At 36.3% G+C, this 97,724-nt stretch carries 88 protein-coding genes and 1 riboswitch; of the genes, 22 read left to right on the top strand and 66 right to left on the bottom strand.

Annotated features, from left to right (window positions below):
* Positions 1-195: 195 nt before the first annotated feature.
* Both FH036_RS23485 and FH036_RS23480 read left to right on the top strand, forming a co-directional pair.
* On the top strand, positions 196-1,353 hold the full coding sequence (locus tag FH036_RS23485; RefSeq protein WP_139896293.1) for an acyltransferase: 1,158 nt from the start codon (positions 196-198) through the stop codon (positions 1,351-1,353).
* A gap of 42 nt (positions 1,354-1,395) precedes the next feature.
* Complete coding sequence (locus tag FH036_RS23480) at positions 1,396-1,776, top strand: VOC family protein (protein WP_000609839.1); 381 nt, start codon at positions 1,396-1,398, stop codon at positions 1,774-1,776.
* A 53-nt stretch (positions 1,777-1,829) separates the two neighbouring features.
* Here the strand turns inward: FH036_RS23480 and FH036_RS23475 are convergent, their stop codons facing one another.
* The 4 genes from FH036_RS23475 to FH036_RS23455 form a co-directional block, all read right to left on the bottom strand.
* Positions 1,830-2,648, bottom strand: a complete 819-nt coding sequence (locus FH036_RS23475) for a class C sortase (RefSeq protein WP_139896292.1) — start codon at positions 2,646-2,648, stop codon at positions 1,830-1,832.
* Between the two features lie 118 nt (positions 2,649-2,766).
* Complete coding sequence (locus FH036_RS23470; protein ID WP_139896291.1) at positions 2,767-4,470, bottom strand: SpaH/EbpB family LPXTG-anchored major pilin; 1,704 nt, start codon at positions 4,468-4,470, stop codon at positions 2,767-2,769.
* Positions 4,471-4,493: 23 nt separating this feature from the next.
* Positions 4,494-7,445 (bottom strand): isopeptide-forming domain-containing fimbrial protein, encoded by a 2,952-nt coding sequence (locus FH036_RS23465; protein WP_138320722.1) that lies wholly within the window; start codon positions 7,443-7,445, stop codon positions 4,494-4,496.
* Positions 7,446-7,970: 525 nt separating this feature from the next.
* Positions 7,971-9,971, bottom strand: a complete 2,001-nt coding sequence (locus tag FH036_RS23455) for a YhgE/Pip domain-containing protein (protein ID WP_044792010.1) — start codon at positions 9,969-9,971, stop codon at positions 7,971-7,973.
* Positions 9,972-10,106: 135 nt separating this feature from the next.
* Between FH036_RS23455 and FH036_RS23450 the strand changes: the two genes are divergently transcribed.
* Positions 10,107-10,991 (top strand): LysR family transcriptional regulator, encoded by an 885-nt coding sequence (locus tag FH036_RS23450; RefSeq protein ID WP_138320720.1) that lies wholly within the window; start codon positions 10,107-10,109, stop codon positions 10,989-10,991.
* 47 nt (positions 10,992-11,038) lie between these two features.
* Here the strand turns inward: FH036_RS23450 and FH036_RS23445 are convergent, their stop codons facing one another.
* Together FH036_RS23445 and FH036_RS23440 are read right to left on the bottom strand one after the other, a co-directional pair.
* Positions 11,039-12,124 carry a transcriptional regulator gene (locus FH036_RS23445; protein ID WP_139896290.1) on the bottom strand — a complete coding sequence of 362 codons (1,086 nt, stop codon included), beginning with the start codon at positions 12,122-12,124 and terminating at the stop codon, positions 11,039-11,041.
* Positions 12,125-12,215: 91 nt separating this feature from the next.
* On the bottom strand, positions 12,216-12,365 hold the full coding sequence (locus tag FH036_RS23440; RefSeq protein ID WP_000283174.1) for a hypothetical protein: 150 nt from the start codon (positions 12,363-12,365) through the stop codon (positions 12,216-12,218).
* 254 nt (positions 12,366-12,619) lie between these two features.
* On the opposite strand from FH036_RS23440, the gene cydA reads away from it, so the two are divergent.
* The 3 genes from cydA to FH036_RS23425 all read left to right on the top strand — a co-directional run bounded on the left by cydA (position 12,620) and on the right by FH036_RS23425 (position 16,721).
* The gene (gene cydA, locus FH036_RS23435; RefSeq protein WP_000381959.1) at positions 12,620-13,975 is read left to right on the top strand and encodes a cytochrome ubiquinol oxidase subunit I; all 1,356 of its coding nucleotides are present in this window, start codon (positions 12,620-12,622) and stop codon (positions 13,973-13,975) included.
* On the top strand, positions 13,968-14,993 hold the full coding sequence (locus FH036_RS23430) for a cytochrome d ubiquinol oxidase subunit II (RefSeq protein ID WP_000544181.1): 1,026 nt from the start codon (positions 13,968-13,970) through the stop codon (positions 14,991-14,993). The genes cydA and FH036_RS23430 overlap by 8 nt, the downstream gene beginning before the upstream one ends.
* A 369-nt stretch (positions 14,994-15,362) precedes the next feature.
* Positions 15,363-16,721: an arsenic transporter gene (locus FH036_RS23425; protein WP_000021134.1), complete on the top strand. Its 1,359-nt coding sequence runs from the start codon at positions 15,363-15,365 to the stop codon at positions 16,719-16,721.
* 255 nt (positions 16,722-16,976) lie between these two features.
* Here the strand turns inward: FH036_RS23425 and thiC are convergent, their stop codons facing one another.
* Positions 16,977-18,737, bottom strand: coding sequence for a phosphomethylpyrimidine synthase ThiC (gene thiC, locus FH036_RS23420; RefSeq protein ID WP_139896289.1), 1,761 nt, complete (start codon positions 18,735-18,737; stop codon positions 16,977-16,979).
* 111 nt (positions 18,738-18,848) lie between these two features.
* Positions 18,849-18,964: riboswitch (TPP riboswitch) on the bottom strand.
* 71 nt (positions 18,965-19,035) lie between these two features.
* Positions 19,036-20,703, bottom strand: a complete 1,668-nt coding sequence (gene lldP / locus FH036_RS23415; RefSeq protein WP_139896288.1) for an L-lactate permease — start codon at positions 20,701-20,703, stop codon at positions 19,036-19,038.
* Between the two features lie 298 nt (positions 20,704-21,001).
* On the opposite strand from lldP, the gene FH036_RS23410 reads away from it, so the two are divergent.
* Entirely contained in the window at positions 21,002-21,319 is a 318-nt protein-coding gene (locus FH036_RS23410; protein ID WP_001014102.1) for a magnetosome magnetite crystal formation protein family, read from the top strand.
* Positions 21,320-21,370: 51 nt separating this feature from the next.
* Here FH036_RS23410 and FH036_RS23405 read toward each other — a convergent pair whose 3' ends face one another.
* Both FH036_RS23405 and FH036_RS23400 read right to left on the bottom strand, forming a co-directional pair.
* Positions 21,371-21,862 (bottom strand): metal-binding protein, encoded by a 492-nt coding sequence (locus FH036_RS23405; protein WP_001139083.1) that lies wholly within the window; start codon positions 21,860-21,862, stop codon positions 21,371-21,373.
* Between the two features lie 50 nt (positions 21,863-21,912).
* On the bottom strand, positions 21,913-22,278 hold the full coding sequence (locus tag FH036_RS23400) for a YkvA family protein (protein ID WP_000435501.1): 366 nt from the start codon (positions 22,276-22,278) through the stop codon (positions 21,913-21,915).
* Positions 22,279-22,823: 545 nt separating this feature from the next.
* On the opposite strand from FH036_RS23400, the gene FH036_RS23390 reads away from it, so the two are divergent.
* From FH036_RS23390 to FH036_RS23365, 6 genes are all read left to right on the top strand, one after another.
* Positions 22,824-24,752, top strand: a complete 1,929-nt coding sequence (locus tag FH036_RS23390; RefSeq protein ID WP_000665331.1) for an LTA synthase family protein — start codon at positions 22,824-22,826, stop codon at positions 24,750-24,752.
* A 510-nt stretch (positions 24,753-25,262) separates the two neighbouring features.
* Positions 25,263-26,147, top strand: a complete 885-nt coding sequence (locus FH036_RS23385) for a D-amino-acid transaminase (RefSeq protein ID WP_139896287.1) — start codon at positions 25,263-25,265, stop codon at positions 26,145-26,147.
* A gap of 210 nt (positions 26,148-26,357) precedes the next feature.
* Entirely contained in the window at positions 26,358-28,127 is a 1,770-nt protein-coding gene (locus FH036_RS23380) for a C40 family peptidase (RefSeq protein ID WP_139896286.1), read from the top strand.
* Between the two features lie 345 nt (positions 28,128-28,472).
* Positions 28,473-29,684, top strand: a complete 1,212-nt coding sequence (locus FH036_RS23375) for a NupC/NupG family nucleoside CNT transporter (protein ID WP_001051025.1) — start codon at positions 28,473-28,475, stop codon at positions 29,682-29,684.
* A gap of 247 nt (positions 29,685-29,931) precedes the next feature.
* Positions 29,932-30,687: a dGTP triphosphohydrolase gene (locus FH036_RS23370; RefSeq protein WP_000654293.1), complete on the top strand. Its 756-nt coding sequence runs from the start codon at positions 29,932-29,934 to the stop codon at positions 30,685-30,687.
* Positions 30,684-31,985 carry a glycosyltransferase family 2 protein gene (locus FH036_RS23365; protein ID WP_000988770.1) on the top strand — a complete coding sequence of 434 codons (1,302 nt, stop codon included), beginning with the start codon at positions 30,684-30,686 and terminating at the stop codon, positions 31,983-31,985. Before FH036_RS23370 ends, FH036_RS23365 begins: the two co-directional genes overlap by 4 nt.
* A 564-nt stretch (positions 31,986-32,549) precedes the next feature.
* On the opposite strand, the gene opuD is transcribed toward FH036_RS23365, so the two are convergent.
* Positions 32,550-34,067 (bottom strand): glycine betaine transporter OpuD, encoded by a 1,518-nt coding sequence (gene opuD, locus FH036_RS23360; RefSeq protein WP_001229109.1) that lies wholly within the window; start codon positions 34,065-34,067, stop codon positions 32,550-32,552.
* A gap of 664 nt (positions 34,068-34,731) precedes the next feature.
* Here opuD and FH036_RS23350 point away from each other — a divergent pair.
* Together FH036_RS23350 and FH036_RS23345 are read left to right on the top strand one after the other, a co-directional pair.
* Complete coding sequence (locus FH036_RS23350) at positions 34,732-35,595, top strand: cell wall-binding protein EntA (protein WP_000733322.1); 864 nt, start codon at positions 34,732-34,734, stop codon at positions 35,593-35,595.
* Positions 35,596-35,674: 79 nt separating this feature from the next.
* Positions 35,675-35,977 carry a DUF3910 family protein gene (locus FH036_RS23345; RefSeq protein ID WP_001102522.1) on the top strand — a complete coding sequence of 101 codons (303 nt, stop codon included), beginning with the start codon at positions 35,675-35,677 and terminating at the stop codon, positions 35,975-35,977.
* A gap of 91 nt (positions 35,978-36,068) precedes the next feature.
* On the opposite strand, the gene FH036_RS23340 is transcribed toward FH036_RS23345, so the two are convergent.
* The 3 genes from FH036_RS23340 to FH036_RS23330 are packed head-to-tail and all read right to left on the bottom strand — an operon-like array spanning position 36,069 to position 39,509.
* Complete coding sequence (locus tag FH036_RS23340) at positions 36,069-37,448, bottom strand: zinc ribbon domain-containing protein (RefSeq protein WP_000666871.1); 1,380 nt, start codon at positions 37,446-37,448, stop codon at positions 36,069-36,071.
* A 13-nt stretch (positions 37,449-37,461) separates the two neighbouring features.
* Positions 37,462-39,015, bottom strand: a complete 1,554-nt coding sequence (locus FH036_RS23335; protein WP_000271603.1) for a membrane protein — start codon at positions 39,013-39,015, stop codon at positions 37,462-37,464.
* Positions 39,016-39,020: 5 nt separating this feature from the next.
* Positions 39,021-39,509, bottom strand: coding sequence for a zinc ribbon domain-containing protein (locus tag FH036_RS23330; protein ID WP_001281743.1), 489 nt, complete (start codon positions 39,507-39,509; stop codon positions 39,021-39,023).
* Positions 39,510-39,666: 157 nt separating this feature from the next.
* Between FH036_RS23330 and FH036_RS23325 the strand changes: the two genes are divergently transcribed.
* Both FH036_RS23325 and FH036_RS23320 read left to right on the top strand, forming a co-directional pair.
* Positions 39,667-41,286 carry an SWIM zinc finger family protein gene (locus tag FH036_RS23325; RefSeq protein ID WP_138320716.1) on the top strand — a complete coding sequence of 540 codons (1,620 nt, stop codon included), beginning with the start codon at positions 39,667-39,669 and terminating at the stop codon, positions 41,284-41,286.
* Positions 41,270-44,026: a DEAD/DEAH box helicase gene (locus FH036_RS23320; protein WP_000610093.1), complete on the top strand. Its 2,757-nt coding sequence runs from the start codon at positions 41,270-41,272 to the stop codon at positions 44,024-44,026. Before FH036_RS23325 ends, FH036_RS23320 begins: the two co-directional genes overlap by 17 nt.
* A 74-nt stretch (positions 44,027-44,100) precedes the next feature.
* On the opposite strand, the gene FH036_RS23315 is transcribed toward FH036_RS23320, so the two are convergent.
* The gene (locus FH036_RS23315; protein ID WP_001080716.1) at positions 44,101-44,586 is read right to left on the bottom strand and encodes a VanZ family protein; all 486 of its coding nucleotides are present in this window, start codon (positions 44,584-44,586) and stop codon (positions 44,101-44,103) included.
* A 110-nt stretch (positions 44,587-44,696) separates the two neighbouring features.
* On the opposite strand from FH036_RS23315, the gene FH036_RS23310 reads away from it, so the two are divergent.
* Positions 44,697-44,921, top strand: a complete 225-nt coding sequence (locus FH036_RS23310) for a DUF1659 domain-containing protein (protein ID WP_000257700.1) — start codon at positions 44,697-44,699, stop codon at positions 44,919-44,921.
* Positions 44,922-44,988: 67 nt separating this feature from the next.
* Positions 44,989-45,204, top strand: coding sequence for a DUF2922 domain-containing protein (locus tag FH036_RS23305; RefSeq protein WP_139896285.1), 216 nt, complete (start codon positions 44,989-44,991; stop codon positions 45,202-45,204).
* 19 nt (positions 45,205-45,223) lie between these two features.
* Here FH036_RS23305 and FH036_RS23300 read toward each other — a convergent pair whose 3' ends face one another.
* Positions 45,224-45,622 (bottom strand): DUF4359 domain-containing protein, encoded by a 399-nt coding sequence (locus tag FH036_RS23300; RefSeq protein WP_139896284.1) that lies wholly within the window; start codon positions 45,620-45,622, stop codon positions 45,224-45,226.
* Positions 45,623-45,816: 194 nt separating this feature from the next.
* Between FH036_RS23300 and FH036_RS23295 the strand changes: the two genes are divergently transcribed.
* Entirely contained in the window at positions 45,817-46,323 is a 507-nt protein-coding gene (locus FH036_RS23295) for a competence protein ComK (RefSeq protein ID WP_001001397.1), read from the top strand.
* 55 nt (positions 46,324-46,378) lie between these two features.
* Here the strand turns inward: FH036_RS23295 and FH036_RS23290 are convergent, their stop codons facing one another.
* The 5 genes from FH036_RS23290 to FH036_RS23270 form a co-directional block, all read right to left on the bottom strand.
* Complete coding sequence (locus tag FH036_RS23290; protein ID WP_070807199.1) at positions 46,379-46,849, bottom strand: sigma-70 family RNA polymerase sigma factor; 471 nt, start codon at positions 46,847-46,849, stop codon at positions 46,379-46,381.
* 218 nt (positions 46,850-47,067) lie between these two features.
* Complete coding sequence (yknW, locus tag FH036_RS23285; RefSeq protein WP_139896283.1) at positions 47,068-47,745, bottom strand: YknW family membrane protein; 678 nt, start codon at positions 47,743-47,745, stop codon at positions 47,068-47,070.
* A 113-nt stretch (positions 47,746-47,858) separates the two neighbouring features.
* A complete protein-coding gene (locus FH036_RS23280; RefSeq protein WP_000054360.1) occupies positions 47,859-49,061 on the bottom strand; it encodes an ABC transporter permease in 1,203 nt (400 codons plus the stop codon).
* Positions 49,058-49,738, bottom strand: a complete 681-nt coding sequence (locus FH036_RS23275) for an ABC transporter ATP-binding protein (protein ID WP_000631600.1) — start codon at positions 49,736-49,738, stop codon at positions 49,058-49,060. Before FH036_RS23275 ends, FH036_RS23280 begins: the two co-directional genes overlap by 4 nt.
* Positions 49,735-50,928 carry an efflux RND transporter periplasmic adaptor subunit gene (locus tag FH036_RS23270; protein ID WP_139896282.1) on the bottom strand — a complete coding sequence of 398 codons (1,194 nt, stop codon included), beginning with the start codon at positions 50,926-50,928 and terminating at the stop codon, positions 49,735-49,737. Before FH036_RS23270 ends, FH036_RS23275 begins: the two co-directional genes overlap by 4 nt.
* 376 nt (positions 50,929-51,304) lie before the next feature.
* Between FH036_RS23270 and FH036_RS23265 the strand changes: the two genes are divergently transcribed.
* Both FH036_RS23265 and FH036_RS23260 read left to right on the top strand, forming a co-directional pair.
* Positions 51,305-51,496, top strand: a complete 192-nt coding sequence (locus tag FH036_RS23265; RefSeq protein WP_001067018.1) for a helix-turn-helix transcriptional regulator — start codon at positions 51,305-51,307, stop codon at positions 51,494-51,496.
* On the top strand, positions 51,497-52,009 hold the full coding sequence (locus tag FH036_RS23260; protein WP_098270281.1) for a DUF3278 domain-containing protein: 513 nt from the start codon (positions 51,497-51,499) through the stop codon (positions 52,007-52,009). It abuts the gene before it with no gap.
* Positions 52,010-52,120: 111 nt separating this feature from the next.
* Here the strand turns inward: FH036_RS23260 and pgtP are convergent, their stop codons facing one another.
* The 45 genes from pgtP to FH036_RS23035 form a co-directional block, all read right to left on the bottom strand.
* Positions 52,121-53,455, bottom strand: coding sequence for an MFS transporter (pgtP, locus tag FH036_RS23255; protein ID WP_000477581.1), 1,335 nt, complete (start codon positions 53,453-53,455; stop codon positions 52,121-52,123).
* A 19-nt stretch (positions 53,456-53,474) separates the two neighbouring features.
* Positions 53,475-54,509, bottom strand: a complete 1,035-nt coding sequence (locus FH036_RS23250; RefSeq protein ID WP_001225632.1) for an ABC transporter substrate-binding protein — start codon at positions 54,507-54,509, stop codon at positions 53,475-53,477.
* On the bottom strand, positions 54,506-55,288 hold the full coding sequence (locus tag FH036_RS23245; RefSeq protein ID WP_139896281.1) for a DUF3919 family protein: 783 nt from the start codon (positions 55,286-55,288) through the stop codon (positions 54,506-54,508). Before FH036_RS23245 ends, FH036_RS23250 begins: the two co-directional genes overlap by 4 nt.
* 66 nt (positions 55,289-55,354) lie before the next feature.
* Positions 55,355-56,785: a HAMP domain-containing sensor histidine kinase gene (locus tag FH036_RS23240; RefSeq protein WP_139896280.1), complete on the bottom strand. Its 1,431-nt coding sequence runs from the start codon at positions 56,783-56,785 to the stop codon at positions 55,355-55,357.
* 11 nt (positions 56,786-56,796) lie between these two features.
* Complete coding sequence (locus FH036_RS23235) at positions 56,797-57,468, bottom strand: response regulator transcription factor (RefSeq protein WP_139896279.1); 672 nt, start codon at positions 57,466-57,468, stop codon at positions 56,797-56,799.
* Positions 57,469-57,589: 121 nt separating this feature from the next.
* Positions 57,590-58,582, bottom strand: a complete 993-nt coding sequence (galE, locus tag FH036_RS23230; protein WP_001084665.1) for a UDP-glucose 4-epimerase GalE — start codon at positions 58,580-58,582, stop codon at positions 57,590-57,592.
* Positions 58,583-58,672: 90 nt separating this feature from the next.
* Positions 58,673-59,491: an SGNH/GDSL hydrolase family protein gene (locus FH036_RS23225; RefSeq protein WP_139896278.1), complete on the bottom strand. Its 819-nt coding sequence runs from the start codon at positions 59,489-59,491 to the stop codon at positions 58,673-58,675.
* Between the two features lie 98 nt (positions 59,492-59,589).
* Positions 59,590-60,498, bottom strand: coding sequence for a polyisoprenyl-teichoic acid--peptidoglycan teichoic acid transferase TagU (tagU, locus tag FH036_RS23220; protein ID WP_139896277.1), 909 nt, complete (start codon positions 60,496-60,498; stop codon positions 59,590-59,592).
* 150 nt (positions 60,499-60,648) lie between these two features.
* Positions 60,649-61,578 carry a glycosyltransferase family A protein gene (locus FH036_RS23215; protein WP_252650506.1) on the bottom strand — a complete coding sequence of 310 codons (930 nt, stop codon included), beginning with the start codon at positions 61,576-61,578 and terminating at the stop codon, positions 60,649-60,651.
* A 154-nt stretch (positions 61,579-61,732) separates the two neighbouring features.
* Positions 61,733-63,139 carry a lipopolysaccharide biosynthesis protein gene (locus tag FH036_RS23210; RefSeq protein WP_139896276.1) on the bottom strand — a complete coding sequence of 469 codons (1,407 nt, stop codon included), beginning with the start codon at positions 63,137-63,139 and terminating at the stop codon, positions 61,733-61,735.
* A gap of 61 nt (positions 63,140-63,200) precedes the next feature.
* Positions 63,201-63,944, bottom strand: a complete 744-nt coding sequence (locus FH036_RS23205; protein ID WP_139896275.1) for a GT-D fold domain-containing glycosyltransferase — start codon at positions 63,942-63,944, stop codon at positions 63,201-63,203.
* A 457-nt stretch (positions 63,945-64,401) separates the two neighbouring features.
* Positions 64,402-65,031: an O-antigen ligase family protein gene (locus FH036_RS27245; RefSeq protein WP_180358396.1), complete on the bottom strand. Its 630-nt coding sequence runs from the start codon at positions 65,029-65,031 to the stop codon at positions 64,402-64,404.
* A gap of 759 nt (positions 65,032-65,790) precedes the next feature.
* Positions 65,791-66,789, bottom strand: a complete 999-nt coding sequence (locus FH036_RS23195; protein ID WP_139896273.1) for a glycosyltransferase family 4 protein — start codon at positions 66,787-66,789, stop codon at positions 65,791-65,793.
* 1 nt (position 66,790) lies between these two features.
* Positions 66,791-67,594, bottom strand: a complete 804-nt coding sequence (locus FH036_RS23190; protein ID WP_139896272.1) for a glycosyltransferase family A protein — start codon at positions 67,592-67,594, stop codon at positions 66,791-66,793.
* Positions 67,595-67,596: 2 nt separating this feature from the next.
* Positions 67,597-68,799, bottom strand: coding sequence for a glycosyltransferase family 4 protein (locus FH036_RS23185; RefSeq protein WP_180358395.1), 1,203 nt, complete (start codon positions 68,797-68,799; stop codon positions 67,597-67,599).
* A 93-nt stretch (positions 68,800-68,892) separates the two neighbouring features.
* The gene (locus tag FH036_RS23180; RefSeq protein WP_139896270.1) at positions 68,893-69,543 is read right to left on the bottom strand and encodes an acetyltransferase; all 651 of its coding nucleotides are present in this window, start codon (positions 69,541-69,543) and stop codon (positions 68,893-68,895) included.
* Positions 69,540-70,199 (bottom strand): sugar transferase, encoded by a 660-nt coding sequence (locus tag FH036_RS23175; RefSeq protein WP_289814192.1) that lies wholly within the window; start codon positions 70,197-70,199, stop codon positions 69,540-69,542. The genes FH036_RS23180 and FH036_RS23175 overlap by 4 nt, the downstream gene beginning before the upstream one ends.
* Entirely contained in the window at positions 70,199-71,314 is a 1,116-nt protein-coding gene (locus FH036_RS23170) for a DegT/DnrJ/EryC1/StrS family aminotransferase (protein ID WP_139896269.1), read from the bottom strand. Before FH036_RS23170 ends, FH036_RS23175 begins: the two co-directional genes overlap by 1 nt.
* A gap of 23 nt (positions 71,315-71,337) precedes the next feature.
* Positions 71,338-73,149 carry a polysaccharide biosynthesis protein gene (locus FH036_RS23165; RefSeq protein WP_139896268.1) on the bottom strand — a complete coding sequence of 604 codons (1,812 nt, stop codon included), beginning with the start codon at positions 73,147-73,149 and terminating at the stop codon, positions 71,338-71,340.
* Positions 73,150-73,208: 59 nt separating this feature from the next.
* The gene (bpsC, locus tag FH036_RS23160; RefSeq protein WP_139896267.1) at positions 73,209-74,090 is read right to left on the bottom strand and encodes a UTP--glucose-1-phosphate uridylyltransferase BpsC; all 882 of its coding nucleotides are present in this window, start codon (positions 74,088-74,090) and stop codon (positions 73,209-73,211) included.
* Positions 74,091-74,335: 245 nt separating this feature from the next.
* The gene (locus tag FH036_RS23155; protein WP_139896266.1) at positions 74,336-75,103 is read right to left on the bottom strand and encodes a tyrosine-protein phosphatase; all 768 of its coding nucleotides are present in this window, start codon (positions 75,101-75,103) and stop codon (positions 74,336-74,338) included.
* A gap of 112 nt (positions 75,104-75,215) precedes the next feature.
* A complete protein-coding gene (locus tag FH036_RS23150; protein WP_139896265.1) occupies positions 75,216-75,917 on the bottom strand; it encodes a CpsD/CapB family tyrosine-protein kinase in 702 nt (233 codons plus the stop codon).
* A complete protein-coding gene (locus tag FH036_RS23145; protein ID WP_048552922.1) occupies positions 75,907-76,650 on the bottom strand; it encodes a YveK family protein in 744 nt (247 codons plus the stop codon). Before FH036_RS23145 ends, FH036_RS23150 begins: the two co-directional genes overlap by 11 nt.
* 276 nt (positions 76,651-76,926) lie before the next feature.
* Positions 76,927-77,604 (bottom strand): CpsD/CapB family tyrosine-protein kinase, encoded by a 678-nt coding sequence (locus tag FH036_RS23140; RefSeq protein ID WP_139896264.1) that lies wholly within the window; start codon positions 77,602-77,604, stop codon positions 76,927-76,929.
* 366 nt (positions 77,605-77,970) lie between these two features.
* Positions 77,971-78,405 carry a 3-hydroxyacyl-ACP dehydratase FabZ gene (gene fabZ, locus FH036_RS23135; RefSeq protein ID WP_000931959.1) on the bottom strand — a complete coding sequence of 145 codons (435 nt, stop codon included), beginning with the start codon at positions 78,403-78,405 and terminating at the stop codon, positions 77,971-77,973.
* 421 nt (positions 78,406-78,826) lie between these two features.
* Positions 78,827-79,828 (bottom strand): rod shape-determining protein, encoded by a 1,002-nt coding sequence (gene mreB, locus FH036_RS23130; RefSeq protein WP_000457987.1) that lies wholly within the window; start codon positions 79,826-79,828, stop codon positions 78,827-78,829.
* Between the two features lie 161 nt (positions 79,829-79,989).
* Entirely contained in the window at positions 79,990-80,262 is a 273-nt protein-coding gene (spoIIID, locus tag FH036_RS23125; protein WP_000544012.1) for a sporulation transcriptional regulator SpoIIID, read from the bottom strand.
* A gap of 304 nt (positions 80,263-80,566) precedes the next feature.
* Positions 80,567-80,701, bottom strand: a complete 135-nt coding sequence (locus FH036_RS23120) for a hypothetical protein (protein WP_000008905.1) — start codon at positions 80,699-80,701, stop codon at positions 80,567-80,569.
* 141 nt (positions 80,702-80,842) lie between these two features.
* A complete protein-coding gene (gene spoIIQ / locus FH036_RS23115; RefSeq protein WP_139896263.1) occupies positions 80,843-81,748 on the bottom strand; it encodes a stage II sporulation protein SpoIIQ in 906 nt (301 codons plus the stop codon).
* A 161-nt stretch (positions 81,749-81,909) separates the two neighbouring features.
* Positions 81,910-82,614: an ABC transporter permease gene (locus tag FH036_RS23110; protein WP_044791940.1), complete on the bottom strand. Its 705-nt coding sequence runs from the start codon at positions 82,612-82,614 to the stop codon at positions 81,910-81,912.
* The gene (locus FH036_RS23105) at positions 82,614-83,456 is read right to left on the bottom strand and encodes an ABC transporter ATP-binding protein (protein WP_139896262.1); all 843 of its coding nucleotides are present in this window, start codon (positions 83,454-83,456) and stop codon (positions 82,614-82,616) included. The genes FH036_RS23110 and FH036_RS23105 overlap by 1 nt, the downstream gene beginning before the upstream one ends.
* Positions 83,457-83,637: 181 nt before the next feature.
* Positions 83,638-84,645 (bottom strand): LytTR family transcriptional regulator DNA-binding domain-containing protein, encoded by a 1,008-nt coding sequence (locus tag FH036_RS23100; RefSeq protein WP_139896261.1) that lies wholly within the window; start codon positions 84,643-84,645, stop codon positions 83,638-83,640.
* Positions 84,646-84,743: 98 nt separating this feature from the next.
* Complete coding sequence (gene spoIID, locus FH036_RS23095; RefSeq protein WP_000672636.1) at positions 84,744-85,763, bottom strand: stage II sporulation protein D; 1,020 nt, start codon at positions 85,761-85,763, stop codon at positions 84,744-84,746.
* Positions 85,764-85,971: 208 nt separating this feature from the next.
* A complete protein-coding gene (gene murA, locus FH036_RS23090; protein ID WP_000411263.1) occupies positions 85,972-87,276 on the bottom strand; it encodes a UDP-N-acetylglucosamine 1-carboxyvinyltransferase in 1,305 nt (434 codons plus the stop codon).
* Between the two features lie 39 nt (positions 87,277-87,315).
* Positions 87,316-88,020: a YwmB family TATA-box binding protein gene (locus tag FH036_RS23085; RefSeq protein ID WP_000767902.1), complete on the bottom strand. Its 705-nt coding sequence runs from the start codon at positions 88,018-88,020 to the stop codon at positions 87,316-87,318.
* 51 nt (positions 88,021-88,071) lie between these two features.
* On the bottom strand, positions 88,072-88,308 hold the full coding sequence (locus FH036_RS23080; protein WP_000940742.1) for a DUF1146 family protein: 237 nt from the start codon (positions 88,306-88,308) through the stop codon (positions 88,072-88,074).
* A 212-nt stretch (positions 88,309-88,520) separates the two neighbouring features.
* Positions 88,521-90,035 (bottom strand): NADH-quinone oxidoreductase subunit NuoN, encoded by a 1,515-nt coding sequence (nuoN, locus tag FH036_RS23075; RefSeq protein WP_341871046.1) that lies wholly within the window; start codon positions 90,033-90,035, stop codon positions 88,521-88,523.
* A 7-nt stretch (positions 90,036-90,042) separates the two neighbouring features.
* Positions 90,043-91,545: an NADH-quinone oxidoreductase subunit M gene (locus FH036_RS23070; protein WP_139896260.1), complete on the bottom strand. Its 1,503-nt coding sequence runs from the start codon at positions 91,543-91,545 to the stop codon at positions 90,043-90,045.
* Positions 91,542-93,404, bottom strand: a complete 1,863-nt coding sequence (nuoL, locus tag FH036_RS23065; RefSeq protein ID WP_044791929.1) for an NADH-quinone oxidoreductase subunit L — start codon at positions 93,402-93,404, stop codon at positions 91,542-91,544. The genes FH036_RS23070 and nuoL overlap by 4 nt, the downstream gene beginning before the upstream one ends.
* Positions 93,405-93,433: 29 nt before the next feature.
* On the bottom strand, positions 93,434-93,748 hold the full coding sequence (nuoK, locus tag FH036_RS23060) for an NADH-quinone oxidoreductase subunit NuoK (RefSeq protein ID WP_000100078.1): 315 nt from the start codon (positions 93,746-93,748) through the stop codon (positions 93,434-93,436).
* Positions 93,741-94,265, bottom strand: a complete 525-nt coding sequence (locus FH036_RS23055; RefSeq protein WP_001012800.1) for an NADH-quinone oxidoreductase subunit J — start codon at positions 94,263-94,265, stop codon at positions 93,741-93,743. Before FH036_RS23055 ends, nuoK begins: the two co-directional genes overlap by 8 nt.
* Entirely contained in the window at positions 94,262-94,681 is a 420-nt protein-coding gene (gene nuoI, locus FH036_RS23050) for an NADH-quinone oxidoreductase subunit NuoI (RefSeq protein ID WP_000677191.1), read from the bottom strand. Before nuoI ends, FH036_RS23055 begins: the two co-directional genes overlap by 4 nt.
* A 25-nt stretch (positions 94,682-94,706) precedes the next feature.
* Entirely contained in the window at positions 94,707-95,708 is a 1,002-nt protein-coding gene (gene nuoH, locus FH036_RS23045) for an NADH-quinone oxidoreductase subunit NuoH (protein WP_000573418.1), read from the bottom strand.
* A complete protein-coding gene (gene nuoD / locus FH036_RS23040; RefSeq protein ID WP_000621452.1) occupies positions 95,708-96,808 on the bottom strand; it encodes an NADH-quinone oxidoreductase subunit NuoD in 1,101 nt (366 codons plus the stop codon). Before nuoD ends, nuoH begins: the two co-directional genes overlap by 1 nt.
* A 4-nt stretch (positions 96,809-96,812) precedes the next feature.
* Positions 96,813-97,724, bottom strand: a 912-nt coding sequence (locus tag FH036_RS23035) for an NADH-quinone oxidoreductase subunit C (protein WP_139896259.1), incomplete at its 5' end; no start/stop codon positions are given.

Here is a 97,724-nt window from a genome sequence, read left to right as displayed (position 1 = left end):
GGATAAACCTAGGGGGTACTTTGCCTTATTTTTTGCCTAAAAATGTTTACACATACTTTTATACATCATCGATATATCCGAAAAATCGTCGATATAATCTATTCCGCCACAAATTTGTTAAAATCTTCACAAATATTCCACACCCATTATCCATTCTCCGTACTATAATCATGTATGGAAAAGGAGATGGACCTAATGACTCAAAGCGCACCTGAATTTAAAGTTCTGCAAAGCATTGCATTTCTTGCTGTCGTTTTGCAAAGTTCCTTATTATATACAATGAATCAAGGAAATGTCTTACTTGAGCAATCCCTCATTATGGGCATGCTATTTAACCTTGCAAAATTTTCAGCACCTGCATTCATATTTATCGTGGGCTTCCACTTAATTCGTCACTATACAAAGCAATTAGTATACAAAGAATATATTTCTGAAAAAGCCGCACATTTACTCATTCCTTATCTCTTCTGGTCTATTCTTTACTTATTAACAACAAACGATATGATCACATTACAAGGCGGAATAAAAAGTTTATTACTCGGAACAGCCGCACCCCATCTTTGGTATGTGATTATGATGTTTCAAATTCACCTACTGTTCCCTTTGCTGTGCACACTATTTTATTGGTTTCAAAAACGAACAGAAAATAAAAAAGACATATATAAATATATGACCGTCTTTGCTTGCCTATATTTCCTCTTAATGTGGTATTCTTCACACTACATTTTTAATGGAGAGAAATTGACTAGCTCAACCATTTTACATTATACAGACCGTTCCTTCTTCTTCTACTCATTCTATTTCGTCATGGGAGGAATCGCTGCTGTCGCACTAAAAGCGTGGCGTACATTTGTCATAAAACATATCCCGCTTATCACAATATTATTTTTCATCTTATTTTTATTCATCAATTATGAGTTATTTAGTTTTTACGGAGCAAACTCTATTCATTTAACCGTTTCGACTTATTTAAAACCGTCTATGTTTTTATATATCGTATGCGAAATTATTATACTTTACGTGCTTTCTATTACAATCGTACAGAGACGCGGTTTCTTATATAAAGCTTTGCGATTTATCGGGAATTACACGTATGGTGCTTATTTAGCTCACTTTTTCTTCTTGCAACTATGTACAAAGTTTCTTTCTTTATTCACACTGCAAGAAAACACAATATTGTATAGCTTATTATTATTTACAATAACAGCCATAATCTCGATTTCAACAATGGTCATATGCAGTACACTACCATTTCATACATGGATTACAGGACCTTCTCCTAGGGCAAATATGAAATGGGCTAAGATTGTACTTCGAAAAAATCACGAAAAGGTATGCAAACCATATCTTTGATATAATAGAATTCCATACAAGAAAAGAAAGTAGGACACACCTATGATTAATCAAATTGGACAAATTATGTTATATGTAAATAATCAAGATGAAGCCATGCAATTTTGGACTGAGACAGTAGGATTCCAAATTATTGCGGAAGAAAATAATGGACAAGGTTTTCGCTGGATTGAAATTGCACCGTCAAAAGAAGCAGGAACAAGCATCGTCCTTCACGATAAAGAGTTAATTGCAAAGATGCAACCTGAATTAAACTTAGGTACTCCTTCACTTATGTTCTTCTCTAACAACTTAGATCAACTATATAAAGATCTTTCTGAGAAAAACGTTACCGTTGGACAAGTTGTAGATTTACCTACTGGTAGAGCCTTTAACTTTGCTGATAATGAAAACAATTACTTTGCGGTAATGGAACGCAAATAATAGGCCAAAAAATGGTTCTCCTTTCATACATATACATTGAAAGGAGAACCATTTTATATTTTCTCTATAGTTTTACGCTTCGTTCTTCTATATAAAGCAATTAGAAATGCACCTACAATGATAGCACCTGCTCCTATCATTCGTTTATCTACTCCAACAACTTCCTTAATCTCTTCTTTTTCCTTTTGATCATAAGGAACGCGGTGTCCTCGAACGAGCAACCTATGCGTGTTTACACCATATGGCGTACATGTAATGAGCGTCACATAATCTTGATTTTCAGCAACTGTTAAATCATCCGTTTCTTCTGGTAGCACTACTTTAATTTGATCTACCTTATATGCTAATACTTTATCTAAAGAATGAATGTAAAAAATATCCTCCTCTTTTAATTTATCTAAATCTGTAAATAGTACAGCAGATGGCAACCCCCTATGTCCAGTCAAAATAGAATGTGTTCCATCTCCCCCAACTGGTAAAGAAGAATTCTCTATATGACCGACCCCTCTATTTAAAACATCCTCAGACGTTCCATGATATATAGGAAGCTTTACATTAATTTTAGGAATTTCTACATAACCCATTACTTCTCCTACATTCAGCATATCTACATAAGAGCTAGAATTTCCACTTCCATCTGAGCTAAAAGGATCTGTAACGGTCTGTCGCTCCTTTTGTAGTTTCTCATTGTACTCTTTCGCTTCTTTTTCTTTACGTTTAATTTCTTCCCTTTGCAGCTCTTTCACCTTTTTGTCATATGTACTTACTTCAGAATAATGCGCTCTTGTCGCTAACCAATTACTCACCGTCGGGTATAAAAAAATACTAAGTCCTACTAAAAAGATGCATCCAAAAATAATATTACGTTTCATAATATACCCCTTTATTATGCATATGTAGTTCCATTTATCTCGCTATTTATCGGGCAGTAAATAACGAAAAGAGGAAGATGTTCTTTCTCCCTCTTTTCTCCCTATACTCGTACGCTTATTAAGCTTTTCTTCTTAAGAACATAAACGCTGCGCCCATTAATATAAGGCCAACTACTGTGAAAAGAATTGTCCCAATTCCACCTGTTGCAGGAAGAATCCAGCCACTCTTATTATTTTCTACAGTTAATTTCACCGTTTGGTTATCCTTATCAATCTTAACTTTAATTGGCTCTCTTAATTTTTGATAAGATTTCACTTCACCTTTATCGTTCTTATAAGTTGGTGCTTCAATTTCGACGATTTCATACTCACCGTAAGGAATTTCGCCCCAACGAATCATACCATCTTTATCAGATTCGCCAACTACATCTACACCATTTACTTTTACAATGTTTCCATCTTTATCTTGCAGCTTAAATTTCGCACCTTGTAATGCTTCTTTCGTTTCACCGTCGATTTTCTTCAATGTGATTCCACCTGATGTTACTACAACTGTTACCGGAGGCGTTGTCGTTTTATCATCTGGTTCTGGTGTTACTTTATCGCCAGTTTCATAGTCAATAGTCGCTTTATTCTCGATTTTGTCGCCGCCTTTAATATCTGCATTTACTTTCGCCCTAATTTGCAAATGTAGTTCTTTCTTACCTTTTAAAGCTTCAAAATTCTCTACAGTAACTGTCACTAACTGACCTGCTGGAGTCTTTTCACCTAATGTTACCTTTACTACATCAGAAGATACTTTTTCACCATCAATTGTAACAACTGGCGTACCGATAATTGTTAATCTCGGATCAACATTATCTGTTATTACGTATTTCTTGTACGTATGAATATCACCTGGTAATGTAGTTTTAATGTCATATGCGAATTCTTCACCTACGTTAATTGGTAAGCTATTTGAATTTCCATTAATCTTCTTATCAATTGTCGGTTTTTTATAGTTTGTAATTTTATCTAGTTTTACAATTTCCCCATAGCCTGCTTGACCACCTTTCGGGAATGCACCTGATTTTTCAACTTTGAATTCATACTTTTTAGGATCTAAAACATATCCTTCTAGCGCTTTTGACTCTTTGAAGTAATATTCACCATACAATAAGCCATCTACACGGATTTTACCTTCCGCATCTGTCTTTAAACCCTTTAATTCTTTTCCTGCTTTATCTACCACTACTTTGTCAGTCCCTTTATGATATAGCGTGAACTCTACATCCTTTAATGGCTTGCCTGCATCGTCTACTTTCGTTAATTCTACTGCTCCACGCTTGATTTCATTTTTCGGGTAAATATGAACATCATAGTTTAACTTTTTACCTTCTTTATCAGTCATTGGAATGTCAATTGTATATGGCTCTGTATTTATATTTACGTTATCTGGACCACTAACTTCTTTCACTAAGTAACGGCCGATTGGAAGGTCCTTAAAAGTTACTGTACCATCTTCACCTGTTACGTCGCTAATAGGCGTTGCATTGTCAACTTTCTCAATAGCTTCTTTTACAATTTCTCCATTTCTTTCAATCACTTTAAAAGTTGCAATTTTTACAACTTCATACTTTACTCCTTTTATAGGTGTTGCCCCTTCAGGAACTTTCTGGCCAGGTTCACCAGTTCCTTCTTCACCTTTTTGCCCATCTTTTTCATGCGCATACTTGTGAATTGTTAAAGATCCCTTCGTTTTAACCTCGTTTGCTGCAAATGCACTTGGCAGCGTTGAAAACATTAATATAAATGCTAAAACCATACTAAATACCTTTTTCATACTCGTATTGCCCCCTTTATATTTTATAAATTACTGTCCCCTTTTCGGAAATAGAGAAGTAGCGTTAACACAATGAGTAATGTGCTAAATAAGTAAATGAGGTTTGTTCCAACTCCTCCTGTATTCGGAATGACCCATTCACTCTTGTTATTCTCTACTTTCAACTTTTGCAAAGGTGATGTAAGTTCTACATGAATTGATTCCTTCAAGATCATGTAACCTGTCGGTGCTTTTATTTCTTTCATTTCATATTTACCGAATACTAGCGGTTCAGAAATTGCTTTCCCGTTTTCATCGGTTATTAAAGTTCCAACTACCTTGCCATCTTTATCAATAATTTGAAACTCTGCATTTTTCAGTTTCAACGTATGATCCTTTGCATCTACTTTTTCAATTTCAATCTTCCCTGACGGAGGAGGTTCCACTGCTATTTCTACTGATGGTTTTTGTGGAGAAATATTATCTCCTTTTACCGTACCTACGTTCAGTATTTTTTTATCTTCATAACCATCTTTTATCTTCACTTGAAATACGATTGTATGCCATTCTGTATCTTGAATGTCTCCGAGTTTCCCTATTACTTTTCCAGCCTTATAATGACCAATGTCAGTATCTTCGGCATCCGTTACTATATTGCCATCCACCCGAATTGATCCTGGTACATATTCCACACCTTCTGGCAATTCGTCTTCTACTAAAGAATTTTTTATGATGCTATCTTTGACTGTATTACGAACCTTAATCGTATATTCAATCGTATCTTTTACTTCATACTTCTTACCTTGTTGTAAGTTCTTTACTTCTTTCACTGATTCTACTTTCGGATTCTTATAATCTACTTTCACTAGTTTTTCAGGTTCCTGCGGTGTAATTTTTTCTCCTGTTACCTTAGCTTTATTTATGATTTCTTTCCCTGCTTGGTCCGTTTTCACTTTCACATGGAACACGACTGTATGCCAATCTGTATCTCGAATGTCTCCGAGTTTCCCTATTACTTTTCCAGCCTTATAATGACCGCTGTCAGTATCTTCGGCATCTGTTACCACCTTGCCATCGACCCGAATTGTTCCTGGTACATATTCCACACCTTCTGGTAACGGATCCTCAATGATAGCGTTTTTTATCATGCTACTCGCCATGTTATTACGCATCTTTACTGTATATTCAATCGTATCTCCGGCTTCATATACGCTCTTACCTGACTGTAAATTCTTCGCTTCTTTGACCGTTTCTAACTTCGGATCTTTCGGTTCTATTACAATAGATTTCTCTGGTTCTTGCGGTGCAATATTCTCACCTGTTATTTTTCCTATGTTACGAATCGTCTTATCTAACTGATCCGATTTTACTTTCGCTTGGAAGGTGACCGTATGCCATCCTGTATCTGTAATATCACCTAAATTCCCAATCACTTTACCTATCGTATAGTGGCCGCTATCTTGATCTATAGCATCCGTCACCGCTTTTCCATCTACCTTAATCGTTCCTGGTACATAATCTACTCCGTTTGGTAATGGATCTTCTATTACAATCTTTTTCGCGATGCTATTCTCAATTTTGTTACGCATTTTAACTGTGTATTCAATTGTATCTCCGACCTCATACCTACTCTTACCTTGTACATTTTTCACTTCTTTAACCGACTCTATTTCAGGGTTTCTTGCAATAACCTCGTTTACAACTTCATTGGAGTTGGTATATTCTTTTGATCCCTTCAACAAGTTGCCATAATCTATTCTTGCCTTATTCGTAACTTGCTTTCCAATATAACTTGCTAAAGCCTTTACTTTAAATTGAACGGTAATTCCATTTGGATCTTCTTCCGTATTTTGGACGTCTCCTAATTTAACAGTAACTTTTTTATCTTTATAAAAGCCTGCGTCATTATCTTCTGCATCTGTTATAGCTGTTTCGGTTCCATTAGCTTGTACTTTTATAGAACCAGGTACATATTCTGTTCCTTCTGGAATCATGTCGGTGAACATTGTTTCACCGGCAACATCTCCCCCGTGATTTTTAACGTTCACTGTATACGCCAACTCATCTCCTGCATACACTTTTCCTTCTGGGCTTACAGATTTTGTTGCCGTAACACAAGGTTCAGTTCCTAGGAAAATATCATCTAGGAAATTCCCTACTGATAGAGCGTTTCCGTATGTTTTTACAGCCTCAAAACCAAATCGAGTTAACGTTTGTCCTGCGGGAACTGTATAAGTCCCGCTATAACGACCCCACGCTTTATTATCATCTTCCATCGTTTGAATAGTAGGTAAGGAGGTAAGATTCGCACTTGCTGATCCGATACGAACTCGCATCGTGTCTTTTCCCTCTCTTCCCCTATGAGCTAATCGCCAATAAATCGTTTGCCCTGGAGTCGTTTTCACATCTTGATATAACATTCCAGGTTCCCTTGCATTTAGTTCTGCAAATTGCTCTCCTTCTGCCGGAATTGGTGAAGGCAAAGGTATTCTATCTCTCGTTCTCCAAATCTCTATTACTTTATAACGATCTGTCGTTCTCCAGCCCTCTACTTTATCTTGATCAATAAAGTAGTCTTTCGTTACCTTTGGCTTTTCAAATCCACCATTTTTAAGTATCACTCTATTTTGCTGAACACATGTATTATCCACCAAACTTGCTGGTGCAACATCCTTTATCCAGGAAGATGTCCCCATTCGTTTCTCTTCAACCGCTACAGGAGCATCCTTCCCATAAGGTCGACCCGAATCAAAATCTTTAACAGTTTCTGGATTAGATTGCTCTTTTGCAGAACTTATTTCTATATCTTTTGGTTGTTCTGCTTTAGAATCTGCTTCTGTACCTTTCGATTGTTCTGTTACAGAATCTGTCTCCGCATGCATCGTCATGTTGTCAATAAAACTGATAGGTATATCCGCGAACACTAATAAAAGCATCAACAGTACTAAAAAGGATTTTTGTCTTCTTAGCTTCTTTTTTCGCCTCCATATGTTCATATACGATATCCCACTCCTCCCCAGACTTCTTGACTTATTACTACGGCATTTGCATTGTACTTTCCATTTCGAAAAGGAAAATGAATTTACATCATTAAGAGTGAGTATCGGTAATTTCCAAAGGAACGCTTCATCCTTATATGTATAAGAAAATTTACTGAATGATCATCCAGTAAAAAGTCCCAACAAACCAACATATAAACTATGTATGTCTCCTTTTCCTACCTTAAAAACATTTGGATACCTTTCCTATCATGTAAAACAATGCCAATTTTTAAATTGTACGTTCATTATATTTATTTCAAAAAAACTTTTCCATAATATTCTAACAATTGGCATACTCCAATTTTAGAATATTCAAAATACTTAAAGCGCACATATATAGAAAAACAAATTAATTAATCTCACCATACATCTCTTCTCTTATATAGGAACTGATGTATAAAAAAATAAAACAATGTGCTTTTTGCTACAAGAAAAGTAAAAAGAAGCCATCCAAAAAAAATCGGATAACTTCTTTTTATTTTAAGAAACTTTTTCTACATTCGTTTCCCTATGTTGTATATGGCTCGTAATCCAAGCAATTCCACCAGCAACAACGAGATAGCATAACAATATTAAAATTTGCATTTGTAATTGCGACCAATCTCCTAAAGAAATCACATCTTGCAATCCTCTAAGAGAATGGGACATTGGGAGAAATTGTCCAATCTTGCTAAGAACAGCTATATTTAATTCTCCTGGGAAAGTCCCACCGCTCGTCGCTAATTGCAAGACGAGAAGCGTTACCGCTAAGAACTTTCCAACAAGACCAAATACCGTTACTAACATAAGAATAAACGTCATGAACGTAAAGGAAATAACGATACTTGATAAAACAAAGAGTGGCACACTTGCAACTTCTAATTTCATAACTCCTAGCACAACCACATCCACAAGTAGTGCTTGAATAAGTCCAATTACATATACTAACCCTAATTTATTAATAAAATGTACCGTTCCGCTTACTTTCATATTTTGTCTACGGCCAAGCGGTAAAATATTTGATGCCATAATTCCGCCAACATAAAATGCAAGCGATAAGAAATATGGTGCAATACCTGAACCGTAATTAGGCACGTCAGAAACTGTTGACTTCACTAATTGAACTGGCTCTGAGAACATCGTATTGCGTGCATCATCATTGCGAACATCCGCTATCTTCTCTGCGCCCTCTCCTAATTTCGTAGAAAGTTCTTTCGCACCATCGTCAAGTTTAACAAGTCCGTTCGTTAACTGATCAGCACCATGATTCAGCTCTGTTCCCCCGCTCGCAAGTTGATTTACACCTTCTTGTAATGATGTAAATCCAGTTCCCCATTTCGTAAATCCACTAGCTAAATTTGTAGCACCATCTGCTATCTTTTTCGTTCCAGCAGTAGCTTCATTTAACTTAACTCCGAATGTATTCATACCTTCTTCAACCTTATGCTGACCATCTGCAAGCTTCTGTGCACCTTGTGTCAATTGTTTCTGACTATTATTTAAAATGTTTGTTGCTTGAGCTAATCCATTAGAAGTAGCGATAATCTTTTGAAAAGCAGGGTCTTGCTGCACCTCTGGATGACTTTTCACGTACTCTTCTAATTGTTGTTTTACACTATTTGCTGCATTGTCCGCTTTCACTTGCCCTTCAGCAAGTTTCTCACTTCCGTTCACCCATTCATTTGTACCAGCACTTAATTCACTAACCCCTGATTGTAAAGTTTTTTCACCTTGTGCTAGTAACTCCATACCGGTATGAAGTGAGGTTGCTCCTTGACTGAGCTCATTGGCTCCGCCAGTTAGAGCTGATTGGCTAGAAGCAAGTTTTTCACTTCCCTCTTTCATTTTTGATGTCCCGTCACTTAAACGATGAATACCATCTGCAAGCTGATTTGCCCCATTTTTTGCATCTGTCGTTCCTTCATGTAACTTTCCAGCACCATCACTTGCATCACGCAACCCTTGTGCTAAGTCTTGAAACTTTGAAAAGACACCTTCTGTATAAGATTTCGTAATACTATTTGAAATTTTTGTTTTCATATTTTCAACAGCTGTCGTTCCAATTTGCGCTGCTACAAAGTTTTTACCCGGATTTACTTTGTACTGCAATTGTGCTGGTTCTGGTTTCTCATTCATAAGTGTACTTATCTTTTTAGAGAAATCGGCTGGAATCGTAACAACCATATAGTACTTATCTTCTTTTAGCCCTTCCTCAGCATTTTTTTCTGATACAAAATGAAAAGCCAGTTCCTTATTCTCTTTTAAATTTTTTACAAAATCGTCTCCTGCATGAATTGTTTTCTCATCCATTGCAGCACCTTTATCTAAATTTACAATCGCAACAGGTAATTTATCTAATTTTCCGTATGGATCCCAATATCCAGCTAAAAAGAACCCTGAATAAATTAAAGGAACGATTAACAAAAAAATTAAAGCGATACGCCCATGTTTATGGTGCCACATCGCTTTCCAATCTTTAAATACAAGTTGAATTCCTTTCATGAAACATACTCCTTCTCCGAATTTCACACCATTAGAATGGTTTAACAGATTTACTATACACGTCCATTTCCATACTGTATAATACATCTTTAATTATCAATCCATTCCTTTTGGTCTATAGAAAGGAGAATCAAAATGGAACTTCTTCAACTAAAATACTTTCAAACAGTTGCACGATTAGAGCATATGACAAAAGCCGCTGAAGAATTGCATATCGCACAGCCTTCGCTCAGCAAAACAATCGCTAGACTAGAAAAAGACTTAGGCGTCCCGTTATTTGACCGCCAAGGTCGACAAATTACATTAAACTCTTTCGGGAAAGTATTTTTAAAACGAGTAGAGCGCATTTTTCATGAATTAAGTGAAGGCGAACGAGAAATTAAAGATTTAGCTGACTTACAACAAAGCTCTATTACACTGGCCGTTTCTATTCCAAGAATATTACCAGAACTACTCGGTTCTTTTTTACTAGAACATCCTAACGTTCGATTCCAACAATTTCTCGCATCTACTCCTTCTATGAAACGACAACTAGATAATATAGAAATTGACTTTTGCATTTCTTCTGTGCCAATTGAAGGCGAAGAGATTATTTGGGAACCACTTATTACAGAAGAAATTTTCTTAGTCGTCCCTTCAGGGCACCGTTTATCAGAACGTGAAAGTGTATATTTGCATGAAGTAAAAGACGAACCGTTCATTAGTATGAACACTGGTTACGGATTTCGGCACTTAACAGATGAATTTTGTAAAGAAGCTGGCTTCACTCCACATATTGCTTTTGAAGTAGATGAACCAACCGTGATTAGCGACCTGATTAAGCAAGGCCTCGGCATCGCCTTTGTCCCAAGTTTAACTTTATTAAAAAACTCTACTTTAGCATTAAATAAGTTACGTATTATTGAACCAAATTGTGAGCGAACGATTGGGTTAAGCTGGTCAAAAAAACGTTACTTATCGAAAACTGCTCAGAAATTCCGTGAATTCGTAATTGATTACTTCTCCAATATTAGGTCTTAAAATGATATCAAACAATAAAAGATGCCATCCCCATAGGGTGGCACCTTTTATTGTTCACTCTTCTCTAATTCTATTTCAGCTAAAAGCGGCAAAACATTATCAAAAATATGCGTATTGTTATTTTCGCCTGTTACATATCCACCGTAATATCTACTAAATACGTTGTCATTTCGGAAGGTGGCCATATGATCATATAATTCCTTTGCAAACTTTGTATCACCTGTTTGTAGTACGTACAAAATCGTGAGTCCATAAGCGGCTGGCGATTCATAATTCACAGTTTGTTTTCCCGTTTCTAAATTGTAACGACCGTATAGCTTTCCATCCTCCTGGAATTTCTTCTTTATAAATTCCAAATAAGCATCTGATGAAAGGCCACCTAAACTACGATGATATGCAACGTATGATTGGTCAATAAGATTCACTTCTTTGTCGTACGTAAATGTACCATCCTCTTTATACTCTTTCGGGAATGCCCATCCATGCCTTGGGTAATCCGCTAAAAATTGAACGACTTCCTCATATTGCTGAGCAGAAACTTTTCCATACTTTTTCATATAGAAGAATGCATGCGGATTTATATATGACGTTGTTGCAAAATCATTTTGTTTCCTTGCATCTGCATCATAATAATCAACATAATAATTACCTTTCTTATTATAACGAATTACAGCATCACTCAATTGATCTGCCAAGTTTTTATAGCGCTCTTCCTTGTACATTGCATAAGCGCGATATAACTGTTCTATAATACGAAGATCATCAATAAGTGCATTTGTAGCTGACTGCATTTCTCCCTTTTCAGAGATTTTCCATAAAACAATTTGGTTCTTATGTACAAAGTTATTTTGAATAACCTTAACTTGTTCATCGAATAACGCTTGATCGTCTTTATCGAGTGTATATTGCAGCCATAGTCCTGCTGATTCCGATAAAGCTTCACGGCCTTTCGCTTCACCAGTACCTGCTTTTGTATCCTCTAAACGATATGTAGCAAGCGTCCCATTTTCATTCACCATATGTCTTAAAATAAAATGTTCCGTACGGTTTCCTTGCAAAGCTGACCAAAATACAATTCCACCTAAAGCGATTAAAAGAATAACGCCAATCACTATATATATACGTTTCCGCAAACTTTTCACCTCCCTAGTAAGGCTATCCTTAATTTTACCAGAACATACGTAAATGTAAAAAAGACAATCTATTAGATTGTCTCCCGTTCCTCTATGACTCACAAGCCTCTTTAGAAGGTCTATATAGCGATTCCACGAGTCGATCATACTCCCGACGCGTAATCTCTTTATTATACAGCTTCAATAATAAATCTCTATGCTCTTTTGAAAATGCCATCTTTTTAATGACTTCAGGATACATAAAACATCCTCTCCATTTCACATAAACTTCTTCACTCCGAAAACAGAACTTATGTTCGCATAAAAGATTATAAAATATTCCTTACTAAAAAACAAACAAAACATTATTAAACATTAAATTCTTTCTATTTATAATATTCAAACATAATATTATCATATCCACTTTTTAAATACATATATATTTTTGGAAGTTTTTTTGAATAAATCTTCCAATTCAATCAGAAAATAATGGCAAAAAAGAAGAGGAGTTTACATATGGATACGGTAACATTAGCAAGAGCATTTTTCGGTTCTTCACTAGCATTCCACATTATCTTCGCAACACTTGGCGTGGGACTTTCATTAATGATTTTTATAAGTGAAATACTCTATCACTGGAAGAAAGATTCCGACTACGCCATTATGGCAAAAAGATGGACAAAGGCCTTTGCCATCCTTCTTGGTGTAGCAATTCCAACTGGAACAATCGTTGGTGTGCAAATCTCACTGCTTTGGCCTGGTTTTGCCAAAATTGTTGGGCAGGTTATTTCTGTGCCCTTTCAAATTGAGATTTTCGCCTTCTTTTTAGAGGCTTTGTTCATGTCCATTTATGTATATGCAGCTGACAAACTACCTCCATTCATGAGATTAATCTCGCTATTCTTCGTCATGATTGGTGCCACGGCATCCGCCGTGCTTATTACATCGGCAAATACATGGATGAATACACCCGCGGGCTTTTCAATGGGACCAGATGGATCAGTTTTTAACGTTGATCCGTGGAAAGCTTTCTTTAATCCGAGTTTTGGCACGAGCGCATTCCACGTTGTGATTACAGCCTACGCAACTGGAGCTGCCGTCATTGCCTCTATCGCCGGATTTAAATTATTAAAGAAGAATGTAAGTGAACGTGAAGTGGCATATCATAAAAAAGGACTACTGTTAGGACTCGTCGTGACATTTATTACAGGCGCTACGATGTGGCTTTCGGGACACGAATCGGCAATTGCTTTACATAAGCATTCCCCTGAAAAACTGGCATCTGCTGAAGCTTTATTTGAAACGACATCACATGCACCGTTATCAATTGGCGGCGTTGTAGATCCTAACACACTTGAACTAAACTATGCACTAGAAATTCCGAACATGCTTAGCCTACTAGTAGGACTAGACCCTAACACTGTCGTAAAAGGACTAAAGGAATTTCCACAAGAAACATGGCCACCATTTTACACGCATACACTGTTCAATTTAATGGTTGGCACTGCTGCCTTTACCTTTGCAGTTGCAGCAATTGCCCTCTTATATTGGTACTTTGTTTACCGAAAAAAAGAAACAGAGCTACCGAAGTGGCTTCTTTGGGGAGCTGCCGCATGTGGACCAGTTATGATGCTCGGCATTGAATTTGGGTGGATTTTCAGCTGTAGCGGTCGTCAGCCATGGACCATTTACGGTATGCAACGTACAGTCGACGCTTCTACACGCGCTGATTTTGTCGGTCCTTTATTTATTCTATTCATCATTTTATATATTGGACTCGGTATTTTAACAGTTTTTGTACTACGGACATTCTTTAAGAAACATCCGCTTACAAATGATTTACATCACGAAGGAGGCGATTCTCGTGCATGAGGAAAGTATTGCAATCATCATCTTATGGGCTCTTATTTTCGTATACAGTATATTAGGTTCCATCGATTTTGGAGCAGGTTTTTGGGGCATGGTATACGCAAAACATCCAACGCTAGCTGCCAAGCTTGCCAACCGATACTTATCACCGACTTGGGAAGTAACAAATACATTTCTCGTCTTTGTCGTTGTCGCTTTTCTTGGCTTCTTTCCGAAAGCCGCTTTTACCCTAGCAACGGTAATGTTCGTACCCGTTATGTTAATTCTAGTACTCGTGGCAATTCGCAGTACATTTATGGTATTTGCTTATTCCCTGCCGAAGTACCAACACCTTCTTCGTATTATTTCAGGTATTACAGGACTCTTAATTCCAGCCCTATTAATTACCGTTTTACCTGTTACAGAAGGTGCCTATATTACAATGTCTGAAGGAAAAGAAGTACTCCTATATGGAAAACTTCTTTCTAGTCCTGTTATTTATTGTTATATGCTCTTCGGACTAACTTCGGAACTATTTCTTTCCTCTCTCTTTCTTGCTGATTTTGCGAGAGAACAAGGTTCAGAAGATGCATATAGAATTTATAGAAGAAACGCGATTATCCTTGGTCCTGCAACACTCGTTACGGCGATTATTGCCCTCGTTGTAATGGATCCGGAAACACACTGGCTTATGCAAGGGCTAATAAAGCAATTCACATGGTTTACAGTTTCTATCGTTTTATTCATTATCGGATACTCTTCTCTTTGGTGGACAAACAAGAAGTATGACACACTAGGATACCCTCGCATTGCCGTTTTAGCAGTCGTCGCTCAATATGCATTTGCAAGTTATGCTTACGGCGTTGCGCATTTACCGTATATTATTTATCCTGATGTAACTGTATTTACAAGCTTTACAACGGTCGAAACATTCTATGCATTGCTTATTCTATATGCAATTGGGATTGCAATTTTATTACCAGGATTTATTTTCTTCTGGAATTTATTCTTGAAGGATCGAACTTTTTTGAAAGAAAAATAATATTGTAGGGCCTGTTCCAAAAGGTATTTTGGGATGGGCTCCTTTTATCATATTTTGTCGATAAGTCGATATAATTTAAAAATCGCTAATATATTTTGAGTTGCGCCGATATATTTCAATAATCGCTGATATATATCCATAATCACCTATATAAATTTTATTTACTATCTTACTGCCCCATTAATTTCTAGACTCCTCTCACAATAGTTATTTCACTAAGAGAGATACTTGTCCCATAACTTGAAAAACACATATTCATTGCACTCCGTTATACGTCTAGTTCTTCTTATTTTTTGCTGAATATACTACCAATACAAACCTTAAGACAAGCTACATTACTTTAAGGAAAAGTAGAAAGGTAGGTAAAATATGAGCATTGAAATATGGATTACTATTATTGTATTCTTCTTAACAATGATTGTTATCTTTTGGCGACCTCGTGGTTTAAATGAGGCGTGGCCGGCAGCAATTGGCGCTGGCATTATCCTGATTACTGGACTTGTATCAAAACCAGACGTCATGGACATTATTAGTAAAATTGGCGGTGCCTCCATAACGATATTAGCGACCATCGTTATGGCAGTTATATTAGAAAGCTTCGGCTTCTTCCACTGGTCTGCGGCGAAACTTGCAAACTTAGCAAAAGGTTCCGGTCGCCGTTTATACTGGTATATTCAATTATTATGTTTCCTTATGACTCTTTTATTTAATAACGACGGTAGTATTTTAATTACAACTCCAATTTTAATTCTTCTCCTAAAAAATCTTCAATTAAAACCGCATCAACAAATCCCTTATTTATTAAGCGGTGCTTTAATCGCTACTGCATCTAGTGCACCCATTGGTGTAAGTAATATCGTAAACTTAATCGCATTAAATATCGTGAATATGACTCTTTATATGCATACTGCTATGATGTTTGTACCTGCAACATTAGGACTATTGTTTATGTCATGGCTTATGTATACGGTTTTGAAGAAAAAACTTCCGAAAAAATTGCCTGTTTCTTCATATGATATTGAAGAAATATTCTTCACGAAAAACTTTCATCCGTTAAAAGGAAAAAATTCAGTTGATACGAAACAAAAACGGACAAGGTTCATGCTAAAAGTATTAGGCTTCGTCTTCCTTATGCGCTGTCTTCTATTCGTTGCATCCTTCTTATCCATCCCAATCGAGATTGTTGCCGTACTCGGTTCACTCGTTCTTCTCATTTGGAGATGGTACTACTTACGAACGAACCCTGTCGACATTTTGAAAAAGACACCTTGGCACATTTTGATTTTTGCTTTCTCTATGTATGTCATTATTTACGGGCTCCACAACGCAGGGTTAACAGCAGCGCTTGTCCAATGGCTTGAACCAGTTGTAAGTCAACATCTGCTTTATGCTAGCTTTGCAATGGGTGGACTCGTTTCTCTCCTCTCCAATGTCTTCAATAATCACCCTGCACTTATGATTGGTACCATTACGTTAACAGAAATGGGATTAGATCCAGTCACATTAAAAACTATCTATCTCGCAAATATCATCGGTAGTGACATCGGTTCACTATTATTACCAATCGGTACGCTAGCTTCTCTCATTTGGATGTATATCCTGAAACAAAACAAAATTAAAGTAAAATGGAAAGACTATTTAAGTGTATCCCTTATCGTTATTCCACTCACAACAGTCGTTACATTATTCCTCTTATTCTACTGGGTACATCTCTTCTTCGCCTTATAAAGTGAAACTTTAATCAGTGGGGGTTTTGTTCATCCCCCACTGATTATTAGCCCTAACCAATCGGGCTTTTACGGGCAGTTGCCCCCCACCTAACTTCTTTGCTTCCGCTGAATTTTGAGGTGGGGGTCTTACTGCCCGACAAATAGCGGGATAAACAACAGAAGCCCGCTTTGCTACCGTCTTAGCAAAGCGGGCTTCTTCTATATTTAAATTAGGTACTACAGTGTGATCAATCAAGTAAAGAGGTGTAACGTGTTATTGATATAAATGACTACCTGTTTCTTTAAATTCTTTCGCTTTTTCTTTCATTCCTTTTTCAATTGCTTCTGTCGTTTCTAAATCATTTTCTTTTGCATATTCCCGAATATCATGTGAAATTCTCATACTACAAAACTTCGGTCCACACATGGAACAGAAATGAGCCGTTTTCGCACCTTCTGCTGGCAACGTTTCATCGTGATACTCCATCGCGCGTTCAGGATCTAAAGATAAATTAAATTGATCGCGCCAACGGAATTCAAAACGAGCTTTTGAAAGTGCATCATCACGCTGATGAGCCGTTTTATGCCCTTTCGCCAGATCAGCTGCATGCGCAGCGATTTTGTACGTAATAACACCTTCGCGTACATCATCTTTATTCGGTAAACCTAAATGTTCTTTCGGCGTTACATAACAAAGCATCGCTGTTCCAAACCAGCCAATCATCGCAGCTCCAATTGCCGATGTAATATGGTCATAACCTGGTGCAATATCTGTCGTTAAAGGCCCAAGTGTATAGAATGGTGCGCCCTGGCAAATATCAAGCTCTTTCTCCATATTTTCTTTAATTAAATGCATCGGTACATGCCCAGGCCCTTCAATCATAACTTGCACATCATGTTTCCAAGCAATCTTCGTTAATTCACCAAGTGTTTCAAGCTCAGAGAACTGCGCTTCGTCATTTGCATCTGCAATCGAACCTGGACGTAATCCATCTCCAAGAGAGAACGAAACATCGTACTGCTTCATAATTTCACAAATCTCTTCAAAATGAGTGTATAGGAAATTTTCTTTATGATGGAATAAACACCACTGTGCCATAATCGAACCACCGCGTGAAACGATACCTGTCGTACGTTTCGCCGTAATTGGAATATAACGAAGTAATACACCAGCGTGAATCGTAAAGTAATCTACGCCTTGCTCCGCTTGCTCAATTAACGTATCACGATACACTTCCCACGTTAAATCTTCTGCAATTCCGTTTACTTTTTCCAGTGCTTGATAAATCGGTACAGTTCCGACTGGTACAGGCGCATTACGAATAATCCACTCGCGCGTCGTATGAATATTTTTACCTGTAGATAAATCCATAATCGTATCCGCACCCCAGCGAGTAGCCCACGTCATCTTCTCTACTTCTTCTGCAATAGAAGAAGATACAGCAGAGTTTCCGATATTCGCATTAACCTTCACATGGAAATTACGTCCAATAATCATCGGTTCTGCTTCAGGATGGTTAATATTCGCTGGTAAAATAGCGCGCCCTTCCGCGATTTCCTTACGAACAAACTCTGGCTCTACTCCTTCACGAATCGCAACATATTCCATCTCAGACGTAATGATGCCATTACGTGCATAATGCATTTGCGTAACATTTGCACCTTGCTTCGCTCTAAGCGGTTTACGATCCATTTGCGGGAAAACAGGTGTATGTTTCGAAGCCACTTTCACACCGTCATCCTCTGGTTTCACTTCGCGCCCTTCGTATGCTTCTACATCTCCGCGCTCTAGAATCCAAGAATGGCGCGGCGTGGGAATCCCCTTTTCCAGCTCCACTTTATACGCAGGATCTGTATAAGGTCCACTCGTATCATATACACGAATTGGCGGATTTGGAACGCCGTTTGTATCGCTTTGTTCAATCTCACGCATCGGCACTTTCATACCTTCTCGTGGTCCATCCACATACACTTTCTTGCTTCCTGGTAAACTCGATTTCAATTCAATTTGCTCAGCTGAAACAGTCTGTTTCATAACCTTTGTTGCCCCCCTGTACGTGACAAGGACGAGATATGGCCAGCGTATGCCAAAATAAAAAGAGCCAGGTCCATAAAAAATAAGGACCTGGCTCATAAAGACATCATTATGTAAAGCCGTTAACTTCCCTACGCTGGTACGAGCCAGATCAGGTCCAAAGGGTTAAGAAGTTCACGCGCTTCTCTCTCAGCCTACGCATACGTTAGGCACCCCTAGTTTATCACTGATTTAATTTTCAATACTTTCTCATCATACACGATAATCTGAAAAATGCAAAGTTTATTTCTTTTGCTCTTTATGGAATCATCCACGTTAAATAATATGCCTGTACATAAGTCATAATCCCCACAATTATTACGAAGAATAAACTATGCTTTACTGTAAAGCGGAATAAATCTGATTCTTTTCCAGCAAGTCCAACTGCTGCACAAGCAATTGCAATCGATTGCGGCGAAATCATTTTTCCTGTTACACCGCCCGTTGTATTTGCTGCAACGAGAAGTACTTCAGATACACCAACTTGCTGCGCTGTAATCGCTTGTAAATTCGAGAACAGTGCATTCGCTGACGTATCAGACCCTGTTAAGAATACCCCAATCCAGCCCAGGAATGGTGAGAAGAACGGGAATAGTCCGCCAGTTCCTGCAAGTGCTAACGCTAATGTAGAAGACAAGCCCGAATAGTTTGCAATAAATGCGAATCCTAGTACGAATCCGATCGATAGAATTGGCATTTTAAGTTCATTTAACGTTTCTTTAAATGTCGCTACTGCATCTTTTGCACTCATTTTCAAAATAAAGATAGAAATGATACAAGCAATTAAGATTGCTGTTCCTGTTGCTGATAATACATCAAACTTCAAAATTGCCTCGTAAGGCGTCGGTTTATTTACAATTGGTTCTGCTTTCATCACCAAATTGTGTAAGCCTGGAATTTCAAACTTAAACACGAGGCTCTCTAGTGCGCCACCTGGGGCAAATAACGCTTTAAAGAAACTTTGGCTCCAAATGACTACCATCACAGTTAAAATAATGAATGGAGACCATGCTTTTACGACTTTTCCTACCGTTAGTTTCGGCATAGATGTTGCTGTTGCTGTCGTTGTCGCAGCTACTTCACTGTTTGCTTGCCCGGACTGATAAATTTCTTTCGGCTGCCAAACTTTTAAGAATAGCGATAAACTCACTAAACTTACAAGTGCTGACGTAATATCCGGAAGTTCTGGTCCTAAGAATGTCGCTGTAATGAACTGCGTAATGGCAAACGAACTACCCGCTACAAGTAAAGCAGGCCATGTTTGTCTTACTCCTTTCAACCCGTCCATTAAAAATACGATAAAGAACGGAACAAATAATGATAAGAACGGTAATTGATGTCCAGCCATTTGTCCAATTTTATGTGGATCAATACCTGTTACTTGTCCAGCAACTGTAATCGGAATTCCCATCGCTCCAAAAGCGACTGGTGCTGTATTTGCAATTAAACAAAGACCCGCTGCATATAAAGGATTTAACCCAAGACCTGCAAGAAGTGCTGCCGTAATCGCTACTGGTGCACCAAATCCTGCTGCTCCTTCTAAAAATGCTCCGAATGAAAAACCGATTAAAATAACGAGTAAACGATGGTCATTCGTAATGGATAATACAGATGCACGAATCACATCGAATTGACCTGTTTTCACAGAAATTTTATATAAAAATACCGACATAATGATAATCCAAGCAATTGGCCATAATCCGTATAAGAAACCATATCCGGTCGCTGCCATCGCCATCGTGAACGGCATCTTATAAGCGAATAACGCCACTAAAATTGTCAGTACAACTGTAATAAATCCTGCCACATACCCCTTCATGCGGAAAACTGCTAAAGCTAAGAAAAAAAAGATAATCGGAATAAGTGCGACCGCTGCCGAAATCCAAATGTTTCCGAACGGATCATAAACTTGTGTCCATGTGTTCATTGTTCTCTCCCCCTAAAGAATCCCCTTTTAAATAGAATAACCTCATCAATAGACTATCAGGTCATCATACCTTTCAGCCTAAAAATAAAAAAACGTTTAAGAAAACGTTTTCAATAACTTTTCTTTTATACTGTACCATAACAATTTCCTTTTAAAAAGATTTTTTTGAAAATTTTATTATTTAACGAAAAAATCTTACAAAATCGTCACGTTCTTGTAATGTTCATCGATAGGAAGCTCGCCACATTTCCTGCATAATAAAGGTATAACAACGGATATTATTTATGAGGTGATATATATGAACGGAAACAAAATATTAGCAGCTTTATCATACTTTAGTGTATTATTTGCCCCTATCTTATTCCCGATTATTGTGTGGATTGTGGGAGATGCGGAAACGAAACCACATGCAAAACGTGCTCTATGGACACACATTATCCCAACGATTGCTTCATTTATTGGGGCCATTGTTTTAGGAATTATGGGTATCGGATCTGAACAGCCGGATGTAACATTCGGAATTGGATCAATCATCGTTTTATGCATCTGTGGAATCATTAGCTTATACTACTTTATTTGGAACATTGTAAAAGGGATTAAAGTATTAAAAGCTTAATTTTAAACAAACGTTTGATTAAAAAAAGACACTTGCAATTGCAAGTGTCTTTTATCTTCTGCGTTTCTTCTTTTTTCTCATCATTTTCTTACGACGCGTATTCACTTTATCCGCTATAATGTGAAGCGTGCTTGCCACAACAATTCCCATTACGAACGTTACAATTTCAACCTCATGTTCCTTCGCCATTTCTATTAAATTCCCGTCAAGCGCGATTACATTTAATAGGAATAAAAACGGAGAAAACACAATTAACATGTATGCAATACGAATCACATCACCAAGTATAATTGTGTGTGTAAAGAAGGAGCGATGCGGCATCACCTTCTTATACGGATACCAAAATATACGCAGGAATCCCCATTTATTATACGCATTACTATACGTATCTAAATCCGGTGTTAAAAATGTAGTACCTACTAAAAAGCCAATTGCAAAAGTTAATAAAAAATCAAAATTTGTTAGTCCATACGAAAAGAGCATAAACAAAACAACCGGAAGGGATATTAAGTTTATTTTCGTATGCGTTCTTCCTGATGGCATAATGCACTTCCTCGCTTACGTTCGCCCTGTCACCATGTGACAGTTCTTACCTATTGATCTAATTTCTGATCGATAAAGGATGTGTCTATATCCGAACCAAACCATTCTGCCAACTTCACTCGCGCCTTATCTTTTACAGCATCATCGACGTATAGCGACGCTTGTAATAATGCAGCCATTAACGCCCCTAAATCATCCGTATAACCAATTCCAGCAACGAAATCTGGAATCGCATCAATCGGTGCAATAAAATAAGCAAGTGCTCCAATTACAATAATTTTCACTCGTTTTGGAACATCTGGTTTCTGCAAAACGTAAAACAACAGTAAACTTGCATAAATAACTGACTGCCCTGCCTGCTTTGCGACATGTTTTACTTTCTTCCAAAATGCTTCAACTGAAAATTTTTGCTCCATGTAAAGGCCTCCCTATTTTTTAAAAGAAATAAGCTACAATATGTTTTCAGTAAAAGTTCATCAAAATTACACATAATCTATCAATGAACTTTCATTGTAACAAACAAACTCAAAAAGAACAAGTGTTCGTTAATTTTTACATACTTCCCTTCATATAATAGGTTTCTAGATAACCACTTACCCATTGTCATTTCTTATTTCTCAACAAGAAATTTTTCACTTTCACTTAACATTCTGCTCTACCTTTGTTATATTTTCTAGTTGACGGACATATAAACGAATGTTAAAGTTTTCTCTGGTAGTGACAAATCTCATACAAAAAATGTAAAATGTTATAGTGTTTCTCAGAAATGAATTTTGTTGTATAATACAGAAATGACGTTATGCTTATGAGTAACACAAGAAACTAAAAGGGTATGCATAGTTATAGTCGTATATGGGTGAATATAGAACCTCTAATTATGGCCAAGAAAACTATGTATTTTTTATTTTAGCATTTTTCGCTCCAAAATCGACCAAGCCTGATAGAGAAAGGGTGGAAATGAATGAAAGAAACCTTGAAATCACAATTTCAAAATGTGCGTTTCACTGCATTCGTAGCTTTAGCCTTATGGTTGAAGACATATCTTATTACACGCACAAGCTTTGATTTAAAACTTGAATCTTTCATGCAAGAATTCATTTTATTCCTGAGCCCATTAGCAGCATCATTACTGCTTGTTGGTCTTGCATTATTTGCAAAAGGGAAAAAACGTAATTATATAGCACTTGGAATTAATTTTGTCTTAACAATCGTTCTTGTTGGTAACGTAATGTTCTACGGATTCTACAATGACTTCGTTACTTTACCAGTACTAGGACAAACATCTAACTTCGGAAGTTTAGGTTCTAGTGTAAAAGAATTGTTTAACTACAAAATTATCCTTGCATTTGCTGATATTATCGTATTCTTCATTTTATTGAAGAAGATGAAGAATTTTGCACCGACAGAACGTGTAGCACGCCCAATGCGTTCCCTATACTTCGTGTCAACAATTGCTATTTTCTTCGCAAACTTAGGATTGGCAGAAGCTGAGCGTCCAGAACTATTAACACGTTCATTCGACCGCGTTATGCTTGTTAAAAACTTAGGTTTATATGTACACCAAGTGTATGATCTTGGCTTACAAGCAAAATCAAGTTCACAAAAAGCATTTGCTGACGGCAGTAAGTTACAGGAAACAGAGAACTACGTAAAAACAACGCAAAGCAAACCAGATCCAAATATGTTTGGTACTGCAAAAGGGAAGAACGTAATTGTTGTCTCTCTTGAGTCATTACAAACATTCTTAATTGGTGCAACAGTTAACGGACAAGAAGTTACACCATTCTTAAACCAATTTACGAAAGAAAGTTATTACTTTGATAACTTCTTCCATCAAACTGGGCAAGGAAAAACATCTGATGCTGAATTCTTAGTAGATACTTCCATGTATCCACTAGACCGTGGTGCTGTATTCTTCACACACGGTAACAACGAATACACAGCAACTCCAGAAATTTTACGTCAGCAAGGATACTACACTGCAGTATTCCACGCAAACAACGCAACATTCTGGAACCGTAACATTATGTATCCGGCACTTGGTTATGATCGTTACTACAACGAGCTTGACTATAAGATTACGCCAGAAACGAAATTAAACTGGGGATTAAAAGATATCGAGTACTTTGATCAATCTATCGATATGTTAAAACAAGTGAAGCAACCGTTCTATACTCGCTTCCTTACTTTAACAAACCATTACCCATTCACTTATGATGACAATACAAAATTAATTGACGAATACAATTCTGGTGATGGCGTATTTGACCGTTACATGGTAACAGCTCGCTACTTAGACGAAGCAATGAAACACTTTATTGAACGTCTAAAAGCAGAAGGTATTTACGACAACTCAGTTATCGTATTCTACGGTGACCACTACGGTATTTCTGAAAACCATAACCGTGCAATGGCACAGTTCTTAGGAAAAGAAGAAATTACTGCATTTGACCATATGAACTTACAAAAAACACCGATGTTTATTCACGTTCCAGGTCAAAAAGAAGGTAAAACAATTTCAAAACCAACTGGTGAAATTGACATTAAACCAACTATTCTAAACTTACTTGGTGTAGACTCTACGAATGACGTTCGATTCGGTCATGACGTATTCTCACCTGACAATAAAGGGTTCGTTGTTCTTCGTGATGGTAGCTTCGTTACAGATAAGTACATGTACACGAACAGTACATTCTACGACCGTGCTACTGGCGAAGTTGTACAACTACCAAAAGAAGAATCTCAACCACTTATTGATCGTGCCCAAAATGAATTGAGCATGTCTGACAAAATCATTGAGGGTGACTTACTTCGCTTCTCTGAAAGCAACAAGATCAAAACTGGTGAAGTAAAGACAGCTATTAAAGAAGAAAAGAAGAGCGCTGAGTAATCTCAGCCTCTTTTTTTATATTCCTCCATACAATTACTTATATTCATTAACTTTAACATTACATAACCTTTACCAAATATTCATATAAAATTAATGAAGTATCTCTATAATAAAATATGTAAACGAGGTTCTATATATTTCTTATCTCTCATCTGTAATAAGATCCCTTAAAGAAATATGTGAATCGTTTATTTCTACTTTCTTATAATTGTCTTTCAATATGTTTTGTTTCCATACACAAAACATTCAATAAGACGATGTCCCTATGAAAGATAGCTACCCTCCTTGTGCAGCATTCCATAAGAATGTTGCTTTTTTTTATTTAAAAGCAGGATTCTTATTTCTTATTTTCGAATTTGTATATACGAAATGCTGTAAATCACTACCACTTCTCTACCATTTACAAATACATATACGTCATATGTAAAGAATTACTCACATAAAAATTACTGTAGTGATTTTTATTCCAAATGAATGAAAGCTTCACTTTACTTATGCACTTACGAAAGGATGGGACGAAAATTGGCATATGAAAGATTTGTACTTTGGAATGATGCAGTTATTGATACAACGAAACAAAAAACGTACATAGACCTTGAGGAAAGAGGCTTGCAATTTGGGGATGGTGTCTACGAGGTTATTCGTCTATATAAAGGGAACTTTCACTTATTAGATCCGCATATTACAAGATTATATCGCTCCATGGAAGAAATAGAATTAACACTCCCTTTCTCAAAAGCGGAACTGATTACCCTACTTTATAAACTAATCGAAAATAATAATTTCCACGAAGATGGAACGATTTATTTGCAAGTATCTCGTGGTGTACAAGCTCGTACCCATACGTTCTCATATGACGTCCCTCCAACAATCTATGCCTATATTACAAAGAAAGAAAGACCAGCGTTATGGATTGAATATGGTGTACGTGCTATATCAGAACCGGATACGCGCTGGCTACGCTGTGATATTAAATCATTAAACTTATTACCGAATATATTAGCTACTACGAAAGCGGAACGAAAAGGTTGTAAAGAGGCCCTTTTCGTACGAAATGGTACTGTAACTGAGGGCAGCCACTCTAACTTCTTTCTCATTAAAAACGGAAATCTTTACACACATCCAGCTAATCACCTTATTTTAAATGGCATTATTCGTCAATATGTTCTTTCTTTAGCGAAAACCCTTCGTATTCCAGTACAAGAGGAGCTTTTCAGCGTTCGTGATGTTTATCAAGCGGATGAATGCTTTTTTACAGGAACGACGATTGAAATTTTGCCGATGACTCATCTTGATGGAACCGCAATCCGAGATGGTCAAGTTGGCCCTATCACGAAAATGCTGCAACGATCATTTTCTCAGAGTTTGTTACAATCCAATATGTCATCTTCTTAAACACGAATAATTTCTATCCTTTCTACATTCAATATATGTATTTAAATGGAAATCAAGGTATAGATTTATACCTTGATTTTTTCTTGTAATCTTTTTGTCATATTCAGATTCCCGCATAAGTCTTGACAGTAATCGACATGCTCTTTAGAATTTTTAACAGTTGGTAAATATTTCTTCACTACATTACAGACAGAAAGGAATCGACAAATTATGAAAAAATACCTTGCCGGTCTTGCGGCAGTGTCTGTAGCAGGAGGAGCAGCACCTACACTTGATAGTGTTCAAGCTGCCCCTGAACAAAATACACAAAAAGCTGCTACAACTGTCCAAGCTTCTGCATCAAACAGCTCATCTTATACGGTAAACGCTAGCGTATTACATGTTCGTGCAGGATCAAGTACTTCTCACGACATCATCTCGCGCGTTTATAACGGTCAATCACTAAACGTGATTGGCGAAGAAAATGGTTGGTACAAAATTAACATGAATGGCCAAACTGGCTTTGTTAGTGGCGAATTTGTATCAAAAAATGGTGCGAGCAATTCAAATGTAAGTACAACAGGTGGAAAAAATAAAGTTACTGCTGATGTATTACGTGTACGTACCGCTCCTAACACTTCTAGTTCTGTTTCAGGACGTGTATATGAAGGACAAACATTAAACGTAATTGGTCAAGAAAATGGTTGGGTAAAAATCAATCATAATGGACAAGTTGGCTATGTAAGTGGCGAATTCGTATCTGGTGTTTCTTCTAATGCAGGTTCTTCAAACAACAATACGAATAATAACAACCAAGAATCTGTAAAACCAACAAGCGGAAACTATACAGTAAATGTATCTTCCCTTCGTGTTCGTACAGGTCCTAGCACTTCTCACACAACTGTAGGTTCTGTTACAAAAGGACAAGTCGTACAAGTTGTTGGTGAAGTTCAAGATTGGTTCAAAATCAATTATGCAGGCCAAACAGCTTACGTAAGTAAAGACTACGTAACAAAAGGCGGTTCTAGTGATAACGTTACACAAGGAAACAACCAAGATAACAAACAAGAACAAAATAATAATGTAACTGTCCAAACTGGCGGTACTTACGTTGTTAACGCAACATCTCTACGCGTACGTACAGGCCCTGCTACTTACCATAGCGTAATTGGTGGCGTATTAAATGGTACGACATTAAACGTAATTGGCTCTGAAGGTAGCTGGTTTAAAGTTAACTATCAAGGAAAAACAGGCTACGTTAGTAGCGAATTCATGAAATTCGTTAAAGGTGGCACTACTACTCCTGAGCAACCAAAACAACCTGAACAACCTAATCAAGGTGCAATTGGTGACTACTACATTAATGCTTCTGCCTTAAATGTACGTAGTGGTGAAGGTACAAATTATAGAATCATAGGCGCACTTCCACAAGGACAGAAGGTTCAAGTAATCTCTGAAAACTCTGGATGGAGCAAAATTAACTACAACGGCCAAACTGGTTATATCGGCACACGTTACCTTTCTAAAACACCAGTTGGTGGCGCAGTAGATAATAAACCTAACAACAACCAAAATAACAATCAAAACAACAACAACAACAACAACAACAACAACAATAACAATACAAGCAATAATAGCGGTGACAGTTCTTCCGTACTTGCATATGCAAAATCAATGCAAGGTGTACCTTACGTTTGGGGCGGAACTTCTGCTACTGGTGTTGACTGCAGTGGTTACATCTACCACGTATTTAAGAAATTTGGTCATAACATTAGCCGTCAAAGTGTTGCAGGATATTGGGGTAGCCTACCACAAACTTCAAATCCACAACCAGGTGACTTAATTTATTTCCAAAACACTTATAAATCAGGTCCTTCTCATATGGGTATTTACCTTGGGGGTGGATCATTTATCCAAGCTGGAGATAAAGGTGTAGCAATCGCTTCATTAAGCAACTCTTATTGGAGTAAGCACTTCTTAGGTTATACGAAAGCACCTTAAGTTATATTTTTAGAGCCTTCTAGATTACTAGAAGGCTCTTTTTAATGTGTATAACCTATTTCCTTTAAAAAATAATGTATCTATTTTCCTATTTCATACACTATATTCTACAATAATGATCCATAACGTTATCATAATGTATATTTTTACATAAAAAACATAACCTATTTCATGTCTAATCATTTCATATGTGTTTTTTTGAAGAATTTTCTTTTTATTTAAACTTTTCGTTAGACGTTTGACCTCTGATGTCCATTATGATAAGTTACTTAAGATGTTATATTTGCAGAAGTATAGACAACTGTTTTATACATTTTTTTACTATGAGGAAGGAGCATACACTGCATGAATCTTTTATGGGGAATTGGCGGCGTGATTGGAGTATTAGCAATCGCTTTCTTACTATCTTCCAACCGCAAAGCTATTAATTGGCGCACAATTTTAATCGCGCTAGCATTACAAATGTCATTTTCATTTATCGTATTACGCTGGGATGCCGGAAAAGCAGGTTTAAAACACGCTGCAGATGGCGTTCAAGGATTAATTAATTTTTCTTACGAGGGAATTAAGTTCGTTGCTGGGGATTTAGTCAACGCAAAAGGACCTTGGGGATTTGTATTCGTTATTCAAGCACTACTTCCAATCGTATTTATTAGTTCATTAGTAGCAATCTTATATCATTTCGGTATTATGCAGAAATTTGTTAGTATCGTTGGTGGCGCATTAAGTAAACTTCTTGGAACTTCTAAAGCAGAAAGTTTAAACTCAGTAACAACTGTATTTTTAGGACAAACTGAAGCTCCAATCTTAATCAAACCTTACTTAGCACGTTTAACAAATAGTGAATTCTTCGCTATTATGGTAAGCGGTATGACAGCTGTTGCTGGATCAGTTCTTGTCGGCTATGCAGCAATGGGTATTCCGTTAGAACACTTATTAGCAGCAGCAATTATGGCAGCTCCATCAAGTCTATTAATTGCGAAACTAATTATGCCAGAAACAGAAAAAGTAGATAATAACGTTGAACTTTCTACAGAGCGTGAAGATGCAAACGTTATTGATGCAGCAGCACGTGGTGCATCAGAAGGTATGCAACTTGTTATTAACGTAGCAGCAATGTTAATGGCTTTCATCGCATTAATCGCTTTATTAAATGGCCTATTAGGATGGATTGGCTCTTGGTTCGATATTAAACTTAGCCTTGATTTAATCTTCGGTTACTTACTATCACCATTTGCAATTTTAATCGGGGTTTCTCCTGGTGAAGCCGTACAAGCAGCAAGCTTTATCGGTCAAAAACTTGCAATCAACGAATTCGTTGCATACGCAAACTTAGGACCACATATGGCAGAGTTCTCTGCAAAAACAAATCTAATTTTAACATTCGCAATCTGTGGATTCGCAAACTTCTCTTCTATCGCAATTCAATTAGGTGTAACAGGAACATTAGCTCCTACTCGCCGTAAACAAATTGCACAATTAGGGATTAAAGCAGTTATCGCTGGTACACTAGCTAACTTCTTAAACGCAGCAGTTGCAGGTATGATGTTCCTATAAAATAAAGCAAGTCCCCTCTTTCTAAAGAGGGGACTTTTTATTTTCTTAGTATATATTAAATACTTTATGCCGAAATATAAAAACATTATGATACAATAATTATCAAGTCTGTTTATTTTTTCTTACAAAAGAGGGATACTACTTATTGTTGCTCTCTCAAAAAGAATATAGTCATCCGGTCTATTTCTTAATAATTGCGCATACTACAAGTATCCTTGTATGAATTATCTTTAAGGAGGAAAGTTTTGTGAAAGATAACTTCTATAAAGTCCTCTCTATGTGGATTTTACAAATTTTATTTTATTTTACAACTGTACATGTAACGCAATATGAGCATGCTCTCATTTTTACAATTATATATGTAATTGTTAATGTACTATTTCTATTTTTGCCTGATAAAACTGCATTTGTTTTCTTCATATTAGGAACCATTATTTCGGTATTCTACCTATTCTACCAAGCATGGCTTTACTTATGGAGTACATCAGAACAATGGGAATACATTATTACTCACTTCCTAATGGCAGCAAATTTCTTCATTGTATATATCTCCACTCATCTATTAAAGAAGGTTATTCATGAAAATAAAGAATTAACCGAACGTGTGAGAACGTTAGAACAATACATCGGAGAATCGAAATTATTAACAAGACAAGAATTCGAGAGACGACAAGCATTATTAATCAATGCAATGAATCGTCGTAATGAAACAGGCGTTATGATTTATTTTGATTTCACTTCCTTTAGTAAATATACAAAGGAAAGTGTTATGGACCGTGTAGCTTCCTTATTAGTTGAAACGGTAAGAGCTGACTTTGACCTTGTTGCTGAGTATGATAACAACACATTAGTCACTTTATTACAAAATACAAATGAAGCGGGTGCCGATATTGTAATGAACCGTCTACAGCCTAAAATGGAAAAATGGCTTGCAGATGAGGCTATTCAAGACATCAAGATTAAACGAGAACAAATCGCTACAAAAGGACCGAAGTTATTATGATGACACTCGTTATACTTCTTTTATTCCTTCTATTTTGCGTACTCGTTTTTTGGATCAGCATCACATTTTCAATTAAGTATGTACTTATTTTTACAGCCTTTCTATTCTCTGGCTTACTCGTTTACTATTCTTTCTTAACACTCGCAGGTTTAGTTCACCGAAGTAGGAAACAAAAAGATCGTACGCTAGAACATTACCCAAGCGTCGATATTTTAATACCAGCTCACAATGAAGGCGTCGTGATTAAGGATACTTTAGAGGCGATGGCAAAGATTGAATATCCAGGCAAACTAACTGTTTATTTATTAAACGATAACTCGCAAGATGAGACACCTGAAATTGGTGACGATTTTGACAAAGCTTATGCTCATATTCGTCACATTCGTGTTCCACCTGGTGAACCAAAAGGAAAATCACGTGTATTAAACTATGGCCTTAGTATTTCAGATGGTGAATACTTCTGTGTTTATGATGCAGATAACCAGCCTGAACCACATGCACTGCGAATGCTTGTAGAACACGCTGAAACAACCGAGGATGCTGTTGGAGCTGTTGGGCATGTTCGTACTGTAAATGAAAAAAGAAACTGGCTAACACGAATGATTTCGTTAGAATTTCAAATCTTCCAGCTCCTTATGCAATCCGGACGCTGGTTACTATTCCAAACAGGTTCACTAACAGGAACAAACATGCTTCTTCGTCGCGCTGCATTAGAAGAGCTTGGCGGCTATGACCCTTATGCAATTGCTGAAGATGCTGAATTAACATTACGAATTACACAAAAAGGTTATCTCCTGCCAATCGTTCCAGAGTCAATTACATGGGAACAAGAACCTGAGCATTTAAAAATCCTTATTAAGCAGCGTACACGTTGGCTTCAAGGGAACTTGTACATTTTAGAAAAAATGTTTTCTTCATTAAGTTTCTTTAAAGGAAAACTGCTCGTCCATTCTTTACAACAAGTTTTAGTGTATGTTGTATTTTGGTTATTCTTAATCATTTCGAACGTTTGGTTTGTAATTGGGTTACTCGGGATATTCCAAATTCAATATAGCATTCCACTACTATTTATGTGGTATGTCGCATATGTTACATATGTTTCTCAATTATTTAGTGCCCAAAGTGTGGAACGAACCTTTACACCAACTAATATTTTTATTAGTGTTATCATGTACTTTACGTACGCACAGCTCTTTACGTACTTATTCATTCGTAGCTTAATTTTATACTTACGTGCAAAAAGCAAGAAACAAGTCATTGGCTGGGATAAAACTGTTCGATTCAAAAAAGATAAATAATAAAAATAAGCACAGAGCGCCGTATGCTCTGTGCTTATTTATTGCCGTATAAATTATATATCAGACAATACCCCTTAGCTGAAAGTAATTTCACGTCCATCCCCCAACGAACGATCGACCTTCATTTATATACGAAAAAGTGATTGCTATTTTTGTAGAACCAATTGCTTCTCTTGCTGCTCTTTGCGCGTTTCAGTCTTAGGTTCCGTGCTTTCTTGGACACTACGATGTGCCACACGTTTCAAACAAATATGCTTCCACTTTCTTTCGTAACGTTTCATTATTCTAGATGTCCCCCTTGAATGCGCTTTAAAACTATTTGAAATCGCTTACAGGAAATAATATAGCACATATATATAAACGTGACAACACATTTCCGACAATTTTTTGTCAAAAATACGAATAGAATTTGCAAAACATCGAACATTGTCGAAATATATCGATTTTCATTCATATAAAAGGCATACTACTAATATAGTAAAGTATTTTATTTCCCTTACTTGCAGTTCAAGTTCCTTCTATATAAAAAAAGAGCTGATACATAATCAACTCTTTTTCCTTCTATTATTTATGACGCTTCATACGCCCTTCTGTTTGTAACTCTTTAAATAATGCTGCCATCATAAAGAAAATAACGAAGACGAATGGGAATGCTGCAATGATAGCTGCCGTTTGTAAGGCTTCTAATCCACCTACATATAATAAGATAGAAGCTAGAGCAGCTAAAACGATACCCCAGATCATTTTAATGCGATTTGGTGGATTTAAACTACCATGTGTCGTTAACATCCCTAAAACGAATGTCGCTGAATCTGCAGATGTAATAAAGAATGTAGAAATAAGAAGAATAGCTAGAACAGATAACGCTGATCCAAAGCTTCCCATCTGATCAAACATGGCGAATAATCCTACTTCTGTTCCCATCTCTTTAATTTTTTCAAAGATATGTGCATCACCGAACAGTTCCATATGAATACCAGTCCCGCCGAAGACTGAGAACCAAAGAGCACCAATTATTGTCGGTACGAGTAACACACCGATAACAAATTCACGAATGGTACGCCCTCGTGAAACACGAGCAATAAATGTACCTACGAATGGTGACCATGCAATCCACCATGCCCAATAGAAAATTGTCCATGATTGAATCCATTGATTTCCGCCTTCATCTAATGGACTTAATCGGAAACTCATACTTGGCAATTCCTGAATATAAGAACCGATTGTCGAAGTGAAGTAATTCATAATAAAGTTTGTTGGACCTGCAAACAATACAATAATCATAAGTGCAAACGCAAAAATAATGTTTGTATTACTTAAATATTTAATTCCTTTATCAAGACCTGTTTGAGCAGATAACATAAATAACACTGTTACGATTGCAATAATGACTAACTGCGTCGTTAATGAGTTCGGGATAGATGTTAAATAACTAACACCACCGGCAATTTGTTTTGCGCCAAGACCTAATGATGTTGCCACACCAAACACAGTCGCGAAAACAGCTAACACATCAAATAAATGAGCAATACGTCCATGGTCCCCGCCTTTAAATAACGGCCCTACTGTCGCACTAATTGTACTTGCTTTTCCTTTTCTAAAAGTAAAGTAAGCAATACAAAGCGCTACAAATGCATATAGTCCCCACGGATGTAATCCCCAATGGAAAAATGAAAAACGCAGAGCAAGACGCGCACTTTCCTCAGTTGCACCTTCTCCAAACGGAGGCGCGTATAAATGGTTTAATGGTTCGGCAACGCCCCAGAAGACTAAGCCGATACCCATACCAGCACTAAATAACATAGCAAACCATGTCATATAACTATAATCAGGCTCGTCATCATCTTTACCTAAACGAATAGAACCGTATTTCGAAACAATTAAAAAGATAGACACACCTAAAATAATAGAAACAGAAATAATATAAAACCATCCAAACTTACTAACTAATGCAGTTTGAATTGCGGTTGTTACATTTCCTAAGCTACCTTTTCCGATAATAGATTCGGGAATAATCCCCCAAATTGTAAATGCAATACATAATGTTAATGAAACGATGAATGTTTTTGTCAGTTTCCTCATCAAATCCCCCTTCGTAGGTTTTACTTTTATAAATAACATTAATTCCGATATGTAAAATCGGATAGAAAACTATAATTTTGCGGTGATTTTTTTACTTTCACCTTCACCAACTAGAATTCTGATGGACAGCCTTACCTTCCGTATAATCTTTTCACTCTGCAAGAGCTATAAGATCGAAATACTGCTGTCAAATTGTGCGAGAAAAATGCGGATGGGAATGTATTTTCCCAAAAAAGGATGTGTTACAGATGTAAAAAAGGGCATTTTTCTTCCTTGCAACCCTTTCTCTTTGTAACAATTATGCGGTTTTTTTGCTAGTATATAGCACGTGTTTATAGTTTCACAAACGAAATGTTTATGTTTATATAACTATATTACCCATAAAACGGTAAAATACTCAAGGAATGTAATCGTTTAGTAAACATTATGTAACACTCCTGTAATATTTTTATTTACACCGAAAACAATACGTTGTATTAAATATTTTGAATATAAGTAGAAACCTACTAATTATATAGAATGAAAAACGCTTTCCTATATTTTTTGTTATATTACAGCATGTTAACGACTTATTACGAATGGTTTGTAATTGTGTGTTTTCCCGAAATCCGAAAAAATCTGTTGCTATAATGAGGACACGAAAACAAACGCAATGGAGGCTATCATGAAAAAATTAATTGGAATAGCAACAGCAGCAGTTTTTGGTCTTGGGATTTTCACATCATCTGCTAATGCAGAAACTGTTGTAACAACAGACGTACTAAATGTACGCGAAAACCCTACTACTGAATCAAAAGTTGTCGGTAAATTACTAAACGGTAATAAAATAGATGTTCAAAATACAGAGAACGGATGGTCAAAAATCACTTTAGATGGTAAAGACGCATTCGTAAGTGCAGAGTTCACTAAAAGCATCTACTACGTAACAGCTAACGTATTAAACGTACGTGCTGAAGCGAACACAAACTCAGAAATTCTTGGGACGCTTAAGAAAGATGATATGATTGAAACAACGAACCAAGTACAAAATGAGTGGTTACAATTCGAATATAACGGAAAAACAGCTTATGTTCACGTTCCTTTCTTAACAGGTACAGCACCTGTTATTGAGAAACAAGAACAACCTGCTCCTGCTAAAGCGCAAGCACCAGCTCAAGCACCTGCAAAACAAGCTGCTAAGCCTGCTGTAAAGGCTGCTGAAACTAGCACACCTTCTGGTGGTCGTGAGTTAACAGTTGTAGCTACAGCATATACAGCTCATCCGAGCGAAAACGGTGGCACATATGGCGGCCGTGTATTAACTGCAATGGGTCATGACTTAACAGCGAACCCAAACATGAAAATGATCGCTGTTGACCCGAAAGTAATCCCATTAGGATCTAAAGTATGGGTAGAAGGTTACGGAGAAGCTATCGCTGGAGATACTGGCGGTGCAATTAAAGGTAACCGTATCGACATCCTACTTGGATCAGATAGTGCTGCTCAAAAATGGGGCCGCAAAACTGTTAAAGTGAAAATTTTAAAATAACCAATGACTGCTAAGGCCAGTTCTCTTTGTTGAGAGCTGGCTTTTATTTTTTTATAATAGTTATAAGGAGGCTATACTCATGAATGTACAAGCAAAAGTAGACTGGATCGGTACACCAAAACCGTATATATATAAAGATGAAGTAACATATGACGCTACTTCTATTGATTTTTCACTCGCTGGCGACGACAATCGCTATAAATTAATTGTGCTCAAGTCTGAAGAAAATACACATTACAAATTTGTCCAATATGGAATCAAACCCGGCTCACAAAAACCGTTCCCTATCGATATTCCATTTGAACAAAATATGTTACCAATGATTGAACAAATATTACGTGATCCATATGTACAAGCAATATTAAAAGAGACGCGCTCATAATTGTAAAAAAAATATCCACGGTTTGACACGAAATATTGAGTTAGCCACAAAATAAAAGAGGCTGTTCAAATATTGAACAACCTCTCTCATATTAACGAGTTGGACCAGATACTTCCTCTGACTTAAGCGTATTATTCGCTCCAAGAGAATGGTACAATATCTTTCCATTTCCATTCACAGTAACGATATGATCATTATTAAAGCTTTTGAACTTCACAGAGCCATCACCGTAACGAATATGATACTCTTCATATGTCGTTACTTTATATTTCGTAGCACTTTGACGCTCTACATTACGAATTTCCATTGTTAATAAATCTTCTGTAATTCCTTTTTTGTGTAAATACTGTATATAATCACGGTCTTCCTTGTACGATTTCCCGCTCTTATCATAATTATTTTCAATTAGGCTAAAATCATTTAATGAAATCGCACGCACATTATCATAAAGATGATTTCGTACAAAGTCGCCGACAGCCGAACTTGATGTTTCTTTCGGGAATTTTAAGTAATACGTGCTCTGGTCTCCGATTTTAACACTTTCAGATTTCATCACACCAAAATCAGTAGTTTTCTCTAAATGTACTTCTACTGTTTCATCTGTGGATACAGGACCAAGCTTATAACTTCCATAGCTTAATTTTCCACGTTTTTTTCCATTCACAAATACAGTTGCATCATTTTCATCAGAAGAAATGGTTACATACTTTCCTTCTAATGATAATGTCACATCCACTTTCGCCTCTTTTTCATCTGCCAAGTCCACTTCTTTTTCTGTTTCTAACTCAGTTAGTTCCGTCTTCGCTTTTGCCTTTACAACGTAAGAACCAGGGAAATATGGACCAACTTCTTTTGAAGTTTTATCACTCGATAACTCTGTCTCTTTCTTATCATTCACATATATTTCAGCGCTTTTCGCAGTTGTGCTTACATTCATATAATAAGATTTCATATTAAATTTATATTTCGGATATAAGAACCATTCTTTCCCGTCTTCTATAATTTGACCATCTTTAAATGATGCTTTATCACTTGCTAGTTTTTGATCTACTGTCTCTCTTTGTAAATAAGATAGCAGTTCTTTATTATAAGAAGGATTTTCTTTTAAATAACGGATATATCCTTTAATATCGTCAACTTTCACTTTCAAACTCGGATCATCTACTTTTACAAACTCATCAATTGCATTCGCATCTTTCTTTTGGAATGCTTCAATCATAGCATTGACCTGCTTTTCTTTTGAAAACTTACTTGCCCCAAATTTATACGCACCAAACAATATAGCAAAGATAACAACAAAGCCTATAAGTAACATTATATTTTTCTTACTTTTCACTGGCTTTATTTCTCGTTGTACTTCTGAACGAGAAGAAGCTGCCTGATCAGCAATTACATCTACCTTACTTCCACACTCGGAACAAAAGTTCAAATGATCCGCAACTTGTTTATTACATTTCCCACAAAACTTCAAATGGCTCTCCCCCTTATTTTTTTCCTAACTTCATACCTGCGAATGTTAATGCGTACGAAAGAAGAAAACTCCCTACCATTAAATACAGCGTGCTACTTTGAATAGAGAACAATGGTCCGGAAATCCCAGCAAATTCTTTCATAACTTCTTTACTCCCTGAGGCCTCAATATGAATTTTGGCCAACCCATTTACACAAAGCATCATCACAGTATACACCGCACTAAACACAGCAATAGTTACGTACATATTTTTCATTGGATATTGAGCCAATTTCATCCCCGCTCTAAATAGTAAAATGCATGGTAGTACAATTAATAACCCCCACCAGTGCATATAGGAATTGAAATCATCAATTTCTTTTACTCGTTTAAGATTCGCTCCATTAGCGATTTCCAGATCTTTTAATGACGTACCATTTATTGATATTCCTGACGTATAAGATAGATGCAATGGACCTTTTTCCATTGAGTATCTTCTCATTTCTCTATCCATATCTCCCCATTCAATTGCTGTTGGAGCAAAGTGAGCCATATTCCACATGTATGGTGTTGCTTCTAATGAAATGAATGTTTTATATGTTTTCTCTGGAAAATCAATTGGTCCCACTGACTTTGAACTGCTAAATAAAATTGTAATAAGTATAATACCAAATGTAATAAGCAATCCTTTTAATACAGTTACGACACTATAATAAATAGATGTTGCATATGGAATACTTCGACTTATAGAAGATAATAGACGGTGTGGCCCGGCTTGAATACACATACCAATAAAGGTAAATAATAAACCAAATATAATGCCATACAATAAACTACTAACATGTGAATAACCAATACTGATTGTCATCGTTTTATAGAATTGAGAAATTGTCGTAGAAGAACCTGCAATAAAGCTAACAATACACAAGAAAATTCCATATATGATACCGATAACACTCGATGTTAGTAACTTCTCACGCCAAATAGCAGAAGGGTTGCTTTTCTCTACAAAGAATCCAATTCCACCTAATATAAGTGCCGGAATTGCTAACAAGATGAACAATGGGAAATGAAGGATAAATGACATCGTATATGCCCCGCTCCCACTAACTTCAAGGCCTATTAAATGATACATTAAAATTAATGGTGCTATGCCAATGAAAGATTGATTAACAGTAGTCTCATTCAGCATACCGTCCATCTTTGTGAGCATCGTTCTCACTAGATCGTTAATCGCCGCATCGACAACTAAGCTACCAATCCAACCGGCTATAAACATACATATGATTGCAAGCCCACCACCAAGTAAACCTTTTTTCAAAGTGCTTCCAGAGGGACTTACATGCAATTGTAAACTTTCGTCTGGTAATCTCGTTTTCATTTCTTTTTTTATAATACCTAATAAGGAATCCCCGCATTTCTCACAATATGTAGCGGTCCCTTTACTTTCCACTCCACAAGTTCGGCAATACTTTGAGTCTTTCGGTGCTAACGTAACTTCACTTTCTACACTACCTGTACTTGATCCATCATGTGTACAATAATTCGCTACATCCGATTGTTCTAAACCACAAGTTTTACAATACATGTTCCTCACTCCTTACTTTGCTTCATACCACAAACTGGACAGAATGTAGCCTCTGTTGCAATTTGTTCACCACATGAAGTACATGATTCATTTTCATCATTTTTTGATTGAAGGAGTAACTCATTTTCTTTCCCACACTGTCCACAAAACTTATCATTTACTGATAATGGGCCGCCACAGCTACATTGCCCTTTCTGTCCTTGATTCTGTAAATTAGCTATTTGCTTACGCGTATTATAAATAGCTACATCCAGCTCTTGTACTGGTTCTATAATATTTTTTAACACATCTACTCGAACTTCATCATTGCGGAGTTGCATATAGGCCATTTGACCAAGTTCCAGCAAAATTTCCGTTTTCGCCTGTAGTTTCTCTTGCGTAATTTTCTTTAATTGCGCAACCTCTTGGGCTACTTGTAATTTCATCTTCCCTTGCTCTATTCCCTCTTGCAATTTGTTCATACCACTACCAAACTTCGATTGTAAATCTGACAAAACTTAATCCCTCCATAAATATATAGTAATATACGAAATTAACATTTTATATATTACCATGATTTTCAAGTAATGTAATCTAAATTTCATTTTTTCTGTTTTGAGCATTTTTTGTTTATAATGGTAAAGGAAAGAAATATGTGTACGGAGGAATATTATGCTGCAACACTCAATTACGAAAGATGAAATTATGATGATTGCGAATGAGTTCGTTCAAGGACTAGATCCACAGCAAACAGCTGATCAGGAACATGTCGCTACAGCTCGGCACCTATATCGTAGTGGTGTTGTCTACAACGTTGACTTTGATGGCTATACGCTATCAGGAACTGTAGATGCTGAAGGCAGCGTATATAGCGTCCATATCCCGATTCGTAACGTAGCTGAAAGCTATTGCGATTGCTTCGCACCAACGCAATGTGAGCATATGCTCGCTGTGTTACTATCGGCAGCGTCTAGTTTCGGGCAAGTAGGAGATGTATTAAATTTATTTAAAAATAATACGAAACCTTCTCTTCCTCCTATTCGAACTGCAAGACAAGTATTGCAATCATCAGCTTTTGAAGAAACGGATTATAAAAGTTGGCAATCCTATTTTGATAACGAATATGAATCATTTAAAAAAGAACAAGCTCGGCTTACTTATAAACAAATGTATTTTCTTATGAGTATTTTTACGGACTTCTATACGAAACTTGAGCGGAAGGCTCCGCGTATCGTTGTGATACATGAATTGTTCAGGTTACATGCAGCGCTTTATTGCTTTCAAAAATTATTAGAAGAAATTCAGGACTTTGAAGCAAATAAAACGTATTCTTATCATCAGCCTGTTAACGTCGTTCGCCTATTTGTAGATAAGGTGGAATCCATCGTTCGGGACTTACAATCAGAATCGATTCCTTCAGAGTCTAAATCAATTCTGCAAGAAACAGCTCGTTTCGTTCACGAAGTATTTTTCTCCACCGATGCCTATACGCAAGAGAGGTTCTTTATTTATCGTCACATATGGAGTGAACTGTTACACAATAACGAGCAACTACAAGAAGAAGAAAAACGAATCGATACGAAAATGAATCCACTTTCCAAAGCATTAGCATCTTCTCATCTACTCTTTTTAAATGACGAAGATCGATTAGCGATGGACTTACTAAAGAAACAACCTGCTTCTGTTGTAAGTCTGTACTTCTATTGGTTAGAGGAATTATTAAATGCAATGAAATGGGATCGTGCGAAAAACTGGCTTTCCTTTACGTATAAACAAGTGAAGAAAACGATACATGAGCACGAAAATACAATTTTCATAAAAGATATCGTTCGCTTATTTGTTATCATGTATGAAACGTATGCAACTCATACAAATGAACAAGCCGGACTCGAAATGATTTTGCAAGAACTATTACCATATAGTTTCGCAAACTATGAGCAATACGTACTCGCGAAAAAACAGTATCGAACATGGGCAGAACTTCAGCTCTTACATGGACTTGAAGCGATTGAACTTTTGAAAGAGCCACTGAAAGATATTGAAAAGGAAGCACCAGAAGCGGCACTTCCTCTTTATCACCTTGCTGCCGTAGAGGCCATTGAAGAGCGAAATCGCAAATCATATAGACGTGCAGTTCGTTACTTAAAGAAATTACGTACATTATATAAACGATTAAAGCGCACCGATGAATTTGATGCATTCATTATTCACATTGCAAACTTACATTCACGTTTGCGTGCACTACAAGAGGAATTACGGAAAGGAAAATTAATCGATGATCAATCAAACTGAAGTAACAATTAGGCTCCAGCACGTTAGTCACGGTTGGTTCCTTTGGGGAGAAGATGATAGCGGTACTCCATTATCCGTAACAAGTTGGAAACGAAATGCATTTACATGGCACTCCACTTCCTTCTACGGCACGTTTCTAAAAGAAGCAACCTTTGAAGGAAGACAAGGTGTTATGCTAACAAACGCACAAGCATTTGAATACATCGCGAATAAACCGATGAACTCCTTTGCCCGTATTCAAATGAACGGCCCTATTACAGCACTTACGGAAGATGCGAACGAATTGTGGGATGCCTTCACAAGCGGTAGCTTCGTACCTGATATGGAGCGCTGGCCTAAACAACCATCTTGGAAAGTTCAAAATACTCCAATCGAAGATGAAACATTGGCATCTCTTTTCTCGGCTGCAGTAAATGAAAGCATATTACAAGATAACCGTTCAAATGACGGATGGGAAGATGCAAAGAGACTTTATGAACATTACGACTTTACGAAAAGACAATTAGACGCAGCACTACATGAAGAAGATTGGCTTCGAAAAATTGGTTACATTGAAGATGACCTTCCCTTTACAATCGGACTACGACTACAAGAGCCGCAAGAAGAATTTGAAATGTGGAAGCTTGAAACAATTGTTACACCAAAGCGCGGGGCACATCGCATATATGTATATGAAAGTATCGATTCTTTACCAAAACGATGGCACGATTATGAAGAACGTATTCTTGAAACACAAGAAGGATTCAGTAAGCTCGTACCGTGGTTAAAAGAAGGGGATACATTCCGAAGTGAACTCTTTGAAACAGAAGCGTGGAACTTCTTAACAGAAGCAAGTAACGAATTACTTGCTGCAGGTATTACGATTTTACTACCATCATGGTGGCAAAATTTAAAAGCGACAAAACCGAAATTACGTGTGCAACTGAAGCAAAATGCGACGCAAACACAATCTTTCTTCGGTATGAATACACTCGTTAATTTTGACTGGCGCATTTCAACGAACGGCATTGATTTATCAGAAAGCGAATTTTTCGAACTCGTTGAACAAAACAAACGATTATTCAATATAAATGGTCAATGGATGAGACTGGACCCAGCCTTTATTGAAGAAGTACGAAAGCTCATGAATCGTGCTGATAAGTATGGACTTGAAATGAAAGATGTCCTTCAGCAACATTTATCCAACACGGCTGAAACAGAAATTGTAGAAGAAGATAGTCCGTTTAACGATATTGAAATTGAACTGGATGAATATTATGAAGAGCTATTCCAAAAACTATTGCACATTGGAGATATTCCGAAAGTAGATGTCCCTTCTTCACTAAACGCTACACTCCGCCCGTATCAACAACATGGCATTGAGTGGTTATTATATTTAAGAAAACTTGGATTCGGCGCATTGTTAGCTGACGACATGGGACTTGGAAAGAGTATTCAAACGATTACGTACTTACTATATATAAAAGAAAACAATCTCCAAACAGGTCCTGCCTTAATCGTGGCACCGACATCTGTTCTTGGGAATTGGCAAAAAGAATTTGAGCGTTTCGCACCGAATTTACGCGTTCAGTTACATTATGGAAGTAATAGGGCGAAAGGCGAATCATTTAAAGACTTCCTTCAATCAGCAGATGTTGTATTAACGTCTTATGCATTAGCTCAACTTGATGAAGAAGAACTTAGTACATTATGCTGGGATGCTGTTATTTTGGATGAAGCACAAAATATTAAAAACCCACATACGAAACAGTCTAAAGCAGTGCGAAACTTACAAGCAAATCACAAAATCGCATTAACTGGGACACCGATGGAAAACCGCCTTGCCGAGCTTTGGTCTATTTTCGACTTCATTAATCATGGATATCTTGGCAGCTTAGGACAATTCCAGCGCCGCTTCGTCTCACCAATTGAAAAGGACCGTGACGAAGGAAAAATCCAACAAGTTCAACGTTTTATCTCGCCGTTTTTACTGCGTCGTACGAAGAAAGATCAAACAGTCGCATTAAACTTACCAGATAAACAAGAACAGAAAGCTTACTGTCCGCTTACTGGTGAACAAGCTTCCTTATATGAACAACTTGTTCAAGATACGTTGCAAAATGTAGAAGGATTAAGCGGAATTGAGCGACGCGGATTTATATTACTCATGCTGAACAAACTTAAACAAATTTGTAATCACCCTGCTCTTTATTTAAAAGAAACAGAACCGAAAAACATTATCGAACGTTCCATGAAAACGAGCACGCTCATGGAACTCATTGAAAATATAAAAGATCAAAATGAAAGTTGTTTAATCTTCACGCAATACATCGGTATGGGGAACATGCTAAAAGATGTGTTAGAAAAACATTTCGGTCAGCGCGTCCTCTTCTTAAACGGTAGTGTACCGAAGAAAGAACGTGACAAAATGATCGAACAGTTCCAAAACGGAACGTATGACATCTTCATCTTATCGTTAAAAGCAGGTGGTACAGGGTTAAACTTAACAGCTGCCAACCATGTCATTCACTACGATCGTTGGTGGAATCCAGCGGTAGAAAACCAAGCAACAGACCGTGCATATCGCATTGGTCAAAAGCGTTTCGTTCACGTTCATAAACTGATTACAACGGGGACACTTGAAGAGAAAATCGATGAAATGTTAGAAAGAAAACAGTCATTAAACAACGCCGTCATTACAAGTGATAGTTGGATGACAGAACTATCTACAGATGAACTAAAAGAATTACTTGGTGTATAAAGTGAAACTTTAATCAGTGGGGGTCTTACTGCCCATTAAAGCGGGATAAACAAAAGGAGCTAATCTTTTCGAGATTAGCTCCTTTTTCTATTCCAAAACCAATTACTTATTATAATACCTGTTAATCCGCCGCACGTATCTAGCAATGAATCTTGCCACATCGGTGTACGATCTCCCGTAAACCATTGATGAATTTCATCAAACGTTGCATATCCCGCAACGAAAAGGAGCGCGTATAGGAAACACCTTTTTCTCGAACAACCCGATCGATGAAATGCATAATACGTCAATGAACCGAGCATAAAGAACACCATAAAATGAGCACCTTTACGAAGGAAAAACTCAATAAATCCGCCTACACCTTTATTTGCAATACTAACAGGTGTACCACCGCCGTAATCGATAGATACCCATGAAAAATGCTCTTTCACAAACTCCACATTTACATATTGTTCAATATCCGAACGCATATCCTGCTTTTTATATGGTTGTGCCGAGGAATAGAAAATCAGCCCCATCCATAGTAAAACAGGAATCCAAAATAACCATTTACGATTCATTCTTCCGAAACCCCTCTCTTATTCTTTTAAGCGTACCAAAAAAAAGAATAAATTTCACGCCAAAACATGACATTTGCATCCTATTTATATAGTGAAAGGGGGTGATAAACATGGCAGTCGAAACAATCGTAATGGATTTAACTTTACGTCTCGTCTTAAACAATGGATTAGATAAGAATGGAAAAACAGTTTTTAAGAACAAACAATTTAAGCGCGTAAAAACAAACGCAAACTTAGACCAAGTACAAAACGTAGCACGTGCTCTTGCTTCTTTACAAGCATCACCACTTCACGCTGTACAACTTGTTAGCACATCAGATCTTTCTACCCTTTAAGGTGGCAATGTAATCAGTGGGGATGTCCCCACTGATTACAAGATAAATAAAAAGGAGGAAACAACGTATGCAAGTACTAGAATTAATTTTCGCGAAAGAAGATGGAAAAACAGTTGTCTTTTCTATCGAGAAGCCGATCACACCTATTGATGCACAAGTCGTAAATCAAGTAATGGATACGATTCTTGCCTCATCTGTATTTTCATCAATTAATGAAAATACCCGAAAAAAAGGAGCTCGTATCGTAGAAAGGACTGTATCTGAAGTTCCCATTACCTTATAGACAAAAAGACGAATCTGCATCATTTTGCAGATTCGTCTTTTTTCTTCGGCATTTCAATTGGAATAAAGATTTTTGAAAAACCGACGCATACATATTTATAGTGTTCTCCGCCGATATCAAATTCCGTCTTATATGTTGAGAAGAATATATAATCATCTCGCTTCGTATAATGATCGATTAACAATCCAACTTGCGGCTCAACATATTTTTTCGCCAACTTCTTACCAGCCGATGCTAAATCACCAAGGAGCCCCTCTTCATTTTCCTTTTGAACTTCGTCTAGCTTCTTACTTACATCATTACGTTTCATAAACTGCTTCGCTGCCCAATCCGTATATTCACCTTTACTCGGATTACTATTTACTAAATATACTAGAAGAACAACAACTAGAGCCATAATAATATACCTTTTCTTCATACTATCTCACCGCCTACTCTTTTCTATTTTCATATATATGTACAAGCGATGCAAATTAGAAAGACTATCATCTATTGATTGTAAACGAATAGCTAAAATTTACAATATGAAATAAAAGATTAACAATTAATTTACTTAATTCGTATATAATTATATTGAGAATTATTATCATTTATAAAGGGGGAATTAAATTTATGAATGAAGAAAATGCTATTATTATTTCTAATTCAACAATGATGTTAGAACCTTGCAAGCACCCTTCTTATTACACAAAAGTGATCGACAGTAGTGGGAACCATCTTTACTCCTGTCAAACCGCTCTCCAGCTCATAAAAAAATCTTGTTTAACCAATGTTCACTCTACTTATCAAGGTAGACGGAAAGCAGTTCAAACAAACTTTCATTTCAAACAAAATGTGCCGATTCCAATTAATCATCGAGAATATATTTGTGCTTTCCCAACAGAGTCTCCTTCTTCTCCAAACTGTATATGGCTGTTTTATAACCATATAGATGACATAGAGTTTTTCAAAAAAAGTAAAAAAGCTACCATTCATTTTTCAAATGGCACAACTACAACTATACATATCAGTCCCCATAAGTTAAAACAACAATTATTAAAAGCTGGATATGTATTATCACGTATGAACATGCAAGATTCGCTACAATTTAAAAACCTCTTATTACATTTACTACCTTAACAAAATAAGTAGAATGGAAAGCAATATCCCTTGCCTTCCATTCTTATGATACTATTTATCCTCTTAAGCTATTTCGCATTTTCTCAAGTGCTCGCCGGTACACCCACCTCACTTGATAATAGGTCATCTCTGTCTCTAAAGCGATTTCCCCCATCGTCTTTCCTACAAAAAAACGTTCAAAAATAATATACTTCTCCTTCTCATCTAATACACTCATAAAATCCTTCACTTTCATTTCAATATCTTCAAAACGAAAGATATCCTCATACTCTCCTACACATACACACTTTTCTTGCACTGTGAATTCTTTTTTCAACCTCTCTAATATATAACCACGTACCGTTACAACTGCATATGCAGGAAAACTCCCTTTCTCCGCATCATACCTTTCATACGCATGCCAAAGGCCAATTAAACCACATTGATAATACTCTTCATAATCTTGATAAATCCCTAACTTCTTTATTTGATTTACAATCATTCCTTCATACAACACAACTGCCTCTTTAAAATTCGCTGGCTTCACACAGTACCCACTTCTAAAAGGTATACCTCTTTGTTATTCCGCCGGTACCTCCACAATATAAAAATAAAGAGGGGAATTCACTGTGAGTAATTTTAAATAGTATCGCTGAAATTTGAAATTACAATGGGTAGAATTTGAAATTTTGTTGGTCTTATTTGAAATAAGGGTAAAAATAAAAAAGGTGACTCTCGGGAGAGCCACCTTTCTTACCAAATATATTATGCACCAATACCAGCTAAACCTTTTACAACACCTAATGCAACTGTTAGAACGAAGAAAATTACAATTAATGTTGTAGCTTGTTTCTTACTTAAGCCAGCTACAATATGTAACCCTAGTCCCGTTAGAACTAAACTCCAAATATTGAAAATTTCAATTGAAGAGCCAATTCCATGTAACACTGTTCCTTTTTCAAATAAAGGAGCTAAACTTGTATAAACATCAACACCATTTCCATCAAATACAAAACCTAATGCTACATTTAACAATCCGCCGATATAATAAACAAGGTTAGCATATAAGTAAATAGATAATATCTTCATGTACGGAGTATCATTGCTCATAAACATCATAATAATTTTATAAAAACCAGCTGCAATAAATAGCCCTATAGGGGTACCTATTACACCAACAAGTGCTCCACCACCAAGTGCAAATCCTTTTATCATTGCGCCTGCTTCACCGTTTAACTCTTTTGCCATCTCTGGCGTATTAATTAATGTTAAGTATGCTGCACCTGTTGCCATAATCGTTCCCAATAAAATAAATAAAACAAATGCGCCCCAGACCGGACTTTTCGTCTTCATTCTCTCAAACTGTTCACCTGGAGAAGTAATCATTCCAAATAATGATGGCTTTTTTGAACCTACATCTTGCGTATTAATATTTGCTTCCATTATAACGCCTCCTTCTATGTATATAACCCGTTCTAACGGGCGGTTCACTTCCTCATATAGAGGCTACGAACCGCCCACTAGAACGGTAGTGTATAGTTCTACTACACTAGTAATTACTCATAACGTAATGCTTCAATTGGATCTAATTTCGCAGCTTTATTTGCTGGAATTAATCCGAAAATAATGCCGAGTGTCATCGAGAATAATACGCCGCCAACGACAACTTCCCATGAAACAAGAGGTGGCCATTTTGCGAATGTGGAAACGATATATGCTCCGCCATATCCAAGACCAATTCCGATCAAACCACCTAGAAGTGTTAACATAACTGCTTCAATTAAAAACTGTAATAAAATTTTACTACGCGTTGCCCCAAGTGCTTTACGTATCCCAATTTCGCGCGTACGCTCCGTTACAGATACGAGCATAATGTTCATAACGCCAATACCACCAACGACTAATGAAATACCCGCGATACCACCGATAATCATCGTCATAATATTAGTTACTTTAGAAACATTTTCTTGGAATTCTTTTAAATTCACCAGTTCATATTTACCTGGAATTTCACTTGGCTTACGACTATTTAATACATCCACAGCCTGTTTCCCAGCTGCTTCTAAATCATCTACATTTTTAGCTTGAATTGCGATATTTTGAATATTATCTGTTCCGAATAAAACAGGCCATAACGTAAGAGGGATTAATGCTTCTTCCATTTCAAATCCCATAAACTCATTATCAGATGTATACACACCGACAATTTGCATTGGCTGCCCCTTCATCTCAATAATTTGTCCAACTGGGTTTACGTCCTTAAATAACGTTTCTTCTGTTTTTGTACTAATCATCATAACGTTATTTGCATGAGTAATATCTGATTCACTTAAAGTACGTCCCTTTACGACCTTTACTTTATTAACGGCAAAATATTCATTATCCAGACCAATAACATTCAGATTTGCCTTTTTATCATTTACATCAAGTATCTCCATTCCCTGATTTGTTGTAATAACGTGGGATACATCCTTCACTTGTTTTACTTCCATAATATCTTCTTCCGTTAACTTCGGTATTTCATGCCCGCCCATATTAAACTCATCATTAATATCTGCTTTAAATTGAATTGGCATAAGATTATTACCGCCAGAACCTGCGAATTTCGACTTCAGCATCGCTTCCCCGCCTTGCCCAATTGCAACGACAGTAATAATCGAACCAACGCCGATAATAATACCGAGCATCGTAAGAGCTGAACGCAGTTTATGAGCTAAAATAGAAGAGAGGGCAATTTTTATACTATCTAGTAAACTCATACCGCACACCTTCTATCTTCTGTAATTTTCCCGTCTCGCAGTACGATGCGGCGGGAAGAATACGCTGCTACTTCCTCTTCATGCGTAACCATAACAATCGTCGTGCCTTCTGCATTTAACTTCGTGAAAATATCCATAACTTGCTCACCAGACTTCGTATCAAGTGCACCAGTCGGCTCATCGGCCATAATGAATGTTGGATTATTCGCGATTGCTCTTGCAATTGCGACACGCTGCTTCTGTCCACCTGACAATTCGTTCGGTAAATGATGCACGCGATCTGCTAATCCGACTTTGCCAAGCGCCTCTAAAGCACGCTTGCGACGCTCTGCCTTCTTTATGCCGCCATATACAAGCGGAAGCTCAACATTTTCGACTGCCGAAAGACGCGGAAGCAAATTAAAGTGCTGAAACACAAAACCGATATATTCATTACGAATTAAAGCAAGCTTTGACTCGTCTGCTGTTAAGATATTCACATCATTCAGCATATATTCGCCTTCTGTTGGACGATCTAAACAACCGATAATATTCATAAGCGTTGATTTACCAGAACCAGACGGTCCCATAATCGAAACGAACTCGCCGCTCTGAATCGTTAAACTAATACCATGCAAAATCGGCACTGCCAATTTTCCTTGATAATACGTTTTAGCAATATGATTTAGCGTAATCATTTCTCTTTCACTTCCATTCCGTCATACACATCGTCGGAAGGATTTTTAACCACCTTTTGCCCCACTGTTACGCCTTCAGTAATCTCTGTCCAGTCCCCATCAGTAGAACCTTTTTTCACATTTTGTTTACGAAGCTTTCCTTTATCCTCAACATAAACAAATGCATCATCATCTTTTTCTACAATGCTCTTAGTCGGAACAGCAACCATCTTCTTATTCTCTAAATTTACTTGCAGAGAAACGTGATAACCTGGAGATAAACCATCTTGACTATCAAGACTTGCTTTATATGTATATTGAGACATATTTTGAGTCGCTTCACCCATACCGCCAGCTTGCGCCATCTCTGCACTTGTTGGGAATTCACTTACTTCTGTAATCTTACCTGTCCACTTCTTCTTATTATTTGCTTTCGCAGTTACAGTAAATGTTTGATCCTTTTGAATTTGTGATTTTTGAAGCTCCGTTAACGTACCTTGAATTTGGAATGGATCTTTAGAAGCCACTTGTAAAAATGCTTTCCCTTGACCACCTAACGCTTGAGATGAACTTTGCGCTGCATCTTTATCTAACTTTTGAACGACACCAGCAAAGTTACTATAAATCGTAAGCTCTTTCTGTTTTTTACTTAACTCTTCTTTCTGCAACTTCCCTTTTTCTTTCTCAAGATCAGTTGTCTTTTGCGCTATCTCCAGCTCACTTACTTGCTCTTCCATCGGATCTGTTACTTCTTTCCCAGCTCCGCTATCTTTCGCTTTCTTAATTTCTTTCTTCAGCGAATCAATTTTCTTCTTCCCTTGATCATAACGCATATCTGCCATCTTCTGATCAAGCTCAGCTTGCTTCATTTGCAAATTAATCTCTTCATTATCATAAGAGAATAACTTCGTACCTTTCTCTACCTCTTGTCCTTCTTTTACTTCAATATCTTTCACTTTCCCTTTGGCCGGATCCGCATAAAAACTTTCAATATTCCCAGGCTTTACCTGACCAGAAATTAACTTCGTATTATTCAGCTTTCGCTCCGTTACCTTCTCAAAACTTACAGCATCAGCAGACGTTGATGCGCCTTTTTTCTTACCTTGCATTACAAAAATATTAACTGCTGCTACAATAACAATTAGTGCAATAACCCCGATAATAATCCATTTCTTCTTCTTGTTTGGAGTACGAACCGTATTTGGTACCATATTCTCGCTCCTTTTTATAACTTAATAGTTTAATATAAAAATTGTATAAAACTTTCTGAAAATGAATTACATATTATTACATTCTTTTTACAAAGTTTTACACATCCATTTATATTGTAACAAAAATTCCAATGATTAGAAATATGACATTATGTCTTTTAAGATAGATTTAAGGAAAGATTATAGTAATATAAGAAAAGTTATCGTTTATTAATAAACTTCTCACAAAGATAAATTATTAAAATTATTTTCCTAATTGCATCACTATCATTTTTGTCATATATATTTGACTTTTCATTTATTCAACTATAAAATGTCACATATACATGACATTCTGGTGCACAAGGTCTACAACTATTAACTAGGAGGCTTATATTTGAATAACGTTAAACAATATCGAAAATCTGAAGGTCTCTCGCAGCTAGAATTAGCTAAAAGAGTTAAAGTGGCGAGACAGACAATAAACTTAATTGAAAACAATAAATATAATCCCTCTTTAGCCTTATGTATCGAATTAGCAAAAGCACTAAAAACAGATTTAAACAGTTTATTTTGGGAGGGAGATTAAATGATGAAAATTGAATGGAAAGAAAGAGTTTATAATAGTTTTGTTGGAACAATGAGTGAGCGAGATGAATATCAAAAACAAGAAATCAATAAAGAATTATCTGTAGCTGGAATTGGTTTATGGTGGTTAAATATGTTGGTCATGCTTATTATGTTACTTGTTGATACTATGAACCATACAATATCTATAGGAACTATATTAGTTTTTCTATCTAATATGATTTACGCTAATTATTTAGCCTTTAAATTTAAGAAAAAAGGTTTAAGTGATACTGAATGTGCAACAAAAGAAGAATATTTGCAACACAAGAAAAAATTAAGAAAAGCTGGCTTAAAAGCAGGTTTGCTTTGGGGCTTTCAAATGTTTGTTTTTATGAATTATATCCTTCCCTATGTAGGTTCGGAGGAAATCTCTATTTCTTTATTTAAAGTTGTAATTTTCATCTGTGGCGGCGGATTTTTTGGTCTAACTATGTACGTAATTGGTTTATTAAATCTAAAAAAATTATATTAATTAATAAAAATCATTTACATATTAAACTGCAATTTTACATACTGATTTTCCTCGTATAAAAATATAAAAGCTATCCAGTATATAAACTGGATAGCTTTTTAAAATGAAATATTATGCTACTTTAGAAGCTTTTCTCTCATGTCCTATTTGAACAATCAATAAGAATATTGTTGATAAAATACCACCTGCTAACAGTAACATGAAGCAACCATCCCAGCCAGAACGATCAACAATAATACCAATTGCGGCGTTTGCTATGAAACTTCCTCCAACATAACCGAACAGACCACACATACCAACTGTCGTACCTACTGCAAATTTCGGTACTAATTCCATTGCACTTAAACCGATTAAGAATTGTGGTACATAAATTAAACAACCGATAATAGAAACTGCAATACTCACAACTATAATATTAGTTGCTTGCCAATACACGATTGTTCCAACAACAACCCCAGCCATACTTATAACACATAACGGCATACGTTTCCCTTTGAATAATTTATCACTTAAAAAACCGACAATTAAAGAACTTGGAATCGCTGCTGTTTCAAATATTGAATACGCAAAATGCGCCTCTGTTTTTGTAAAACCTTTAACTGTTGTTAAATAAATTGGTACCCAGTTAATAACACCGAAACGAATTAAGTAAACAAATGCATTCGCAATACATAAGAACCATACAAATTTATTTTTCACTACATACTTCATTAAGATTTCTTTTGGTGACATCTTGTTAGCGTTATCTACTTTTTCAAGCTCTTCATAATCATTACGATATTCATCAATTGGCGGAAGACCTTCTGATTCTGGTGTATCTTTCGCATTAATCCAAACAAGAACTGCAATTACCATTGCGATAATCGCTGGGAAAATAAATACGCCACCTTGCCAATGACTTTCCCCAAAAATACCTACACCAATTCCAATGAATGGCGGAACAAGTAGTGCTCCAACGTTATGTGAAATATTCCAAAGACCTGTTTTCGTACCGCGTTCTTTCTTTGAAAACCATTTCGTCATAACGATACTACAAGGTGGTGCACCCATACCTTGCACAATACCGTTTAGAACAAGTAATGTTAAAATCATCCCAAAGGAAGATGCATAGCCGAAACAAATATTAACAAGTCCAGATAAAAATAAACCTACTGCAATAAATCGTTGAGCAAATGCCTTATCAGATAAATTACCCATAAAGAATTTACTAAGTCCGTAAACAACAGCCATTACTGCACCCAATAACCCAATTTGTGTAGTGCTAAATCCGAACTCATCAACTAAATATGTAGTAGATAAATTAAAATTACTACGAACTAAATAATAAGCAGCATATCCAACTGAAATTCCGATTAACACACGAATACGTAGTAATCGATATACACGGTCGATCATATCCGCAGGCAATCTTTCAATTGCAGGTGCTGGCTTGAGCCATTTAAACATATTCTTTCGTCTCCTTTTCTCACTTCTGAGAGAGACGTTGTCTATTCCATATCTCGATTATTCCGCTATTTGATATATGTTGATTCGTTCTCCTAACCGGCTGTCCTTCTATTTCTTTCTCGTTCTTCGCAAACATCGTTGGCACGCCAAACGAAACCTTTTCTAAAATGTGACCCGCTTCTTCTGATAAACAATAATCAATAAATAAATCCGCAATAATACCATTCGGTGCACGCTTTAGTTTCGAAATCGCATTAACAGATAGACCTGTTTGCTCAGGTACGATACTTACAACTGGAAAGCCTTGTTTTTGAAGCATTCTTTGATCTCCCATGAAGTTGATGCCTATCATATATTCACCACTCGCAACAAGCTCTACTGGCATGTAACCATTCACCGTTACTTCACCAACTTGCCCTGCAAAGTTCTTAACATATTCTTTCGCTTCCTCTTCACCTACAGTATCAATAAGTGATTGAAAAAACGTATAGGCTGTTCCTGAAACATTTGGATCTGGCATAACAATCTTTCCCTTATATACTGGATTTAATAAATCTTGCCACCTTGATGGATAAGGAAGTCCGAGCGGTGCTAATTCCTCGTTCCACCGCTCTTTATTGATTGCAATTGCCAGCTTCTCTACTTCATAACCGTACCAATAACCATCTTTATCTTTCACAGTTTTTGAAATACGGTTCGCATGCTGACTCGTAACAGGAATAGATAGATTTTTTTGCTTCATCATTTGATGCGCGTCTACCGTACCGCCAATAATAATATCCGCTTTCGGATTTCCAGCTTCCTCTTCTACCCTCCGAAGAAGCTCTTCTGTCGAAAGACGAATAAATTCATACGTACAGCCGCGTGGTTTACAAAATGATGAAAGCAACGCTTCCCCAACTTCCTCACGAGCCGCTACATACGCAACTAGATGACGATCATTCAAAATAGGGAGACCACTTTTATTATATTTAATAGAGGTCGTATCTCGAGAGCAACTAGACATCGCTCCTCCAATTACTAGCAAAAAGAAGAAAAAGGCTATCTTTCTCATGACACATTCTCCTTTACAAATACATTTGCGAGGGAGCTTTTCATATACATGACATTCCCATTATTATCACCGAGATATTGCACAACAAAATACGATGGATACACAGAAATAGTAAGAATGTCTTCACGCTCATTCTTTATACGCTTACCAGTTTTATAAGCAGTAACATAAGCGATCGGTTCATTCTGTGATTGTAATAACTTCTGGATTTCTCCGTAATCTGTAATTTGCTTTGCGTACCGAATCGAATCAAGTATGTGCGTAAGATTCACCGTACGTTCTACACCACCTTGGCGTACTATGACATCCTGTGCTGACGCAAAAAAATCATGAATACGTTCTGGTGTGTAATACAGGCTTAACAAATACGTTTGCAATGCTGAAATCATTGGATCCGTACCATTCTTTCCGTACATATCAGCCCCGTACTGGAACAAGTCACCTACTGCAAAAGTACGTTTCTGTCCATTCAAGTACGTTACTTCTCCAGTAAATACTTGTTCTTGATTCTTAGCTTCACTCGGATTAATTTGAATTCGGTCAAAAAATGAAACAATCGTATGCAAACGAACTTCATCCGTTATAACAATTTCTCCCCACTTTTCATGCCTAACCTTCATTTCAGTAGGCAGGGATTCATTCACTCTTTGTAAAACAGCTTGTTTGTCATTCACGATTGTGATCCGATTATATATTTGCTTCTCCATCACATAAAACAAAATAAGAGAAACAATGATACAAAAGACAAACATAAGAATTTGAAATGATAGCCTTTTCATTTCTGCCTACCTCCAAGATAAAAAAACGTTGTTTCGAAAATACCGCATAATTGTTTCATAAATGTATCATTTAACCGCTTTCAAGTTTTTTATGTCTTCCATCCGTCTCGGAAGTAAGAATGTAATAAATATGGTAGTACCAATCTCTTCACTACTCTCAATCCGCATGCTTCCGCCCTGCTTACTCATAATCTCCTGACAAATATACAAACCGTAACCATTCCCGTAACTAGAAGAAAGTACCTTCCCTTCTGGCGATTCATTCCACTCTGCCAGCACCCCTTCATCTATACCAATGCCATCATCATGAACAAAAACTTTTGCCTCATGTTCATTTACAATGACATTCATACGAATTTGCGTAGCATCGCTATATTTTATCGCATTATCAAGCACATTTAAGAAGATCTGTTTCGTCTTATCGAAATCGGCAACAACATACACATCTGTTAACTCATTAATAACTTCAATCTCAAACTTCTGCAGACGAGGTTTCACGATTGAAACTGCTTCTTCGGCTAATTCCTTTATATTCACAACTGTAGGTGATATTTCAAACGTACTTGTCCCGTACTTTGAAGACTTAAGTAATTCCTCTACAAGTGATAATAAACGCTCACTTTCTACAGCTACATAGCGCAAGCTCTCCTGTACATCTTCCTTCGCCTTTAACTTCGGAATTAAATCCACATAGCCAATAATCGCCGTTAGCGGTGTTTTTAGCTCATGCGTAATGCGGTCTAAGAAATCTTTCTGCTTCTCTTTCTCTTCCTTCAATTGCTTAATATGTAGTTCAATCCCATCAGCCATCGCATTAAAAGACGCTGAAAGCTGCGCAATTTCCACATATTCATTTAACTCAATCTTACTTTTATAATCACCATTCGCAAGCCGGTGCGCCATTTGTCTTAACTGATCAATCGGCTTATGAAGAGACTTCGCCAAACGAATTGCAAAGAAAATACCTGCAGCTACGAGGCAAAGAGACGTCATTAAAAACGTCCAACCGACATTTGTTAAAACTTCCTTCTCACCCGTTAACTCATTTATAAAACGAACACTCCCAATGACATCGTTTCCATAATAAACTGGGCTTGAAAACAAAAGAATTGGAGCTGGGTCTCCCTCTTCAAACACATAAGATTTCTTCCCCTTCAAGGAACTCTCAATATCAATATTCCGATGAAGAAGTGCTCCCTTTTGCGTATCCGCAACAACATCTCCATTCTTCCCAATCATCTGTACACGGACATCCATGCGCTTCGCTAAATAAGAAGCGATTAAAAGTGAATTCGGACCGAGCGTCTCTACCTCTGCTTCCTTCTCTAAATAATTCATCGTATAAATTTGTGCTTCTACACTTAACTTTTCTAAAGAATTTGCCGCGTTATGATACATATTCTTTTCTAACGTAATATAAACAACTGCGTACAAAAGAACAAATATCGGGATTAACAGTCCAACGATTCCAAACACCATATTTCTTTTTAAAGACATACCATCACCACTTAACAATCTAGTTTATAGCCAACGCCATAAATTGTCTTAATATATTCCCCGCTATTCCCGAGCTTCTTCCGCAATCTTTGTACCATAATATCAACCGCTCTCGTATTTCCGATATACTCAAATCCCCATACTTTCTCAAGTAACTCATCTCTCATAAATACACGCTGCGGATTGGAAACAAACAACTGACATAAATTAAACTCTCTGTACGTTAACTGAACCTCTTGTCCACTCACTTGCACTTTTCTTTCCTTAGGACAGATCGTTATCTCTCCCGCCTCGATTACTTCATGGCTTACCGTTACCTCTTTCTTCTTCACGCGCCGCGTCATATTCTTGACCCGAAGAATAAGCTCAGCATAATTAAATGGCTTCGTCACATAATCATCTGCCCCAAGCTGCAAGCCAAGCAATTTATCATTCATCTGACTCTTCGCAGTTAACATGAGCACTGGAATATCCCGATCCTTCTCCCGGAACAAACGAAGTAACTCATACCCATCTGTATCTGGAAGCATAACATCCAAAATCAAAACATCCGGCCCTTCATTCCATCTCTCTAAAGCTTCTCTCCCGTCAGCCGCCGTAAGCACTTCATATCCTTCCATCTCAAGCTGCATCCGAATCAAATTACGAATACTCGACTCATCATCCACTACAAGTATTTTCATTGTTCTCCTCCTTCCATCCTGTATTATAGTACAGTTTAGTATAGCAAAAATCTTATAAAAAAAGAGAGGGTATTGTCGAACATATGTTGAACGACAATACCCTCTCCTTCACTTATTAGTCTTACTTATCATACCCATTAGGTTTCTTCTGATGCCAATTCCAAGCATGCTCAATGATTGTCTTCACATTTACATACTGAGGATCCCAACCTAGCTTCTCTTTCGCTTTCTGAGAAGAAGCAACTAAACGTGCTGGATCTCCCGCACGGCGCGGTGCTACTTCAGCTGGAATTTCATGATTTGTAACTTCACGAACTGCATCAACAATTTCTTTTACACTGAAACCATTACCATTTCCTAAGTTATAGAAATCACTTTCTCCGCCGTTCTGCAAGTCTTTAAGGCCTAAGAAGTGAGCTGCCACTAAATCTTCAACATGAATATAATCACGGATACAAGTACCATCTGGTGTATGATAGTCATCACCAAACATCATAATCTTCTCACGTTGACCTAACGCCACTTGCAATACAAGAGGAATTAAATGCGTCTCTGGACGGTGATCTTCCCCAATAATACCATTTGGAGTTGCACCAGCCACATTAAAGTATCTGAAAATCTTATAACGTAAATTAGAAGCTTGGCTATACCAATGAAGCATCTTCTCGATTGCTAACTTCGTCTCTCCATACGTATTCGTTGGATTTGTCATCGTTTCCTCAGTAATAAGGTCTACATCTACCTCACCATACGTCGCCGCAGTAGAAGAGAAAATAAACTTATCTACCTTAAACTCATCCATTACCTCTAATAAGCAAAGTGCACCATACACGTTATTATTATAATATTGCAGAGGCTTCTCCATACTAACTCCAACTAAAGAATCAGCTGCGAAATGCATAACTGCCTCAATATTTTCTTGTGTAAAAACATCTCTTAAAAATGCTTTATCACGAAGATCGCCATTATAAAACTTCGCACCTTCTGTAATTGCATCTTCATGACCCGTTTGTAAGTTATCTACTACTACTACAGATAACCCTTCGTCTACTAACCTTTTCACAGCGTGAGAACCGATATAACCAGCTCCGCCGCAGATTAGGATTGAATTCATTGTCTTCCTCCTACTATATATTAGGATTTCTTATTCACTCTCTTATTATAAAAGGTATACGATTGCTCGTATACCTTTTGTGTACCTTTATTACTTAGCAACGAAATAATCCGTTACATATTGTGCCCAAACTTCGTGACCTTTAGCACTTGGGAAACCGAACTCTTCTGTTAAGTACGGCAAGATAGCTTTCGTTGATGCATCAGGCCATGCTCCCCAATGATCCACATATGTATAACCATTTTGCGTCGCAAATTGCTTTAACGCCTCAATTGCTTTTGGATAATTCTTCGCACCATACACTGGGTTTGATGGCTGAATCATAATTGTAGCACCCTTCGCGCTAGTAGAAAGTGCTTGTACAAACTTCTGTGTACTCGCAACAGAGTTTCCATTACCAGTTTTACCATTGTCAGTAATAAACGGTGGTTCAAATAAAATCACATCTGGATTTTCCTTCGCAATCTCTTTATCACGTTTATTCGCAATTAACTCTTCTGTGCTTTCACCCTTATATTCCTTTACCTTCACATTCCATATACCTTTACCGTAAGCAGTTTCTAAATTAGCTGTTAGCTTAGCTGCCCAAGCATCTTTTGCAGATGAAGAAGCTTCATCACCAACAATAACAAGATTTACTGCCTTTTTATCCTCAGCAGCTTTCTTTACCTTCTCTTTCACTGCATCTGGCAAGTTCTTCGCATATGCCTCATTAAAAGATGACTTCGCATCTTGTTTCTTCTCAGGTTTCTTCGCTCCACTATCTTTCACTTCAGACTTCGTTTTCGTTACTTCACTCGTCTGCCCTGTTGCATTCGCAATCTTCTTATTCCAGTATAATTTACCGCTCACAACCGAAGCGACAAACAATACAAAAATAACTAGGACAAGTACTGCTTTCTTATTCATCGATTCACCTCATCTATTATTCTCACAACATATAATACTAATATAAATTCACGCAAAAATAAACCCAACTCCTACCAAAGGAGTTGGGTTATTACATATTACTTCATCACTTCAAGATGCGCTCTTAACTTATTCGTAATATCTTGTTTCGCTGCATCTGGAACATAGTAGTACCAAATACCATCAGCGGCTTTGTGACCGTCACCTGGGATTTGGATTTCTTCACTGTTTTTCAAGCAATCTTTATAATTCTTTTGCATATCAAACATTTGATCTTGCGTTAAGTTTGTCTTCACATTCTTTTGAATCGCTGTTAACACATCACCATAGCTTGATAAAGAAGAGAAACTTGCGCCTTTCTTAATAACAGCTTGCATTACTTGACGTTGGCGCATTTGACGTCCGAAGTCTCCGCGAGGATCTTCTTTACGCATACGTGTATATGCTAAAGCTTGGTCACCAGTTAAGTGGATATTCCCTTTTTGGAAGTGCTTTCCTTCTAAAGAAAACTCTAAATCATTATTTACATCTACACCGCCTACTGCATCGACAATATCCTTAAACCCTTCCATATTCACTTCAATATAGTAGTTAATAGGTACATTTAAGAACTTTTCTACAGTTGCGACAGACATATCTACGCCACCAAATGCATACGCATGGTTGATTTTATCACTTTTACCTTTTCCAACAATTTCAGTATACGTATCACGAGGAATACTTACAGTTTTCATTGAATTATTTTTAGGATTTAAAGTAATAACCATTAAAGAATCTGAGCGCCCTTTATCTTCACCACGTTCATCAGCTCCTAGTAATAGGATAGATACAGGTTCAGATTTATTGATTTTTTCTTCTTGTTTATTACCTTCGTCACGCTTTAATGGTTTATGTACTTCATCCAATGTTTTTGAGACTTTAGAATATACATTATAGGCATATACTCCTCCACCTATAATCATTACCCCTATAATCCCTAGTATCCATAATAGGATTTTCTTTTTCATTATTATAACCTTCCTCCTAAATCATTTTAGCTAGGTCTGATAAAGAGAATAATAACATATATTAAATTCGCTTTTATAATCAACTACTTTGCCAAAATGAATAGCTAATAAATTTATCGTTTTGTTATCAGCCATTTAGATTTATTTAAATTATTTTCCACTTATATATTTTTTAAGTTTATTCTTTATAAACGGCTTAACATATATCCATATCCCTCTTGGAATAGCTATTATTTTAATAAGTTTATTGTCATATTTTTTATAGTACGACATATTATTAATTTGTAAGCATCCTGCAAAATAATAAGATACAGCTAAACATGTAGCACTAAACCCTTTAGCCATATGAATTCGTTGGTTTAAGAAATAGATATATCCATTAGGATTCTTCTTATGTATTGAATAAATATTTCTAGTATAACCATCATTTAAATACTCACAGATATATAAGACTTTATTTAATAATTTCATCTTATATCTTTGACTGATTTTATCATAAATCACTGCTTCGGTGACAAATTTTTCGTTTTCAAATATCGGAAATTGAAATTCCTTTAAAATACTAGTTTTAAATGCAATTATTGTATCGCCTTTAAATTTATATTTTGCATAGAGATTAAAAATAGATGATTTTTCTATATCTTCCGGCATCCAAGTCCCTATAGGTTGCGTTACACTCTCTCCCCTTAACCCTATAACTCCAGCTAATTCATCATCATTTTTTATATAATCCCACTCATTATACAAAGTTTGAACTGCATCATCTGATAGATAATCATCAGAATCTACACATACAAATACCTCTGTCTCGCAAGCTCTTACAGCTGTATTATGTGCAACATGTTTTCCACTGTTGTCTTGCTTAATGTAATTTATTTTTATTTTTTTGTCCTGTATAAATGATTCTATTAGCTTTTCAGTATTATCTGTCGAACCATCATCCACAATTAGCCAAGTAAAATTTTTGTTATTTTGACGGCATAAACTTTCATAACAATTTTTAATTATATAGCCTCTATTATATGTTGGGGTAAAAATTGTAATACTATCTTCCAATTTTCCTATTTTATTATTTAACAAATTAACATACCTCTCTCTAATCTAAGCTCAGTGTGTAAAACTAATTTAATATTTGTATGATACACCTACCACATATAAAGATATAGACTTAATTATTCATACCTTTATATGTATTATTAAGTAAATATTTTTAAAAAGATTCCTATAATTTATTTTATAGTTTTTTATAGTTTTTTAGAATTTTTATCCCCATCCCAATAATATCTTTAAACATATATATAGAAATTATTAACAATGCAAGAAAAGCAATCATTAAATAAACCGCTTGATAATTATAATAAAAAATTAAAATCGATACACCATAAATTAATATTCCTGTTATCGCCATTTTATTATTTAATCTTATATTATAGGCACTATTCAACTTGATTATAATCAAAACAGCATTAGTAAAATATGAAAGTGCTAAAGCTAATGTAGCACCAATTAAACCAAAGGGTTTTGTTAAAAATGTCAAACCTAATATATTCACAAATGCAGCAAATAAAGTTGGAATTAGTAATTTTTTAGAATCTTTTTCTGCTAAAAAGAGGGTACTTGCAAAGCTAGTAAAAGAATTTAATAAAACACCCGTAAAAAGAATAGGTAGAATAATTAAGGCCTCTTTGTATGAATCCGATATAAAATATGGGAAAATTAATTTAATTAAGATAAGAAGCGGCGCTCCAAGAAATAAAACTAACCGCATTATAAAATTAATACTCATGCTAAAATACTTCTCTTTGTTTTTATCTCCTACCAAGCTATAGGACATTTCATACCAAGCAAACTGAAAAACATTTACAATAAACATAAGGAAAGCCGTAAATCGATTCGCTACCGCAAATAGGCCATTCTCAAACATCCCGAGTTCATTACTAATCATGAACCTAGTAAACCCACTGAGTAACCAATAAGAAGCAGTTAAAATACAAAGCGGTAAAGAAAATTTCACCATTTTGATCACTAAATTAAGCGAAATAGTATTTAAACTAAGGTTCTTTAAGATTTTTAATTTAACCTCTAAAAATACCACTTGAACTGCTGTACCTATAATATATGAAAGATATAAAGCTTCAATTCCAAAATCATAATAAGAAATAAGTATAAAATTTAGTGTTAAATTAATTATGCTGTTCAATAAACCAGTCATTACGAGTGCTGAGTTTTTAGAGAAACTTCTAGCTACACAATTATAAAAGTATTGGAAAGCAACTAACACTCCATAGATGAAAATTAATTCTCTACATCTAACCTCATACAAATAATTAAATATACAAAATACCGCAATATAACATATTATACCGGAAGCTTGTATAATAAAACCGTTGGAGATAACTTTATACTTATCTATATTATCCTTATAATCAAACGTGAATCGAAAAACACCATCCCATATTTGAAAAAAGACTATAGGAACTATAAGAGATAATACCGAGATAGTTAAATCATAATAACCGAATGCTTCTGGTGCCAATTTTGAAGTATATAGTGGTAATAGCAAAAAACTAATTATTTTGGTTAAAGTATTTCCAATAAAAAAAACACCTGAGGTTTTAAGAAATTGTTTTAAGCGATTCATTTTTCCCTTCCTTGCAGTATAAATTTGTTTACAATCATAATAGAGATAAGAACACCTAATATTATAAGGTGTCTAGTGGTTCATCCCAGCAATGACCTGTGTCATAAGCTATAAGGTCTAGATCTGACAATTTTTTCACTAATACTTTACCACAGGGACCTGCCGAAATTAAAATTAATATCTCTTCTTTTTTATAGTTCTTTCCTTCCTTCAAAATATTTGATAATATTAATTCCTTTTGTTCATACGCATCTTTTGGAGGAATTTTCACAAATATTGTTGTCTTTTGATACTCACGATTAAAAGCTTTTGCATACTTCTCATCATTATGTACAAAAATAACAATTTTCTTAGCTTCCCATAATAATTTATAATACTCCTTGTTCCCATTGGCAAAAACAAATGCATCACCATAGGTTGAACCATTATCATATTTTTCTTTAAACGCTCTCCTAGAAGTCGCCCAACTTGCAACATATTCTCTTTTTTTCAATAATTTCAAACCATTACACTTAAAAAATGGCGTAGGCATACATAGCAGATAGTTATTCTTATAGCCTAAAGGATAATTATCTATAATCTCAAATAAATCTTTTTGGAGCTCTGGATTAAATGATTGATAAGAAATCCCTCTTCCCATTAGTATATTAAACTCCCCATCTCCAAACCTTATAATAGATTTATTACTATTCTTAACATAATTAACTGTTTCATCTGTATTAAGTAAAGTAGAGTTTTTCACACAAATAACAGAACTAGAAAAATCTACTATGACTCGCAACCAAGCCTTTATACGTTTAAACATTTTTATCACCTTACCTTTGATTATCACTTTTATAAAATATCAAACACTTTCACAGTATTTAAATACTAAACAAACTTTTTCCTGGCTTAAAAACAGAAACTATATATATCATCCTCGACACACAAGCGAATACTGTTTATTTTTTATTGCCATACATCTCTCTTTTAAAAAATCATATATAAAAATGCTTAATTTATCATAAATTAAGCATTTCATAAATAACATAATTTAATCTATATTTCTTACATTTCACTTGATAAATAATAGTATTTGCCATTTGATTATCCTGAATTTTATCCTGATATAAAAACATCTCAAAAATCATATAAGGTTCATTTTTATAGAATGCTATAATCTCAGAACAAATAGCATTCCATATGACATAAATAAATTTAATGTTCAAATCCAGACCACATATAGATTATCAAATTGTACACATAACGTAAGTTAACGTTTTTTACGCCTCTTCTAATTTACAGCTTGAAAAAGCAATTACTAATAAAAAAAGAGCTGGGAAATTATTTGTAGACCACAGTAAATTAGTTTCGAAAAAACCAACTAGTAAAACACTTAAAAACCCTGAAACTGCGATTCTCACATTTTTATTTATCAAAATGTAGTTTGATAGGCTTTTTAATCTATTTAAAATTAACATAGTAGTAAATAAAAATACTGGTACACCGTAAACAACCAAAACATTAAACATCGAATTATGAATATTCAAATTCGAATTTGACATAATATGATAATTAGTCCCTAATCCAATTATGGGATGATTCTTAAATCCTTCTACTAACTCACTCCATATGAATTCTCTTCCTGTATAAAAAGACTTATCAGACCACGACATTTCTAATATTATATTGTTTTTCCACATAAATACGTAAGTAAATACAAAAGCTATAGATCCTACTGTTAGTAATATAGTCAGAATTGAAAAAACATATTTATTGCCCCATATCTTAGCTGGGACGAAATAACTAAGTAATAAGAACATAATTAAAGCTATTAAAGAACCTCTATTATCCGTTAAACTAATTGCATATAGAGCGGCAATAGAAATTAAAGGAAGAATTAATTTTGACACCTTATACTTAATTAAATAAAAGTTGGAATATACAAAAGTCAAAAATACAATATATCCAATAGAATTTGGATTATAACCTATGTGCTGTGAATAATTAAAAAATAGAAAAAACATAAACATAACAAATGATATTAGGATAATATATTTTTCTGAAATTAATATATACTTGAATAGTACCATCATCAGTAGAATGTTAGATATTACAATTATTCCTCCCACGTTCGAATCTGAGAGTATAGCATTCATCATAATAAAAATTATAGATATTAAAAGAAAGAGCATGTCTTTTTTATTTTTCGACATAATTATTGGTAAATAAAAGAAGAGCATAAATAAATTTAAAGATATTAAAGCAAGACTGGTCAAGTTACTAAAGAAACCAAAAAAAACGTAATTAGACCAGGTTAGTATAAAAATCATAAAAGATACAGTCATATACACAATATTAATAGTGTGTATTATTTTATGCGTATTTATTTCAAAAACACTCCTTCATTATTTTTTTCACTAGTTAGAGACACTTAATATAAATCTACATTATATAAAAAAACATATGAATTTCTTTCTCTTATTTAAATATCCTAGTAAAAAAGAACCTATAAGAGTAAAAACACAATGTCCCAAGCAATTTATCCAAAGAACGCAATAATACTTATTAGTATTATTTACGGCTTTATCTTTTAGGGTACTAAAATATCAAACAGCCTATTCCCATACTTATAAACAAGAAAATAGATATGCTATACTTAAACATATGGTTTACTTATTTATTTGGCTTTCTAATAATTTAATTATTTTTTTCACTGCGTTTTCTACGGATGTTTCAGTTTTGTCAATTTTATTTATTAGTCTTTTATTATTACCTTCAATGATTTTAGCTTCTATTTTTTTTGACAATTCATTTATATCGTATACATCATATATAATATCATCCTTCTTATAATCTGAAAAAATTGATTTAACTCCCACATTATTAGAAAGAAGAAGGTCACAACCATTCATTAAAGCTTCAATTGGAGCTAAACCAAATGTTTCAAATATACTATTTTGGACACAAACCTTTGACTTTTGGTAATAAAAAGGCATTCTTTCACTCTCTACTTCTCCAATATACTCTACAAAGGGATAGGATTTAATTTGATTTGTATCATTTCCATTTTTTCCAACAACCACGAGTTTCAAATTCGCATTTTTCTCCAAGTTAAGTTTATATACTGCCTTACAAATGGAAATAACATTCTTTTGAGGTATCCCTCCGCCTACCGATATAATAGTATTATTATCTCTTGTATTTATTGGAGTGCTTGGAGAACAAAAAGAACTCCATTCTAGTCCATTATTCACATAATAGAATTTACTTTTATACAATGGGTATTTCTGTTTTACTTCATTCATAAAATATTCTGAAACGCATATTATCATTGGAGCCTCTTCCAAGACTTTATTCTCTAGAATATTACTATTTGAATTGAATTTCTGATTTATTTTATTTTCTATATCTATACACCCATGCATTAAATAGGCTGCTTTTTTTCCAAATACTTTAGCTAGCCGAAAACCAATGATATTGATTTGAGACAATCCAGAGAAAATTACAACATCCACTTTTCTAATCTTAATGATAAGCTCATATATTCTTTTATACTTCGTTTTTTCTTCAGAAAATAATGTATGCGCTGGCATATGTTTTCTCAGCGCTCTATTAACACTGGCAGGCCCATTGTTGCCCTCAAAATCACCAACAAATAATAATTTCAAATTACTTCTCTCCTAAACGTTCACTTCTATAATTTGAACGACCCTTTAGCATTATTTTAATAGAAGTTAATAATGACATTTCACTTTTATATCTTCTATAGCGCCTAATAGCAAATTGTAGTATCAAGAATGTACTCCATCTTCTTGACATTGCAGTAAACACAGCGCCTCTATCAAAAAAGTATTTCTGATTGAATCCACTAAACCAAGACGAATCACCAATATATAGATCTGCTATTTTAATAGGAAGATATTTAATTTTTAAGCCTTTACGTAAACATTCATATAAGAATATATTTTCCTCTCCCATTCTGTAATTTGCACCTGAACCAAATAATTCATTAAATTCTATCCCTGATTGCTTTATTTTATTAACTCTAAATGCAATTTCTACAGACGATACCTTTAACGATGTAATATAATTCATTTTTTTACTTTTATCACTATAATTTTTAAAATGTTTATTTATCCCCTCTACTTGAAATGCAATTATATCGTACTCAGGGTTATCATTAAATGCTGTTTCAATTAAATTAGCATAATTGTCCACATATCTTAAATCATCATCAGCAATTATACCAATATCATTGAAACTAGCGTTTTGTAGTGCCATATTTCTACTACGGCTAAGTCCTATTTCATCTGAACAAATATAATTTATCTGATTATCATCTATTGTAAATAAACTTTTTTCGACAAATCCACACTGATTTACTAAAACGGCATCTGTAGATATATTCATCTTTTTAATAAGCTCCTTAGGATTATCCTCCCTCATAGTAGAAATTAAAACCTTAACAGTCATCTTTATTCCCCCAACATCGTAGTGATGATATTAGTATATGTTTTTTTCCGATCAAATTTATCATCAGCCATTCTTCTATTATTGCTTCCTAATGTAACTCTTAGGTTATCATCATAATATAGAGATAATATTTTCTCGGCCAGATCATGTGGATTACCATTTTCGCAATTTAATCCGGCATTATAATTTGTTATTAAATCCATGTATTCTCTACATTCCTGTGTATTCAATACTGGCAAACTCGCTGCTGCATAATCGCCAACTTTATTAATAATACTTGCCGCTGTACCTTTGGATATAGGGTTAACAGCAATATCACATGCAGTTAAAATTTTAACCATTTCTGAATACTCTAACCTTCCAGTAAACGCACTATTTATTCCTTTACTATTAGCATAATTTATAAATTTTGATTTTAAGGGCCCGTCTCCCATTACAATAAACTTTATATTCTTAATACCTTTTTTCTCCAACAAATATATCGCATCAATTACACAATTTAAATCGTAACTATGCCCTAAGGTTCCAATGTATGCAAGCCAAATTTCGTTACTTGGTTTGTCAAATTTATCTTGTTCAGCCAGTTTATCAAAGGTATCCAATTCAGTCCCTAAAAATACACTCAATCCTTTATTAATTCTGCTATTAGAACTCAAGGCCCTATTTTTGTACGTCTCTGACACCGCTATTACTTCATCCGCCATATTGTATATATAATCAGCTTTTCTTCTCATGGGATAAAAAATAAGATCGCTAATTACAGGGATATTGAATACCATTTTAAAAGCTTCTGGCCATACATCTTGAATATCAATAACAAATTTTACATTCTTTTCTTTAGCATATCTTGCTGCAATATATCCTGCATCTAAAGAAGGAACTGCACAATATATTATATCCGGTGTTCTCCTTGATTTAAGATAATCCCTCAAATTTTTTCCAAATGTATGATGACTATAAAATCGTTTTAACGAAACATTTTTTTGATAGCCACCTTCATCTAACATTGTTAACTTAAATCCTAATTGTTCCAATTCTTTTTCTTTAACTATTCTATTACTCTTATTCCTATGTGAGAATCTTGTCGTAACCATTTCCACATCATAGCCTCTTTGTACAAGCATATTGGCTATATAGTTAAATCGACCATTCCCCTTTTCACCAGGAACTTGTGCAAAGTGAGCTATTATTAAGATGTCTTTCATTTTTTCACCCAATCTATATATATGCATCGAAAAAATTAAAATTTCCCATCAATACCTATACCATTATTTCATTAGATAACTAAGCTCTAGCATTTAGGAATTTACTAAGGTTTTCTTCTCCTTTGCAGGAACCCCAACATATAAATAATTTGGTTTAGTATTTTTCGTCACTACAGTCCCCGCACCTAATACTACATTTTCCTCAATGGTTAAGCCTTGTATTATCGTAGCACCTGTTCCAACCATGGATTTTGACTTTAAATTAACATTTCCTGATATCTTACTTCCAGGCATAACTGTTACATAATTTAACATCAACACATCATGACCTAAAGTCGATCCTATATTAATATGCGAATGATTCCCCATCTTGCATTCAGGATTAATAACAACACCTGCACATATAATATTTCCTTCTCCAAGTTTTGTATAATTACTAACTATTGCACTTGGATGGATTAAATTTACCCATTGAACATCATTTAACTTTCTTGAAATATGCTCTCTTATTTCTCCATCAGCAATTGCTATAACACCATGTATTTTTTGTTGTTTTGACAACTGCTTAATATAATCCGTATCTCCAATTACTTCATATCCTAAAACTTCGGTACCAACTAAGCTTTTATTATCATCTACAATCCCTAATAGCTTATACTCTGGATTTATTAAATTTAACTGTTCAATAATTTCAATTACTTGTTTACTAAAACCGCCACTTCCAATAACTACTATATCTTTCATTTTCCAACCTCATTTTTATTTATGCTAATTTTTTTTGAACCTTTAAATTTTATGTCTTTAATATTACTATTGAAATTAATTCCTTCACGTACGAAAACTTTCTTAATAGTTAACAAAATAATTTTAATGTCATTGCTAAAACTAACACTTTCTACATATTTGACATCGAGGTCAAATTTATCTTCCCAAGATAAAGAGTTCCTTCCGGTTGCCTGTGCTAGGCCGGACAAACCTGGCCTAACTTCATGTCTACGCTTTTGATGAGAGTTATAGAGAGGTAAATATTCAACCAATAGAGGCCGAGGGCCTATAATTGACATATCACCCTTAATAATATTAAATAACTCTGGTAATTCATCTAAGCTTGTACTTCTCAACAGCTTTCCAAATCTAGTGTATCTCATCTCATTGGGTAGTAACTCCCCATTTTCATCTCTTTGATCTGTCATCGTCCTAAATTTATACATCATAAAAATTTCTTCATTAAGACCAGGTCTTTCCTGTTTAAAAATCACTGGACTCCCAAGATTTATTCTCACAAGCAAAGCAACTATTAAATAAACTGGACTGAGAACAAGAATAGCAATCAAGGAAAGAATGAAATCCATTGGTCTCTTTATAAATCTCCCATAAATATTTTCTTTAGAATTCTTCATTATTTCAACCACAATCCTTTAATAATCTCTACTACTCTAGCCAAATCTTTATCCGTCATTTTTGTATCACTTGGTAAACAAACACCATTCTCGAAAAGTCTTTCTGATACATCTGTACCAACAAAATCATATTTCTCAAAGAACGGCTGCATATGCATTGGCTTCCAAACTGGTCTAGATTCAATATTTTCTTTTTCAAGGGCTTCCATCACATCTATTGGACGAATCTTACCGTTTAGTGTCATAGAACTTAGCCAATAGTTTGGTTCATTCCACTCATTACTAGGCATAAATTCAATTCCTTCAAGATTTCCTAATTCTCTCTTATAAAAATCAAATATGTATCTTTTCTTCTGAACTCTTTGATCTAATACTTTAAGTTGCCCCCTACCAATTCCAGCAACTACATTACTCATGCGATAGTTAAAACCTAATTCACTATGTTGATAGTGTCTTGCTTGGTCTCTACTTTGAGTAGCCCAAAATCTCACCTTTGAAACTCTTTCTTCATCATTAGAAACAAGCATACCGCCACCAGAAGTAGTAATGATTTTATTACCATTAAAAGAAAAAATACCATAAGCTCCAAAACTACCTGTATGTTTGCCTTTATAATAAGTTCCCAAAGATTCCGCAGCATCTTCAATTAAAGTAACATCGTATTTTTTACAAAGTTCAACAATCTTATCCATATCTGCAGAAAGACCATATAAATGGACTACTATAACTGCCTTTACGTTCGGATACTTTTTAAAAGCTTCTTCTAAAGCTTTAGGACACATATTCCAAGTTTCATAGTTACTATCTATGAAAACAGGAGTAGCATTTTGATAAATGATGGGGTTGGCAGTAGCTGAAAATGTAAGTGTTTGGCAGAAAACAATATCTCCCTCCCCTACTCCTGCTGCTTTTAAAGCCAAATGAATTGCAGCTGTCCCAGAAGACAGTGCTGCAGCTTCTTTAGAACCAACTTTCTCGGCTAGTTCTCTTTCAAATCCGTTTACATTTTCCCCAAGTGGCGCAATCCAATTTGTATCGAAAGCTTCCTTAACATAATGCATTTCATAACCTTCATCACTCATATGTGGTGATGAAAGAAATATTCTGTCTCCCATTTAAAAAACTTCCTTCCCTTAAATTAATTTTTCAAATTAACTTTATTATTTGCAATATCTAGCAATCGTTCTCTTATTTCTTCTTTACTGATTTCTTCAAAATCATTCATAAACTGTCTTAGAATTGCTTGATCCATTAAAACAGCCTTTCCTATATGAATTTTAGGGAATATTTGCTCTGGATGAATCTCACCATCATTTAATAACTCTTCATACATTTTTTCACCTGGTCTTAATCCAGTAAATTCAATTCCAATTTCCTCAATAGAATACCCCGAAAGGGTAATTAAGTTTTTAGCTAAATCCACAATCTTTACTGGGTCTCCCATATCAAGAACAAATAATTCTCCACCTCTAGCTAATGTACCAGCTTGAATTACTAACCTAGAAGCTTCTGGTATTGTCATAAAGTAACGAATCATCTCAGGATGAGTGACTGTTACAGGTCCACCTTTTTGAATTTGCTTCTTAAATAGCGGGATTACACTCCCCCTACTTCCAAGGACGTTACCAAACCTAACAGCTACAAATCGCGTACCTGTACTTACAGACGCCATATGTTGAACAAGCATTTCTGCAAATCGTTTTGTAGCTCCCATTACATTGGTTGGATTTACAGCTTTATCTGTAGAAACCATAACAAACGTATTTACTTTAAACGTATCTGCAGCTTCTGCTACATTTTTTGTGCCAAAAATATTGTTTTTTACAGCCTCTTCAGGATTACGTTCCATTAAAGGTACATGTTTATGTGCCGCTGCATGATATACGATATATGGCTGATGCTTTTTCATGATTTCAAAGATTTTATGTCTATCTTGAATATCAGCAATTTCTGTCGTAATTTCAACTGTATCTTTATAGGTAACTCTCATTTCCATTTCGATATTATAAATGCTGTTTTCTCCATGTCCTAAAAGTACAATTTTCGCTGGTTTATACTTCATCACTTGACGGCAAATTTCTGATCCAATTGATCCACCAGCACCAGTTACTAAAATTGTTTTACCAGCAATTTTCTCTCCAATTCCTGCATCATCTAATTGGATTGGCTCTCTTCCTAATAAATCTTCCACTTGTACATCTCGGAATTCATTAACAGAAACTTTGCCATCTAAAAGATCTTCAAGCATTGGTACAATTTGCGTTTTCGCCTTCGTTTTTCTACACTTCTCAAAAATCTCATTTATTTGATTTCTATTTAAAGAAGGAATTGCGATAATAATATGTTCAATGTCGTTATCTTCCACAATTTCTTGAATATGATTTGTTGTACCGACAACTGGTACATTATAAATTTCTAATTTTTGTTTATTTCTATCATCATCAACAAACGCAATTGGATATAAGTCTGCTTCTTTATTATGTTGTAATTGACGTACTACCATTGTCCCTGCTGAACCTGCACCAATAATTAGTGTTCGTTTTTTATCAGCAGCTTTTGTAATATACGTATCACGGAACATACGCCATACAAAGCGAGAACCACCAATTAATAGTAAATGTAACATCCATGCGATTGCTAAAATTCGAACATAAATATCGTGATTTATAATTTGTTGCACAATTGCTGTTACAATAATGGAAAGTGTAATTGCTTTAAATATTTGTTTTAATTCCCCAATACTTGCATATTCCCATGCCTTATTGTATAGCTTATAAATGGCAGCAAAAATATGATGACTACACAATAATGTAATAGAACTAATAATTACTGTCGTAGGAATTTTGCTTAATATATTTGGATGTATGAACCAATAACTTAAATACACGGCAGTTAATACAATAAATGAATCTAATAAAATTAATAATGAGAGCCGTTTTCGATAACTCAATATACATGTTCCCTTCTTTATATAATTCCTATCTTATTGATAATAAAAAGGCCATTCTCTTATGAATGTACCTCTTCTTTTTTTACAAGTTCTTTCATATACTTCATTAACTCTACATTTAATTCCTCATTTTGTAGCGCCATCTCAATCGTCGTCTTAATAAATCCAAACTTTTCTCCAACATCATAACGCGTGCCTTCAAAATCATAAGCAAATACACGTTGAACTTCATTTAATCGTTGAATCGCATCTGTCAATTGAATTTCCCCACCTGCACCTGTTTGTTGATTTTCAAGGAACATAAAGATTTCTGGCGTTAATACGTAACGTCCCATAATTGCTAAATTTGATGGTGCAGTTCCTTGAGCTGGCTTCTCCACAAATTGACGTACTTGATAACGGCGATCGTTTTGTTCAATCGGATCGATAATACCGTAACGATGTGTTTCGTTTTCAGGCACTGTTTGTACACCAATAACTGACGACTGTGTATCTTCATATTGATCCATTAATTGACGTAAACATGGTGTTTCTGCTTGCACAATATCATCACCAAGCAATACTGCAAAGGGTTCATTTCCAATAAATTTACGTGCACACCATACTGCATGCCCTAGACCTTTTGGTTCTTTCTGTCTTATGTAATGAATATTAATTTTTGAAGAAGCTTGTACTTTTTCTAGCATCTCATGCTTTCCTTTTTCAAGTAAAGTTTGCTCTAATTCAAAGGAATGATCAAAATGATCTTCAATAGCACGTTTACCTTTTCCAGTAACAATAATAATATCTTCAATTCCTGATTCTATCGCTTCTTCTACTATGTATTGAATTGTTGGTTTATCAACAATTGGTAACATTTCTTTAGGCATTGCCTTTGTTGCCGGTAAAAACCTTGTCCCCAGTCCCGCAGCTGGAATAATTGCTTTTCTTACTCTTTTCAAGTTCAGTACCCCCAATCACATTACTATATCTATATGTAACAATAACAAAAACCCTACTTATAGGGTCGTCTTTACAACTCCATAGGTAGAGTTTCTATCATAAATAAATTATGGGCATCCAACCCATCCTCACGTCATACTCCCGACGACAAGCGTCTAAGGTAGGTTCGAAATAAAAATTTCTACCCACAGCACGACCGAGTGCCTCCGTTGATAACGGTTAGGAGGCATCACCAATTCTTTATTTAAAAAATACCGAACAATTTTTTACGACGAATTTGTTCTGGATCTTCTTTGTAAATTGCCTTCCCGCTAATTAATAAGTACGGATTTTCTTTCAAATCACTCATAACACTCGTTCCAAATTCTTTCTCAATTAATTCATAGCTTTCCGCTAAATGAAATCCTCTTGATGTTGTGTTATGTGCATCTGAAGCGACCATATGTGTTAAATTATGTTCTACAAGTTGAAGTGAAAACTTTTTAATTTTTTTCCCGAATTTCCCTAATAAACTACCTGCCGTTACTTGTGTTAATGCCCCTTTATTGACAAGGTTATATAACTTATCTGGCCGCTCGATTAACTCGGCATTACGTTCCGGATGAACAATAATTGGAATCATCCCCTTTACACGTAATTCGTATAATAATTGTTCGGCATAACGAGGTACGTGATTTGATGGAAATTCAATGAATATGTATTTATTTGTTTCATTTAAAGTAACGATTTTACCAGCTTCATAGTCTTCTAATAAGTCGCCATATAACCTGACCTCTTGCCCAGGTAAAATAGTAAGTGGAATATTATGTTGTTGTAGTTCATCATTTAGTTGTTTTACTCCATGAATAATTGAGGTACGTTCATTTATATATTTTCCATTTTGATGGTGTGGTGTTGCAACAATTGTATGTATTCCTTCTGACACGGCTTGTTGTGCCATCGCTAAACTATCTGTTACTGTCTGCGCACCATCGTCGATACCAGGTAAAATGTGACAATGTAAATCTATCATTTATTTCATCCTCCCTCTCTCCTATAAAGATCTTTTTTCCCTTGAATATGAGATATCGCTCATATTCAAGGGAAAAAAGGAGATATGTTTCAACCATATCTCACTCTTTTCACTAGTTTGCACCGTAATAATAATATAAGCCTTCTTCACGTTCACGGTCGTTTAGAACAACACCTAACAATTTACCTTTTGCAGACTCCAATAAACCTTTTGCTTTTACTGCTGTTTCTTTTTCTGTCGATTCACTACGAACGACAAGAATAGACGCATCACATACATTCGCCATAATTTGTGCGTCAGTTACAGCTAAAATTGGTGGTAGATCAAAAATAACTAAGTCGTACATACTATACGCTTGTGCAAGTAGTTCTTGCATCGATTTTGAGCCTAATAATTCTGCTGGATTTGGCGGAATTGGCCCACACGCTAAAAAGTGTAAATTATCTACAGCTGTCGGTTGTACACATTTCTCCAAACGTTCACTATGTGTTAATACGTTCGTCAATCCAAAAATATTATCGACTTGAAACATTTGGTGCATCGCTGGTTTACGCATATCTGCATCAATTAATAATACTTTCTTTCCTTGTTGGGCAAATACAACGGCCATATTTGCTGTCGTTGTCGTCTTCCCTTCACTTGGGTTCGCAGATGTTACCATTAATGAATGTAAATTCGTATCAACAGCTGCAAATTCGACATTCGTTCGAATATTACGATATTGTTCTGAAATTGGTGATTTCGGCTGTTGATGAGCAATTAATTGACGACGTTGACGATGATTTTTTTTCTTTTTAAATAAATTAAGAGCCAATTGTTTGTCCCCTCACTTTTCTTGATGATGGAGCGTGTGATTTCACGTTCATTGTTTCTTCATCCATACGAGCTACAATACCTAACACTGGTAAACCAAGTAAGTTCTCTACATCTTCTTCTTTTTTTACTGTGTTATCTAAGTATTCTAGTAAGAATGCAAGACCAACTGCGGCCATTAAGCCAACAACGAAGGCAATTGCCACATTTAACATTGGACGTGGTTTAATTGGAGATTGATTTTCTGCAACTTCTGCTTTAGATAGTACTGTTACGTTATCCACGTTCATAATTTTTGCAACTTCACCTTTAAATACATCCGCAGTTGCATTTGCAATATCACGAGCTACTTTTGGATCTTTATCATCAGCTGTAACAGAAATAACTTGTGAATCTTTTTCATTCGCAACATTAATCTTCTTCGTTAAAGCTTGCGCTGTCATATTTAAATTTAATTTTTCATTTACTTGTTCTAAGATTACTGGACTTTTAATAATAACCTTATATGTATTCGTTAATTGAATATTCGTTTGAACTTCACCAGCTTGAAACATCGATCCCTCTTGTTTCTTCTGGTTAACAAGAATTTGCGTCGAAGATTGATAGATTGGTGTCATGAAGAAGAAGCTAATGATAGCACTTACTATAGCGGCACCAAAGGCGATTACGAGGATCATTGCTAAACGTTTTTTTAAAATATGAAATAACTCTTTCAAACTAATTGTTTCTTCCATAAGTTCCTCCAACTTTCTAAAATTTGCACATAAGAAAAATTATAACATATAAATCTTACATTTTTTATTTTGATTGATTTCGTTCGACATTTATTCACATCAAGCACATATAATCTTACAAAATAATCTTAAATATGACAACACATTCCATCGAATTCCCAAATTTTCCATTATAACATGTTTTTTGTATAATACAATAAATAATTTTAAAACAATTCAAAAAAGCCAATAAAAATACTTATTGGCCTTGAAAATCATTATATTATACATTATTTTCTAATAATATCCATATTGCCCCTGCTCTTCTCTCTTATCATTTAAAACAACACCTAGTAATTTACCAGACGCTTTGTCTAATATTTGCTTCGCTTTTACGATTTTATCTTTTTCTGTTTTTTCACTACGTACGACCAGTACGATTCCATCGCATTTGTTCGCTAAGAGTTGTGCATCGGTAACCGCAAGGACTGGTGGTGTGTCGATTAAAATAATATCAAACATGTTATACGCTTCTAGTAATAGCTCGTCCATTGCCCGGCTACCTAATAGTTCAGCTGGATTTGGCGGGATTGGACCTGAAGCCATTAAGTATACATTCTCTATATCTGTTTTTTGAATGCATTGCATGAATTTCGCTTGTCCTGATAATAGGTTCGTTAAGCCATTAGGGCTATGAACAGCAAATAAGTTTTGAATTGTTGGCTTACGCAAGTCAGCTCCGATTAATAAGACTTTCTTTCCTTGTTGTCCGAAAACAACTGCTAAGTTCGCAATTGTCGTTGTTTTCCCCTCGCCTGGATCTGCCGAAGTAACAATAATAGAACGAACATGATTATCTACAGATGTAAATTCAATATTTGTACGGATGTTACGGTATTGTTCCGCAATACGTGACTTAGGCTCTTTATGTGTAATTAATTGTCGTAATGGTTTTCTTTTTTTTCTCCCGAACATGGTATGATCTCCTCTTTTCAAAATGCGACACTTTCCCCTTTATCTCTCTATGTTCGATATGCTACGCCCATTTTTCATTTACTGATACTGTTAATTTTACCCATCACTTTCCTCTACAACTCATCATAACCAATCATAATAAGCTTTGTCCTATCTCATAACCTTTATAATGTGACAACCGCGTCTCTATTTTTATCGCGCTATCATTTATCTTAATTTCAAGATATTTATAGCGTCATTATATACGAATTTCCATTCATTTACAACAAGAATTCTGATTAATCTGCATTTTAATATTTCGGATAAAAAATATGTGAATTAAAAAAATTCTCCTGCATGTTGCAGAAGAATTTTTTTAATTCACATCTATTCTTTTTTATCACCAATCGCAAATGTAATTTCAGCTTCACATGCAACTTCACCATCTACTGTTGCGATTGCTTTTCCTTTTCCGATTGGACCACGTACACGCGTCATTTCTACTTCTAGACGAAGTTGATCACCTGGACGTACTTGTTTTTTGAAACGACAGTTGTCGATACCTGCGAAGAAAGCAAGTCTTCCGCGGTTTTCTTCTTTCTTTAATACAGCAACTGCTCCAACTTGTGCCAATGCTTCTACAATAAGTACACCAGGCATAACTGCGTAGTCAGGGAAGTGCCCGTTAAAGAATTCTTCATTTGCGGATACATTTTTAATTCCAACCGCTCTTTTTCCTTCATCTACTTCTAATATTTTATCAACAAGTAAAAATGGATAACGGTGAGGAATGATTTCTTTAATTTGTTCTATATTTAGCATATAACAATCGCTCCTTTTGTAATATTGGTCTTACCACTTGGACATATTGTTTATTATCCCATTTTGTTTATTGTTTGTCATTATAAAGTGAAACTTTAACACCTACTATAAAAAAATGCATACACTCTATTCTCTTAAAATAGCTGCATATACTTGCAACTGACACGGAGGTAGAAAAGAGTGTATGCCCAGATTAGGGAAAGGCAATATGTATTTGAACATGATTTGCCTTAATGTCGTATTCGACTCATTATATTATAAACGTTTTCAAATACGGAAATATTAAATTTAACCATATATATGAATATTTTACCTATATTCTTCGTTTTTCTTTATTTTTCTTCTATTTTCTCAAAAAATCGAAATAAAAAAATAAAAATACAAAAAAAGAACTAAGGTTTACACCTTAGTTCCTCTCATTTTATCGTAAAGCACGCTTTGGTAATCTATCGATATTCTCTAACATAATACCTGTACCAACCGCAACGCAGTGCATTGGGTTTTCAGCAATTAATACTGGTACTTTTAGTTCTTCTGCTAGAAGCATGTCAATGCCGTGTAGTAAAGCTCCACCGCCTGTTAGAATCACACCGCGGTCGATGATGTCCGCTGATAATTCTGGTGGTGTGCGCTCTAGTACGCCTTTTGCAGCTTGTACAATAACTGCTGCATTTTCTTTTAATGCTTCTGTAATTTCTTCAGAGCATACTGTAATTGTACGTGGTAAGCCTGTTACCATGTCACGTCCGCGAATTTCAAGCTCTTCGCTACGTGCACCTGGGAATACTGTACCAACTTTAATTTTAATATCTTCTGAAGTACGTTCTCCGATTAATAGCTTATACTTACGTTTAATGTAGTTTAAGATCTCCATATCAAACTTATCGCCAGCCATTTTGATAGAGGAAGAGGTAACAATATCACCCATAGATAGTACAGCGATATCCGTTGTACCTCCACCAATATCAACAACCATGTTACCGCTTGGTTGGAAGATTTCCATACCAGCACCAACTGCGGCTACTTTTGGTTCTTCTTCTAAGAATACTGTTTTACCACCTGAACGTTCAGCAGCCTCACGAATTGCTTTTTGTTCTACTGATGTGATATTTGTTGGACAACAAATTAAAATGCGAGGTTTTGAAAAGAAGCTCTTTACGTCCAATTTGTTAATGAAATACTTTAACATTGCTTCTGTAATTTCGAAATCTGCGATTACACCATCTTTTAGTGGACGAATGGCTACAATATTACCAGGCGTACGTCCCACCATACTTCTTGCTTCTTCACCTACTGCTAATACTTTACCTGTGTTACGATCAATAGCAACAACAGATGGCTCATTTAATACAATACCTTTACCTTTAACATGGATTAATACGTTAGCCGTACCTAGGTCAATTCCGATATCTCGCGCAAACATTCCCGTTTTTTCCTCCTCGATATTCAAAATCAGGTTACACCCGAATTCTTTTACACCTAATTTCTGATTTTATCATAAATTTAACAGAAACGTAATATTCGCAAAAAGAATTCTTCTGAAAAATATTACCGAATTGAAACGGAATGTTCACGATTGTACCTTTATTGACGTACCGGCTTTTCTACATCTTCTTTTCTATACTTCTGCTTTGTTGCTTCTCCGCCTCTTAAATGACGAATAGACTTATGATAATCAAGAATTTCTTTCACTTCATTTGCGAGCTCTGGATTAATTTCTGGTAGACGTTCTGTTAAATCTTTATGGACTGTACTCTTTGATACCCCAAATTCCTTTGCAATGACACGCACTGTCTTTCTTGTCTCCACGATATACTTACCAATCTTGATAGTTCTCTCTTTGATGTAATCGTGCACACCACTCGCCTCCCTAAATTGGATGTGAGAAGTGTGAAATGAGCTTCGCTGCATACGACTTAGAAGTAAGTGTGAGTGCTGTTTGTAAGCGTTAAACATTCTTGGATTTATAATGAAATGATTCACGATTTCTCACCTCAAACACTCTCTTTGCTTTGGTTTATACCATTGTATTGCCCGCACTACTGATATATGCTACATGTTCACTATTTTTGCGGACTAAGTTAAGAAAAATTACGTTTTTTTGTGAGAAATACGTTAACAGTGACTATTTTGACAAAAAAATGACACCTTATATAAGGTGTCATTCTTCTCGTTCAAACTCTTCTTCTAACAATTGATGGTGGGGAACCTCTTTCTTACTGGCAATGTAATAATATAAAGTGAATAAAACAAACAATAAAATAATAGCAGTCGACAGAACAAACAAAAATGACACAGTATCCCCTCCTTTTTGTAATATATATTCGAGAATCTCGTCATTTTTCCTTGTTATTGCAACTTTTTTCTCGAAATTGAGTATTTTTATATGAAAATAAAAAAATCAGCTCTCCTAGTGAGAACTGATTTTTTCACTTTCTTATTCTTGTGAAGAAGAACTATTAGATGATTCTGTAGAACCATTTGTTGATTTTTCTTCTTTCTTCGGTTCTTCTTTTTTGTCACTAGTTGAACCGCTAGTTGATTTCTCATCTTTTTGAGACTTGTCTTCTGTTTTACTTTCTGGTTTCGTGCTCGTTGACTTTTCTTCTTTTTGAGATTTGTCATCAGCTTTTTTACCAGAAGCGTTCGTTGCCTTTGCAGCACCTGCATCAGCTTTAATTTCTGCTATTGACTTATTTAAGTAGCGCTCAGGGTTCACAGCCACATTGTCTTTACGTACTTCAAAGTGAACGTGAGAACCTGCTTCTTTATTCATTGCACTTAGACCGGATTTTCCTAATACTTCACCTTGTACAACTCGTGCACCTTTTTCTACTTTTACACTGCCTAAGCTTTGATAAGAAGCTGCTACACCATTTCCGCTATCAACTGTTACAACATAACCAAGAAGCGAATCTTTTTCCGCTTTCGTTACTGTACCACTTAAAGCAGCTGTAACATTGAATTCTTTTCCATTCTTCGCAGCAATGTCAATTCCTTTGTTCGGGGAATATGTGTTGTTATAAAAGACAAGTGCTTTTTCTTGTTCCGCCTCAGTTGCTGCATCTTCATAGAACTTCTTCTGTACAACTACTTCCGCATTAGCAGGAGCTGGCATTTTCACTACTTCTGAAGACTTCGTTACTGGTACTGCTGGATCTTCCGTTTGTGTATACGGCGTTGCTTGATCTTGGTTCGGAGTCTTCTTCGGATTAGCTCCTTGGAACCATAGCGCAACCATTAAAATTACCGCTGCACAAGCAATGTATAGTGCCGGAAATACCCATCTTTTTTGAAATAAATGTACTACCTTTTGCGACTTTTTATTATTTCTTCCTCGCATTCCATCATCACCTCAGCAATCATTTTGAACAATATTCACGCATCCTATACAACGTATAACTAATTACTTTTCGACAAAATCTGTAAAAATATGTATAGGAATTGTAAAATTTCCGAGGAAATGATAGAAAAAAGAAAAAACTGAGCGTTTTGGCTCAGTTTTTAATCTAATTGTTTCTTTTTATACACGATTAAACATGCAATAAGTGAAATAATAAGCCAAGCTCCAACATTTATCATATGCCCACTAATACTACTAAATCCTGCACCCTCTACTAAGCTTTTAATTGCCTTTTCAAGATGAGATGTTGGAAGATAACTAATCATTGTCTTAATGACTTTATTTTCAACCATTGGCTCAAATTGTACAGCTAAATACATCGTCATTAATATCGGCATTCCAATTAGTGATGTTTGTGGGACAGACTCAGCTAGTAATCCAATCATTGTTCCAATTAAAGTAAATAGAATTGTTCCACATAAGAAAACAAATGCTAGTAATAAGAAATTTCCACTTAATTGATCCAAAATGAATAAGTTTACAATAGAAATACCTAACGTTAAACATGCTGTTAATATACTTTTCCCAAGAAGAACTTCAACAGAAGAAGCTGGCGATAGCATTAACACACGTAACGTATGCTTTTCTTTCTCTTCTGCAATTACCATTGATTGAACAAACCCTGCAACAAATAGAAAGGCCATTAAAGTAATAATGCCAACCCCTGCCTGTCCTTCTCCAAATCGGCTAAATATGAATGCAAATATAATTGGTAAAGATGCCATTAGCAGCACTTGTGAATTTGTCTTAAAATCTTGTACTTCTTTTCTAAAAATAGCTGATACACGTCTCATTGAAAATGTCATTATAATCCCCTCCCAGTAACTTCAATAAAGATATCGCCTAGCGTTGGTTCGTGTGAGTGAATGGATAGTAATTCACCTTTTTTCATCCATTCTGAAATACGTTTTGCACCTAATTCATCTTTTTGTACCGTTTCTTTCTTCTTATCCTTTAACACGACTTGTATTTGATCTTTCGCGTATTGTAAGCGAAGGTTCTCCGGTGTATCAAGCGCTACAATTTCTCCGCCGCATAGAAAGGCAATGCGGTTACAAAGCGTTTCTGCTTCGTCCATGTTGTGCGTCGTTAAGAAAATCGTCGTTCCTTCTTTATTTAAGTCTTTTAAGATTTTATGAATGTTTTGTACGTTTACTGGATCAAGTGCAGATGTTGGTTCGTCTAAGAAGAGGATATCTGGTTTATGAAGGATTGCTCTTGCTAGTGTAACGCGCTGCTTCATTCCCTTTGATAGTTTTTTTACTAATGTTTTTTTATCATCTAATAAGTTCACTTGCGCTAATACTTCATCGATTCGTTCTTTTTTGCAATCATATAAGTCACAAAATAATAGTAAGTTATCATAAATGCTAAGTCTTTCATATAAACCACTGTTGTCTGTTAAAATACCAATTCGTTTATAATCGATGCTGCTTGGCCCTGTAATATCTTTCCCTAATACTTTTACCGTTCCAACGCTATGAAGTAATTGAGAAGTTAATATTTTTACTGTTGTCGTTTTCCCAGATCCACTCGGTCCGAGGAATCCAAAAATTTCTCCTTGCTTCACTTCAATATTTACATTTCGAAGTGCTGTTTTTTCGTTGAAACTTTTCATTACATCTTTCATTTCAATTGCCAATGTCATCTCGTCATCCCCTTTGTTTTTTTCTTTTATAGATGAAAGTCGCTTTAGCGCTTTTCGTTTATTTGTTTCGCTTTTCTTGACTCAATCATATGAAAATCAAAGGGTTTACGCAGTAAAATACCGGTAAAAGGAGTATTTTTACCGGTGAATGAATCGTATTTTGAGCTTATTGGAGCACTTTTTATAGCCCAATCACGCTTTTTAATTCATCCATTCGTCCTTTTGAAAGCGGGATTGAACTTTTTCTTTCATCGTCTAAAATTAAGCTGAAACTGTTACGAGTCCAAGTAATCACTTCTCGCACCCTTTGTAAATTCACAAGGTAAGAGCGATGACATCTAAAGAAACCAAAACCTGTTAATCTCGCTTCTAGTTCACTTAATGTTAATGCGCATACGAAATCACCTTCACGAACGTGAATATGGGTTACTCCGTTTTGCGTTTCAATGAAATGGATTTCCATTGGGTCTAATAAGATGATTTTATCGTTTACTTTCGCTGGTATTCTTTCTAACTTCATTTGCGGAATCATTTGAACGACTTTTTCTTCATCAACCTCTTCTGCTTCCTCTTGTTCAATCTCTACTTTTTTCACACCATCATTGTTTAATATGTATACATCTTCTGTTAACGAAAGGGCATCAGATAGGAAAGATGACGTAATAAAAATCGCCTTTCCTTGCTCTTTCATTTTCATAATTGCTTTTCGAATCATAATCGTACTCTCTGTATCTACATTTTGCTCTGGTTCTTCCAAAATAACTAAATCTGGATTATGAATCATAACTCGCCCAATATGAAGACGACGTTTCTCTGAAAATGATAGTTTTTCTATTTTAACGTTTAATTTATCTAAGAGGCCGACATATTGTACAACTTCTTCTATACTCATATTTGATTCATACAGCCCTAATAAAAACTTATAGTATTCCTTTACCTTCAAACGATCATATGCTTCATCTTTCAAAAAACAAAAGCCGATGCGAGAATAATTTCTCTTTCCAATCGCTTCACCTTCAAATAGCACATTGCCAGTTGAAGCTTCTTCCTCACCAATAATAATGCGGTGCAACACTTTAGCTGTATGGTTATTACATTGCAAAACAACACATTTCCCCTTCTCAACCTTCAGTTCAACTGCCGGTAACTGGTTCGTCTTACCTAACTGTTTCAACTCCAGTAACGCCATTTTGTCTCCCCCAAATACTTTTTATCTTATTATACCAAACAATTAATGGAAAATTATGATATTTTAAACAAAAAGCAGGTGCCAGGAGACCCTGACACCTACTTCTTCACCATCAACTTACCTTCATAATCGTTCATCGTCTTTATTTCAACGCCTTTATAGTAATGAGCGACGATATCTGTATATTTCTTGCCTTCTGCTGCCATGCCGTTCGCTCCGTATTGGCTCATACCAACGCCGTGGCCGAAGCCTTTCGTCGTAACGATGATTTTATCCCCTTGTTGTTTCCATGTGAAGTCGGAAGAGCGTAAGTCTAACTTTTCACGAACTTCCTTTCCTGTTAATGTTTTCCCTTGAAATGCTACATCCTTTACGCGCTTTCCTTCCGTAAGATCTTTAATATTTCCAACTTTCCCGTCTGCTAGCACTTTCACACCGAGACGTTTTTGAAAGTCAGCTACGGTAAAGGTTTGCTCGCTCGTAAATTTCGGAGAGGCTTGATCCCACGGGCTATCTACACTCTTTAAGTACGGATAATCATTTCCCCAGTAATCGGCTGCATTTTCTGTCCGGCCATTACTCGTTGAGAAGAATGATGCTGAGATTGGCTTTCCGTCATACGTTAAAACTTGTCCTGCGGTTTTCGAAACAGCTTCTTCGATTTTCTTCAAATTATTTTCGTAGTTATTGCCCCATTGTTTTTTCAATTCTTCTTTGCTTTTGTACACTTGATCTTTCACCGTATCTGTCACGTCCGCATTGTTTTTCTTACCTCCGCTTAGCATACGCTGCACGACAAATGTTCTCGCTGCTAATGCCTGCGCCTTTAGCGCCTCTATTTCAAAACTGGCATTCATCTCAGAAGCTACTACACCGGTCACATACTCCTCCATAGGTAATGACTCTACCTTTTTCTGTTTCTCGCGATATACAGCAACTTGAACCGCTGTATCCACTTTCCCTGGAGCTGGTATACTTTCTATCGCTGGAGGAGTTTTAGAAGCTGCTTTTTCCTCTACTTTTGCTTTCGCAAACGGAATCACAAGAGCAGCAGGTACAATGATAACGAGCGCTATGAGAAGCGCTACTGTAATAAAAAGTGGCTTTGAAAATTTCATCTTATTTCCCCCAATATGAAAAAGCTTTACTCCATTCATTCTTATGGAACAACTCTTTCTTTTAGAACATACTTAAGGGGAACCATATAAAACAAAAATTTTCTAAATATTTTTACTGGTACGTGCATAAGTATAGAATTTCTTGACTATAACAGTAATAAGCCCAAAAAAATAGCCTCTATGTCAAAAGACATAGAGACTATTTCAATTAAGCGTGAAGATCAGAAACTTCTTGTTCTTTCACTTCTTCTACTTTTTCGTTTACACGTTCAATAGTTGCACCTAATGCAGCTAATTTCTTATGGAAGTTTACATAGCCACGGTCAAGATGTTTTAACTCAGTTACACGAGTGTAACCTTCTGATACTAAGCCAGCTAAGATTAATGCAGCTGCAGCACGTAAATCAGTTGCTGCTACTTCAGCACCTTGTAAGCTGTTTGGACCGTTCATAATAACAGAACGACCTTCGATTTTAATATCAGCATTCATACGACGGAATTCTTCAACGTGCATAAAGCGGTTTTCAAATACCGTTTCTGTAATCATACTTGTTCCATCAGCTTGTAGTAATAATGCCATCATTTGTGATTGCATGTCTGTTGGGAAACCTGGGTGAGGCATAGTTTTAATATCAACCGCTTTTAACTTATCTGGGCCGATAACACGTACACCTTCATTTTCCTCAATAATTTTAACACCCATTTCTTCCATCTTCGCTGTAATTGAGCGTAAATGTTCAGGCACAGCATTTTCAATTAAGATGTCTCCACCAGTAATTGCCGCTGCAACCATGAATGTTCCCGCTTCAATACGGTCAGGAATAATAGAGTGGTTTGCACCATATAATTTATCAACGCCTTCGATACGAATCGTTCCAGTTCCAGCTCCGCGTACTTTCGCTCCCATCGCATTTAAGAAGTTAGCTAAGTCAACGATTTCTGGTTCTTTCGCTGCGTTTTCAAGGATTGTTGTCCCTTTTGCTAATGTAGCTGCAGACATAATGTTTTCTGTCGCGCCCACGCTTGGGAAGTCTAAATAAATTTTAGCTCCTTTTAGTTCTCCCTCAACGTATGCCTCAACAAAACCGTTACCAACCTGTACTTTTGCTCCCATTGCTTCGAAGCCTTTTAAATGTTGGTCAATTGGACGTGAACCAATTGCACATCCACCAGGAAGTGCAATACGAGCACGACCGTTACGTGCTAATAAAGGTCCCATTACTTGAACAGATGCACGCATTTTACGTACATATTCAAATGGTGCTTCAATGTTTAGCTCTTTAGAAGCATCGATTGTTACTTGGTTATTTTCAAATACGACTTCAGCATTTAAATGACGTAATACCTCATTAATTGTGTATACATCAGACAAAACTGGTACTTCAGATAGTACATTCTTTCCATCACTCGCTAATAGGGCTGCAGCGATTATAGGTAATACAGCATTTTTTGCGCCCTCAACACGCACTGTGCCGTTTAACCGCTTTCCGCCACGGACGATGATCTTTTCCAAATTATTCCCCTCCGTGTCCTTTTTTCAGTATCTATTCACTCAATACTCAGAAGTTATGATCGGTGTGCCAACCACAATTGTATCTTTGTTGTCTGTAGAACGTATTGCTATTTGCACATTTATTTTCTCTCTATTTGTTGAAAGAGCGTCATCCCACTTTTTATTGTATGCGGAGACTGACACAAATGCTCTTTCTTCTATCTGTTCGATCGCTCTTGCTGAAAGATCTTTCAAAACCTGATTGGTTTTATTTTGCAAAACACCTTCAATCTTATCATTCAGTACACCTTGAACACAAGTGTAAATTATAGGTTTTTCACTAAAAATTTTATTCGTTTTCTGAATATACTTCGGGTCCCATTTTGCCCCGCTTACTTCAAAGATAATGAAAGTGTTTTCTTTAGTATTTTCCTTACTCCAAGTTACTACTACTCGTTCTTCATAGGAAGAAAATTTTTTATAGGATGTAGCTTTATATCCATCTGGAGATTGCTCTAATTCCCACTTTTGAATATTCGCCTTATCCTTCACATCGTTTAACAACTTTTGAAACGTATGTATATTAGAAATTGTTTTTGTTTCTCGTGCTAACCATGACCATTTCTCTACTTTAGCATCATTTTTCTCTACAGCTGCGATCATGTTCTCCATCTTCTGTTCATCGCTTATCGGTTTCATCTCTCTATATCCAACCAAAAATAAAACAACACTAAGTGCAACAATAAGAATGGCTTTAAGCTTCAATTTCATCCCCTCCTATCCCCATTGTTAACGGAGATTTGAGGTTCTATACACTTACTTTACTAAATACGTTAAACTCTTTGAATAGCCTAAATAATCAAGGAAAAAGTTACTTACAGATGTCCCAATTGCAATTGTAATTAAGATGAGTAATACTCTCGTCTGCATCACCTTTCCAGGCTTCATTAAACGCTCAATGTGAATACCTTGTAAGGCCCACCACGTAATGGTAATAAACAATAAATGCGAAACGATGGCAATCAGTGCTTGTTGCCCTAAAAGATGTGCCAAAAAACCGACTCCTTTTTACCCAGCTACTACTTACGAAATACTATAAAAACGATACCATAATAAGTAGGAGCCACACTTTTTCAAATACAAATAAGCATCTTACATTTTACATCGTAATTTTCTCTTTAAAAGCGTATACTTATATGCATTTTCAATCGTAATTCACACAAAATAAAAAGCGCAGAGTAACGACTCCACACCTTTTATTTTCACTATTGTACCACGTTCCCTAAGAAGAAGAAATCTTTCATTAATGGAAAATATTCATAAAAGAAATTGTATCCAATCATCGGCATAATCCCTAGTATTACAATCGAAATTGCGCAAAGGCTCATCACAACCTTTATATTGAGTGGCAAACGAATTTTCTCTTCTACTTCTCCTGTACGGAAAAACATTTGCTGTAAAATACGGAAATAATATACGAATGAAATGACTGTCGTCCCCATCATAATAGAAGCTAGTACGTAATGAGCTGGCTCTACATGAAGGGCCCCTAAAAAGATGTTAATTTTCCCAATGAAACCAGCTGTTCCTGGTATCCCCGCTAGCGATAAAATAAAAATCGTCATCACGATCGCTGTAAATGGCGACCTTTTATATAATCCAGTGAAAATGGTCATATTTTCTTTGTCGCTTTGTAAGATTAAGCCGTGGATAATTGCAAACGCGCCTATATTCATAAGCATATATGCAAGCATGTAAAACCACATGCTATCCATCGTAAATGGCGATAATGCTACAAGCGGTACGAGTAAATATCCTGCATGCGCGATGCCTGAATAAGCAAATAAGCGTTTTACGTTATATTGCTTTAATGCGACTACATTTCCAATAATCATCGTAATACTAGCTAGCACAGCGATGTATATGCTCATACGTCCGTATAAAGATTGCATGTCTCCTTGCACCGATACACTTGCAAAAACCATGAGGAACAGACGGATAATGAGTAAGAACCCAGCAATTTTAGAAATCGTTCCAAGAAAAGCAGTAACAGGTGTAGCCGCTCCCTCATACACATCAGGCGCCCACATATGAAACGGCACTGTAGCAATTTTGAATGAGAGCCCAACGAGTAATAGTAGAAATGCAAGAGCTAGCAATAATTGAATGCCACCAGCCAGTTCCCCAGCAAATACCTTTTGTATATCCACAATATTAGTTGATCCTGTAATGCCGTATAAATAACTCATTCCAAAGAGCGTAATTGCCGTTCCAATTCCTCCACTAATGACATATTTCATTGCTGCCTCATTTGATGCACGGTTCTTTTTTCGTATTCCTACTAAAATGTAGGAAGAAAGTGAAAGCAATTCTAAACCGACGAAAAGTGTAATGAAATCAACGCTAGAAGCCATAAACATCGCCCCAAGGAGCGCCATTAAAAATAAGTAATAATATTCTCCCTTATCTTCAATTGGATTTTTCTTATCATCGCTCATTGCGATGCATAAAATGAGGGCAGCACCGCCTAACAACAACGTTTTAAATCCTTTTGAAAATCCATCTAACACAAACGATCCATTTAAAATATCTCCTGCTGATTCGCTATATAGCGTAATTAGTGACACGATTGCTAATACGACCGCCGCGATGGCACCAAGCGCTACGTATCTATGGTTCAGCTTAAAAAACAAATCACATATGGAAAGAAGGATGGCAGCTCCGAGAATAATGAATTCTGGCACCATGAGATGCCATGATAAGCTAAGTAACGTATTCATATCCATCCTACTTCACCCCCAGTGTTTTCAATGTATTTTGAAGCGGATCCCCTAGTATTTCTGGCATTACTCCAATTGCAATAATGCAGAAGATAAGTAGCAAAATCGGGACATACTCCCATCCGTGTATATCAGCTTTCGCTTCCCACTCTTTCTTACCGAATGTTACTTGCAGTGTTGCTCTTAATACATATACAGCGGTTAAAATGATGCCAAGTACTCCGGCCGCAGCAATAACTGGCTCTCCTTGGAATAAACCGAGAAAGGCAAGAAATTCGCTAACAAATCCGGACATCCCCGGCAATCCAAGCGATGCCATTCCTCCCGCTAAGAAGAATCCGCTAAGTACCGGTACACTTTTTGCAAGTCCGCCAAGTGCTGTAATATCCGACGTTCCAAAACGCTGTTCTATAACACCAAGTAAGAAAAAGAGTAAAGCTGCAATTAAACCGTGCGAAACAACTTGGAATAGAGCGCCTTGTGTACCTGGTGCATTTAACGCCCCAAGGCCCATTAATACAATACCCATATGTGAAATACTAGAGTAAGCAAGCACCTTCCGGAAGTCCGTTTGAATGAGCGCCAAGAAGGCTCCGTACAATAAATTGATGACTCCTAAAATCGCAATGAGCGTTGCAACCTCGCGAAAGTATTCCGGGAATAGTCCCTGTCCGAAGCGGATTATACCGTATGCTCCAATCTTCAGTAAAACACCTGCATGAAGCATAACAACAGCCGGATGTGCTTCAATATGTACATTGACCATCCAGCGATGTAACGGGAAAACGGGTAGTTTAATTGCAAAAGCGATCATTATGCTAAGAAACAAGCCGAACTGTAAGCTACTTGAGACAGCCATTCCTCCGCCAGTACCTACACTCGTTAATATTTCTTTAAGCTCTGTAATATTGGTTGTACCTGTTTTCGCAAATAAAACCGAGAAAACGATAAGCAAAATAGCGGAGCCAATACCGTTATATATTAAATAACTATAAGCAGCCTTTTCACTCGACAATTTCCCCCACTTCCCAATTAATAAAAACATCGGTGGCAATGTAATTTCAAAGAAGATAAAGAACAACATTAAATTTTGAGCAGCGAAGACACCGAGCATCCCTATTTCTAACGTGAGTAACAGCATATAAAATGCTTTCAAGTTTCTTTTAATCGTAAATGCTGCAATTGCTGCAAGCATCGCTAGAAGGGCCGTCAGTACCATCATAACGAGCGATAAACCATCAATACCAAGCTCGTAATAAATGGAAAACCACCTTTTATCCACCGCTGCAAAATCCCCAAATTTAATCCATTTCACTTTCTCATCAAATAGGGACAAACTCTTTCCGGAAGCATATGTACAAGCGAGGACGATAGCCATTCCGAATGGAAGCACCGTTCCAAATAAACCGAGCGCTCGCACTGTACGTGATTCTTTTTTCGGTGTTAATGTAAGTAAGAGAATTCCTAAAAGCGGGGAAAAAATGAAGAACGTTAATAACAAATCATTCATCGTAAATCCCCTCCCGTATAGAGCAAAATAATGAAGAGTACTGCAAGTGAAACAGCTGTTACAGTCCCATACACTTGTACATTTCCGTTTTGGAGTCTAGAGCCAATTGCACTTATCCCTTTCACTAAACTCCCTATTAAAACGGCAATTCCTTCGACTACATACACTTCAAATAGGCGAAGCACATGAGCGATTCCTTTCGTAATAGGAAGCACCGTCATATTGTATAGTTCATCCACATAATATTTTTCTTTCAAAAGTTTATAAAGAGGCGAGTCCTCACCACCAGCCCAATCTCTAGCAATAGATTTCTTGCCATATATGACATATGCAAGAGCAATCCCTGTCAAAGAAACGAGCGTCGCAACAATCATAATCCAAACTGGTCCGTGCGCCTCTCGCACTTTAAACGCTACATCTTTCGTAAGCCAATCCCCGAGAAACGTTCCAAACCACGGTGTATTTATATAACCTGCCACGACTGCAAGGACGCCAAGGACGATCATCGGATACGTCATAATGCGGGGCGATTCATGCACATCTTCCTTCGTCTTCGCTTTCCCCGTAAAGACAAGAAAGTATAGGCGGAACATGTAGAATGCTGTTAGGAATGCTGCAAGTATCGCTAAGACGAATAAAACGTAATTGCCGTTCATCCAAGCTGCCGCTAAAATTTCATCTTTACTAAAGAAACCGGAAAGGAGTGGCACACCACTAATTGCAAGTGTACCGATTAAAAATAGCGCACCTGTTACTTTCATCTTCTTCTGTAAACCGCCCATTTTATTAATATTTTGCGTATGCACTGCATGAATGACACTTCCTGCTGCCAAAAATAGTAGCGCTTTAAAAAAGGCATGTGTTGTTAAATGGAACACACCTGCTACATAACCAGCAGATCCTAGTGCAAGCATCATATACCCGAGCTGGCTAACTGTAGAATAAGCAAGTACTCTCTTTATATCCGTTTGTACAAGACCGATGGAAGCTGCAAAGATTGCAGTGAAGGCTCCCACAATTGCTACCGTCTGCATCGCCACCGCACTTGCTGAAAATAACGGAAACATCGTTGCCACTAAATATACGCCAGCTGCTACCATCGTCGCCGCATGAATAAGTGCCGAAACAGGCGTCGGCCCTTCCATTGCATCTGGTAACCACGTATGAAGCGGGAACTGACCTGATTTCCCCATTGCACCAATAAAAATTAATATCGCTGTTATTGTAATCATCGTAGGAGTAAGATCACCCGTATGAATCGCTCTAAATATCGAGTCATATTCAAAACTACCTGCATGCCAGAAAATTAAGATCATCCCAATAAATAAACCGACATCGCCAATACGTGTCATAATAAAAGCTTTTTTCGCAGCAGCCTTCGCTTCTTCTTTAAAGAAATAAAAACCGATGAGTAAAAATGAACCGAGGCCGACTAACTCCCAAAATATATAAAGCTGTAATAAATTCGGTGATATAACAAGCCCGAGCATCGCAAATGTAAAGAGCCCTAAATAAGCATAAAAGGTTGGTAATCTTTCCTCACCTTTCATATACCCTTTCGAATACACATGTACAAGTAAACTCACAAGTGTAACGATAAACAACATTAAAGCCCCTAATGCTGTCACTTCAAAGCCAAATGATATATCAATATCTCCAGCTCTAAGCCATACCCACTTATGCTTCACTGGTACTGTCGAAAACCGTTCTATTAATACAAGTACCGCAAATATAAAGGAGAGAAAGACGAAGAAAATACTAAGTACACTGCTTCCTTCTCTAATTTTCTTCCCGAATATAATTAATAACAAAAACGAAACAAGCGGGAAAAGCGGTATGAGCCATGCATAATCGATCATTGTTTCCTTCCCCCTTTTCGGTCACAATGTTACCCTTTAAGCGTATCCATTTCATCTACATGAACTGTCGTACGATTACGATATAAAGCAATTAAAATGGCGAGTCCTACCGCCGCCTCCGCTGCTGCTACGGCCATCGTAAACAGAGAGAAAATTTGCCCTGTTAAATTTGGGAACAAACCTAATTTACTAAACGCTACTAAATTTAAATTGGCTGCGTTCAGCATTAATTCAATACAAACTAATACAATTACTGTATTGCGCTTCGTTAAAGCTCCAAACAAACCGATGCAAAATAAAATAATCGCAAGCGTTAAATATGCAGAAGCAGGAACGCTACTCATTGGAATCCTCCTCTTTCTCATCCTTCTTCGCAAGAATAATTGCGCCAACAAGTGCTACAAGTAAAATAACTGAAGTTAGCTCAAATGGAATAATATATTTTGAATAGAGAAGTGTACCGATTTGAAGTGTGTTTTTTTCATGGAGAGGTAAACTTCCTTGTGTGCTTTCATTTGCAAAATCAATATTGTTAACAGCGAAATACATAACTGCCCCAAATGCTACAACCGCAAAGAAGATAATCCATTTTCGAAGAGTAAGACGTGATTCATTTTCTGCATTATGTTTCGTTAACATAATTCCAAAAATCATAATAATGGTGATCGCACCCGAGTAAAGTAAAATTTGTGCAACCCCGATAAATTCAGCTGATAAAAGAAAGTACAAACCTGCAATGCTGAGAAATGTCAGAACGAGAGCTAGCATCATATGCATGACTTTCGTTACATTCAACATAAGAATGCCTCCGATAATTGCAGACAAGGATAGTATGAAGAATGCTATAAACTCGCCATTCATGCTTTATTCTCCTTCCTGACGTTTTCGTCGTTTTCATCGAGCCACTGCAAATTTTTAAATAAGTCATCCCGTGAATATTCCGCGAGTTCAAAGTTATTTGTCATAACGATCGCTTCTGTCGGACAAACTTCTGTACATAAATCACAAAGAATACAAATTTCAAAATTAATATCGTACGTGTCGATAATTTTTCCTTTTTTCGTAGGATCCGGATGTTTTTTCCCCGTTAACTGAATACAGTCTGTCGGACAAATATTGGAGCACTGGTTACAAACGATACACTTTTCTGGATAAAATTTTTGAATCCCTCGAAACCGGTCTGGCAATGGCAACGGTTGATTCGGATAATCATACGTCACTTTCTTTTTACTCAAATTGCTTAATGTATATTTTAGTCCTTTAAATAGTCCTTTCATCTCTTACTGGCACCCCCCTCATAGATTAGAAGAATAACTCCTTAATCAATGCCGTTAAGAAAATATTTGCAAGTGCAATTGGCAATAATACTTTCCAGCCAAACTCCATTAACTGGTCACCTCTTATACGTGGAAACGTAACGCGGAACCAAATTAATAGAAAGACTACACTGCTAAACTTTAAAGCAAACCATACGGCACCTGGGATGAATCCAAGGAACATAACTGGATTCCATCCGCCTAAAAAGAGCACAGTAATTAAGGATGCCATCCCGAAGAAATATACGTACTCTGAAAGCATGAAAAACGCCCAGCGAAACCCTGAGTATTCCGTATGATATCCAGAAACAAGTTCCGATTCTGCTTCTGGTAAATCAAACGGCGTCCTATTTAACTCTGCTACCGCCGCGATTAAAAATACGACGAAACCGATTGGTTGCACGAAAATGTACCAAACATTTTCCTGCGCTGCTACGATTTCATTTAAATTTAGGCTACCCGCTAACAAAACGATCCCGATTACACTCATTACGAGCGGAATTTCATAAGAAATCATTTGCGCCGCCGCACGCATCCCCCCTAAAAGGGAATATTTATTATTCGATGCCCATCCTCCGGTTACGACGCCAATCGTCGTAATGCCAGAAACAGCAATGTAATACAGTAAGCCTACGCCAATATCTGCGAACTGAAATTTATCAGTAAACGGGATGACTGCAAGCACCATAAATGCTGGTGCGAACGCAATGACAGGTGCTAATATAAACAACGGTTTATCTGCCGCCTTCGGAATACTATCTTCTTTCAATAATAGTTTTAAAACATCGGCTACCGTTTGCAACAGACCAAACCGGCCCCCGACTTGGTTTGGCCCAATCCGCCCTTGCATAAAACCCATCACTTTCCGTTCTGCCAAAATACCATATGTAACGAAGCCAAGGACTGCAAATAATAGCAGCACCGCTAATCCGAAAAAAATGAAGAAATTCGCCCAGCTAGAAGGTGATTGTAAGAGCGTTTCAATCATCAGCCATCAACCTCCCCAAGTACAATATCCACTCCGCCTAAAATCGTAATTAAATTGGCGATGTTTTCACCTTTCAATAACTTCGGTAAAATTTGCAAATTGTAAAAAGACGGTCTGCGAAACTTCAAGCGGTATGGCTCTTTCTTTCCGTCACTAGCAATATAGCAACCAATCTCTCCTCGCGGCGACTCTATACGGACGAATGCTTCCCCTTTAGGAACCTTAATAATCTTCGGTACTTTCGCAAGTACTGCTCCTTCTTTCGGGAATTGCTGGACAGCTTGCTCGACAATTTTTAACGACTCCTCAATTTCCTTCATGCGGCAAACGTAGCGATCCCAAGCATCCCCCACGCTCCCAACAGGAATATCGAAATCAAAACGGTCGTAAATGGAGTACGGTTCATCCTTGCGAAGATCCCAATTTACTCCGGTGCACCGCAAATTCGCTCCGCTTAAAGAATACGAAATTGCATCTTCTTCGCTATATATGCCAACGCCTTTTACACGATTTAAGAAAATCTCATTGCCACTAACGAGATCATGGTAACCCGTCAATTGCTCTCTCATATACGGAACAAATTCTTCCACTTTTTCAATCCAACCGTCCGGCGCATCCCACTTTACACCGCCGACTCTCATATAGTTAAAAGTAAGCCGCGCACCGCATAATTCGTTTAATAAATTAATAATCATCTCTCGCTCACGGAACGCGTATAAAAACGGGCTGACCGCTCCTATATCGAGAAGATTTGTCCCCCACCAAACGAGATGACTCGCAATCCTTCCAAGTTCCATTGCAAGCACTCGCAAGTATTCAGCTCGCTCTGGGATTTCAAGCCCCATCATCGTCTCTACAGCGTGGCAAATGACGTAATTATTCGTCATAGCCGATAAATAGTCCATCCGATCTGTATAAGGGATAATTTGCGTATACTGTAAGCTCTCTGCGATCTTTTCGGTCCCGCGATGCAAATATCCAATAACCGGTGTAGCTTCTTTAATAATTTCCCCGTCAATTTTAATAACAAGCCTGAACACACCGTGTGTACTCGGATGCTGAGGACCTACATTCAAAAGCATTTCTTCCGTACGGATCATTTAGCTACACCTCCACATCATACGGTTCATAATCTTTTCTAAGCGGATGTCCTATCCAATCATCGGGCATTAAAATACGCGATAAATTCGGATGTCCCTTAAATACAATGCCGAGCAAATCATACGCTTCCCGCTCTGGCCAGTCTGCCCCTTTCCAAAGCGCTGTCACCGATTCTACTTGCGGCGCTTCCCTATCCAGCTTCACCTTTACCGCTACTGACTGTTTCTTTCCATATGAAAATAAATGAACATACACTTCCATATGTGTCACAAAATCCGTCGCATGTAACTCTGACATATAATCAAATGCAAGTGCCTCATGGGATCGCAGTAACTCCATTACTTCATAATATTTTGAGGGCTCCACTACAAGAGTTGGTACATCTTTGGAAAGTTTATTAATGTAGCAATCTACTAAAGCATCCTCTCCTACTTTTCCCTTAATAACTTCAACATACTGATTTAAATACGGTTGATTCACGGATGGCTCTTCCTGCTTCGCTTCCTCTTCCTCCTTACCTTCAGCACCCTTCATCTTCGCCCTTGCAGCCGCTGCCGCTTTTGCCTTCGCCTTTTCATCTCCCGAATCCCCATCACCTTGCGAAGCTTTCTGCTTTGCTAGCGCCGCTGCTTTTGCCTTTGCGGCCGCCACAGCCTTCGCTTTCGCCTTGGCCTTTTCCTCTTCCGTCACTTCTTCTGTTCCTTCTCTTTTTTGCTTCGCTAACGCCGCTGCTTTCGCTTTTGCGGCTGCTGCTGCCTTCGCCTTTGCTTTGGCCTTTTCTTCTTCCGTCACTTCTTCTGTTCCTTCTCTTTTTTGCTTCGCTAACGCCGCTGCTTTTGCTTTTGCGGCTGCTGCTGCCTTCGCCTTTGCTTTGGCCTTTTCTTCTTCTGTTACCTCTTCTGTTTCTTCCCTTTT

It is taken from the genome of Bacillus sp. CD3-5 (assembly GCF_006349665.1).
Taxonomy (GTDB): Bacteria; Bacillota; Bacilli; order Bacillales; family Bacillaceae_G; genus Bacillus_A; species Bacillus_A paranthracis.
This window is presented reverse-complemented; position numbering and strand designations above follow the sequence as displayed.

What these genes read in the sequence shown, in the direction of transcription:
- FH036_RS23485 (WP_139896293.1), top strand. Translation starts at nt 196, where the DNA reads ATGACTCAAAGCGCACCTGAATTTAAAGTTCTGCAAAGCATTGCATTT.
- FH036_RS23480 (WP_000609839.1), top strand. Translation starts at nt 1,396, where the DNA reads ATGATTAATCAAATTGGACAAATTATGTTATATGTAAATAATCAAGAT.
- FH036_RS23475 (WP_139896292.1), bottom strand. Translation starts at nt 2,648, where the DNA reads ATGAAACGTAATATTATTTTTGGATGCATCTTTTTAGTAGGACTTAGT.
- FH036_RS23470 (WP_139896291.1), bottom strand. Translation starts at nt 4,470, where the DNA reads ATGAAAAAGGTATTTAGTATGGTTTTAGCATTTATATTAATGTTTTCA.
- FH036_RS23465 (WP_138320722.1), bottom strand. Translation starts at nt 7,445, where the DNA reads ATGAACATATGGAGGCGAAAAAAGAAGCTAAGAAGACAAAAATCCTTT.
- FH036_RS23455 (WP_044792010.1), bottom strand. Translation starts at nt 9,971, where the DNA reads ATGAAAGGAATTCAACTTGTATTTAAAGATTGGAAAGCGATGTGGCAC.
- FH036_RS23450 (WP_138320720.1), top strand. Translation starts at nt 10,107, where the DNA reads ATGGAACTTCTTCAACTAAAATACTTTCAAACAGTTGCACGATTAGAG.
- FH036_RS23440 (WP_000283174.1), bottom strand. Translation starts at nt 12,365, where the DNA reads ATGTATCCTGAAGTCATTAAAAAGATGGCATTTTCAAAAGAGCATAGA.
- cydA (WP_000381959.1), top strand. Translation starts at nt 12,620, where the DNA reads ATGGATACGGTAACATTAGCAAGAGCATTTTTCGGTTCTTCACTAGCA.
- FH036_RS23425 (WP_000021134.1), top strand. Translation starts at nt 15,363, where the DNA reads ATGAGCATTGAAATATGGATTACTATTATTGTATTCTTCTTAACAATG.
- thiC (WP_139896289.1), bottom strand. Translation starts at nt 18,737, where the DNA reads ATGAAACAGACTGTTTCAGCTGAGCAAATTGAATTGAAATCGAGTTTA.
- lldP (WP_139896288.1), bottom strand. Translation starts at nt 20,703, where the DNA reads ATGAACACATGGACACAAGTTTATGATCCGTTCGGAAACATTTGGATT.
- FH036_RS23410 (WP_001014102.1), top strand. Translation starts at nt 21,002, where the DNA reads ATGAACGGAAACAAAATATTAGCAGCTTTATCATACTTTAGTGTATTA.
- FH036_RS23405 (WP_001139083.1), bottom strand. Translation starts at nt 21,862, where the DNA reads ATGCCATCAGGAAGAACGCATACGAAAATAAACTTAATATCCCTTCCG.
- FH036_RS23400 (WP_000435501.1), bottom strand. Translation starts at nt 22,278, where the DNA reads ATGGAGCAAAAATTTTCAGTTGAAGCATTTTGGAAGAAAGTAAAACAT.
- FH036_RS23390 (WP_000665331.1), top strand. Translation starts at nt 22,824, where the DNA reads ATGAAAGAAACCTTGAAATCACAATTTCAAAATGTGCGTTTCACTGCA.
- FH036_RS23385 (WP_139896287.1), top strand. Translation starts at nt 25,263, where the DNA reads ATGGGACGAAAATTGGCATATGAAAGATTTGTACTTTGGAATGATGCA.
- FH036_RS23380 (WP_139896286.1), top strand. Translation starts at nt 26,358, where the DNA reads ATGAAAAAATACCTTGCCGGTCTTGCGGCAGTGTCTGTAGCAGGAGGA.
- FH036_RS23375 (WP_001051025.1), top strand. Translation starts at nt 28,473, where the DNA reads ATGAATCTTTTATGGGGAATTGGCGGCGTGATTGGAGTATTAGCAATC.
- FH036_RS23365 (WP_000988770.1), top strand. Translation starts at nt 30,684, where the DNA reads ATGATGACACTCGTTATACTTCTTTTATTCCTTCTATTTTGCGTACTC.
- opuD (WP_001229109.1), bottom strand. Translation starts at nt 34,067, where the DNA reads ATGAGGAAACTGACAAAAACATTCATCGTTTCATTAACATTATGTATT.
- FH036_RS23350 (WP_000733322.1), top strand. Translation starts at nt 34,732, where the DNA reads ATGAAAAAATTAATTGGAATAGCAACAGCAGCAGTTTTTGGTCTTGGG.
- FH036_RS23345 (WP_001102522.1), top strand. Translation starts at nt 35,675, where the DNA reads ATGAATGTACAAGCAAAAGTAGACTGGATCGGTACACCAAAACCGTAT.
- FH036_RS23335 (WP_000271603.1), bottom strand. Translation starts at nt 39,015, where the DNA reads ATGTATTGTAAAACTTGTGGTTTAGAACAATCGGATGTAGCGAATTAT.
- FH036_RS23325 (WP_138320716.1), top strand. Translation starts at nt 39,667, where the DNA reads ATGCTGCAACACTCAATTACGAAAGATGAAATTATGATGATTGCGAAT.
- FH036_RS23320 (WP_000610093.1), top strand. Translation starts at nt 41,270, where the DNA reads ATGATCAATCAAACTGAAGTAACAATTAGGCTCCAGCACGTTAGTCAC.
- FH036_RS23315 (WP_001080716.1), bottom strand. Translation starts at nt 44,586, where the DNA reads ATGAATCGTAAATGGTTATTTTGGATTCCTGTTTTACTATGGATGGGG.
- FH036_RS23310 (WP_000257700.1), top strand. Translation starts at nt 44,697, where the DNA reads ATGGCAGTCGAAACAATCGTAATGGATTTAACTTTACGTCTCGTCTTA.
- FH036_RS23305 (WP_139896285.1), top strand. Translation starts at nt 44,989, where the DNA reads ATGCAAGTACTAGAATTAATTTTCGCGAAAGAAGATGGAAAAACAGTT.
- FH036_RS23300 (WP_139896284.1), bottom strand. Translation starts at nt 45,622, where the DNA reads ATGAAGAAAAGGTATATTATTATGGCTCTAGTTGTTGTTCTTCTAGTA.
- FH036_RS23295 (WP_001001397.1), top strand. Translation starts at nt 45,817, where the DNA reads ATGAATGAAGAAAATGCTATTATTATTTCTAATTCAACAATGATGTTA.
- yknW (WP_139896283.1), bottom strand. Translation starts at nt 47,745, where the DNA reads ATGGAAGCAAATATTAATACGCAAGATGTAGGTTCAAAAAAGCCATCA.
- FH036_RS23280 (WP_000054360.1), bottom strand. Translation starts at nt 49,061, where the DNA reads ATGAGTTTACTAGATAGTATAAAAATTGCCCTCTCTTCTATTTTAGCT.
- FH036_RS23275 (WP_000631600.1), bottom strand. Translation starts at nt 49,738, where the DNA reads ATGATTACGCTAAATCATATTGCTAAAACGTATTATCAAGGAAAATTG.
- FH036_RS23270 (WP_139896282.1), bottom strand. Translation starts at nt 50,928, where the DNA reads ATGGTACCAAATACGGTTCGTACTCCAAACAAGAAGAAGAAATGGATT.
- FH036_RS23260 (WP_098270281.1), top strand. Translation starts at nt 51,497, where the DNA reads ATGATGAAAATTGAATGGAAAGAAAGAGTTTATAATAGTTTTGTTGGA.
- pgtP (WP_000477581.1), bottom strand. Translation starts at nt 53,455, where the DNA reads ATGTTTAAATGGCTCAAGCCAGCACCTGCAATTGAAAGATTGCCTGCG.
- FH036_RS23250 (WP_001225632.1), bottom strand. Translation starts at nt 54,509, where the DNA reads ATGAGAAAGATAGCCTTTTTCTTCTTTTTGCTAGTAATTGGAGGAGCG.
- FH036_RS23245 (WP_139896281.1), bottom strand. Translation starts at nt 55,288, where the DNA reads ATGAAAAGGCTATCATTTCAAATTCTTATGTTTGTCTTTTGTATCATT.
- FH036_RS23240 (WP_139896280.1), bottom strand. Translation starts at nt 56,785, where the DNA reads ATGTCTTTAAAAAGAAATATGGTGTTTGGAATCGTTGGACTGTTAATC.
- FH036_RS23235 (WP_139896279.1), bottom strand. Translation starts at nt 57,468, where the DNA reads ATGAAAATACTTGTAGTGGATGATGAGTCGAGTATTCGTAATTTGATT.
- galE (WP_001084665.1), bottom strand. Translation starts at nt 58,582, where the DNA reads ATGAATTCAATCCTAATCTGCGGCGGAGCTGGTTATATCGGTTCTCAC.
- FH036_RS23225 (WP_139896278.1), bottom strand. Translation starts at nt 59,491, where the DNA reads ATGAATAAGAAAGCAGTACTTGTCCTAGTTATTTTTGTATTGTTTGTC.
- tagU (WP_139896277.1), bottom strand. Translation starts at nt 60,498, where the DNA reads ATGAAAAAGAAAATCCTATTATGGATACTAGGGATTATAGGGGTAATG.
- FH036_RS23210 (WP_139896276.1), bottom strand. Translation starts at nt 63,139, where the DNA reads ATGAATCGCTTAAAACAATTTCTTAAAACCTCAGGTGTTTTTTTTATT.
- FH036_RS23205 (WP_139896275.1), bottom strand. Translation starts at nt 63,944, where the DNA reads ATGTTTAAACGTATAAAGGCTTGGTTGCGAGTCATAGTAGATTTTTCT.
- FH036_RS23190 (WP_139896272.1), bottom strand. Translation starts at nt 67,594, where the DNA reads ATGACTGTTAAGGTTTTAATTTCTACTATGAGGGAGGATAATCCTAAG.
- FH036_RS23185 (WP_180358395.1), bottom strand. Translation starts at nt 68,799, where the DNA reads ATGAAAGACATCTTAATAATAGCTCACTTTGCACAAGTTCCTGGTGAA.
- FH036_RS23180 (WP_139896270.1), bottom strand. Translation starts at nt 69,543, where the DNA reads ATGAAAGATATAGTAGTTATTGGAAGTGGCGGTTTTAGTAAACAAGTA.
- FH036_RS23175 (WP_289814192.1), bottom strand. Translation starts at nt 70,199, where the DNA reads ATGAAGAATTCTAAAGAAAATATTTATGGGAGATTTATAAAGAGACCA.
- FH036_RS23170 (WP_139896269.1), bottom strand. Translation starts at nt 71,314, where the DNA reads ATGGGAGACAGAATATTTCTTTCATCACCACATATGAGTGATGAAGGT.
- FH036_RS23155 (WP_139896266.1), bottom strand. Translation starts at nt 75,103, where the DNA reads ATGATAGATTTACATTGTCACATTTTACCTGGTATCGACGATGGTGCG.
- FH036_RS23145 (WP_048552922.1), bottom strand. Translation starts at nt 76,650, where the DNA reads ATGGAAGAAACAATTAGTTTGAAAGAGTTATTTCATATTTTAAAAAAA.
- FH036_RS23140 (WP_139896264.1), bottom strand. Translation starts at nt 77,604, where the DNA reads ATGTTCGGGAGAAAAAAAAGAAAACCATTACGACAATTAATTACACAT.
- fabZ (WP_000931959.1), bottom strand. Translation starts at nt 78,405, where the DNA reads ATGCTAAATATAGAACAAATTAAAGAAATCATTCCTCACCGTTATCCA.
- mreB (WP_000457987.1), bottom strand. Translation starts at nt 79,828, where the DNA reads ATGTTTGCGCGAGATATCGGAATTGACCTAGGTACGGCTAACGTATTA.
- spoIIQ (WP_139896263.1), bottom strand. Translation starts at nt 81,748, where the DNA reads ATGCGAGGAAGAAATAATAAAAAGTCGCAAAAGGTAGTACATTTATTT.
- FH036_RS23110 (WP_044791940.1), bottom strand. Translation starts at nt 82,614, where the DNA reads ATGACATTTTCAATGAGACGTGTATCAGCTATTTTTAGAAAAGAAGTA.
- FH036_RS23105 (WP_139896262.1), bottom strand. Translation starts at nt 83,456, where the DNA reads ATGACATTGGCAATTGAAATGAAAGATGTAATGAAAAGTTTCAACGAA.
- FH036_RS23100 (WP_139896261.1), bottom strand. Translation starts at nt 84,645, where the DNA reads ATGGCGTTACTGGAGTTGAAACAGTTAGGTAAGACGAACCAGTTACCG.
- spoIID (WP_000672636.1), bottom strand. Translation starts at nt 85,763, where the DNA reads ATGAAATTTTCAAAGCCACTTTTTATTACAGTAGCGCTTCTCATAGCG.
- nuoN (WP_341871046.1), bottom strand. Translation starts at nt 90,035, where the DNA reads ATGAATACGTTACTTAGCTTATCATGGCATCTCATGGTGCCAGAATTC.
- FH036_RS23070 (WP_139896260.1), bottom strand. Translation starts at nt 91,545, where the DNA reads ATGAATGATTTGTTATTAACGTTCTTCATTTTTTCCCCGCTTTTAGGA.
- nuoL (WP_044791929.1), bottom strand. Translation starts at nt 93,404, where the DNA reads ATGATCGATTATGCATGGCTCATACCGCTTTTCCCGCTTGTTTCGTTT.
- nuoK (WP_000100078.1), bottom strand. Translation starts at nt 93,748, where the DNA reads ATGAGTAGCGTTCCTGCTTCTGCATATTTAACGCTTGCGATTATTTTA.
- FH036_RS23055 (WP_001012800.1), bottom strand. Translation starts at nt 94,265, where the DNA reads ATGAATGGCGAGTTTATAGCATTCTTCATACTATCCTTGTCTGCAATT.
- nuoI (WP_000677191.1), bottom strand. Translation starts at nt 94,681, where the DNA reads ATGAAAGGACTATTTAAAGGACTAAAATATACATTAAGCAATTTGAGT.
- nuoH (WP_000573418.1), bottom strand. Translation starts at nt 95,708, where the DNA reads ATGATTGAAACGCTCTTACAATCACCTTCTAGCTGGGCGAATTTCTTC.
- nuoD (WP_000621452.1), bottom strand. Translation starts at nt 96,808, where the DNA reads ATGATCCGTACGGAAGAAATGCTTTTGAATGTAGGTCCTCAGCATCCG.